At 59.5% G+C, this 112,612-nt stretch carries 114 protein-coding genes and 3 pseudogenes (1 of these 117 running past the window's edge); 56 read left to right on the top strand and 61 right to left on the bottom strand.

Features of this window, described 5'->3' with window-relative positions; genetic code table 11:
* The 4 genes in view from N554_RS0105655 to N554_RS0105670 are tightly spaced (at most 55 nt apart) and all read right to left on the bottom strand, a layout consistent with a single transcriptional unit that may run on beyond the window.
* Positions 1–96 carry the start of a GNAT family N-acetyltransferase gene (locus tag N554_RS0105655; RefSeq protein ID WP_029582597.1) on the bottom strand. It extends 333 nt beyond the left edge of the window, so the window shows 96 of its 429 coding nt (coding positions 1–96); it begins with the start codon at positions 94–96; the stop codon falls past the left edge of the window.
* Between the two features lie 55 nt (positions 97–151).
* Complete coding sequence (locus N554_RS0105660) at positions 152–445, bottom strand: hypothetical protein (protein WP_029582598.1); 294 nt, start codon at positions 443–445, stop codon at positions 152–154.
* 5 nt (positions 446–450) lie between these two features.
* Entirely contained in the window at positions 451–645 is a 195-nt protein-coding gene (locus tag N554_RS0105665) for a hypothetical protein (RefSeq protein WP_371259462.1), read from the bottom strand.
* A gap of 13 nt (positions 646–658) precedes the next feature.
* A complete protein-coding gene (locus N554_RS0105670; protein ID WP_029582600.1) occupies positions 659–907 on the bottom strand; it encodes a hypothetical protein in 249 nt (82 codons plus the stop codon).
* 1,202 nt (positions 908–2,109) lie between these two features.
* Between N554_RS0105670 and N554_RS0105675 the strand changes: the two genes are divergently transcribed.
* The 4 genes from N554_RS0105675 (at position 2,110) to N554_RS0105690 (ending at position 4,451) form a co-directional block, all read left to right on the top strand.
* Complete coding sequence (locus N554_RS0105675; RefSeq protein ID WP_029582601.1) at positions 2,110–2,322, top strand: hypothetical protein; 213 nt, start codon at positions 2,110–2,112, stop codon at positions 2,320–2,322.
* A gap of 196 nt (positions 2,323–2,518) precedes the next feature.
* The gene (locus N554_RS0105680; protein WP_029582602.1) at positions 2,519–2,725 is read left to right on the top strand and encodes a hypothetical protein; all 207 of its coding nucleotides are present in this window, start codon (positions 2,519–2,521) and stop codon (positions 2,723–2,725) included.
* The gene (locus N554_RS0105685) at positions 2,722–3,936 is read left to right on the top strand and encodes a mandelate racemase/muconate lactonizing enzyme family protein (protein ID WP_029582603.1); all 1,215 of its coding nucleotides are present in this window, start codon (positions 2,722–2,724) and stop codon (positions 3,934–3,936) included. The genes N554_RS0105680 and N554_RS0105685 overlap by 4 nt, the downstream gene beginning before the upstream one ends.
* A 275-nt stretch (positions 3,937–4,211) precedes the next feature.
* The gene (locus tag N554_RS0105690; RefSeq protein WP_371259457.1) at positions 4,212–4,451 is read left to right on the top strand and encodes a hypothetical protein; all 240 of its coding nucleotides are present in this window, start codon (positions 4,212–4,214) and stop codon (positions 4,449–4,451) included.
* A 44-nt stretch (positions 4,452–4,495) separates the two neighbouring features.
* On the opposite strand, the gene N554_RS0105695 is transcribed toward N554_RS0105690, so the two are convergent.
* The 4 genes from N554_RS0105695 to rocF form a co-directional block, all read right to left on the bottom strand.
* Positions 4,496–4,783, bottom strand: coding sequence for a hypothetical protein (locus N554_RS0105695; protein WP_051677354.1), 288 nt, complete (start codon positions 4,781–4,783; stop codon positions 4,496–4,498).
* A gap of 160 nt (positions 4,784–4,943) precedes the next feature.
* Positions 4,944–5,510 carry a c-type cytochrome gene (locus tag N554_RS0105700; protein ID WP_029582606.1) on the bottom strand — a complete coding sequence of 189 codons (567 nt, stop codon included), beginning with the start codon at positions 5,508–5,510 and terminating at the stop codon, positions 4,944–4,946.
* Entirely contained in the window at positions 5,497–6,786 is a 1,290-nt protein-coding gene (soxC, locus tag N554_RS0105705; protein ID WP_029582607.1) for a sulfite dehydrogenase, read from the bottom strand. Before soxC ends, N554_RS0105700 begins: the two co-directional genes overlap by 14 nt.
* A 487-nt stretch (positions 6,787–7,273) precedes the next feature.
* A complete protein-coding gene (gene rocF, locus N554_RS0105715; RefSeq protein ID WP_371259463.1) occupies positions 7,274–8,248 on the bottom strand; it encodes an arginase in 975 nt (324 codons plus the stop codon).
* Positions 8,249–8,562: 314 nt separating this feature from the next.
* Between rocF and N554_RS0105720 the strand changes: the two genes are divergently transcribed.
* Entirely contained in the window at positions 8,563–8,823 is a 261-nt protein-coding gene (locus N554_RS0105720; RefSeq protein WP_029582609.1) for a hypothetical protein, read from the top strand.
* A gap of 235 nt (positions 8,824–9,058) precedes the next feature.
* Here N554_RS0105720 and N554_RS0105725 read toward each other — a convergent pair whose 3' ends face one another.
* The 3 genes from N554_RS0105725 to N554_RS0105735 form a co-directional block, all read right to left on the bottom strand.
* Positions 9,059–9,280 (bottom strand): hypothetical protein, encoded by a 222-nt coding sequence (locus N554_RS0105725; protein ID WP_029582610.1) that lies wholly within the window; start codon positions 9,278–9,280, stop codon positions 9,059–9,061.
* A 41-nt stretch (positions 9,281–9,321) separates the two neighbouring features.
* A complete protein-coding gene (locus N554_RS0105730; protein ID WP_029582611.1) occupies positions 9,322–9,516 on the bottom strand; it encodes a hypothetical protein in 195 nt (64 codons plus the stop codon).
* A 221-nt stretch (positions 9,517–9,737) separates the two neighbouring features.
* Entirely contained in the window at positions 9,738–10,061 is a 324-nt protein-coding gene (locus tag N554_RS0105735) for a hypothetical protein (protein ID WP_029582612.1), read from the bottom strand.
* 400 nt (positions 10,062–10,461) lie between these two features.
* Here N554_RS0105735 and N554_RS37185 point away from each other — a divergent pair, with 400 nt between their 5' ends.
* From N554_RS37185 to N554_RS0105755, 4 genes are all read left to right on the top strand, one after another.
* Complete coding sequence (locus N554_RS37185; RefSeq protein WP_051677335.1) at positions 10,462–10,851, top strand: DUF1236 domain-containing protein; 390 nt, start codon at positions 10,462–10,464, stop codon at positions 10,849–10,851.
* A gap of 327 nt (positions 10,852–11,178) precedes the next feature.
* Positions 11,179–11,439, top strand: a complete 261-nt coding sequence (locus N554_RS0105745; RefSeq protein WP_029582613.1) for a hypothetical protein — start codon at positions 11,179–11,181, stop codon at positions 11,437–11,439.
* A gap of 286 nt (positions 11,440–11,725) precedes the next feature.
* Positions 11,726–12,523 (top strand): class I SAM-dependent methyltransferase, encoded by a 798-nt coding sequence (locus tag N554_RS0105750; protein ID WP_029582614.1) that lies wholly within the window; start codon positions 11,726–11,728, stop codon positions 12,521–12,523.
* A 127-nt stretch (positions 12,524–12,650) separates the two neighbouring features.
* Entirely contained in the window at positions 12,651–13,475 is an 825-nt protein-coding gene (locus tag N554_RS0105755; RefSeq protein WP_029582615.1) for a 2-keto-4-pentenoate hydratase, read from the top strand.
* A 196-nt stretch (positions 13,476–13,671) separates the two neighbouring features.
* Here N554_RS0105755 and N554_RS0105760 read toward each other — a convergent pair whose 3' ends face one another.
* The 3 genes from N554_RS0105760 to N554_RS0105780 all read right to left on the bottom strand — a co-directional run bounded on the left by N554_RS0105760 (position 13,672) and on the right by N554_RS0105780 (position 17,265).
* Positions 13,672–14,019 (bottom strand): phasin, encoded by a 348-nt coding sequence (locus tag N554_RS0105760; RefSeq protein ID WP_029582616.1) that lies wholly within the window; start codon positions 14,017–14,019, stop codon positions 13,672–13,674.
* Positions 14,020–14,392: 373 nt separating this feature from the next.
* Positions 14,393–15,238 carry a division plane positioning ATPase MipZ gene (locus N554_RS0105765; protein WP_051677336.1) on the bottom strand — a complete coding sequence of 282 codons (846 nt, stop codon included), beginning with the start codon at positions 15,236–15,238 and terminating at the stop codon, positions 14,393–14,395.
* A 974-nt stretch (positions 15,239–16,212) separates the two neighbouring features.
* Positions 16,213–17,265 carry a hypothetical protein gene (locus tag N554_RS0105780; RefSeq protein WP_029582619.1) on the bottom strand — a complete coding sequence of 351 codons (1,053 nt, stop codon included), beginning with the start codon at positions 17,263–17,265 and terminating at the stop codon, positions 16,213–16,215.
* Positions 17,266–17,617: 352 nt separating this feature from the next.
* On the opposite strand from N554_RS0105780, the gene bamA reads away from it, so the two are divergent.
* Positions 17,618–19,864: an outer membrane protein assembly factor BamA gene (gene bamA, locus N554_RS0105785; RefSeq protein WP_245283530.1), complete on the top strand. Its 2,247-nt coding sequence runs from the start codon at positions 17,618–17,620 to the stop codon at positions 19,862–19,864.
* Between the two features lie 67 nt (positions 19,865–19,931).
* On the opposite strand, the gene N554_RS0105790 is transcribed toward bamA, so the two are convergent.
* Positions 19,932–20,483: a DUF6456 domain-containing protein gene (locus N554_RS0105790; RefSeq protein ID WP_029582621.1), complete on the bottom strand. Its 552-nt coding sequence runs from the start codon at positions 20,481–20,483 to the stop codon at positions 19,932–19,934.
* 129 nt (positions 20,484–20,612) lie between these two features.
* Entirely contained in the window at positions 20,613–21,242 is a 630-nt protein-coding gene (locus N554_RS0105795) for a GcrA family cell cycle regulator (protein ID WP_081851119.1), read from the bottom strand.
* A gap of 146 nt (positions 21,243–21,388) precedes the next feature.
* Here N554_RS0105795 and N554_RS0105805 point away from each other — a divergent pair, with 146 nt between their 5' ends.
* Both N554_RS0105805 and N554_RS0105810 read left to right on the top strand, forming a co-directional pair.
* Positions 21,389–22,027 carry a S24 family peptidase gene (locus tag N554_RS0105805; RefSeq protein WP_029582623.1) on the top strand — a complete coding sequence of 213 codons (639 nt, stop codon included), beginning with the start codon at positions 21,389–21,391 and terminating at the stop codon, positions 22,025–22,027.
* A gap of 163 nt (positions 22,028–22,190) precedes the next feature.
* Positions 22,191–22,466, top strand: a complete 276-nt coding sequence (locus tag N554_RS0105810; RefSeq protein WP_029582624.1) for a hypothetical protein — start codon at positions 22,191–22,193, stop codon at positions 22,464–22,466.
* Between the two features lie 670 nt (positions 22,467–23,136).
* On the opposite strand, the gene N554_RS0105820 is transcribed toward N554_RS0105810, so the two are convergent.
* The 3 genes from N554_RS0105820 to N554_RS39600 all read right to left on the bottom strand — a co-directional run bounded on the left by N554_RS0105820 (position 23,137) and on the right by N554_RS39600 (position 26,007).
* Entirely contained in the window at positions 23,137–24,588 is a 1,452-nt protein-coding gene (locus N554_RS0105820; RefSeq protein ID WP_081851144.1) for a sensor histidine kinase, read from the bottom strand.
* Positions 24,589–24,659: 71 nt separating this feature from the next.
* A complete protein-coding gene (locus tag N554_RS0105825; protein ID WP_029582627.1) occupies positions 24,660–25,337 on the bottom strand; it encodes a response regulator transcription factor in 678 nt (225 codons plus the stop codon).
* A 517-nt stretch (positions 25,338–25,854) separates the two neighbouring features.
* Positions 25,855–26,007, bottom strand: coding sequence for a hypothetical protein (locus N554_RS39600; RefSeq protein ID WP_156041794.1), 153 nt, complete (start codon positions 26,005–26,007; stop codon positions 25,855–25,857).
* 210 nt (positions 26,008–26,217) lie between these two features.
* On the opposite strand from N554_RS39600, the gene N554_RS37190 reads away from it, so the two are divergent.
* The gene (locus tag N554_RS37190; RefSeq protein ID WP_156041795.1) at positions 26,218–26,637 is read left to right on the top strand and encodes a hypothetical protein; all 420 of its coding nucleotides are present in this window, start codon (positions 26,218–26,220) and stop codon (positions 26,635–26,637) included.
* Positions 26,638–26,921: 284 nt separating this feature from the next.
* Here N554_RS37190 and N554_RS0105840 read toward each other — a convergent pair whose 3' ends face one another.
* From N554_RS0105840 to N554_RS0105860, 5 genes are all read right to left on the bottom strand, one after another.
* Entirely contained in the window at positions 26,922–28,199 is a 1,278-nt protein-coding gene (locus tag N554_RS0105840) for an efflux RND transporter periplasmic adaptor subunit (protein ID WP_029582628.1), read from the bottom strand.
* Positions 28,196–31,384 (bottom strand): efflux RND transporter permease subunit, encoded by a 3,189-nt coding sequence (locus tag N554_RS0105845; protein ID WP_029582629.1) that lies wholly within the window; start codon positions 31,382–31,384, stop codon positions 28,196–28,198. Before N554_RS0105845 ends, N554_RS0105840 begins: the two co-directional genes overlap by 4 nt.
* A 52-nt stretch (positions 31,385–31,436) precedes the next feature.
* On the bottom strand, positions 31,437–31,862 hold the full coding sequence (locus tag N554_RS0105850) for a hypothetical protein (RefSeq protein WP_156041796.1): 426 nt from the start codon (positions 31,860–31,862) through the stop codon (positions 31,437–31,439).
* A 207-nt stretch (positions 31,863–32,069) separates the two neighbouring features.
* Positions 32,070–32,399: a hypothetical protein gene (locus N554_RS0105855; protein WP_029582631.1), complete on the bottom strand. Its 330-nt coding sequence runs from the start codon at positions 32,397–32,399 to the stop codon at positions 32,070–32,072.
* A gap of 13 nt (positions 32,400–32,412) precedes the next feature.
* On the bottom strand, positions 32,413–33,648 hold the full coding sequence (locus tag N554_RS0105860; RefSeq protein ID WP_029582632.1) for a molybdopterin-dependent oxidoreductase: 1,236 nt from the start codon (positions 33,646–33,648) through the stop codon (positions 32,413–32,415).
* A gap of 393 nt (positions 33,649–34,041) precedes the next feature.
* Between N554_RS0105860 and N554_RS0105865 the strand changes: the two genes are divergently transcribed.
* Positions 34,042–35,067 carry an aldo/keto reductase gene (locus N554_RS0105865; RefSeq protein WP_371259458.1) on the top strand — a complete coding sequence of 342 codons (1,026 nt, stop codon included), beginning with the start codon at positions 34,042–34,044 and terminating at the stop codon, positions 35,065–35,067.
* A gap of 91 nt (positions 35,068–35,158) precedes the next feature.
* On the opposite strand, the gene N554_RS0105870 is transcribed toward N554_RS0105865, so the two are convergent.
* The 3 genes from N554_RS0105870 to N554_RS0105880 all read right to left on the bottom strand — a co-directional run bounded on the left by N554_RS0105870 (position 35,159) and on the right by N554_RS0105880 (position 36,651).
* Positions 35,159–35,992: a hypothetical protein gene (locus tag N554_RS0105870; RefSeq protein ID WP_029582634.1), complete on the bottom strand. Its 834-nt coding sequence runs from the start codon at positions 35,990–35,992 to the stop codon at positions 35,159–35,161.
* Positions 35,989–36,303, bottom strand: a complete 315-nt coding sequence (locus N554_RS0105875) for a hypothetical protein (protein WP_036052489.1) — start codon at positions 36,301–36,303, stop codon at positions 35,989–35,991. Before N554_RS0105875 ends, N554_RS0105870 begins: the two co-directional genes overlap by 4 nt.
* A gap of 87 nt (positions 36,304–36,390) precedes the next feature.
* Positions 36,391–36,651, bottom strand: a complete 261-nt coding sequence (locus N554_RS0105880; protein WP_029582636.1) for a hypothetical protein — start codon at positions 36,649–36,651, stop codon at positions 36,391–36,393.
* A 224-nt stretch (positions 36,652–36,875) separates the two neighbouring features.
* Here N554_RS0105880 and N554_RS0105885 point away from each other — a divergent pair, with 224 nt between their 5' ends.
* The 8 genes and pseudogenes from N554_RS0105885 to N554_RS0105925 all read left to right on the top strand — a co-directional run bounded on the left by N554_RS0105885 (position 36,876) and on the right by N554_RS0105925 (position 48,317).
* Positions 36,876–38,057, top strand: coding sequence for an efflux RND transporter periplasmic adaptor subunit (locus tag N554_RS0105885; RefSeq protein WP_029582637.1), 1,182 nt, complete (start codon positions 36,876–36,878; stop codon positions 38,055–38,057).
* Positions 38,054–41,167 (top strand): efflux RND transporter permease subunit, encoded by a 3,114-nt coding sequence (locus tag N554_RS0105890; RefSeq protein ID WP_029582638.1) that lies wholly within the window; start codon positions 38,054–38,056, stop codon positions 41,165–41,167. Before N554_RS0105885 ends, N554_RS0105890 begins: the two co-directional genes overlap by 4 nt.
* Positions 41,168–41,359: 192 nt before the next feature.
* The gene (locus N554_RS0105895; protein WP_029582639.1) at positions 41,360–42,631 is read left to right on the top strand and encodes a cupin domain-containing protein; all 1,272 of its coding nucleotides are present in this window, start codon (positions 41,360–41,362) and stop codon (positions 42,629–42,631) included.
* 464 nt (positions 42,632–43,095) lie between these two features.
* On the top strand, positions 43,096–43,716 hold the full coding sequence (locus N554_RS0105905; RefSeq protein ID WP_197033429.1) for a phosphate-starvation-inducible PsiE family protein: 621 nt from the start codon (positions 43,096–43,098) through the stop codon (positions 43,714–43,716).
* Between the two features lie 492 nt (positions 43,717–44,208).
* Entirely contained in the window at positions 44,209–44,472 is a 264-nt protein-coding gene (locus N554_RS35430) for a cupin domain-containing protein (protein ID WP_197033431.1), read from the top strand.
* 53 nt (positions 44,473–44,525) lie between these two features.
* Entirely contained in the window at positions 44,526–45,191 is a 666-nt protein-coding gene (locus N554_RS0105915; protein WP_029582642.1) for a 2Fe-2S iron-sulfur cluster-binding protein, read from the top strand.
* Positions 45,188–46,094 (top strand): annotated as a pseudogene (locus tag N554_RS35435) (xanthine dehydrogenase family protein subunit M). Before N554_RS0105915 ends, N554_RS35435 begins: the two are co-directional and overlap by 4 nt.
* Before the next feature lie 12 nt (positions 46,095–46,106).
* Positions 46,107–48,317: a xanthine dehydrogenase family protein molybdopterin-binding subunit gene (locus N554_RS0105925; RefSeq protein ID WP_029582643.1), complete on the top strand. Its 2,211-nt coding sequence runs from the start codon at positions 46,107–46,109 to the stop codon at positions 48,315–48,317.
* A 245-nt stretch (positions 48,318–48,562) separates the two neighbouring features.
* Here N554_RS0105925 and N554_RS35440 read toward each other — a convergent pair whose 3' ends face one another.
* Positions 48,563–48,793, bottom strand: coding sequence for a hypothetical protein (locus N554_RS35440; protein WP_036052493.1), 231 nt, complete (start codon positions 48,791–48,793; stop codon positions 48,563–48,565).
* Positions 48,794–49,601: 808 nt separating this feature from the next.
* Between N554_RS35440 and N554_RS0105930 the strand changes: the two genes are divergently transcribed.
* The 3 genes and pseudogenes from N554_RS0105930 to N554_RS0105940 all read left to right on the top strand — a co-directional run bounded on the left by N554_RS0105930 (position 49,602) and on the right by N554_RS0105940 (position 53,235).
* Positions 49,602–50,789, top strand: a complete 1,188-nt coding sequence (locus N554_RS0105930) for a Spy/CpxP family protein refolding chaperone (protein ID WP_245283531.1) — start codon at positions 49,602–49,604, stop codon at positions 50,787–50,789.
* A 328-nt stretch (positions 50,790–51,117) separates the two neighbouring features.
* Positions 51,118–52,306 (top strand): annotated as a pseudogene (locus N554_RS35445) (CaiB/BaiF CoA transferase family protein).
* The gene (locus tag N554_RS0105940; protein ID WP_029582645.1) at positions 52,303–53,235 is read left to right on the top strand and encodes an HpcH/HpaI aldolase/citrate lyase family protein; all 933 of its coding nucleotides are present in this window, start codon (positions 52,303–52,305) and stop codon (positions 53,233–53,235) included. Before N554_RS35445 ends, N554_RS0105940 begins: the two are co-directional and overlap by 4 nt.
* 147 nt (positions 53,236–53,382) lie before the next feature.
* On the opposite strand, the gene N554_RS0105945 is transcribed toward N554_RS0105940, so the two are convergent.
* The 3 genes from N554_RS0105945 to N554_RS0105955 all read right to left on the bottom strand — a co-directional run bounded on the left by N554_RS0105945 (position 53,383) and on the right by N554_RS0105955 (position 55,198).
* Positions 53,383–53,931, bottom strand: a complete 549-nt coding sequence (locus N554_RS0105945) for a DUF4142 domain-containing protein (protein ID WP_029582646.1) — start codon at positions 53,929–53,931, stop codon at positions 53,383–53,385.
* Positions 53,932–54,157: 226 nt separating this feature from the next.
* A complete protein-coding gene (locus tag N554_RS37900) occupies positions 54,158–54,448 on the bottom strand; it encodes a hypothetical protein (protein WP_081851120.1) in 291 nt (96 codons plus the stop codon).
* A 270-nt stretch (positions 54,449–54,718) separates the two neighbouring features.
* A complete protein-coding gene (locus tag N554_RS0105955) occupies positions 54,719–55,198 on the bottom strand; it encodes a host attachment family protein (protein ID WP_051677340.1) in 480 nt (159 codons plus the stop codon).
* 430 nt (positions 55,199–55,628) lie between these two features.
* Between N554_RS0105955 and N554_RS0105960 the strand changes: the two genes are divergently transcribed.
* The 3 genes from N554_RS0105960 (at position 55,629) to N554_RS42630 (ending at position 58,374) form a co-directional block, all read left to right on the top strand.
* On the top strand, positions 55,629–55,991 hold the full coding sequence (locus N554_RS0105960) for a PRC-barrel domain-containing protein (RefSeq protein ID WP_029582649.1): 363 nt from the start codon (positions 55,629–55,631) through the stop codon (positions 55,989–55,991).
* 141 nt (positions 55,992–56,132) lie between these two features.
* Positions 56,133–56,936 (top strand): RMD1 family protein, encoded by an 804-nt coding sequence (locus N554_RS0105965; protein ID WP_029582650.1) that lies wholly within the window; start codon positions 56,133–56,135, stop codon positions 56,934–56,936.
* A gap of 1,240 nt (positions 56,937–58,176) precedes the next feature.
* Positions 58,177–58,374: a DUF4167 domain-containing protein gene (locus N554_RS42630; protein WP_256378723.1), complete on the top strand. Its 198-nt coding sequence runs from the start codon at positions 58,177–58,179 to the stop codon at positions 58,372–58,374.
* A gap of 74 nt (positions 58,375–58,448) precedes the next feature.
* Here N554_RS42630 and N554_RS0105980 read toward each other — a convergent pair whose 3' ends face one another.
* The 3 genes from N554_RS0105980 to N554_RS0105990 all read right to left on the bottom strand — a co-directional run bounded on the left by N554_RS0105980 (position 58,449) and on the right by N554_RS0105990 (position 60,914).
* Entirely contained in the window at positions 58,449–59,609 is a 1,161-nt protein-coding gene (locus N554_RS0105980) for an acyl-CoA desaturase (protein WP_029582651.1), read from the bottom strand.
* Between the two features lie 127 nt (positions 59,610–59,736).
* Entirely contained in the window at positions 59,737–59,946 is a 210-nt protein-coding gene (locus N554_RS0105985) for a cold-shock protein (RefSeq protein ID WP_029582652.1), read from the bottom strand.
* A gap of 356 nt (positions 59,947–60,302) precedes the next feature.
* The gene (locus N554_RS0105990) at positions 60,303–60,914 is read right to left on the bottom strand and encodes a cysteine hydrolase family protein (RefSeq protein ID WP_029582653.1); all 612 of its coding nucleotides are present in this window, start codon (positions 60,912–60,914) and stop codon (positions 60,303–60,305) included.
* A gap of 760 nt (positions 60,915–61,674) precedes the next feature.
* Here N554_RS0105990 and N554_RS0105995 point away from each other — a divergent pair.
* The 5 genes from N554_RS0105995 (at position 61,675) to N554_RS39615 (ending at position 64,554) form a co-directional block, all read left to right on the top strand.
* On the top strand, positions 61,675–62,406 hold the full coding sequence (locus tag N554_RS0105995) for a DUF72 domain-containing protein (protein ID WP_029582654.1): 732 nt from the start codon (positions 61,675–61,677) through the stop codon (positions 62,404–62,406).
* 724 nt (positions 62,407–63,130) lie between these two features.
* Positions 63,131–63,457, top strand: coding sequence for a hypothetical protein (locus N554_RS0106000; protein ID WP_156041798.1), 327 nt, complete (start codon positions 63,131–63,133; stop codon positions 63,455–63,457).
* 369 nt (positions 63,458–63,826) lie between these two features.
* Positions 63,827–64,039 carry a hypothetical protein gene (locus tag N554_RS0106010; protein ID WP_156041799.1) on the top strand — a complete coding sequence of 71 codons (213 nt, stop codon included), beginning with the start codon at positions 63,827–63,829 and terminating at the stop codon, positions 64,037–64,039.
* A 140-nt stretch (positions 64,040–64,179) separates the two neighbouring features.
* Positions 64,180–64,398 carry a DUF6894 family protein gene (locus N554_RS42880; RefSeq protein ID WP_029582657.1) on the top strand — a complete coding sequence of 73 codons (219 nt, stop codon included), beginning with the start codon at positions 64,180–64,182 and terminating at the stop codon, positions 64,396–64,398.
* A 9-nt stretch (positions 64,399–64,407) separates the two neighbouring features.
* Positions 64,408–64,554, top strand: a complete 147-nt coding sequence (locus N554_RS39615; RefSeq protein WP_156041801.1) for a hypothetical protein — start codon at positions 64,408–64,410, stop codon at positions 64,552–64,554.
* A 166-nt stretch (positions 64,555–64,720) separates the two neighbouring features.
* Here the strand turns inward: N554_RS39615 and N554_RS0106025 are convergent, their stop codons facing one another.
* The 6 genes from N554_RS0106025 to N554_RS35460 form a co-directional block, all read right to left on the bottom strand.
* Complete coding sequence (locus N554_RS0106025; RefSeq protein ID WP_051677341.1) at positions 64,721–65,446, bottom strand: Crp/Fnr family transcriptional regulator; 726 nt, start codon at positions 65,444–65,446, stop codon at positions 64,721–64,723.
* Between the two features lie 366 nt (positions 65,447–65,812).
* On the bottom strand, positions 65,813–66,397 hold the full coding sequence (locus tag N554_RS0106035; RefSeq protein WP_029582660.1) for an NUDIX domain-containing protein: 585 nt from the start codon (positions 66,395–66,397) through the stop codon (positions 65,813–65,815).
* 1,660 nt (positions 66,398–68,057) lie between these two features.
* The gene (locus N554_RS0106045; RefSeq protein WP_029582661.1) at positions 68,058–68,273 is read right to left on the bottom strand and encodes a hypothetical protein; all 216 of its coding nucleotides are present in this window, start codon (positions 68,271–68,273) and stop codon (positions 68,058–68,060) included.
* Between the two features lie 184 nt (positions 68,274–68,457).
* Positions 68,458–68,664 carry a hypothetical protein gene (locus N554_RS39620; RefSeq protein ID WP_156041802.1) on the bottom strand — a complete coding sequence of 69 codons (207 nt, stop codon included), beginning with the start codon at positions 68,662–68,664 and terminating at the stop codon, positions 68,458–68,460.
* Positions 68,665–68,981: 317 nt separating this feature from the next.
* The gene (locus N554_RS0106055) at positions 68,982–69,311 is read right to left on the bottom strand and encodes a four-helix bundle copper-binding protein (RefSeq protein WP_029582663.1); all 330 of its coding nucleotides are present in this window, start codon (positions 69,309–69,311) and stop codon (positions 68,982–68,984) included.
* 128 nt (positions 69,312–69,439) lie between these two features.
* The gene (locus N554_RS35460) at positions 69,440–69,640 is read right to left on the bottom strand and encodes a hypothetical protein (RefSeq protein WP_029582664.1); all 201 of its coding nucleotides are present in this window, start codon (positions 69,638–69,640) and stop codon (positions 69,440–69,442) included.
* A 68-nt stretch (positions 69,641–69,708) separates the two neighbouring features.
* On the opposite strand from N554_RS35460, the gene N554_RS0106065 reads away from it, so the two are divergent.
* Positions 69,709–69,927 (top strand): hypothetical protein, encoded by a 219-nt coding sequence (locus N554_RS0106065; RefSeq protein WP_029582665.1) that lies wholly within the window; start codon positions 69,709–69,711, stop codon positions 69,925–69,927.
* Positions 69,928–70,071: 144 nt separating this feature from the next.
* On the opposite strand, the gene N554_RS0106070 is transcribed toward N554_RS0106065, so the two are convergent.
* The 3 genes from N554_RS0106070 to N554_RS0106080 form a co-directional block, all read right to left on the bottom strand.
* Positions 70,072–70,887, bottom strand: a complete 816-nt coding sequence (locus N554_RS0106070) for an MBL fold metallo-hydrolase (protein WP_029582666.1) — start codon at positions 70,885–70,887, stop codon at positions 70,072–70,074.
* A 611-nt stretch (positions 70,888–71,498) separates the two neighbouring features.
* Entirely contained in the window at positions 71,499–72,362 is an 864-nt protein-coding gene (locus tag N554_RS0106075; RefSeq protein ID WP_029582667.1) for an HpcH/HpaI aldolase/citrate lyase family protein, read from the bottom strand.
* Positions 72,363–72,366: 4 nt separating this feature from the next.
* Positions 72,367–72,822 carry a MaoC family dehydratase gene (locus N554_RS0106080; RefSeq protein WP_029582668.1) on the bottom strand — a complete coding sequence of 152 codons (456 nt, stop codon included), beginning with the start codon at positions 72,820–72,822 and terminating at the stop codon, positions 72,367–72,369.
* A gap of 516 nt (positions 72,823–73,338) precedes the next feature.
* Here N554_RS0106080 and N554_RS0106090 point away from each other — a divergent pair.
* Positions 73,339–75,063: an FAD-dependent oxidoreductase gene (locus N554_RS0106090; RefSeq protein WP_029582669.1), complete on the top strand. Its 1,725-nt coding sequence runs from the start codon at positions 73,339–73,341 to the stop codon at positions 75,061–75,063.
* Positions 75,064–75,124: 61 nt separating this feature from the next.
* Here the strand turns inward: N554_RS0106090 and N554_RS0106095 are convergent, their stop codons facing one another.
* Positions 75,125–76,528: a histidine kinase gene (locus N554_RS0106095; RefSeq protein WP_029582670.1), complete on the bottom strand. Its 1,404-nt coding sequence runs from the start codon at positions 76,526–76,528 to the stop codon at positions 75,125–75,127.
* 210 nt (positions 76,529–76,738) lie between these two features.
* On the opposite strand from N554_RS0106095, the gene N554_RS0106100 reads away from it, so the two are divergent.
* From N554_RS0106100 to fghA, 5 genes are all read left to right on the top strand, one after another.
* Complete coding sequence (locus tag N554_RS0106100; protein WP_029582671.1) at positions 76,739–77,359, top strand: response regulator; 621 nt, start codon at positions 76,739–76,741, stop codon at positions 77,357–77,359.
* A gap of 258 nt (positions 77,360–77,617) precedes the next feature.
* On the top strand, positions 77,618–77,776 hold the full coding sequence (locus tag N554_RS39625) for a hypothetical protein (RefSeq protein ID WP_156041804.1): 159 nt from the start codon (positions 77,618–77,620) through the stop codon (positions 77,774–77,776).
* A gap of 207 nt (positions 77,777–77,983) precedes the next feature.
* Positions 77,984–79,093, top strand: a complete 1,110-nt coding sequence (locus tag N554_RS0106110; RefSeq protein ID WP_029582672.1) for an S-(hydroxymethyl)glutathione dehydrogenase/class III alcohol dehydrogenase — start codon at positions 77,984–77,986, stop codon at positions 79,091–79,093.
* Positions 79,094–79,126: 33 nt separating this feature from the next.
* Positions 79,127–79,696, top strand: coding sequence for an S-(hydroxymethyl)glutathione synthase (gene gfa, locus N554_RS0106115; RefSeq protein ID WP_029582673.1), 570 nt, complete (start codon positions 79,127–79,129; stop codon positions 79,694–79,696).
* A gap of 94 nt (positions 79,697–79,790) precedes the next feature.
* On the top strand, positions 79,791–80,633 hold the full coding sequence (gene fghA, locus N554_RS0106120) for an S-formylglutathione hydrolase (protein WP_029582674.1): 843 nt from the start codon (positions 79,791–79,793) through the stop codon (positions 80,631–80,633).
* 152 nt (positions 80,634–80,785) lie between these two features.
* Here the strand turns inward: fghA and N554_RS37195 are convergent, their stop codons facing one another.
* Positions 80,786–80,989 carry a hypothetical protein gene (locus N554_RS37195; RefSeq protein ID WP_051677342.1) on the bottom strand — a complete coding sequence of 68 codons (204 nt, stop codon included), beginning with the start codon at positions 80,987–80,989 and terminating at the stop codon, positions 80,786–80,788.
* 59 nt (positions 80,990–81,048) lie between these two features.
* On the opposite strand from N554_RS37195, the gene N554_RS0106130 reads away from it, so the two are divergent.
* From N554_RS0106130 to N554_RS0106150, 5 genes are read left to right on the top strand one after another with little or no spacing between them, the layout of a single operon-like run.
* Complete coding sequence (locus N554_RS0106130) at positions 81,049–82,236, top strand: ABC transporter substrate-binding protein (protein WP_029582675.1); 1,188 nt, start codon at positions 81,049–81,051, stop codon at positions 82,234–82,236.
* A gap of 21 nt (positions 82,237–82,257) precedes the next feature.
* Positions 82,258–83,229 carry a YVTN family beta-propeller repeat protein gene (locus N554_RS0106135; RefSeq protein WP_245283533.1) on the top strand — a complete coding sequence of 324 codons (972 nt, stop codon included), beginning with the start codon at positions 82,258–82,260 and terminating at the stop codon, positions 83,227–83,229.
* Entirely contained in the window at positions 83,229–84,044 is an 816-nt protein-coding gene (locus tag N554_RS0106140; protein WP_371259459.1) for an ABC transporter ATP-binding protein, read from the top strand. The genes N554_RS0106135 and N554_RS0106140 overlap by 1 nt, the downstream gene beginning before the upstream one ends.
* Positions 84,041–84,889 carry an ABC transporter permease gene (locus N554_RS0106145; RefSeq protein WP_029582678.1) on the top strand — a complete coding sequence of 283 codons (849 nt, stop codon included), beginning with the start codon at positions 84,041–84,043 and terminating at the stop codon, positions 84,887–84,889. Before N554_RS0106140 ends, N554_RS0106145 begins: the two co-directional genes overlap by 4 nt.
* Entirely contained in the window at positions 84,886–85,500 is a 615-nt protein-coding gene (locus N554_RS0106150) for a hypothetical protein (protein ID WP_029582679.1), read from the top strand. Before N554_RS0106145 ends, N554_RS0106150 begins: the two co-directional genes overlap by 4 nt.
* A gap of 73 nt (positions 85,501–85,573) precedes the next feature.
* Here the strand turns inward: N554_RS0106150 and N554_RS0106155 are convergent, their stop codons facing one another.
* The 4 genes from N554_RS0106155 to N554_RS0106170 all read right to left on the bottom strand — a co-directional run bounded on the left by N554_RS0106155 (position 85,574) and on the right by N554_RS0106170 (position 90,246).
* Complete coding sequence (locus N554_RS0106155) at positions 85,574–86,458, bottom strand: substrate-binding domain-containing protein (RefSeq protein ID WP_029582680.1); 885 nt, start codon at positions 86,456–86,458, stop codon at positions 85,574–85,576.
* Between the two features lie 82 nt (positions 86,459–86,540).
* On the bottom strand, positions 86,541–87,065 hold the full coding sequence (locus N554_RS0106160) for a c-type cytochrome, methanol metabolism-related (protein ID WP_081851123.1): 525 nt from the start codon (positions 87,063–87,065) through the stop codon (positions 86,541–86,543).
* Between the two features lie 75 nt (positions 87,066–87,140).
* Positions 87,141–89,027 carry a lanthanide-dependent methanol dehydrogenase XoxF5 gene (xoxF5, locus tag N554_RS0106165; RefSeq protein ID WP_029582682.1) on the bottom strand — a complete coding sequence of 629 codons (1,887 nt, stop codon included), beginning with the start codon at positions 89,025–89,027 and terminating at the stop codon, positions 87,141–87,143.
* 859 nt (positions 89,028–89,886) lie between these two features.
* A complete protein-coding gene (locus tag N554_RS0106170; protein WP_029582683.1) occupies positions 89,887–90,246 on the bottom strand; it encodes a hypothetical protein in 360 nt (119 codons plus the stop codon).
* 132 nt (positions 90,247–90,378) lie between these two features.
* On the opposite strand from N554_RS0106170, the gene N554_RS0106175 reads away from it, so the two are divergent.
* From N554_RS0106175 to N554_RS35470, 4 genes and pseudogenes are all read left to right on the top strand, one after another.
* Complete coding sequence (locus N554_RS0106175) at positions 90,379–91,359, top strand: ABC transporter substrate-binding protein (protein ID WP_029582684.1); 981 nt, start codon at positions 90,379–90,381, stop codon at positions 91,357–91,359.
* Position 91,360: 1 nt separating this feature from the next.
* Complete coding sequence (locus tag N554_RS0106180) at positions 91,361–92,098, top strand: ABC transporter permease (RefSeq protein WP_029582685.1); 738 nt, start codon at positions 91,361–91,363, stop codon at positions 92,096–92,098.
* Positions 92,088–92,816: an ABC transporter ATP-binding protein gene (locus tag N554_RS0106185; protein ID WP_029582686.1), complete on the top strand. Its 729-nt coding sequence runs from the start codon at positions 92,088–92,090 to the stop codon at positions 92,814–92,816. Before N554_RS0106180 ends, N554_RS0106185 begins: the two co-directional genes overlap by 11 nt.
* 47 nt (positions 92,817–92,863) lie before the next feature.
* A pseudogene (locus tag N554_RS35470) lies at positions 92,864–93,650 on the top strand (pentapeptide repeat-containing protein).
* 23 nt (positions 93,651–93,673) lie between these two features.
* Here the strand turns inward: N554_RS35470 and N554_RS0106195 are convergent.
* A complete protein-coding gene (locus tag N554_RS0106195; protein WP_029582687.1) occupies positions 93,674–93,910 on the bottom strand; it encodes a hypothetical protein in 237 nt (78 codons plus the stop codon).
* Between the two features lie 124 nt (positions 93,911–94,034).
* The gene (locus tag N554_RS0106200; protein WP_029582688.1) at positions 94,035–94,868 is read right to left on the bottom strand and encodes a hypothetical protein; all 834 of its coding nucleotides are present in this window, start codon (positions 94,866–94,868) and stop codon (positions 94,035–94,037) included.
* A 236-nt stretch (positions 94,869–95,104) separates the two neighbouring features.
* Between N554_RS0106200 and N554_RS0106205 the strand changes: the two genes are divergently transcribed.
* Positions 95,105–95,413 (top strand): EthD family reductase, encoded by a 309-nt coding sequence (locus N554_RS0106205; protein WP_029582689.1) that lies wholly within the window; start codon positions 95,105–95,107, stop codon positions 95,411–95,413.
* A gap of 198 nt (positions 95,414–95,611) precedes the next feature.
* On the opposite strand, the gene pqqA is transcribed toward N554_RS0106205, so the two are convergent.
* The 3 genes from pqqA to N554_RS0106225 all read right to left on the bottom strand — a co-directional run bounded on the left by pqqA (position 95,612) and on the right by N554_RS0106225 (position 97,086).
* Positions 95,612–95,692: a pyrroloquinoline quinone precursor peptide PqqA gene (pqqA, locus tag N554_RS35475; RefSeq protein WP_036052504.1), complete on the bottom strand. Its 81-nt coding sequence runs from the start codon at positions 95,690–95,692 to the stop codon at positions 95,612–95,614.
* A 202-nt stretch (positions 95,693–95,894) separates the two neighbouring features.
* On the bottom strand, positions 95,895–96,290 hold the full coding sequence (locus N554_RS0106215) for an EF-hand domain-containing protein (RefSeq protein ID WP_029582690.1): 396 nt from the start codon (positions 96,288–96,290) through the stop codon (positions 95,895–95,897).
* 460 nt (positions 96,291–96,750) lie between these two features.
* Complete coding sequence (locus tag N554_RS0106225) at positions 96,751–97,086, bottom strand: hypothetical protein (protein WP_029582692.1); 336 nt, start codon at positions 97,084–97,086, stop codon at positions 96,751–96,753.
* Between the two features lie 205 nt (positions 97,087–97,291).
* On the opposite strand from N554_RS0106225, the gene N554_RS0106235 reads away from it, so the two are divergent.
* Positions 97,292–98,800: a glycosyl hydrolase family 79 N-terminal domain-containing protein gene (locus tag N554_RS0106235; protein WP_051677344.1), complete on the top strand. Its 1,509-nt coding sequence runs from the start codon at positions 97,292–97,294 to the stop codon at positions 98,798–98,800.
* A gap of 101 nt (positions 98,801–98,901) precedes the next feature.
* Here the strand turns inward: N554_RS0106235 and N554_RS0106240 are convergent, their stop codons facing one another.
* Positions 98,902–99,396, bottom strand: coding sequence for a hypothetical protein (locus N554_RS0106240; RefSeq protein WP_156041806.1), 495 nt, complete (start codon positions 99,394–99,396; stop codon positions 98,902–98,904).
* Between the two features lie 576 nt (positions 99,397–99,972).
* Between N554_RS0106240 and N554_RS0106245 the strand changes: the two genes are divergently transcribed.
* Entirely contained in the window at positions 99,973–100,191 is a 219-nt protein-coding gene (locus N554_RS0106245; protein ID WP_156041807.1) for a hypothetical protein, read from the top strand.
* Positions 100,192–100,271: 80 nt separating this feature from the next.
* On the opposite strand, the gene N554_RS0106250 is transcribed toward N554_RS0106245, so the two are convergent.
* Complete coding sequence (locus N554_RS0106250) at positions 100,272–100,520, bottom strand: hypothetical protein (RefSeq protein ID WP_156041808.1); 249 nt, start codon at positions 100,518–100,520, stop codon at positions 100,272–100,274.
* A gap of 248 nt (positions 100,521–100,768) precedes the next feature.
* Between N554_RS0106250 and N554_RS0106255 the strand changes: the two genes are divergently transcribed.
* Both N554_RS0106255 and N554_RS41745 read left to right on the top strand, forming a co-directional pair.
* On the top strand, positions 100,769–100,972 hold the full coding sequence (locus N554_RS0106255; protein ID WP_029582697.1) for a hypothetical protein: 204 nt from the start codon (positions 100,769–100,771) through the stop codon (positions 100,970–100,972).
* A gap of 375 nt (positions 100,973–101,347) precedes the next feature.
* Positions 101,348–101,554 (top strand): hypothetical protein, encoded by a 207-nt coding sequence (locus N554_RS41745; RefSeq protein ID WP_081851124.1) that lies wholly within the window; start codon positions 101,348–101,350, stop codon positions 101,552–101,554.
* Positions 101,555–101,748: 194 nt separating this feature from the next.
* Here N554_RS41745 and N554_RS0106265 read toward each other — a convergent pair whose 3' ends face one another.
* Both N554_RS0106265 and N554_RS41750 read right to left on the bottom strand, forming a co-directional pair.
* Positions 101,749–104,088: a mechanosensitive ion channel domain-containing protein gene (locus tag N554_RS0106265; protein ID WP_029582698.1), complete on the bottom strand. Its 2,340-nt coding sequence runs from the start codon at positions 104,086–104,088 to the stop codon at positions 101,749–101,751.
* Positions 104,089–104,530: 442 nt separating this feature from the next.
* Positions 104,531–105,547: an integrase core domain-containing protein gene (locus N554_RS41750; protein ID WP_029582699.1), complete on the bottom strand. Its 1,017-nt coding sequence runs from the start codon at positions 105,545–105,547 to the stop codon at positions 104,531–104,533.
* Between the two features lie 116 nt (positions 105,548–105,663).
* Here N554_RS41750 and N554_RS41755 point away from each other — a divergent pair, with 116 nt between their 5' ends.
* Entirely contained in the window at positions 105,664–106,833 is a 1,170-nt protein-coding gene (locus N554_RS41755) for a hypothetical protein (protein WP_051677347.1), read from the top strand.
* Complete coding sequence (locus N554_RS0106280) at positions 106,728–108,056, top strand: Ig-like domain-containing protein (protein ID WP_245283539.1); 1,329 nt, start codon at positions 106,728–106,730, stop codon at positions 108,054–108,056. Before N554_RS41755 ends, N554_RS0106280 begins: the two co-directional genes overlap by 106 nt.
* Positions 108,057–108,967: 911 nt before the next feature.
* On the opposite strand, the gene N554_RS0106290 is transcribed toward N554_RS0106280, so the two are convergent.
* From N554_RS0106290 to N554_RS0106300, 3 genes are all read right to left on the bottom strand, one after another.
* The gene (locus tag N554_RS0106290) at positions 108,968–110,488 is read right to left on the bottom strand and encodes a class I adenylate-forming enzyme family protein (RefSeq protein WP_029582703.1); all 1,521 of its coding nucleotides are present in this window, start codon (positions 110,486–110,488) and stop codon (positions 108,968–108,970) included.
* Positions 110,489–110,636: 148 nt separating this feature from the next.
* A complete protein-coding gene (locus N554_RS0106295) occupies positions 110,637–111,890 on the bottom strand; it encodes an ABC transporter substrate-binding protein (RefSeq protein ID WP_081851128.1) in 1,254 nt (417 codons plus the stop codon).
* A gap of 174 nt (positions 111,891–112,064) precedes the next feature.
* Positions 112,065–112,529, bottom strand: coding sequence for an Lrp/AsnC family transcriptional regulator (locus N554_RS0106300; RefSeq protein WP_029582705.1), 465 nt, complete (start codon positions 112,527–112,529; stop codon positions 112,065–112,067).
* Positions 112,530–112,612: the final 83 nt, after the last annotated feature.

The following is a 112,612-nucleotide window of genomic DNA, read 5'->3' on the forward strand; positions in this document are numbered from 1 at the left end:
AATGGAAGCGCCGTCAAAAAATGTCAGGCGGTGCAGGTCAGCGAGCGTATCCGCGATTTCCTCATCATGGCCATCGACTTCGCGTATTCTGTACATCGGCCAGACCCCTAAATCCGTCTCGCAATTGCATTGATTTTTCATCCGTACCAAATCATTTTCCGAGCATAACCTTGACGCCGAGCCAGACCGCGCCGACAACGCCGGTGATGATTACTGTGATCACCGCCTTAAATGTGTAGCTCTGCGCCTGCTCGACGCTCTTGCGCCAGCGCCTCAAATGTTGAAAATCCGCGCGCAGTTCCTTACGATCCGCCTCCTCAATTCCGAATGAGGTCAGGATGCTCGCGATCGTTCGCAGAACAACGGCGTCGAGATCGTTCTGATGAAGCCTTTGCTGTTCGGCCAGCGTCTCGGCGACAACCACCCTGATATCCTCGTCGCGCATTTCGTTCACCGCTTGATGATCCGCGCAACGTTTTCAAATCCGCGCTTGGCGAAATAAAACGACACGACGAGGTTAGATGTAACGGATGCGAATCCCGCCAGCGGGTCAGTCGTTCCAAGACCCAAAACCTTGTCCCATACCAAAAGCTTGCCGGAGCCGCGCCCGCCATAGGCGCCCTTGTAGCGCGATGGATTGAGCAGCGGCTCGAAGATCTTAGCTGTCGGAATTCTCAGGGTGGACAATGACGCGCTCGATTCGGTGGATCAGTTCAAGGGCGCCGTCGTCGCCGTTCTGGATGGCCTGCGGTGCCTTGCCCCAGCCGCGGTCCAGAATGGCGTTGGCGGCGGACACCCGCGCCGCCGCCGTCGCATCCTTCGAGCGCATGATGCGGACAAGGACATTGAGCGCGGTCCTGGTGTGACTGCGCGCCAGCGAGCGGATTTCGGTGAGCGTCTTTGGCATAGGGGATTTGCATCTTTTGATTTGAGATCCTCATTGCGATCCGACGGCTCGCAATGACGTTGTGAAATGTGCGGCATGATCGCTCATCATGCGATCATTTCAGGCGCGAACCCTATCCCGCGATGCGGGGCCGCGTGCGGACGTGGACCTACGCCACGCCGCGTGCCGTGCACGTTCGCGCGTGCCGGCCAATCGAGGATGATCCGGACAAGGACCGCGTTAGCGCAAAGTTTGGAGCAGCCTTCCCTCGGGACAAACGAGAGGCGCCTGCCCCGAGATCATGCAGATATCGAGATCATGCAGACATAAAGGTTCGGACGGCAGCTCGTCTGCAACGCTGTGCAGAAGTACATCGGGAGGATGTGGCGTCGCGTATTGCGGCTGCCGTCCGATTCAAGAAGTCGGATTGAAAAAGCCCGCGACCGATTTTTCGGCGCGGGCTCTATAATTCTTGCGATGGTGAACATATGCCAGTGATTTGCCCGACGGCGCAAGACATTTTTGAGAGCCCGACAAGACATTTTTTTGAGAGCCCGAAGAGCAACGCCTCGCAATGACGAGAAGCACCGCAGCATGCAGGGCTCCCTGCGCTGATGTAGGCATCCGATAAAAAAGCCCGCCACCGATTTCCCGGCGCGGGCTTGCTTTTGTGATGTTGAATATATGCCGGTGATTTGCCCGACGTGTCAAATCGTTTTGGTGACGCTCTTGAAAGACTAAAAAAACGTGCTGATAACAACGCTACGTGGCGGGCGGCACGCTCGAGCGCTCTTTCGTTTCATGGAATCGAAAGAACGCTCTAAGAAAGCCGTTTTAAGCACGCTTGAACCGTGAAGCAGCGTGATGGTCTATGAGTGCAGCGGCCTGATGTCTGGTTGACGCGGAAGAAGTTCGTCGGGTCGTATTTTCCCCTCAAGGCGAAAGGCGATCATAGTTGTCGCCGTAGATGGCCTTGAGCCTGCTGTCGTCCCCGTCGTCCATCGAAGTTCACATAGCCGCCGTCAGCCGAGTAAGCTCCTACTTCCATACAATGATGTTTCACGTTGCTCCTATGGCCGGTCATCAACAAGACACTCCAAAGGGAAGCGATCCGCATCGGAAACATATAAGGGCGAGATGTGAGGTAGTTCACATTGCCGCGTCGCGGTTCGGGCTAATCGAATGGTGCAAGCTTTTTTGCGACGTCGAACCCGGCGATTCCCATGAAGCTTCTGATGATTTCTGCCTTCGCTGCGGTCGCCCTGCTCGCCGCCGCGACCACCATGCTGCAATCACACACAACCGAGGCCCACCGGGCTGTCGGATCCGCAGGCATGATTTCGTCCCAGGAATTGCACACCACCTCCGACGTCAACAAGCTTCCGATCGAGGACTTTGAGGATCAGTCGCTGGTCTATTCCAAAGCGAAGCAATAGTTCGGCGAGCAATGGATCAAGGACCGCCGCAAACGGTCGACGCTGGGCTGCGTCACCGCTGGCTTTAAGGTGTTACTCGCTGGCCGTTGCACCGGCGCGGGGTGAGAAGTCACCCCGCCTCGTCGCATTTTTAGGACGAACACAGAACAATCGTGGCCGCATTCCCCTGCCTGCCGACATCGACGCCGACATCAACATGGCGAAAATGAGCCGGCGCGTCCGTTGCGCGGTCGATGGCTTCAGCGGCGCACCCGCGATCGACCTCGACGGCCGGCTTTCGCGAAACCAATTACTGTTTTTTGAGGCTGTGGCCAATTCCGAAAATACCCGCCACAATGGTTCGCAAGAAGAAGGCGATCCGATCCTCTTTGCCTTCGCTAAAAAAATAAGGAAGCGCCCATGACGAAGTTATCGAAAGTACGGAGCGTCGAAATTCTTGCTTGCGACGCCGGTTGGAGAAACTACCACTTCGTCAAGATCACCACGGAAGACGGCGTCGTTGGCTGGAGCGAATTTGACGAAGGCTTCGGCTCTCCCGGCGTAGGTGCCGCGATCCAACGTCTTTCGACGCGGGTGGTGGGGCAGAATGCCTTTCAGCACGAGCGCGTCTATGCGGAGCTTTTCGCCGCCACCCGGCCGGCAACCGGCGGTGTCGTTGCGCAAGCGCTTGGCGCGATCGAAAACGCCCTGCTCGACGCCAAGGCCAAGCTGCTCGGTGTGCCCTGTTACGAATTGCTCGGAGGCAAAATCCGCGACCGCATTCGCGTCTACTGGTCGCATTGTGCGACCTGGCGCATCAACCATCCTGACTGGTATAAGCCGCCGATCACCGATCTCGACGGCGTAAAGGCGATCGGACGTGAAGTCCGGACCAAGAAATTCACCGCGCTGAAGACCAACATCTTCACCTACGATGCAGGCAAGCCTCGAGGCTGGCGGCCCGGATTCGGCGTGCCCTTCGCCCCTGAGATCAACGTCGACCGCAAGGTACTGCGCGATCTGCGCACCCATCTCGAGGTAATCCGCGATGGCGCCGGGCCTGATGTCGACATCCTGCTCGATCTTAACTTCAACGCAAAGACCGAAGGGTATCTCAAGATCCTGCGCGCCATTTCCGATCTTGACATGTTCTGGATCGAGATCGACAGCTTCAATCCCGAAGCGCTCGGCTATATCAGGCGCCAAAGTCCGCACCCGGTATCGTCATGCGAGACGCTGTTGGGCTTGCGCGAATTTCTGCCCTATTTACGTGAACAGGCGATGGACGTCGCGATCATCGACACGCCATGGAATGGCGTCTGGCAATCAATGAAGATTGCCGCTGCTGCCGAAGCCTATGAGGTCAACGTCGCGCCGCACAATTTCTACGGCCACCTCTGCACCATGATGAACGCCCACTTCTGTGCAGCGGTGCCGAATTTGCGGATCATGGAGATCGATATCGATCGGCTGGCATGGGATCACGAACTCTTCACCCATGTGCCCGATATCGAAGACGGCCACCTGGCGATCCCGGATCGGCCCGGCTGGGGCACCGAACCCAACGAAGAGGCGCTTCGCGCTCACCCACCGAAGGGCAACGCTGGGCTGTTGAATTACGGTCGGCAACCTTAAATGGCGAGGAAGTAGAGAGATCCCGGCCCGAGCATTTCGGTGCTCCGATTGGAGCTACTCGCGCTCTTGACCACGGGGCATCGTGCACACGGTTCGAAGCACAGTTGGCGAACCGACGACAGTAGGGAGCCGGACTTGTCTCGGGGGTCTCAGGCCGCAAGCCGAAATAAAGACATTTTTTACAATCGTTGCGGAAGATCGAGCGGCTTTCTCAAGACCTCGATGAGGGCGCACCCCTTTAAACACCCTGGTGCAAAGATACAGGTTTGGCGGACGTGGCAATTCGTACCGGAATGAGCCGCCTGACCGAGCTCACTTTGGAGGGTATGATGTATTTCGCTGCCGCAGTGCTGGCTGTGCTGTCAGGCTTGTTTTATGCCGCCGGTCACAATGAAATCGGGAGCTTGGGTGTCCAGATGTGCCGATACGGCGGTACGTTTTGCGACAGCCCAATCTACGTTTTGGCCGGCGCCGCGCTTGCCGCTATATGGGGCGCGTTCGTCAGCGTGCGCTGAAGCGGTCGCGCCGAGCGTCGTTCGACTTCCGCGCAACTGAAACTTTAGGGCGGAGCGGTGTTTGCCGGATGGATCGGCTTCGGCCCAGGCGGTTCAGGCTCAATGGCTGGCTTGGGCTCGGTCGGGGACACCCTCGCCCCGACTGCTCGCGCGGCTTCCCCTGTGGTCTTGTAGGTGGCGACTTCGGCGGTTTGGACCTGAGGGCGATTCCACGCGCCATGATCAACGATCAGCATTGCCAGCACGCCGAGAATCGCAACCGCTAGCGCGACCGCAACAGGACGGTTAAGCACTCGCTTCTTGCGATCCTTTTCGTTTGAATCATCTTCCATCATGAGTGCGCCTGACCTGACGATTGCCCTTGCGAAATAAATCGCCGGCAGCGGCAAAGGTTCCTGTGGGCAGACGCTGTTCCGACGGGCTTTATTGGCGGACTTGGAGTTCCACGTGAGCGCCCGCTGTTACCAGACTCGGCGGGTGTGTTTTATCGGTTCATTGACAGCCCGTCATGCATGCGGGGTTCTTAACGTCGGGACGCGGATCGCCGACGAACATGCTTCGGTTCGGCATCTTGATCGCGCTCAGCGTCTTTGCATCGAGCGTGGTTTCTGCCGACAGCAGCCCATTCAAATTGAGAATGTAGGCGGAGACCGCATACACATCGTCATTGCTCAGCGATTGCGGCGCGTTTTGCGGCATAGCGCGGCGGATATAATCAAACAAGGTCGGAGCGTACGGCCAATAGCTGCCGACGGTCCTGACCGGTTTCGGCGTTGCCAGCGTTCCCTGCCCGCCGACCAACTTGTCGCCGAGCCCGCCTTCGCCCTTTGGGCCGTGACAGGACGCACATTGCTGATCGAACACCTGGCGCCCGTGACTGACGCTGCCGCTTCCCGGCGGAAGGTTGTTGCCGTCGCGATCGATATCGATGTTCCAGCCCGCGATCTCAGCCGGCGTCGCGACGCGTCCGATACCGTAAGCACTTTGCGCTTGCGCGGCTGTAGCGCACGCCAGCGCCAGCAACGCGACCGCAGGGATGTAAAGCTCACGCGTTGGCATTGGTCACCTCGCCGTCTTTGGCGATGCGCCAAGGCCAGATGGCGTTGTTGTGGTAAAAATAATTATCGCCGCGCACGGCGAGGAGTTCGGCCAATGTCGGCTGTACGTAGCCGGTTTCATCCGTCGCGCGGCTTTGAATCACCGCAGGCTGGCCGTCCCAATGCCAGGGAAGCCTGAAGCGGGTCAGCGCCCGCGTCAGCACCGGTTCTTGCAGCTGCGCTTCCTGCCAACTCTTGCCGTCATCGACCGAGACATCGACACGCCTGACCTTGCCGTGGCCGCTCCAGGCGATGCCGCTGATCTCATGAAAGCCGGGTTCGTTAAGCCGCTGGCCGCCCGAGGGTCGCGTGATAATGGATTTCGCTTCCATGTAAAACGTAAATTCGCGCGCCGAACCGTTCGGCATCAGGTCGGTATATTTCGAGGTCTCCTCGCGTGAGTAAGTCGGCTCCGCAGTGACGTGCAGACGGCGCAGCCATTTCACGTTCATGTTGCCTTCGAAACCGGGCAGCAACAGCCGCAGCGGATAGCCTTGCTGGGGACGCAATCGCTCGCCGTTCTGGCTGTATGCCAGCATCGCATCATCAAGACATTTTTCGATTGGGATGCTGCGCGTCATCGCCGCCGCATCGGCACCTTCCGCGACGACCCATTTCGCGCCCGGCTGCAATCCTGCTTCCTGCAAAACGAGCTTGAGGCTGACCCCAGTCCATTCGGCACAGCTCAAGAGACCGACGAGATCGGACGCCGTCTTGCCATAGGGCTTTTTATAGGTGGGATTGCCCGAGCATTCGAGGAAATAGACGTGCGATTCCGACGGGAAGCGCCGGATGTCATCCATGGTGAAGATCAGAGGCTTGTCGACGAGACCATGGAGCATCAGCCTGTGCTGTGCCGGATCGATCGTGGGGACTCCGCTGTGATGGCGCTCGTAGAACAGTCCGTTCGGCGTGATGATGCCGTCTAGATCCTGCAACGGCGTTCGTCCGGACGCCGATAGATATTGCTGCAAATCTTTCGGGATATTTTTGATAACGCCCTTCTCAAATGGCGAGGGCGTTCCATAAAGCTGGCTTCCCATCGGATCGCCCGGCGTCTTCATCCATTCGGGAACGTTGGGCGGCAGGTTGTCGGCATTTTCCGTAGCCGCCAGCGCGTCACCACCGGCGAGACCGCCCGCCATGACCGCCCCACCCATCAATGCGCCACCCTCGCGGAGAAAACGCCGGCGCGATGTTACGCTAGGATCATCGTCGACGTCGGTCGGCTCGGTCATCGTACATCCTTCGTTCGATTGCGCCGGCTATAGGATAGCGCCATGAAGCCTCCCAAACATTTCAAAAAGGCGGCATCTCAAAAGTCCCAATTTCACTCGGTCGAGACTATTTCCTTTCTCCCGACAACACCCTTTTCCGGCTCCGTCGCTACTATCATCATACCTTGAAGAGTTTGGTGTAGCGCGCCTTGATCTCTTCGCTTTCGAGAAGCGCGTCACAGTGGATTGGCAAGTTCATGTTTATGGCGCAGCCAGGGCCGAACTCACTGCGTGGTGCGCTGCCAAAACCCACAACTTGACACCTTCGCCTGGCGGGGCGAGTACGAGAAAGCTGGCTAGCGCGCGATGCCCTTTATCTGCTCAGACCAGACCGCTACGTGGCGCTTTCCGACGGCGCCGGCGCATCAAAGTGCACTCGAGCGCTACTTCGGAGATCACGGTATAAAGCTTGCCTTACCAAGCGTCGCGTAATTTTCATATCGCCGTTTTAGACGTCCGGCTCAATCGCATTGGTCGGCGTCGGCCTGTCCGTTATTTGCTGGCCAAAGAGGCTCCCAATCAATTCCACAGCAGTGCGCGCGGTACGGCCCCGCTCATCGAGGAATGGGTTGAGTTCGACAATATCGACTGATCGAACCAGGGCGGAATCGTGCAGCATCTCCATCACCAGATGCGCCTCTCGATAGGTCGCGCCGCCGGGCACCGTAGTGCCGACGCCCGGCGCCAGGCTGGGATCGAGAAAATCAACGTCGAAGCTCACATGCAGCACGCCGTTGCGGGCTTTCACCTTGTCGATGACGCGGCGGATCAGGACGCCTACCCCGAACTCATCGATCTGGCGCATGTCGGCAACACTGATGCGACGGCTCCGCACCAGTTCTTTTTCCAGTTTGTCTATTGAACGCACCCCGAACAGTTCCAGTCGATCCGGCTCGATCGGCGAGCGCGGCTGTTCGCCCAAGAGGCATTCCAGGCCAGGCTCCCCGCACAAGAATGCCGCCGACATTCCGTGCATGTTGCCGGACAGTGTCGTCGATGGCGTGTTGTAATCGGCGTGCGCATCCAGCCATACGATGAAAAGCTCACGGCCGTTTTCGTGCCAATGGCGGGCGATCCCGTTCACCGCACCCATGGAGATGGTGTGATCTCCGCCAAGAAAGATCGGGATGGCACCGGATCGCGCCAGCTCATACGCGTGCGTACTCAATGCCCGGGTCCAGCGCTGGATTTGTCTGTAATGCTTGGCATTGTCGGGCGGGACGTCAGTCAGTTCGGCGACATCGGCGATTGACAGGTCGCCGTGATCTTCCACTGCGAAGCCCAGCGCCTCGAGCAAGGTCAAAAGACCGGCCGTTCTCAGAGCCGCGGGACCCATCACGGTTCCGCGCTGTGGCGCTCCGATATCGGTGGGGGCACCAAGCACCGCAATCCTTTTCGTCAGATCCGATTTGGAGGCGTCGATCACAGCGAAATCCTCTTATGGCGATCAATTTATCTGCGGTGAAGGTCCGGGAAAAAACAGAGCGACGTCTTCGCCTCGCGGGTCAAGCCATCATTCTTCGGTTTCCCGGTATTTTGGGCACCAATGCATCAACGTCGTGGAACGAAATTCTCAGCCCCGCATTTTACATACTGGGCCGCCACCCGCCGTTCACTACGGCGCCTGTCGCGGATAGCCAAAGGTCTTGTGACCCGCTGTTCAGAACGAGCGCTCGCGCGGATAGCCAAAGGTGGCGGCCTTATTTCGTCAGGGTAGCGCTGCGAGGGCATGGAATCGTGAATAGCGAACCACTCCAACCGACATCCCCGCCCGATGTGGCGGCACGGGCCATCGATACCGCAACCGATGTGTCGCGCACGATCACAGAACTGTCCGCGGGGCTGCAAGCGGCGGTCGATCGGCTAAGCCGCGCCATCGCAACCGCGCGGGAGCCCGGAAAGCCGCTCTCGACCATCAGCGCCATTACCCGGGAAGCACCGCTCGCGAGCCTGTTTGTCGCCTTCCTGTTCGGCGTGGCGGTGGCACGCCGGCACTAAGACAGGAGGTTTTCTGACTCCGGCAAACGATCGGCCACGACCCATCCAGGATTTCGGTGCTATCGCCAGAAAGATTTCCTTTTCTTGAGCGTAGTCTGCCATCACTACGGATGTGGCGGGGCCGGCATCGCGGATGACATTGACTGCATACGATACTGCATACGATAAGGCCGCCTCGACGACGAGACGGCCTTACCGACCCTCCTCCATATTCTCCCGCGAGTGACAACTCCCGTCAAACACCATGCGTCGCGCAGAGTTCGATCACTGCGACACGTCCGGCCGCGGTCAGGCCGCCAAGCGTGGTATCGCCAGCTTCCGCACATTCGATAATCTTGCTGGCGATGTGCCGCCGAACCCTGTGTTCCTCAGCCCCCATCGAAAGGCCTTTGCACGCCCGTTCAAGAGCGACTTCCATATTGGCTAACGTCCTAGAACCAAAGCTTTCCGCAATCATGATCGTCTCCTCTATCGGACCGCAGCAGGCCTCCCCAAGCCTTAGGTTTTGGCAGGTCTTCCGCGCTTGGCAAAAAATATTCCCTGCAAGTCGGCGGCGTTGCGCAGAATGCCAGCTCGTTTCATTGCCTCGTTTCGCCCGGCGCCGGGCGGCATTGTGCGCGCCTGCTCCAGCGCTGCTAATGCTTCGGCTTCCAGATCGAGCTTGGGAAGCGGGTCTTTTTTGTCTTGAGACATAGCCCAAGAAATAAGTCAGTTGCGGCTGAGCTGTCTGTTCGGTCCTCGACTCTGGGAACCAAAGGACGGAAAAAATTTGGCGTCTCCGGTGCAACAGTGCAGGCCGGGGCAGAACGCTGAAACGATTCACGCGCTAGTCTCAGCCGATCGCAGCAATAAGGCCCGCCGAACATTTCAGCGGGCCTTATGCTTTCTGTGTTTCTAATGCTGGATCTGTCGATTTACCAACGATCGCCGACGCCCACACCAACGCTCACGCCGGGGGCCTGGAAGCCGACGCCGGGACGCGGACCGTCATCCCAGTCACGATAGGTCCGGCGTTCGATGTATCGCTCGCGCGGTGCATAATTGTAGGAATCCTCGACGATCACGCGGCGGCCGCCACGGGTGCGATAGCATCGTCCGTCCTCGTCACAGACCGTCCGAACTTGCTGCACAAGATCCTGATTCCTGTATTCGCTGCTCGTATAGATGTCGGTCGCACTCGCGCTGCCGACAAACAGCGCGCCGGTGCCCGCTAGCAGCGTGGTTGCAAGCTTTCTCATGGATTCCTCCTCGGTCGACTAAAATCTGCCCTCTAGTTCAAGCCTTGCTGCTCGCTTTCGTTCCCCAGGAATTTGGAGATGAGAGGTGCCTTTTAGGGAACCTACCGGCATCAGCAGATCGACGGCGGCGCTCTACTGGAACAGCCCCTGCCTCGGCCAATTGCGGAGTCACGTCCGTCTAACGTCAACATCCCGGCCAAATCTCAATGAGCGCCAGCGCACCCGCATCAGTAAATCGACTTCAAGGCTGAATGCTGCGCCGGTAAACAATGTGAACTTCTCATTGTCGGTCGGCGCGGTGGTTTCGAGGGACGTGCGTTCCCAACCGCTTCCAAGATGATGTGGTTGAGGCCATGCCACAGTATCGAGGTGTATCTTCTTCGTCGTCCGCGACAACATCGTGATCGTCGAACTGTCGAGCTATCCAATTGTCGACGTGCTGCCGCGCACGGGCCGCTCGACTGCGGCTGCTCCCGCACCGCAATCGAGCACAAGCGCCTCCAGGTCGCAAAAAACCAATCCCTTCTTCGACAGAGGTCATTCGTATGCTCGTTCTTCTCGAACAGAACAGCCTCGGACCGAACAGCGTACCACCACCGCCAGCAGCACTGCGTCCACGCGAGTCCGCATCGGAGATCGCTTGCCCGATTCCGTGGAGATTCGATTCTTCCCTGACGATGTCTATCGGGAGCCCCCGGGCCTGCGCGAGTATCGCTATCTCGAGCGCGACAATAGAACCTATGTAGTCGCGCCGCACGAGCGGACGATCATCGACGAGGTCGATTGGTGACGAGAGGCCGTCGGGGCCGCCTTTCTTCTAGATCACGCCGTCATCACCGAACCGTCGGAGGGGACGCCACGCGATTGAACCCGGACTCTGCTGTCGGGGTTCTGTTATCAGGCTATCTCGGTTGGGCTCTTCGCCAGACGTGGCGGTCCAAATGGGAACCCGCGAAATTTCAAAAATAGAGCCCTTTGTCCGGAACGCGACATAGCCCAAACGGTTAGCCCCAATAGTGTCTTGTTCAGCCATTTTGGTTGCTTACCGAGGTTCGGCCAACGCGGTTGCGCAGCACTCTCCTTCACTGAAGGATGCAGACGATCTGAGGAGACGCTCATGACCGGCATGAGAAGCGATCGCGCTCGCGCGCGCGCCAGGGATTTGTTGGCGACAGTTTATCCAGCCCCCGACGATGCTGAGTTCCGCCGTCTGCGTGAACTTGCAATCGAGTATATTCAGGAAGCCGAACGGCTTGAAGCCGAGAAACGTGGTCGCGTGCTGGAATCCGACGAAATAATCTCCACTGCGCTGGACGCGGTGGCGAGAGATTACTTCACGCGCGCCCTGCTCCAGGCTGTATCGCAGGGAAAGCGTTAGCCGCCTGAGCGCGCGTTAGCAGACGGAGTCTTTAGGCCCTCGCCTGCTGACACCTGGGACACGAGGTAGCCAGCGACAAACGAAAGCTTGTTCACGCTTGAGGCAGGTCAAAGCGAAATTTGTTCTGTAACGCAAGAACTCAGGGGGGAACGTAGACGCGCCTTAGACAGTAGGGCTAACGGCGGTGAGCGGTTTGGCCTTATAGGTCGCGAAATGTGGGTTGTGCAGGGCACGAAAACTGGATCTACTGGGGGGCATTTCGCTACTCGCCTCCCAGGCGCAATTTATGGAACAGCGATTTCCATTCAATCAGGCCGCGAGCGTCTCCAAAGCCGCGCGTCCCAACTATCCCGAAACTCTGATCGACGATGTCGTCTCATATGCCGGCCTGAAGCCGAATGACGCGATTCTCGAAGTCGGCTGCGGTACCGGTCAAGCAACGAAAAGCTTCGCGGCGCGTGGCTATTCGATCCTCGCAATCGACCCCGGATCGGAGATGGTTCGCGCCGCACGCAAAAGCCTTGCGAAGTTTGCCAACGTCAAGTTGATCGAGACCACGTTCGAGGGATGGCCCCCGGAGCGAGGGGCGTTCCGGCTGGTCATTGCTGCACAGTCCTGGCACTGGGTTGCCCCGGAAATGCGGTTTGCGAAAGCCGCCGAGGTGCTTTGGCCTGATGGCTCACTGGCTGTGTTCGGACATGTTCCGGTAGGACTACCCGCGCCCTTACTTGAACAATTCAAGCAAATATACCTGCGTCACACAAGTCACTGGGGTCCCCCGCCCGAAGCCGGATACCTGCCCAACGGTCCGTTCAAGGGGTGGTTTGACGCATCGGGGCTATTTGGACCCGTGGAGCACGAGAGCTATCCGTGGAAATGGCATCACACGGCATCGAGCTATGTGAAGCTTTTGCGCACACGGTCGTATCACCGGATGCTTGCGCCAGCGAAACTCGAAGAACTGCTTGAGGAGATTACCAAAGCAATCGACAGCCACGGCGGCGCGTTTGACGCGGACTACGAAACCCACCTCTATATGGCCCGTCGACTCGATCGCGATCGCGTGCTCCGCACACTCAACTAGACTTCTCACTAGATTTCCCTCCTTTGCCGCGGAGCAACTGCGGCTCATTTCGACCTTCCCCATTTCGGGGCGCAAACACAACGAATCCAGAGCAGGCGCACGAGCCGTGCCCCCGCGGGCTACCCAGATGGATCAAGACGAAAACGCGGAAGCCCTCAAAGCGATCGCGGCTGAAGCATTTGCTTCGCTTGTCGGCACCAAGCAGATTCCGCCGTTCTCCTCGCGTCCTCGGGGGTTGAGCGTTGATGATGCCTATCGCGTGACGCCGCTAGTCCGGCAAATGTACGAGGCCGGCGGCGCCAAAGTGCTCGGACGCAAGATCGGCTTCACCAACCGCACGATTTGGGAGCAATATGGCGTCTACGCGCCGATCTGGGGCTACGTTTTCGACCGTACCGTGCACGATCTTGTCACCGTCGAGGCACTGCCGCTCAAGCCCTTTTCCCAACCGCGCATTGAGCCTGAGATCGTGTTTGGCCTGGAGGCTGCGCCTTCCGCGCAGATGGACGAAACGGCCTTGATGTCGTGCATTGCGTGGGTCGCGCTTGGCTTCGAAATCGTGCAGTCGATCTATCCGGAGTGGAAATTCTCCGCAGCCGATACCATCGCCGCCAACGGGGTGCACGGAGCGCTCTTGATCGGGCCGCGTCATCCGTTCGGGCCGCGCGCGGCGGAATGGCAGCGGACGCTATCCGCTTTCGAGATTGACCTGAAATGTGGCGGCCGGCTGGTCGACCGCGGACGAGCCGCGAACGTGCTGGGCGGGCCGCTCTCGGCGCTGCGTCATCTCGTCGGTTTGCTGGCGACCGACCCGATCAACCCGCCGCTCGCGGCCGGCGAGATCGTCAGCACCGGCACGTTGACGAAAGCGATGCCGGTCGCTTCCGGCGAGGTATGGACCGCCGCGCCAAGTGGAATAGCGCTTGACGCGATCCGGCTCCGATTTAGTTGAAACTCGCGGCCGACATGCAAATCCCTGCCGGTGATAGCCGACAGGGACCAGCAGAAAGGATGACAGACGGCGAGTTGTAGCACCCGGCGCGTCAATGGACCTGCGCTCAATTCAAATCCACGGTGCAAATCCATGCAAGACCATTTTGTGGCAGGGAATTATTCATCCCGCTTATCCACCATCAGAAACGCGCGCGTCAAAATTTGTCTTTGTCCTTTGGCGCGGACATCACCCCGCCGGTGATCCGCTGCATATGTTCGCCTGCATTCGTAAACTGACTCCTCAAAAACTCCGATTGAATTTGCATGGCTTGTTGAAGGTCGGTGGCATGAACCAGTCTTCGCGCATGCTCGAACGCAGCCTTCATATTCTGCTCGGTGAACGATAGGGCCTGCTTGGAAATCTCCGCGCCCGGACTGGGAACGGAGGTCATCGATTTGCTGGCAGCATCAAAAAACATCCCGAATGCTTTTTCTGCCTGATCGATGGTTTTTTCGGCCAAATCGCGCAATTCGGCCGGGACTTCCAGTTTCGGTTCAATCATGGTCGCCATCCTCCCCTTTTGGATTGAGGATTACCACATTTCAGGAATGGCGTCTTTGCAGTGTTTGCCTCGAGGCCCACTATCCTTTCGAAGCCATTACAATAGAGGCTCGATGCGGAAGAAGGATTAAAGCTGTTTCGCCGGGCCGTCGAGCTGACCGGATCCGGCAAAGGGTAAAAACGGTATGGCGTCCAGGAAATCTGGTTTAGAAGTGATATCTTCGGGCCCAGTTCTTTGGACGCAGAAATATCCAGGCACCCTCGATTTTCAATGCGGTATTCGCCGCAAACAGGACAGGCGCGTCTAACGCCACCTCCCAATGCTTTTCAAGCGCCTCTGAGCGGCTTCGCAATTGAGCGCACGGCTCTCACAATTAGCCGATGGCGCGATGGTGGTCTGTCGTAACTAGACTTGACCTCGGCTCGCCCAACAAGATTGTACCGAGCAAGTTTTGCATTTCCAGGCGCGCGGTGACATGCGACATGGTTGGCCGCGTACCAAGCGTGATGTCATCGATGTCATCGACGGCCGTCAATCCACGCGGATAAAGCTCTCGAAAAATCACCCGCTCGGCCAATCCTTCGACACAGCGAAAATCAAGCCATCGGGAGAGCTCTTGCAGCCCGCCGCCCACGAGACGCTTGTTGCGCGAACTAATCGTCGAAAGTCGATTGCGCAAAACAATCCAATCAATAGATAATTTATCGAGTTGGCGCTGGCGGCGCGCCACCTGCACCATCTGGGAATAATGGCTGGTCCCGGTCATCTCGAAGGTCTTCGGATCGACAGTACCGAGCACATCCAGATCGACAAAACTGTCATTCAGCGGTGTAATCAAGGTATCAGCCAATGAATGCGCCAACCGCATCAAGTAGCTGTCGTGACCAGGGGTATCAATTACAATGACCCCGTATGTGCGCGCCAGGGTGTCCACGGTATCAGTCAGAGCCTTGCATCCGACCGCCTCGTCTTCGGCAGTGGGATACTGAACTTTGCCGAAACAAAAATGATCGGGAATTTCGAGTTCGCGAGCAGCCTGCTTGGCCCAGGCGCGTCGGTTCTCGATAAAATGGGTGAAGCTCTTTTGCCTCGCATCGAGATCGATGGTGGCGACACGTTGGCCTGACTTGATCAACGCAATCGCAATATGCATTGCGACAGTGGATTTGCCCGATCCACCTTTTTCATTCGCTACGACGATAACGCGGGTGGACGACATGAACCCTCGCGGCTGGTTCGGCCGACTATTCCAAACTCGAATTGATCTGACTATCAGCCCTGATTCTTGATTTTCCCGCAACTTGTTCAATCCGCACACAAAGTCGCTGCATATGGCGGAATCGCTGAGCATTTGTGATGACCCCCCTGTCGCAGCCCGAACTCGGTTTCGAGCTACGCGGCTGAGCACCTGGCCAAAGCGTGATGTCTTTCTGAATTTCAAGGGCAGATACGTCGAGTTGCAGCGCGATCCCGCGGGCGGCCGCTACTTTGATCCTGCGAATGGTCCGCCTAAACTGACCGGGCCGAACCCGAGTAGGTTGAAAGTATGCCAAGGAACAACTGGCTTGGCAACGCAAACATCCATCAAGGTCAAGCTGCCGCATCCGACGGCGGTTTCGAAACGATCCTCGCGTAAATCCCGTGGTTTCGATTGTTGTCGTCGACGAGTCCGGCAGGGAAGGTTCACCGCCGGTCCGTGCACTCGGACGCAAACTCGGCCTCAGTTTCAACGAGACCGACTAGCGTCACGTCTCTAACAATCGTTGGAATGCGCGATTTCACTTATCGCCGGACGGTATCCGTTCGATTGACTTGCTGAGCGCGAGCCTTATCTCGCGGCTGCTCCTGCCCCTGCTCATCGCGCACGATGCCCTGATCCGGAGCATGGCCGCGACCTGACTCAGGCCTTGTCTCTGGTCTTGTTCCACGCCTTGGTTCAGGCTTCGGCATGCCTTTCTGACCCCCATGCTTGCCACCTTGATCTTGCACACCTTCCAGATCGTTTTCTTTTGGCATCGCGATCGACCTTGGTTCGTAGCGAACGGCTACACGTTCGCACCGTTCTTCGACGGCGTGTTTCGTTTCACGCCGAGTTAATGCCATTCGATACCACCCGGTTCCATCGGTGAACGACGAAGAGTCCCGCCCGGCAAAGAGGGCCTTGCTCTTCGCAATGACGGCGGCAGAGTCCGATCATTGCTGCTTTTCCCAGAATGACAGCAGGCCCTGCGATGCGGAACCGCCGATCACGCAGGGAATGCCGAGAGCGACCTGTCCGAGTGCGGCCGCCGAGACGCAGCCGAGTGCAACGGCGCCGACGCCGACCTGGCCCCAGAAGTCGAGATTGCGCCGGCTATCCGAACCCTTGGCCTTGAACTCTTCCACGGCGGCGAGCGCATCCTTGCGCACCGCACCGAGTTGCACGGTGTCAGCGGCCTGGATCACCTCGGCGAGCGGGGTTTTGATCGCCGCGGGCTGCCCCGCAAGCTCACTGCGAAGAAACTCGCGCAGTCCTGCGTCGCGCACCGCGTAGCTCGCCAACGTGTAGCGGGCCATGCTGCCGACCGTCAGCTTGTCGACGGTCTCGCGGCTTTTGCTCCAGGGCAGCATCTGCATGATACGCACGATCGGAAGGTGCGAGCCGGTGGCAAAATAATATCCCCACAACGTATCCAGCAGATCCTGACTGCCGGCGAAAGTGAGCGCCGTATTCAGCTTCCTATCCTCCTTGGCAAAAGGATTACGCGTGAACACGCCGCGCAGCTTGTCGAACATGCCGGGCTTTGCCTCTTCCAGCGGAATGGCCGTCAAAGTTGGCAGCGTGCCCGCGAGATAGCTGTCGATCATCACCTGCCGTCCCGGCATCTTCGGGGCGATCCGGCGCAGCAAATTCCGCCAGTCCGGCAAGCCGGAATAGGCGATGGCGCGGACGATCACCCATTCGTCCTCCGGTGGCACCGGAAAAAAGCTGTTGACGAGCTGTTCGGCCTTTGCCGGGTTCGACCCGATCGCGCCGGCAATGAAGCCGAGATAGATGCCGGAGTTTTCCGGCTCCTTAAAGCTTTGCGCGTGAAACAGCACGCGCACGGCAGCGGGGACATGAGCGTAGTCGGGCTTGGCCCGATAGTTGTAGATCCACTGCTGCACCACGTTGAGTGAAGCGCGCGGATCGATCTCAGGCGTGACGGCGGCAGCCGCCGGCTGGCCCAGCAAAAACAGACTGGCGAGGAATGTTACGTAACGCATGTGATGCTCCTAGCAACCGCGGGCGCATGCGAGGCATCGCCTACGCGAACGCTTTGCGGTTCTTTGGCTAGCGGGAATTTGGAGCGGCTATACGACAATTTCTGGAACGGGCGGTTCGGCGCAGCGTCGAAATTATGGCGACCGTTAATGTTTAAGCCCGCAACTAACCTTACGTCAGACATTCTTTCGCCCCGCGCAGGCAATTCGATCGCTGCGCTCAATGGGAGACAGGCGGAGCGCGATGAGACAATGCAGGGCGTCGAGCGGGCGACGCCACCGGTCGAGGGCCGCGGGTGCGCTGCTCATCACCGCGCTCAGCTTTTTGTCGACGCAGGCGCTTGCGACAGAGGCCATGCCAGCGCGCGATGCTATCGACGTGCAGGGCAATCGCCGCATCGACGCCGACACGGTCCGTTCGTATTTCCCCGCCACCCCCGACGGCCGTTACGATGAAGCCACGCGGGACGCGGCGCTCAAGGCGCTGTTGGCAACAGGCCTGTTCGACAAGGTTACGATCGATCGCGCCGGCGAACGGCTGGTGGTGCATCTCGCGGAGGCCCCCGTGCTGGACCGTGTCGCGTTCGAAGGCAACAAGAAGATACAGGACAAGGATCTTACTGCGGTCATCGAATCCAAACCGCGCGGCACGCTGCAGCGCGCCGTGGTGCAGGCCGATGTCGGCCGCATCATGGAAGCCTACCGGCATGCCGGACGCGACGATGTTAGTGTCGTGCCGCAGATCATCGGTCGCGGCAATGATCGTGTCGACCTCGTCTATGTGGTGACGGAGGGCGCGAAGACGACGGTGCGGCAGATCAACTTTGTCGGCAACAGCGTGTTCGGCAAGCGGCAGCTTGCCGCTGTGATCAAGACCTCCGCAACCAATGTGCTGAGTTTTCTGACCCGCGGCGATGTCTACGATCCCGACCGTGTCGCGGAGGATCGCGAGCAGCTTCGACTGTACTACCGCAGCAAGGGCTATGCCGACGCCAGCATGCTTTCGGCGAACGCCGAATACGATCCTGCCACACACGGATTCACGCTGACGTTTACGATCGACGAAGGCCCGCTCTATCATTTCGGCGAAATCAACATCGTCTGTAATGTACCGGGACTGGATTCCGAAAAACTCCGTCCTCTGCTTGTGGCGCGGCCCGGCGCGGTGTTTGACGGCAACGCGCTGGACAAGACCACCGAAGTTCTCACGATCGAGCTGGCAAAGCTCGGTTTTCCCTTTGCACAGGCCGTCCCCCGCACCACGCGCGATGCCGCCGCGCACCGTATCGATGTTTCGTTCGTGATCGATCAGGGGCCGCGGACCTATGTCGAGCGCATCGAAATCCACGGCAATACCCGCACCCGTGGCTATGTGATCCGGCGTGAATTCGACATCGCCGAGGGCGATGCCTACAACAAGAGCCTGATCGACCGCGCCGAACGGCGGCTCAAGAACCTGAACTATTTCAAGGTCGTCAAGATTACGAGCAAGCCGGGTTCAGTGGCGGATCGCGTCGTGCTCGATGTCGAGGTTGTCGAACAGTCGACCGGCGAGTTCAACATCGCCGGCGGTTACTCAACGACCGATGGCCTTCTCGTCGAGGTCAAGCTGGGCGACAGCAATTTCCTCGGCACCGGCAATGCTCTCAAGTCCTCCGTGACCTATGGCCAGTACGCCCGCGGGGTCGATCTTTCAGCTTCCGAGCCGTACTTCCTCGGCACCCGCGTTTCGGCGGGCATCGAGCTTTACGGCAAGCAGAACGATTCGAGCCCCTATCAGTCCTACGGCAGCGACGTCTATGGCGCGACCATGCAGTTCGCCACGCCGCTGACCGAGCAGCTTGGCGTGCAGTACCGCTACTCGATCTATAACCAGAATGTTACGCTCGATCCGGCGTCATTGGCCGCGGCGCCGTCGCTGCCGATCCAGCAGGCCGCACTCGCCGGCCCGCAATGGGTCTCCTCCGTCGGCGACACCATCACTTATAGTACGCTCGACAATAGCAAAAGCCCGACCGACGGAATCAAATCGCAACTCACGCAGGATCTGGCAGGCCTCGGCGGCGACGTAAAATTCCTGCGCACCACCGAGGACCTGCGCTACTACCACGCGATCAACGATGACGTGGTCAGCTTGGCGCGCGCGCAAGGCGGTTATATCACCGGCTGGGGCGGCCAGCAGGTGCCGCTGATCAACAGCTTCTTCGGCGGCCCGACGATGGTGCGGGGCTTTGCGCCGAACGGGTTCGGCCCGCGCGATCTCACCCCCGGCACGAACATGGATAATGTCGGCGGCAGCATGTACTGGGCAAGCACCCTTGAATTACAGAGTGCGATCCCCGGCGTACCAAAGGAGTACGGGCTGAAGGCGGCCGCGTTCGTCGATGCCGGCAGCGTCTTTAGCTACGGCGGGCCGACGACATTTCCAGGCTCCACGCAATCGCTGCAAATCGCCAATTCCAACATCGTGCGCTCGTCGGTCGGCGTGGGCCTAATCTGGGACTCGCCGTTCGGCGCACTTGGCATCAACTACGCGGCGCCGCTAAGCAAAGCGGCCTACGATGTGGTGCAGCCGTTTAGCTTTACCACCGGCGGATTTTGAGGGGAACCCGCAGCGAGCTGGCGGGCGACACGCCAGGGCCCCTGCTCTGGAAAGCGGCACATACCCACTACCGTCGCTCCGTCGCGAATCCATAAATCAGAGCCAGCCGGTCGAGACACTCCCGTAATCGCCGCGCGAAATAATCGATCCAGCGCTGCCCGCGCAATCCGCGCCGCTGCCCGATCTGCTCCATGGTCATGCCCAGAATCAAAACCTCATGCACCAGCGCCGCGCCGTCGGCGCCGAGTTCGCGTTCGGCGCGGTTCAGCCGTAGCACCGCCTTGCGCTGTCCTTCGGTAACCGGCTCCCGCATCCGCACACCATCGACGTATTCCCGCGAGGGATCGACGGCCTGCGGACCGCGTTCGGCTTTCTCCCAATCTTCCTGAAACGCCCGTCCGCCCTGGTATTGCGCCTCATCGATTTGACGATGCGTGTGCAGCCGCGCCAAGGGATCGTTGCGGATCGAGCGCAGCGTAACGATCTTTTCTCCCGGCTCGAGCGCGAGCGGGTCATCCACTTCAATGGCCGCCACCTCCGCATTGCGCGGCAAATCCCGCGATTTGCGATCGTGCACTTTTGTTAGGTTGTGCGGCTTGTTGCGTTTTGCCCGTGCCATGTTGGATTGCTCCGTTGCAAAAAGTGACGTTTTAATTCGCTGGTTATGGCGTTCGCCCGTTACATCGTCTTGCTGGCGGCATAGGCCGCAAGCTCGCGACTGATCTTGGGGAGCTGCCTGCCGTCGCGGTCAGATGGCGCTATCGCCGAGATTGCCGCCGACAAAGAGGAGCAGCGGCTTTATCTGGCCACCATCGTCGCCGGCTCCGGTGCGCGTGTCATGTGCCGCCGCCACAAGCTTGAGCAAGACGGTGCCGGCTGTCCGTTCCGAAACGGTGCCGGCGCCGCGCGTCAGATGAAAATGCGGAACGCAGTAGCTTGAACCCTTGCGGCGGGGATGGCCGCAAAACGTGATAACTTCGCCCTCCTCGTCGCCGCCGTAAGGGTAGCGGCAATCGCCGAGTTCGAGCTCGATCAGCGAAAGATGCCGCGGATCGATTTCGACACAGCGAAGTTTGGCCGTCTCCGTGCGTTCGAAAACCGGCATCGGCCGCATGAACTCGGGTGGAAGACGCTGGCGTAGTTTGTGAAGCCGGGGTTGTTGGGCTTTCGGCGGCACCATCGGCCGGTGCTTGAGCAAATTTTTGGGCTGTCCGGGACCGGCAACTCCCATGCGCTTGGCGCGGCCGAGCGCGGCATTGCGGGAATAGGCGGTGTTGAACCTGACGTTAATCGCATCGGCGATCTCGGCGTAGGAGAGGCCCTTGGCAAAATATTCCCGCAACGCTTCCGAATGCTCGCTCGACCAGTTTGATTGCATTCTTATCTCTCCCCGATGCTTCCCGTCATTGCGAGCGACGCTGCCAGACTCACCTCCGGTAATTTCGGATATTCCGAAATCAAAGTCAAGCTTGATTTCGGATAATCGGAATTGCTATAATTTCTGAAATTCGGAAAAGATGTGCCATGCTGGATATCAGGATGATCGAGCGGGGACTGGAGAAACCGGGCAAGACCAAGGGCGGTCTGGCGACCGCGATGGGCGTTCGCCCGGGCGCGGTATCGGAAATCCTGTCCGGGCTGCGCCTGATCAAGGCGTCGGAAATCGCGGCCATCATCGATTACCTCGAACTCAATTCGGTGCCGATCATGGGCCGCGTTGGCGCCGGCGCGGCGATCGAGCCGGAACACGAGCAGGTGCCGCCAGAAGGCCTGGGTGAGGTTCAGTTGCCCTTCCCTATTTCGGAAGAAACCATCGCCTTTGAAGTGGCCGGTGATTCGATGCTGCCGAAATACGAAAACGGCGACGTTATCGTGGTCTACAGGGAGCAGCGCCATCCCTTAGCGAGTTTCTACGGAGAAGAGGCCGCGGTCAGGCTGAAGACCGGTGAGCGTTACCTGAAAACGATCGAGCGGGGAAAATCTCCTTCCCTCGTCAATCTCACGAGTTTCAATGCCAAGCCGATCAACGGCGTGAAACTGGAGTGGATCGGCGAGATCTGCGTCACCCTGCCGAGAGGCCAGATCGAGCGTTTGCGGGCCAAAGCCACCGCCCGGACGCGTAAGGCGGCCAAAACCCATGCCGGGCGGGCACAAGAGCAATAAAAGGAATCTCGAATCAGGCACGCCTGCGGATTCTGACCACCGGTGCAATTTTTACGGCCAGCGCGGATTTTTCTGATTTTCAGAATTATTGGCTTGACAAATTTCTGATTTTCAGAAATATTCGGATGCATCGCAAGCCCGCTCCGGGGCAAGAGAGTAGCCTTTGCAGTATTTCGTCGTCATGATCGACTATGGACGGCGCGGGCGCGAGGCCATCGTCGATCCCGAAATCACAAGGCGCGAAGTCATCTCCCGCGTCGTGTCCGGCGAATACAAGAACATCAACTTCATTCACGAAATAACCGATTCCGCGGTCGACGATATTACCTCCGAAATTCTGGCGGAGGCGGCACTTCCGGAAATCGGGATCACCGGCGCCAACCTGCAAGTTGTCGGTTTCGATCACGCGCGGGATCTCCGCAAGCATGAGGAAGTATGACGGCGCGAAGTTCGGATCGGGCCGTCATTATCATCGATTAGCGGCTTGCCTCCTCCGGGTTCCTGTGCCCACCCCTTAACCGTGACGCTGCCGATTTTCATCATCCGCTAGCGGAGTTCCCGGCACCGGATGTTACACGAAAGCCACACTCACGAAAATTGCGCCGTCGTTCTACGAACGTTCGCAAGAGTTGATAATAAGCATTGGTCCTGCGCGGTTAAGCTTTCTGTGGGGCTGAGACTGGTCGTGCATCCTCGTTGAAGGAGACCCCACATGCCAGCTTACGCTCAACGACATCTCGAAGCTGAGCTAACTCCGATTGTTTGCCCGGGTTGCATGGGCATTCTTCCTATGTACGTCAGGGACGTTGAGCCCCATTGGAGTATGGCGAAGATCGATTTCACCTACGAATGTTCCGACTGCGGAACTGAAATCAAGCAGACGATAACCAAGCCCGAACAGCGACACTGAAGCCGAGTTCCCTCGCCGCGGCTTGGCGAAATCGCTGCCTTATGTCGATGACGACCAGAACTTGGTCGCTCAAACCAAGAGCGCGCGCTGGCTCTTCTGCTTATTATGTCGTGCTTGGAACGTGGTTCAAGATCCGCTGCCGACGATCCAGCATTTGGAAAAGGCGGGCCCGCCTAGCGGGCCGATGCCAAGGCCTGATCTACTGACGACCGCATTTCTCCGGCGAGGGAACTCGAACCGTTGCAGCTGGCTGGCCGCACTTGACGAATGAAGCAAGCTCCTTGATCCCGTCTTTGTGATCGGGACAAATGATCTCTACCCGGCCACCCGGGCCCGGGTAGATCGCCAGCCGAAAGCCGTGCAGCTTCACGATCGCAGCCACCAGATTGAGGCCAAGACCCACACCCGGCGTATTTCGGATCTTGTCGGAGCGGTAGAAACGTCGCAGCACGACCTCGCGCTCCTGGTCGCTGATGCCGCAGCCGCTGTCGGTCACGCGCAAAATCGTGGCCTTATCGCCGCGTAACAGCTCAATGCCCACCCTTCCGCCTTCGGGCGTAAATTTGATGGCATTATCGACGAGGTTGGCGACCGCCTCGATCAACAAATCCCGGTCGCCGCGCACGTCAAGGCGGTGCGTCGCAATGACCCGTAGGGCGATATTTTTGTTCTCGGCGATCGGTTCGTAGATGTCGCACACCTCCCGCAGCATCTCGTGCAAGGCGACGCTGTCGAAGCCCACGGAACGGCGGCTGTTTTCGATCTCCGCGAGACGCAATAGCGCGGTGATGATCGTCAGCGACTGATCGATGCCTGCGATTGCCTTATCCGCAACAGTCTGGAGCTGCTCCAAAGTGGTTGCGTTGGTGCGGCCTCGCTCGAGGCTAAGCCGGGCGCGGGTCAAGGGCGTCCGCAGATCGTGGGCGATGTCGTTGCCGACGCCGGCGAGCGCATGGATCATGGTTTCCATTTCATCGAGCATGCCATTGACGATGATCGCGAGCTTCGAAAACGGCTCGTCGACGGTACGGTGCGGAAGCCGCTCGCGCAGATCGCCGGCGATAATGCGCTGAACCCGCTGGTTGACCTCTTCGACCCGCTTCTGGGCGCGCACGCTCAGCCACGCGCCGGCCAACAGGCAAAGACCAAAGCCCGGCAAGAGACCCAGCGCGAGCGCCTGACCGACGACATGGGAGATCTCGCTGGCTTCATCGACATTTCGTCCGATCACCAGCACGTCACCGTTTCGCATACGCCGGGCAATTGCACGGATGACCTGGTGTTCGCGGCGACCTCGATCCGTCCTGATGATGTTGGCGCGTTGCGCCGGAGCGTCGATCCGCAGATCGGATGGCAAGCTTTCCAGATTGCCGGTGATCCGGCGACCGTCGGCGGCAAATATCGCCGCGAGGTGCACTTCTCTGGGATCCTGTCTCAAGCGGTCGTCGATTGCTTCCAGCCGCCGCTCCGGCGATAGGCCGACGATCTCGTCCATTTCCGCTGTTATGACGCGGTCGGATCGCGCCGTCAGGTAGTCATCGATCTGCCAGTAAATAAATCCGAACAGCACGATGACGAAAACTGCAAACACGCCGGCCACCATCAAAGCCCAGTGGAAGGTGTTTGAGCGAATGAATTGCGGTTGACGCATCGCAGTGTCGCCGCCCGGTATCTTTGCTTGACGCCAACCGCGGCGCGCTTCCGGCGGAACCATCCGAAGGTTTATGACACCGCCCGAAGAATGAACCCGGCGCCGCGGACATTATGGATCATAGGGACTTCGTCGGCTTGGTCCACCTTGTGACGCAGACGGCCCATATGCACGTCTACAAGATTGGTTGCAGGAACGAATTTGTAATTCCAGACCTCCTCAAGCAGCATGGCCCGCGTCAGCAACTGATCGCTGCGCTGCATCATATATTCAAGCAGACGAAATTCCCGGGGCAGCAATTCGATCACGCGATCGCCCCGTTTTGCAGTGCGCGCGATCAGATCGAGTTCCAGCGGCCCGACCCGCAGCGTCGTCTCGCGCGATTCGGCCGGCCGGCGCAGCAGTGCTTCTACCCTGGCCACGAGTTCCACGACCGCGAATGGTTTTGTAAGGTAATCGTCCCCACCCATCCGCAATCCGCGTACGCGATCGTCCACTGCGCCAAGCGCACTCAGCACCAGCACCGGGGTGCGCACTTGATCCTTCCGCAGGGCCTCAATGACCGCGAGGCCATCCATTCCAGGCAACAGCCGATCGACGATCATGGCGTCTGGCCGCGATGAACGCGCCTTGTCCAAACCTTCCACACCGTTGGCCGACCATTCGATTTCAAAACCCCGATCGGCCAGCTCGGCCGCAATTTCCTCAGCCGTTTCGCTGTCATCCTCGATGAGAAGCACTTTTGCCATCAACTGATTTCCGACTGCCTTCGCGGTGCTCCCACTTGGCATCCCTGGAACCATACGCCTGATCGAGACCAAAGCCATAATGCCAACCGCCCACAAATGCCAAGCCTCAAAGGAGCCGGATAGCGCCGCCCCGTCTCACTCGGGGGCATAAGACGTGACGGCGCCATCCGCTCTGCGGCTGTCTGACCACCGCCTCCGGGGGGCGAGCGCGGTGGTGCCGCTCATCAAAAACATAGGCTCGAACAACTGGCGGCACCATTAAATAGGCTTTTAGAATCGGCGTGGCGCTCGAGGATCCCGCTGCGGCACCAAGCGTCAGGACATCTGTGCTGCCTGAGGCCGAGTTGGGACCTTGCTGCCTTCGGTCAGATCGAAGGCTGGATCAAGACGCGCTGATAGTCTTCTGCTGATGCAGCGCCTGCACTTGGACTTCTTCCGCTACCGCATTGGCTGTCGCAATAGTGCGCCTCGAACTTCTCCGGCTGGAAGTTTGAAGCCCGCTGGTTGACGATACGTTTCACCAAGTCGAGCCGACAAACCGGCTGGCGGCGAGGTCTCCCGTCAACAGCCCGATGGCGGCGATACGCCCGGCGTTGCCGCAGCGCCCGTTGCGTTGGCCGGCGCCATCGTGGCGGGCGTCGACAGATCCATCGTCATGCTCTCGGCGCATGCCGACGTATTCGGCGTCGGCATCACCGCCGTTGTCGGATCGATGCTAGTGCCAGCTAGCTGCGCGACTGTGGGTTGAATCGTACCAGGCGGGGGGCTGCTCGGAACCTCGGGGGTCGAGAGCGGCAAAGCGGCGCCGTTGGTCGGCGGACCTCCCGGCGTAGAGCTGCATACGGTAGTCGACGGGCTGCCCAGCGGAGACACTGGCGATATGGTTCCGGTCGTGCTGCCGATGATCGACGTGGGAATGGTCCCCAACGCGGTTCCTGGCATCATCGCGGTCGACGACACCGTCGTTGTCGATGGCATCGTCGTGGTCGATGGCATCACCGTGGCTGTGCTGCCCGATGTGGAGGCGGTGGTCGGTACCGTGGTCGATGGCACCGGCGTTGTGCCCATGGAAGGTGGCGGAGAAGCTGCTGCTAAAGCCGAGGACTGCACCGGTACGGTCGAGTCGGGAAAATCTGACATGAATGATGAGGCTGGTTGTGCGGACAACGGCAGCGGGGACGCGATGGAGCTACCCGTTGTGGGCGCGGAAGAAACCGTCGTCGGTGCCGCGGAAACCGGTGGCATGGTTCCGGTCGACATCGGCGTAACCGTCACCGTCGGCGTTCCAGGCGCGATTTGACCTGTTGGGGCAGAACAGGTCACGACCGTCCCCGGCGTTGTCGGGTCAGAAGCCAGCGGCACCGGTGCCAGCGTCGTGCCGGGAGTGCCGGGCTGGGTCATCGCCGAGAACGGGCTCGGGCCATTGAGTGGAGAAGTCACGATCGCCCCTGGCGTCGATGGAATGCCCATGGCTGTGGTACCCATGGTGGAGACCTGCGCCATGCAAGCGCTGCAGCCTGCCAACAAGATGGCCGTCGTTGTAACCAGCAACCGTCGCATCGCCATTGCCTCCTCTGCTCCGATCTAGCTTGTCCGCGGTTTGTCTTTGCGAACCGCGACCTTGTCGCCTTCCGCCAGGTTCACCATCGGATTGAGGATGACCTGATCGCCGGGCTTGACGCCGTCGTGCACTTCGACCTCCGTGCCGAAGTCACGTGCAATCGTTATTTTCTGCAGATGGACAATGCCATTCTCGACGACCGCGACATGCACGCCGTTCTGATCGAATACCACCGCATCGGCGGATATGATCATCGATGGCGTCTTTCTCGGGATGAATAACTCGACAGTGCAATAGATCCCGGGACTGAGAGCGCCGTCCGGATTGGGAACGTCGATCTCGGTCAGCAGCGTCCGGCTGCCGGGCTGCAACGCGCTCGCTATACGCGTGACTTTGCCGGGAAAGGTGCGATTGGGAATCTCGGGGACATGGACCACCGCGTCGACGCCGGGCCCAACCCCGAAGGCCTCGTCCTGGGGGACGAACACCTGGGTGCGGATCACGTCAGCGTGCATCAGTGTAAACATGAAGGTCGACCCCGACGTCACCAGGCTGCCGTTGTCGATGTTGCGCTGGGTAATCACACCGTCGAACGGCGCAACGACGCGCTGATAGGCCTTCTCCTGCTCCAGGATTCGAATCTGGGCTTGCTGAGCTTCAATATTCGACTGAGCAACTCCCACCGCTGCCTGCTGCGCCTGCAGGGTCAGGCGGTCGTTGTCGCCCTGCTGAAGCGTGAGCCATCCTTGCTTGACCAGATTGCTGTCGCGCGCATTAGTGACCTGGGCGAGCTCACGGCTTGCCTGCGTCTGTTGCAATGTCGCCTGGTTCTGGGCCAGCGTCGCCTTGGCCTGCGCAATCTGGTGGTCGAGCTCCGGGGCGGTAATGTCCGCCAGCAGGGCGCCCGCCTTGACCCGGTCACCGATATCGACGTAGCGCTTTTCGATGTAGCCGCTGGTGCGCGCAAAGATATTCGCCGCCTCAAAGGCCGTCGTGGTCGCCGGCAGGCTGACGGTGATTTTGCCGCTGCTGGCGTGGACCGCATCGACACGAACCTCGGGGACAAGCGTCCTGCTCCGTTGCGCGGTGGCCGCGAGCTCGAGCTCGGCCTGGTAGTGGCGCCAACCTCCTATTCCAAGGCCACCCACGAGCAACAGCAGTGCGCCTCCGCCCAGCAGCGCAGCTCCATACCGGCGTCGCCGCTTGGGCGCAGCGTTGGGTACCGCAACGATGCGATCGGTGTCGGGATCAAGCCGGTCCTCAACACCATCATTTCTTGGCCGTACATGAATCTCGGTCATTCTGGAACTTCCTCGAATACGCCATGGTGAGGCTTTCCATCGTTGCCCTTGCGCAGCATGGCGAACAGGTAAGGCACAATCAGTAACGTTGTCGGCGTCGCGAACAACAGGCCGCCGATGACGGCGCGTGCCAGCGCGGCATTCTGTTCCTCGCCGGCGCCGCCGATTGCCATCGGGATCATGCCGACGATCATCGCGGCCGCCGTCATCAGCACCGGCCGGATTCGGGTGCGGCCGGCGCTCAGCGCGGCTTCAAAGGCCGAATGGCCCTTCAGCTGCTGCTCACGCGCGAAGGTCACCAGCAGGATCGAATTCGCCGAGGCCACGCCAACCGCCATGATCGCCCCCATCAGCGAGGGCACGTTCAGCGTGGTGCCGGTGATGAACAGCATCGTCACGATGCCGCAGAGCGTCGCCGGCAGGGCCAGGATCACGACGAACGGATCGCCCCAGGTCTGGTAGTTCACGACCATCAGCAGGTAGACGAAGACGGCGGCGAACAGCAGTCCGATGCCGAGATTCCGGAACGAGTCGTTCATGCTCTGGATCTGGCCAACCACCTGAATCGTATTGCCGGGTTTGAGCTTCTGCTGCAGCTCCGCCGTGACCTTGTGGATGTCGGCAGCAACACCGCCGAGATCGCGGCCCTGCACGCTGGCATAAACGTCAAAGACCGGCTGGATGTTGGTCTGGTTGGAGTTAGTGGGCACCTTGTCCCGCTTGAAGGTCGCGACATTGCTGAGCATGCCCGGGACCGGTTGGCCGCTCACCGCCGAGAGCGAGGTGGAGACCGGCGTGTTTTTAAGCGCATTCAGCGAATTGACTTTGCGTTCCGGCGTTTGCACGGCAATGTAATAGGGGATGCCCGAGGTCGGATCGGTCCAGAAGTTGGGCGACACCTGCTCCGACGAACTGAGGCTGACATTGACATTGGTCGCCACCGTGCTGGCATTGAGGCCAAGCTGCGCTGCCCGGCTCCGGTCGATCTGGGCGTAGAACGCCGGAGCGTCGACTTCCTGTTGCAGATGCGCGTCGACAATGCCCGGAATCGCGGCAAGGCGTTGACGGAGCTCCTTCGCGACGGAAAGATTGTTCAGGTCATAGCCCATCGTCCGGACGTCGATCTGCGCCGGCAATCCGAAGTTCAGAATCTGCGTCACCATGTCGGCCGCCTGGAAATAGAACGTGCTTTCGGGAAACGCTGCGGGCAGCACCTGACGCAATTTCTTGATATAGTCGGCGGTCGGCTTGTGCCCCTCCTTCAGCTGAACCTGGATGACACCGTCGTTGATTCCGATCGTGGAACCATCCGCGAATGCCAGATTGTAGGCTCGCGCCGGCAGCCCGATATTGTCGATAATGAGCTCGCGGTCCTTTTCCGGAATGACTTCGCGGATCTTGTCCTCGACCTTCTGGAATATCGCCTCGGTGCTTTCGATCCGGGTTCCGGCAGGGGCGCGAACGTGAAGCTGGATCTGGCCGCCATCGATCAGCGGGAAAAAGTCACGGCCAACGGAGAGCAACATCACCGTGCCGAGGCTAAGTATCAGGACGGCGACGACGGGCACGATGACCCGCCGGCGAAGCAGCATCGCGAGCAGTTTCGAGTATCCATTACGCATGCGCTCGAAGCCGCGGTCGAATGCGGCGGACATCCGCGAGAAGAAGCCGGTCGGGGCATCATGGTTGTCGGTGTGGCGGCGTTCGCTCTTCAGCAGCAGGCCGATCGTGATCGGAGTGAGTGTCCGCGACAACCCGTAGGACGCCAGCATTGCAAACACGACGGCAAGCCCGAGCGGCGTGAACAGATATTTGGCGGGTCCGTCGAGGAACACCACCGACGTAAATACGCAACTGATGGCGAGCGTCGATACCAGCGTTGGTATCGCGATTTCAGCGGCGCCGTGCAGCGTCGCTTCGGAAAGCGGCATGCCCTCCTCGGTCCACAGACGATGGGTGTTTTCGATGGTCACGGTCGAATCGTCTACCAATATGCCGACCGCCAGCGCCAGGCCGCCCAGGGTCATGGTGTTCAGGGTTTCACCGAGGAAGTACAGCACGACGAGCGACGACAGAATCGCCAGCGGAATCGAGATCATCACCACCAGCGTCGAGCGCCAGGAACCGAGGAAGATGAGGATCATCAGCGCGGTGAGGCCCGCCGCGATGGCGCCTTCGCGCAGCACGCCATTGACGGAGTTAGTCACGAATATCGACTGGTCGAACAACTCGCCGATCTTGAGTCCGGCCGGTGCCGCAGCGCGGGCCGTCTCAAGCGCCTTCTTCACGCCGTTGACGACCGCAAGGGTCGAGGCATTGCCGTTCTTGATGACGCTGAGCAAGACCGAGCGCCGGCCATTCTCGCGCACGATGTTCTGCTGCACCAGCGATCCGTCGCGGACCTGCGCCACATCCTTCAAAAAGATCGTGGCGCCGTTGACGAACTTGACCGGCATCATGTTGAGGTCTGGGATTGACGCCGGCGTCGCGTTGGTCCGCACCACATATTGGGTGTTGCCGATCTTCGCCGTTCCCGATGGCAGCGTCAGGTTCTGCGTATTGACCGCGTTCACGATGTCGAGCGGCGTCAGTCCCCGCGACAGCAGCTTGTCCGGGTCGATATCCACCATGATCTGACGGTACTTGCCACCCGCCGGTGTCGGCAGGGTGACGCCCGGCACCGGCGCCAATTGCTGCCGAACGCGGTAGATGCCGTAATCGTAAAGCTGCTGTTCGTTCAGGCTGTCCGAACTCAGGCTGAGCTGCAGAACCGGAACGCTCGACGCGTTGAACTGCACCACGATCGGCGGCTGGATGCCGGGCGGCATCAGCGCACGAATGGAGTCGGTGGCGGAGACGATTTGCGCGATGGCGAGGTCGAGATTGACGTCCGGCTGGAAGTAGATCTTCTGGATCGACAGGCCATTCAGGGTCTGCGCTTCCATGTTCTTGATGCCGCTGACGTTGGCGCTGATAGAGTACTGGCTATAGGTGCTGACGCGCTGTTCCATCTCCGGCGTCGAGAGACCGGTGTAGCTCCAGACAACGGTAACGACTGGAATGCGGATTTCGGGAAAGATGTCGGTCGGCATCGTCCGGATCGCGGCGATCCCGAGAAACAGGATTAGGGCGGCGACCACGTAAAACGTGTGCGGAAATCGCAGTGCGAAACGAACAAGTCCCATAACATATCCTCATGGCGCGCTGGCCGCGCCAATGGCGCGACCGGCGCACCCACTACTTCAATTGCACTTGCACCAATTTCAATTGCACCACTGGGCCGGGCTTTTCATGATGACCTTCGGCGATCCCGAGATAGCGCCGCTTTATCCTGGCCTCCCCATGCACGACCCGCCGGATCGCGCCGTCCGCATTGACGATCGCCGAACCGGCCGGATTGGTCATGAAGGCAGCCAGCGGTTCCAGCGGCCCTTCGCCATTGCGCTCATGAGCAAGTGCAATCACGTAGGGTTTCTTCGGCTCCAGTCCAGTGACCGACGCCTGCAGCACCTGGGTCAGCCCCCGATCGAACAGCGCGACGCTGATCGCCGCCTTGTCGTCGCCAGTACCGGCGTCACCGACAGTCCGGCCCTTAAAGATTCGCCAAAGAAATTCCCGACACCACAGACAAAGCGTCGCGATTCCTTTGAGGATGGCGGCCAAAAGCACTATTCTCAATTAAAAACCAATTTAGAGTTTTGAATTCGCTTTTGAATGGCTCAAAATCTGTCGGCTTATCAACAAACTCATCAACCGACCAATAATCGGTGATTAGCCTGGTTCCCGGACTCAAGATCGGGTGACGACGAAGTGGCTTCGGGTAGCCTTCACCTGCGATGCGTTGATATCGCAGAACCAGAGAGCGGATTTCTATTTTGCGCCCTTGAGGTCAGTCAGATATTCAACGATCGCACCGACATCCTCTGGGGCTATCGGGGCCTTGTAGGCGTTGATCATCTTAGTGACTTCCGCTGCCCAGGCTTGCTTCGACAACGCCGGCTGGTTCAGCACCATCTCAGCCGAATGACAGGCGAGGCAATTGTTGTTGATCGCGTCCGAACCTGGGCCGGGAAACATCTTGTCGCTGTCCGGCAGATCGACTTTCACCGGCTTCAACTCGAAAGCTGTGGCGGCGCGCCCAACGAGGGGCATTGACGCTGTGCCCAACAAAATGACGGCCGGCAGCAAATTGCGAAACATTATAGATACTCCATCAAACTGCGATCACCTCGACCGATTCCACTACATTGCGCATGAAGCCCGCCGGATTCCAGTTTGGTGTGTCGGGTTGCGCTACGCCGTTATTGTTGGTGCAACGGGTCAACAAACTGTACTTCCCAGGCGATGGCAGCGTGAATTGCGTCTGCCACTGCCGAAATCCATATTTGCCTTCGTCTTTTCCCAATTGCGTCTGGCGCCAGTTTTGACCGTGATCTACCGAGTACTCGACGCTTGCCACACCACAATCGCCGCCGAACGCAATGCCGCGCAACGTCGTCGGCGCGGCGGCTTTCACGCTGTGGCCCGAGGCAATATTTGTGACAAAGGATCTGGGCACCATTCGATTGATCGGGACCATCTTCACGTCCGTCTCGCCCGGCTTGATGCTGGCGTGTGGCGTATCGGGAATGGTGTAGGCAACTTTTGTCCAGTAATTCGTGTCGGGCACATTCAATACTTCGATATCGTTCAGCATCTTGACCCAATAGGTCGCATACCAGCCGGGAACGACCAGCCGCAGCGGAAATCCGTTCACCAACGGCAGTTGCTCGCCGTTCATGGCATAGGCGATCATCACTTCACCATCGCGCGCGTGGTCGATATCCAGCGCCTTCATGAAATGCGGCGCCTCTGCCACGACCGGCTCGTCCAAGCCCGTTAACCGGACCTGTACGGCACCCGGCTTCACGCCAGCTTTATCCAGCACATCCTTCAGACGGACTCCCATCCAAAGAGCGTTGCCCATGGCGCCATTCGCCCATTCCCCGCCGGGCACCCGAGGCTGGAAGAAGCCTCGCGAGTTGCCGGAGCACTGGTTCACTGCAGCCAATTGAACACTCGGCAATCCGTGAACGATATCGTTCAACGACAGCGACAATGTTTGATTTACATGGCCGCGCACCCTTAGGCTGAACTTGCCGATGTCAATATCCGTCGGGATGACCGCCCAGTGCCAGCGCACATAAAACTGATCGTTGGGGGTGAAGACACTTTTGTCGAAGACTTCAAACGGTGTTTCCAGCAGCGGCGGACGGGTCCGCTGCAGGATCATCTGTCCTTTCTGTGGGAAATCGGTCGTAATTGGCCGCGTCCCGGGACCACCGGGTAGCGGAAGATTGATCGTCGTTTGCGCCCAGCTCGGAGCTGTAAGAGCCAAGGTTCCTACACCTGCCGCACCTAGCAGTCGGCGTCGTGTGATCGCGTGGTGAAGAGGGCCGTTCTCCGCCATTTGCTCCCTCCTGAATATCCATGCTTTCTGTCGGTGGACGGTAACAGCCGGCCAGGTGGAGCATCACGTTTCCTCGCGATCTCCTCAATTAAAAATGGATTTAGAATCCTGAAATCGAATTTGAATGTCGTGATCGGCGGGATTGGAAATCCGGCAACCGCGCGGATACACCATGGTCGGCGGTCTCTTTTTCTCGCCATTGATACATCAAGTGAAGGCCGCGGAGTCACCGGACGCAGCTTTCGCGCGATCTGCCGAACGACGTCCGCACGCAGCATAAATCCTTATTTAATCGCATTTTTGCGCAGGCACGACCATTTTGGTTGGAAGCGAAGGAATGCAGTGGCGCGCTAAATAGGCTGCGCCTGTGGTGCGATGAGCAAGAGTAGAACGATGGACCGTATTCAATCCCACCATGCCGAGATGGAATTCGTCGAGATTCCCGGCACCTCCATTCGAGCTTCGCGCATCGCGCTTGGGACATGGGCCATCGGCGGCTGGATGTGGGGCGGGAGCGACGAGAGCGATGCTATCAGCGCAATCCACGCAGCGCTCGACGGCGGCATCAACCTGATCGATACGGCACCCATCTATGGCTTCGGACGTTCGGAGGAAATCGTTGGCAAGGCGCTGGCCATCGACGGCCGGCGCAAGCATGCGTTCATCGCCACCAAAGTCGGGCTCGACTGGAAGGACGGCAAACCGTTTCGCAACGCCCGCAAGGCGAAGATCATCGAGGAAGCCGAGAGTTCCTTGCGGCGCTTGCAGACCGATATCATCGATCTCTACCAGGTCCATTGGCCGGATCCGCATACACCGATCGCGGAAGTGGCCGAAGCAATGGGCGAACTGCATCAAGCGGGAAAGATTCGCGCCATCGGCGTGAGCAACTTCAGCCCGGCTCAGATGAAGGAATTTCGCAAGGTCGCCCCCCTGCATGCGGCTCAGCCGCCTTACAATTTGTTCGAGCGCGGCATCGAACAAGAGGTTCTGCCCTACTGCCGCGCGCGAAACATCGCGGTGCTTGCCTATGGCTCGCTGTGCCGGGGGTTGTTGTCCGGCAGCATGTCAAGATCGAGTCGTTTCACCGGCGACGATCTGCGCAAGAACGATCCCAAATTTCTCAGCCCTCGATTCGAACAGTATCTCACTGCGGTCGAGAAGCTGGACCAGTTGGCGCAAGAACGCTTCAATAGACGGGTCATCCATCTCGCTGCGCGCTGGGTACTCGATCGCGGCGAAAAGAACATCGCATTGTGGGGTGCGCGCCGGGCCAACCAGCTCTCGCCGATCGCCGACGTCGTCGGCTGGCACATCGACCGTGTCACGATGGCTGAGATCGACCGAATTCTGCAGGAGACAATCAGGGATCCGATTGGTCCGGAGTTCATGGCACCGCCCGATCGTCTCGCTGCGTAAGTCAACCAGTTCGACTCATCTAGGTATCCTCGATGAAAGCCTTTTTGTTTGTCGCGGTGGCTTGGCCCTTGCTGTGCAGCCCCGCATTCGCTCAGGTCGACGATCCGCTCACGGCTACGCCTTCGCTCGGCGTCACCTCTCCGCTTGGAATGGGCCCCGAAGGATCAGTCGGCGGGACCGGAATTCCGATGGGCGCCACCGAAATCACGTCACCCGGAGTCAGTCCGGCGCCCACCGGAAGCGTGACAGGCACAATTGCAATTCCAACCAGCGGTGCAATTACTACCAGCGGCACGACATGTTCGACCGGGGGGATGTTGCCATCGGGAATGTTCGGATCGACCGCGAGCTTCGACGGCGGCGGAACGTCAGCCGGCATCGCTGCGCCCGCCACTGCGGCAACGACTGGCGGCATGGCGACGTCGGGCATCACAGAGACGCTTCCCACCGCGGCATCAACGGACCCCACGGCGACGCCGGGAACATCAACGTCGTCGCAAATGTCAGTTCCGATGGGAACGTCGACCTTCGGAATCGACACGTCGGGAATGTCGGGAATGTGCGGTTCCGGCTCAAGCAGCATTGCTTCATCGTCGGCTCCCACGTCAACGTCAACGTTGCCCACCACGCCGGGGGGCGCCGCTCGAACCGGAATTCCGTTGGACTCCACGGAGATCAGCAATCTCGGGGTGAGTTCCGCACCAGCGGTACCGACGACAGGCGTCTTGCCCATTGTCGGCACGGTGGGCCCGAGTTCGTCGGTACCAACGATGCCCGCTGCTTTACCTGCGACAGCAAGCACTGCGACGTGTTCGGTCACCGGCGGCATCGGGAGCGCTGGGACCGGGAGCGCCGGAAACGTTGGCGCCGGCAACGCCGGGGTCGCCGGAACGTCGATCTCGGCGCGTCTGCTCAGGCAATTCATCCTCTGTCAGCGGCAATGAACATGAACGTCATCGATCCCGCCGGCATACCAACTGCTGTGCTTGCGTCCCTACGCCGCACCATCCTTGTGCGCTTATCAGAAAGATCTTCCATGAGACCATTCTTGATTGTCGCGGCGACCTTTTCCCTGTTGTGCTGCAGCCCGGCATTCGCCCAGGTCGGAACGGCTATGCCTCCGCTCGGCGTCACCTCTTCGCTCGGAGCGGATCCCAGCGCTCCGGTCGGCACGAACGGTTTGGCGCCCGGCGTATCAACTCCAGTCAATCCGGTGCCCAACGGCGTCACCGGCACGATTGCCGTTCCAAACACAAGCAGTGGCGCGGGGCCCTGTTCGACGTTGGCGACTTCGCCAATGGGAACGTTCGGATCGCGCGCGACCTACGACGGTGGTGGAATGGCAATGGCAACCGGAACGGCGACGCCCGCCACCGCAGCCACGACGGGCGGCGTAGCGCCGTCGGGAACATCAACGTCGTCGGGAGTATCGACATCGACGGCAATCGCACCGACTTCGGGAGAATCGACATCGTCAGGAATGGTGGAAACGTCGGGGCTAACGGGAATGTGCGGCTCCGGCTCCAGCAGCATTGCTTCGTCGTCGTCTCCAATGTCTTCGTCTCCAACGTCAACGTCGGCCACCTCACCGAGCGGCAGCGCCCGAGCCGGAGTTCCGTTGGGTTCTTACGAGATTGGAAATCTTGGGGTTAGTCCCCTAACGGCGGCGCCGACGACAAGCGTATCGCCCATCACGGGTAGCGTTGGGAGTTCAGCGCCATCGATACCAACGATGCCCACCGTTTCACCTCCGACCACAAGCACGATGCCGTGAAACAATTTTTCACTATCTGTGAGCGAGACCGGTCATGAAGAAGAAAGTCATTATCCCTGCCGGCCTATTGACTGCGGTACTTGCGGTCGGCGGCCTGCTGTACTTCACCCATACTCACCCATTGGAGAAGGCCGATGCCGCGCCCACTCCACCCGCGGTGCCGATCGTTGCCGGGACAGTCGCCCAGCATGACGTGCCGATCTACCTTACCGGTGTCGGCACCGTGATCGCGTACAACACCGACGTCGTACGTGCCCAGATCCAGGGGCAGATCATCAGCATTAATTTCACCGAAGGGCAGACCGTGCATGCCGGCGACCTGCTCGCGCAGATCGATCCGCGTCCCTATCAGGCCTTGATCGACCAGTACACTGGAAACCTGGAACGCGATCAGGCCCAGCTCATCAATGCCCAGGCCAATCTCACTCGCTACACCACATTGGGAGCCAAGGGCTGGGCCACTCCGCAACTGCTCGAGACCCAGAAAGCGCAAGTCGGGGAGTTGCAGGCGGCTATCAAGGCCGACCAGGCGCTGATTGACGCCGCGAAGGTGCAGCTCAGCTACACGCGCCTGACGTCGCCGATCGATGGAGTGGTCGGGATTCGTCAGATCGATGTGGGCAACATCATCAGCCCGTCAAATACCAACGGCCTCGTCGTCGTAACGCAGCTCGATCCGATTTCGCTGATATTCACGCTGCCGGAGACGAACCTGCCGCAAATCGAGCAGCAACAGCAGACAACCAAGACGCCGCTCACGGTCCTTGCCTACACCCAGGACGACACGACCTTGCTGGATCAAGGCGTACTCGGCCTCGTCAACAACGAGATCCTGCAGACGACCGGTTCAATTCAACTCAAGGCGAATTTCCCCAACAAGTCGCGCCGGCTCTGGCCGGGCCAGCTCGTCAACGCGCGGCTGCTCCTCAATACGCGGCATAACGGTCTGACCGTTCCGGCAGCGGTCGTGCAGCAAGGTACCAAAGGGCCCTACGCCTATGTCGTCAATCCCGACAACACGGTCGCAATCCGCTCAATCAAGGTCGCGCAAATCAGTGACGGCCAGGCACTGATTGATTCCGGTCTCGAGGCCAACGAGCAGGTCGTGGTCGACGGACAATACAAGCTGCAGCCGGGCGCGCATGTGAAGATGCTACACGGTAAGGCGGCGCAGGAAGCCGCCGCGCAGGACGCCCTACAGGCGCCTATCCCATGAACATTTCAGCACCGTTCATTCGGCGGCCGATCGCGACCGCTCTGCTGATGGTCGCGTTGTTTGTGGGCGGCCTGGTTGCCTACCCGCTATTGCCGGTGGCATCGCTGCCGAACGTCAACTACCCGACGCTTTCGATCACGGCGCAGCTGCCGGGCGCCGACCCGCAGACCATGGCATCCACCGTGACGTCGCCGCTGGAGCTGCAGTTCGGTGAAATCCCCGGCCTCACCCAGATGACGTCGGCGAGCGCACTCGGCTATGCCCAGATCACGCTGCAGTTCGATTTGAGCCGCCCGATCGACGGGGCGGTCAGCGACACACTGTCGGCGATCAACGCGGCGACCGCTTACCTGCCCAAAAATTTGCCGTATCCGCCGCTGATCCGCAAAGTCAATCCGGCTGAAACGCCGATCCTGGTGCTCGGGCTCACCTCGGACAGCCTGCCGCTGACCGTTGTCGACGCTTACGCGCAGAATATTCTGCTGCAAAAAATCTCGCAGGTATCCGGCGTCGGCCTTGTGGGCGTTGGAGGCGAGCAGCAGCCGACCGTCCGCGTACAGGTCGATCCGGAAGCGCTGGCGGCTCGCGGCATCAACCTCGAGGATGTACGAACGGTGCTCGGCCAGGCCAATGTCGACCTTCCGAAAGGCACCCTCAACAGCCCGCGTCAGACCTACACGCTCAATACCAACGATCAGCTGTTCGAGCCCGACAAATATGCCGACCTGATCATCGCCTATCGAAACGGGTCGCCGGTCCGCATCCGCGATATCGGCCGCGCCATCAGTGCGGGAGAGAACGAGCTGATTGCCGGCTGGTACAACAACCAGCGGGCGGTCTACCTTTCGATCCAGCGGCAGCCCGGCGCCAACGTCATCGAGACCGTGCAGCGGATCAAGGCGATGCTGCCTGTGCTGCAGGCCTCGATCCCAGCCGCCGTCAAGGTAAACGTCATTTCCGATCGCACCCAGACCATCCGCGCATCGGTCGCCGACGTGCAATTCACGCTACTGTTGACGATTGCGCTCGTCGTCATGGTGATCTTCATATTCCTGCGCAGTTTCTGGGCCACCGTTATTCCGGCCATCACCGTGCCGCTGGCGCTGGTCGGCACCTTCGCGGTGCTCTACGAAATGGGCTACAGTCTCGATAACCTCTCGCTGATGGCCCTGTCGATCGCGGTCGGGTTCGTGGTCGACGACGCCGTCGTCGAGATCGAAAACATCCAAAGACACATAGAAGAGGGCCTCTCGCCGTACGACGCGGCGATGAAAGGATCCGGCGAGATCGGCTTCACCGTCATGGCGATCACGTTCTCGCTGATCGCCGTGTTCATTCCGCTGTTCCTGATGAGCGGCTATGTCGGATTGCTGTTCCGCGAATTCGCGATGACGGTGAGCGTCGCTCTCGTTCTCTCGCTGGTGATCTCGCGGACGCTCACGCCGATGATGTGCGCATACCTGCTCAAGCCGGAGAGCAAGGAGCACGGCTGGCTGTATCGGATGTCTGAGCGCGGCTTTGATGCTCTGCTCAACACCTATGAGGCAGGCCTCAAGATCGTGCTGCGGCATCAATTCTTCACGCTGATGGTGATGCTCGGTACCATCGCGCTGACCGGGTATCTCTACGTGATCATTCCCAAGGGCTTCTTTCCCCAGCAGGACACCGGATTGATCCTCGCCCAGTCCGAAGCGGCGCAGGATATTTCCTTCAAGGCCATGGAGGAACGCCAGCAGGCTCTCCAGGACGCCATCATGCAGGATCCGGCCGTCGACACGGTGGGAGCGGCAGTGGGCGCCGGCGGTGGCCTCTACACGCTCAACGACGGCCGTGTCTTCATTCAGCTCAAGCCCAAAGCACAACGCGATTCGATCGACAAGGTGATCGCCCGGCTGCGGACGAACCTAGCCAAGATCCAGGGCATCACGCTCTACATGCAGCCGGCGCAGGACATCACCATCGGCGCGCGGCTGAACAAGACCCAATTCCAGTACACGTTGAATGACGCCGATCCCGGCGAGCTCGCCCACTGGTCACAGCTGTTCCTCGACAAGATCAAGGCGGTCCCCGGCATCACCGACGTAGCCACCGATCAGCTCAATGCCGGTCCGATGCTCGACATCACGATCAAGCGCGATGTCGCCTCGAGCTACGGCATCCTGCCCTACACGATCGACAACACGCTCGACGACGCCTTCGGCCAGCGCATCGTCTCGACCATGTACACCACTCTGCAGCAGTACCATGTCATCCTGGAGGTCAACCCCAAGTTCCAGTACGGGCCCGAAGCCCTCAACGGTATCTACGTCAAATCATCGAGCGGGCAGCAGGTGCCATTATCGACGCTGGTCGATTCGGTGGTGAAGGTCGCTCCCCTCGTGGTCAACCATCAGGGCCAGTTCCCCTCGGTGACGATCTCGTTCAATCTCAAGCCGGGCACCGCGATCGGCCAGGCGGTGAGCGGCATTCAGGCGGTTGAAAAGGAACTGCACCCCCCGCTCTCGCTGCAGACCAGCTTCCAGGGCAACGCTCAGGCATTCGGAGCGTCGCTGAAGAGCACGCCGATCCTGATCCTCGCGTCGCTCTTCGTCATCTACATCATTCTCGGCGTGCTGTACGAAAGCCTCATCCATCCGATCACCATCATTTCGACCCTGCCCTCGGCCGGCATCGGCGCGCTGCTATTGCTGATGGCGGTCCACATCGATCTCAGCGTGATCGCGATCGTCGGCCTCATACTGCTGATCGGCATCGTCAAGAAGAACGGCATCATGCTGGTCGATTTTGCCCAGCAAGTCGAACACAGCGAAGGCTTGACGGCGGAGGAATCGATCTACCAGGCCTGTATCCTGCGCTTCCGGCCGATCCTGATGACCACGATGGCGGCGCTGCTCGGCGGCGTGCCGATGATGGTCGGCACCGGAGTGGGCTCGGAGATTCGTCAGCCGCTCGGCTATGCTATCGTCGGCGGCCTCGCTCTGTCGCAGGTTCTCACTCTGTATACGACGCCGGTGGTCTATATCTACCTCGACCGGCTGCAGACTTGGCTGTTCGGGGAAAAGAAGAACCAGGCAGCCTCCGGTCACGCAGCGCCGGCGCCCGCCGAATGACCGAAGATCGCAGCCCAATGCCACCGCCAGTCTTGGTTGGCCAGCCTCTGCACAGGAGGCGGCAATCGCGGAAATGGCCTGACACCATACGCAAAGATGAGCGTTCGAAACTTCAATTTGGCTGTGCACGAAAAAGGCTCGCGGCCATCTCCCAATAATTCAAGTTTCATCCTCTAGTTGGAGAGACAAGCAATGTTCTCGAGACGTGACATGTTGGCGGCGACTGCCGTAGGTGGAGTGGTGACGGCAGCGACAATGACTACGGCGGATGCCGCCACTCCGGTGAAAAGCGATATCAGTTTCGGCAATCCGAACGATCCGCCGCAGGGTGCGATCAACGCCAAGAATCCGAGGAGCATCACCGATCCCGGTCCGCAGAACCCGGCGATAAGGGACCAGTTCCCGGCGGCATTTTCCCCGCCGGCGACCGACGTCGGCAGCATGCCGCTGAGCTGGGCGTCATTCAACAACGCGCCGCGGCGCATTCAAAATGGCGGCTGGGCCCGTCAGGTAACACAGGACTCCTTCGCGGTTGCTGACACCATCTCCGGCGTCAACATGCGGCTGACGTCCGGCGGCATCCGCGAGATGCACTGGCACCAGTTTGCAGAGTGGGCCTACATGACCTACGGCACGTGCCGCATCACTATCCTCGACGAATTGGGCCGGCCTTACGTCGCCGACGTGAAAGAAGGCGACCTCTGGTATTTCCCCGCCGGCTTGCCGCATTCGCTGCAGGGACTCGGCTCGGACGGCTGCGAATTCCTTATCTGTTTCGATGAAGGCAAGGCGTCCGAATTCACCACCCTGCTGGTGTCGGAATGGTTCACGCATACGCCGCCCGACATCCTCGGCCAGAATTTCGGCGTACCCGTCGACACGTTCAAGGATATTCCGTTGCGCGACCTCTACATCTTCCAGGGCGAATTACCCGGCGACCTCGCCGCGGACCGCGAAGCGGTGAGTGGAAAGGGCGCGCCACCGCACCCCTTCACCTTCTCACTCGGATCGGGAGCCCCGGCGCGCGAGACCAAGGGCGGTACGGTGCACATCGCCGACAGCCGCAACTTCACCGTTTCTACAACCGTCGCCGCCGCGCTGGTAACGGTGCATCCTGGCGGCCTGCGGGAGATGCATTGGCACCCCAACGCCGACGAGTGGCAGTACTGGATCAAGGGCAAAGGGCAAATGACGGTCTTCAACACTGGCCCGAACGCCGTCACGATGGACTTCAACGCGGGCGACATCGGCTATGTCAAGAAGAACCTCGGACATTATATCAAGAACACAGGCGACACCGACTTGCAGTTCCTCGAAGTATTCAGAGCTCCGTATTTCGCGGATGTCTCCTTGTCCGACTGGATTTCCCGGACGCCGCCAAAGATGGTTGCCCAGCACCTGAATGTGAGCGAAGCCACCATCGCCAAATTCCCCAAGAACAAGCCGGAAGTCATGCCGGAATGATCGGCTCACGGGCGGCGGCTTTTGCCGAAAGCAACATGCCGCCCCTCCGACCTCGGTCGGCCGTCTGCCGCACACCGGTTCGCCCGCCGCGCACCTGGTACCCGGCCGGCGGCCTGATCGCTCGTCGCAGAAAAATCGCCGAATGTGCAAACATGCATCGACTCCCGTTTGCCGGAAGCACTATCGCGCTCGCGGCGGGTGTCGCGGATTTGTCTCCACGTACGGCGTTGTGCGTCGATCGCATTATGGAGGGTGCGAGATCCTCCGAATTGCCCATCGAGCAGCCGACCATATTCGAGCTGCTCATCAACCTGAAGACCGCGAGGATACTCGGCCTCACGCTGCCGCCGACTGGCGCGCGACTCCGCCGATGGCATACTTCGAGGACGCGATGTCCGGGTTGAGCCCTCACGCGCATCAAATTGGATGCCGGGGTATCTCGCTCAAGCGTGAAGGAATAAGGGATGGCCAGCGGACCCCTTGAAAAAGATCGTGCGATCCGGCTTTCGACCGAGATGTTCCTGCACATCGAAATCGTCGTCTATGTGGCACTCGGTGTGCTTTTGTCGTTGAGCGCGTTGCTCACGCTCGGGAGCGCTGCGCTGTTACTGTTGGAGGGAATGCGTGACTGGGGCGGCACCCACGCGATATTCCTTATCGTCGATCGGTTGATGTTCGTACTCATGCTGATTGAGATCCTGCATACCGTCCGAGGTTCCGTCCGTTCGGGTGCGCTGACGCCCGAGCCGTTCCTGATCATAGGGCTCATCGCTTCGATCCGAAACGTCCTCGTCATCACCCTGAAGTCATCGGGCGTAACCGCGGAAGGCCTCGCGTCAACTGGAGGCGAGATGTTGTTTCGCTCCTCAATTGTAGAGCTGGCAGTCTTGGGAGTGCTCATTTTGATCTTCGTGGTTTCGATTTATCTGCTTCGGCGGGGCCACGCCCTCACAGCAGCGAACGAGCCTGACCAGGACCGCTCACCGCGGGCGGAAGACGAACCTCCTAACAGACCGCCGACCGGCACGGGTCTCGCGAGGAACTCTCAGAAATTGAGCATTCCGGTCAAGGAGGACGTCAAATAGATTCTGGTTACCAAGGAAGGAAATCATAATGCGCATTGCCGCGCATGCGGCCTCGTGTTCGGAGCGGTCACGCTGCTCCCGCTGGCCGCAGCCGCGCGGTTTGCCGAAAAGAAGGTGCTGATGATCCAGAGGCACTGGCAACTACTGGATGGGGAACGGCCTTCGTCTCCGGCGATTTCGACGCAGCGGAGCGATGACTATTGGCTGAACCTTCGATTTAAAAAAGCCGCCACGCGTTCCTTTGCCGAAGGCGCCTCAATTCGATGTGACCTCTCTAAACCCCAATTTAGTGGCTCCCTAATCAGCGCCCACTTAGCTACATGGCTACCGATTGAAATTGATCCGGAACGCCATGAATTTTCCCGGTGCAATCCACATCGTCAACCCAGATAGATTCGATCGCGGAACCACACAAACGCCGGGCTCTGAACGTCGCGCGGCTATCGCGCCTGAACTGGATTCCGTTCGGCCCTTTGGGGCGGTTTGTTCGAAGTGGAACCGGGATCGCGGACAGCAATTCACCATCACGGACAGCAGGAGACGATCGCATACGTCCTGTCCGGAATCTGCGAAGTACGCTGGGGTGCAAGAGGTGAATCTGTCGCGTATGCCAAGGCCGGCGATTTCATTCACGTTCCCGCCTTCCTGCCGCACCGGGAAATCAATCCTTCGAAGCTGGAGCCGTTTCGATGGGTGGTCGTGCGCAGCACAGCGAAGCCTATCGTCATCAACCTTCCGGACAACACCTGGCCGTAGGCCCTCTTGTCTTCTGCAGTCAGCCTTCACCGGCGTGCAAACATGGAGCAATCATGGACGAGCACGAATCCAATACAGAAACCGGCACAATTGAGGTTACCCGTCGCACGGTAATCGAGACCGGAACCACCGCGCTGCTCTTGACCACGCTTCCGCGCGCAGCTCTTGCGGCCGGCCCGGCCGATGGCGACGAGCCGCCCCCGCCTCCTGCGAAGGTCGAACTTCAGATCAACGGCCAGCCTCATTCGCTGACACTGGACCCCCGCACGACATTGCTGGATGCCTTACGTGAACATCTCACGCTGACCGGCTCGAAGAAGGGTTGCGATCACGGGCAATGCGGCGCCTGCACGGTGCTGATCGACGGACGTCGCATCAACTCCTGCCTGACGCTTGCGGTGATGCATGATGGGCAAGCGGTCACGACCATCGAAGGACTTGCCGAGGGCGCCAACCTGCACCCGCTACAAAACGCTTTTGTCGAGCATGACGGATTTCAGTGCGGCTACTGCACGTCAGGCCAGATCTGCTCCGCCGCCGGGATGTTGACCGAGAGCCGTAACGGCATGCCAAGCTACGTAACGGAGGACCTGACGCATCCGGTAGCTGAACTCACCGACGCCGAAATCCGCGAACGGATGAGCGGCAATATCTGCCGCTGTGCGGCCTATCCCAACATTGTGGCCGCCATCAAACAAGCCGCGGGGATGCCGACATGAAAGCCTTTACCTATCAACGCGCCGATACGACCGCCCAGGCTGCCGCCGCTGCGGTCAAGCCTGGCGCCAAAATCATTGCCGGCGGCACCAATTTGCTCGACCTGATGAAGTTGCAGGTCGAGACGCCATCGACGCTGGTCGATATCAACCGGCTGCCGCTCGACAAGATCGAAGAGACCTCGGATGGGGGCTTGCGTGTCGGCGCGCTGGTGCGCAATAGCGATCTCGCGGCCGATCCGCGCGTTCGGCAGCGCTACGGTGTCCTGAGCCGCGCATTGCTGGCGGGCGCGAGCGCCCAGTTGCGCAACAAGGCTACCACAGGCGGCAATCTGCTGCAGCGAACACGCTGCTATTATTTTTACGACGTCACAAAACCGTGCAACAAGCGCAGTCCCGGCTCCGGTTGCGCGGCACTCGCCGGCTTCAACCGCATTCATGCCATCCTCGGCACCAGCGATCACTGCATCGCCACTCACCCGTCCGATATGGCGGTGGCGATGCGGGCGCTCGACGCCAAGGTAGAGACGGTCAATGGCGAGGGCGAGGCCCGGGTGATTCCGATCGCCGAGTTTTATCGTCTTCCCGGCAAAACCCCGGAGATCGAGACGTCCCTCAAATCAGGCGAAATCATCACGGCAGTAACACTGCCGCCGCCGCCCCCCGGGGTTCATGTCTACCGCAAAGTTCGCGATCGCGCCTCCTACGCTTTTGCGCTGGTTTGAGCCCTGGCGTGCACCGCAGGCGGAGGAAAAATTGGCCGACACCTTAGCGGACACGACCACCTTCAACGCAGCCGCAAGTGCAGTTCTCGACGGCGCCCGTGGATTCGGCGGCAATGATTTCAAAATTCCGCTGACGCGGCGAACCCTGCACAGCGTGCTGGCAGAGACTACCCGGACCTGAGGGAGCGTACTCATGGAAATGAACTCACCCGTTGGCGCGAATGCCCTTGATGTCGGTGCCGATGGCATCGTCGGCAAACCGATGGATCGTGTTGACGGGCGATTAAAAGTTACCGGCGGCGCGCGCTACGCCTACGAGATGCGGCAGGGTCCGAGCATGCTGTACGGCTTTGTGGTCGAAGCCTCGATCGGAAAAGGAAAGATCAGATCGATTGATACCCGCGCCGCGGAAAAGGCGCCGGGCGTCGTCCTCGTCCTCACCCATCGCAACGCGCCCGAGCAAGGCACCGGCAATCACCGTGAGGCTCACCCGGTGCTTACCGGGCCGCAGGTGACACGTTACGGTGAGCCGGTCGCTTTCGTGGTTGCCGATAGCTTCGAGCAAGCCAGGGCGGCTGCTTACCTCGTCGATGTGAAATACGATCCGTCGAGCGGAAAATACGCGCTCCGAACCAATCTCGATCAGGCGCGCGTTCCGCACCAGCGCGACGGTGCGGTGGCCGACAGCACGGTGGGCGATTTCGCAAGCGCGTTCGCCGATGCCCCGGTGCAGATCGACGAGACCTACACCACTCCCTTGCAAAGTCACGCCATGATGGAGCCCCATGCCACGCTAGCGATGTGGGATGGCGACAAGCTGGTCCTCCACACGGCGAACCAGATGCTCAATCAGGGACAGAAGGTCATCGCGACGACCTTGAAGATTCCCGTTGAGAACGTGCGGCTGGTCAGCCCCTTCATCGGCGGCGGATTCGGCGGCAAGCTCTGGGTCAACGCCGATGCCATCCTGGCCGCCATCGCGTCGCGACAGCTCCAGCGGCCGGTGAAAACCGCGTTGACGCGGCAGCAGATCTTTCACGTCACGACACACCGTTCTGACACCATCCAGCGGATCCGCCTGGGCACCGACCGCGATGGGCGAATCCTCGCCATTGGACACGATGTGTTCTCGGGCAATCTACCCACCGAACAAACCTACGAGGCAGCGGCTCTGCAGACCCGCACGCTTTACGCCGGACCTAACCGGCTGACGCGACACCGTCTGGTACCCCTCGACATTCCGGTTGCCTCGTCGATGCGCGCTCCCGGCGAGGCTGTCGGGCTGCTGGCGCTTGAATGCGCAATGGACGAACTTGCCGAAAAACTCAACCTCGACCCGATCGAACTGCGCATGCGAAACGAGCCGAGCGAGGACCCGGAAAAGCATATTCCCTATTCCAGCCGGCACCTGATCGCCTGCCTGCAGGAAGGTGCGCGCCGATTTGGATGGGATAAGCGCAATGCGAAGCCAGGCCAGGTTCGTGATGGACGCTGGCTGGTGGGGATGGGCATGGCTGTAGCAACCCGCGGCAACCCGCTTCAGCTCTCCAAAGCCAACGTCCGATTGGACTCCGACGGTACCGCCACTGTCCGGATGGCGATGACCGACATCGGCACCGGGACTTACACCATCCTGGCGCAGATCGCGGCCGAGATGCTCGGCCTGCCAACCGAACGCATCCGGGTCGAGATCGGCGATACCATCTTTCCGCAAGCGGCAGGGTCGGGCGGGTCATTCGGCGCAGGCAGTTCGGGCTCGGCCCTGTTCGAGGCCTGCCACGTGTTACGTGAGAAGCTGGCACGGACCGCCGGCATGGATCCGAAAACCGCACGATTTGCCAACGGCAGCATCGCCTCCGAAGAACAGTCCAGGAAGCTCACGGACCTTGTCGGCACAGGAATGGACGCCGACGGCGAAATCCAGCCGGGCAGCAACAACAAGAATTTCTCGCAACAATCCTACGGCGCACATTTCGCCGAAGTCGGCGTCGACGTGGATACCGGCGAGGTACGACTGCGGCGCATGTTGGGCGTATTCACTGCCGGCCGTGTCCTGAACGCGAAAACGGCCCGCTCTCAGGCGATCGGCGGGATGGTCTTCGGTGTCGGCGCTGCTCTGCACGAGGATGTGACGCTCGATCCCCGCTTTGGATATTACGTCAATCACGACCTCGCCGAATACCACGTGCCGGTGCACGCCGATATACCGACCATCGACGCCATCTTCCTTGCCGAGTTGGACAACGAATCCAATCCACTGAAGAGCAAAGGCATCGGCGAACTCGGAATCTGCGGTGCCGGCGCCTCGATCGCCAACGCGATTTACAACGCCTGTGGCGCGCGGATTCGGGACTACCCGATAACGCTCGACAAATTACTTGCCAAATTACCGGTGCAGGCCTGATGGAGGAGCTAACGATTTCGAGCGGACACCGTTTGATCTTCGTTTGAGTGCGGCCGTTCACACTTGCCGGATTTGTCCTGCTTCGCGTAGGGCCTTACGCCTTGGCTGCTATCGGGCATCTTGTCCCGCCTTCCCGAGGTCGACGTGCCACTGCCGCTGCTCGGCTTCAGCGAGCTGCCGGGGAAAGCCAGGTTCCGCTTCTTCAGCGCGACGGAGCCGCCAAGCGGTGCAGCCTTCGCAGAGCTTCAACCCGCCAATGATCGGTTTTCATCGCGTGCACTGGAATGTGACGCTCTCTTAGCGAGTGCGGTCGGTGCGTTGCCATTGCATTCTCTAAAGCGGGAATCGATCTCTTCCTCAGCTTTGTGGTGCCACATCTCGGCTTCCGCGAGCAGCCGCCAGCTGTCAAGGGGATGAAATACCGCGCGCTGACGGCACAAGGATTCCATGGCGCGGTAGCGAACCAGGTCTTCCATTCTCCCGCCTCCAACTTGCCTACCCCGGATTATCTAAATCCGATTTCAGGACACTGTCATTACGATTCTGAACGATTCTGAGAAGAGTTCGACAGCAGACTCGGGAACCCACTTCGGAGCTGCCAACTCAGTGCGATGTCCTCCCTGCGCCACACCAGCGGCATGCGCGTCCTCGCTCGACCCTGAGCTTCCCGGAACTTTCGCACCGCGCCGGGGTTATCGAGCGCTGGGCTGCTCCATTGATGGCTCGCGCGAGGCGCTCGAGGGTGCCGTGTCAAAAATAGGAATTTGTGTCGTTATTGCTCTAACCACCGCCCTGTCCGGCGCTGCTTACGCGGATCCTCCAGGAAGAGGCGGCGGCGCGGCTGGAATTCGTGGCGGAGGCGGAGCACCGCATGCGATGGGTGGCGGCGCCCGCTTCGGGGGCCGCGGAGCACCGCACGCGATGGGTGGCGGCGCCCGCTTCGGCGGCCGCGGAGCGCCGCCCGCAATTGGCGGCGCGCGTTTGGGCGCAGCGCATATCGGCGGCGTTCGCGCGGGCAGCGGTGCGCGTTTCGGCGGTGCGCCTCACCTCGGCCGCGCGCATATTGGCAGCAGGCCGGCGATATCGCGGTTTGCGGCGCGGCCAAGTTCACAGCCGAGTTTCCATGGTCAACGCTCCCTTGCAGTTCACGGCCTTCCGAACCGGGCTGCCAGCCGCGGCGCAACATTGAATACCAATCCCGGCGCCGTAGTCGGCCGGGATCGAGCTGCAAATTTCATCCAAAGTCGAAGCGCGAGCGTAAGGTCAAGCGCTGTGCGAAACGCGTTGAACTCAAGCGCGGTTGCTGGCGCATTGCGCAACAGAACTGCGGTTCTCAATCCAAACACGCGCGCGCAGATCGCTGCGAGTGCCGCCACCGCAGGATGGCATGACCGCCGCGACGGCAGACATGGCTGGTGGCGGCACCGCCACGGTGGATATGGCTGGGTCGGCCCGCTGTTCTGGCCGTTCGCTTACTACGACCTGTATGACTACACGTTGTGGGGTTATGGCTACGATGAACCGTTCTGGGACTACGGCTACAATGACATTTATGCCGGCTTGTTCGCACCCTACGGCTACGATGACCTCGTGGGCTATCTGCCACCAAGCGCCGGCAGTCCTCGGGGCACGATTAAACAAGCGCGCAGCGCCCGGACTGCGAAGCCCGATCGGTTGGCGCAACTATGCGGTGACGACAGCCGCGACATCGCAGGTCTTCCGATCGATCAAATCCAACAGGCTATTCAGCCGGACGAAGCCCAACGTGCGGCGCTGGATGATCTCGCCAACGCCTCGGTGAAAGCCGCACAGATTATTAAGGCGGCATGCCCGAAACAAATAGCGCTGACGACACCCGTCCGGCTTGCAGCCATGCAAGAGCGGATCGAAGCGATGATTTCCGCGGTCGGAACGGTTCAGCCGCCGCTGCAGAAATTCTACGACCTACTGAACGATGAACAGAGAGCCCGGCTGAACGCGCTCGGCCAGGATCAGCGCAAGCGCGAAACAGCGCGCAACCCAGACACCTCGCTCGCTCAAACCTGTGGGGGTGCGCAACCCGGCGTAACGGACTGGCCGACCAGCGAGATTGAAGCGAGGCTTCATCTCACCGAGGCGCAAAGTACGAGTCTCGCGGCGCTACGGGATGCCAGTGCAAAGGCGGCGGACATGCTCAAGTCCTGCCCGGCTACGGAAGCGATCACGCCGCCAGCTCGGCTTGAGGCGATCGCCAATCGGCTCGACACCATGCTGCAGGCGGTCAAGGTTGTGCGTGCGGCATTGGAGGACTTTTACGGACAGCTAAATGACGAACAGAAGGCACAGTTTGAAGCGATCGGGCCGCGCCGATCGGCATTTTCCGATCAGCCGACCGGTTCCACCCAGCAGACCGCGGCGCGAACGCATGTTCGCCGCCATCATCCCAGCATCCACGGATTGATTCGGTATTTCATGTCGATGGCCCGCTGGTGAACCGATGAGAGCAGCGCCCGGCAAGGCTGGCTCACATGTTGCCAGCCAGCCGGCATCTTCTTCATCGCCTGTTTTCTCTTTGAGGTGCCATCCAATCTCACTTGGGAATCGCGCTGATGCTCAGCCGCGGCGAAGCCCCCCAACGCGCCCGGACCGCCGCGACGGAATAGACGCGTCGGCGATCAGCCTGCACGCACCCTCGCTTTGAAAACGGTCACTGCGGTCCGGGCTGACAGCCTGCGGACCAATCCGCACAACCTTTACACCGCGCGAACTTCGATCGGTATTCCGCTCAGGGACCAGAACCGGCTATACGGAAGCTACACGCATGATTTGGAGATCGTTCATGAACCAGGCCTCGCGGCTGCCACTGTCCGGTATCACGGTCGTCTCGCTTGAGCAGGCGATCGCCGCACCTCTCGCCAGCCGGCATCTGGCCGATTGGGGCGCGCGGGTCATCAAAATCGAGCGGCCCGGCAAAGGCGACTTCTGCCGCGACTATGATTATGTGATGAATGGGATGTCGAGCCAGTTTGCCTGGACCAACCGCTCGAAGGAGAGCCTCGCACTCGATGTCAAAAGCAGCGAAGGCAAGCGCGTATTCGAGGCGCTGTTACCGCACGCAGACGTGTTTTTGCAAAATCTGGCGCCCGGCGCGGCCAAACGGCTCGGTCTCGATGGCGCGACGCTGGTGGAGCGCTTCCCTCGCCTGATTGCCTGCGACATATCCGGCTACGGCAGCGGCGGTCCCTATAGCGAGAAAAAAGCCTACGACCTGCTGGTTCAGTGCGAAGCAGGCTTTCTCTCGGTCAACGGCACCGACGAACAGCCCGCAAAATGCGGTATCGCCGTGGTCGATACTGCAACCGGCATGTACATCGTCAACGGCGTACTGATGGCGCTATTTAATCGCGAGCGTACTGGCAAGGGAATGGCCTTCGAGGTCTCGCTGTTCGATTCCATGGCGGAATGGATGAGCTACCCCGCCTTATTACACCGAGGGCGCCGGCGAGCCGCTACGCCGCACCGGCACGCGTCACGCGACCATCGCGCCCTACGGGCCGTTTCGGTGCGGCGACGGGCGCGTGATCTTCTTCGGCATTCAGAACGAGCGAGAATGGACAGCGCTCTGCGTGCAAGTGCTGGAAGATGCGGCGCTGGCAAGCGACCCGCGCTTTTGCACCAATCCGCATCGCATGGAAAATCGTGATACGCTGGAGGCACTGATCGAGCAAAAATTCGCAAAATTCCCGGCCGAACAGGTCATGCAGCGCCTCGACAACGCTGCCATTGCGAATGCCAATATGAATACCGTCGAAGCGTTTCTCAGGCATCCACAGCTTCATAGTCGGGAGCGCGTGCAAAAGGTGGGCTCGCCGAACGGGCCGCTGATGAGCTTTCTGCCGGCCATCACCATTCCCGGCGTCGCGCCTGTGATGGGCGATATTCCCGCGGTCGGAGAGCATACAGCGGCGATCTTGGCCGAACTCGGCCTCTTGGAAAATAACCGGGCATGACCGCGCCGCGATTGACCCGCACCTATCTCGCCGTCCCCGCTCACCGCTCGCGGCTCGTGCAAAACGCGGCGGCATCAGCCGCGGACGCCGTGTTCCTTGATCTCGAAGACGCTGTGCCTCCGGCAGAGAAGGCCAGCGCACTGGAGGCGGCTGCGGTAGCATTGAGCGCTCACGACTGGGGGAAAAAGGCCGTCGCCGTCAGGCTGAACGCGATCGACAGTCCATCTGTTCAAAAAGAGATCGAGCGCCTCGGCGGTATCACACGGCTGGACGCTTTCATCATTCCGAAAGCGGAAGCTGTGGCTGACGTTGCAAGGATCAGCCGCTGGATTACGGACGCCGCGGGAGCGCGCGACGCGCCCGCCGAAATGGAATTACTGATCGAGACCGCGCGCGGCCTGATCAATGTGGAGGCGTTGGCGGCCGCCGACCGTCTGGTCACCGCGTTGCATCTTGGCGTCGGCGACTTCGCGGCGTCGATCGGCGCACGCAGCACGGAGATCGGCGGGTCGCCATCGGGTTATAAGCATGTCGGGAGCGCGGCAGACGGGCACCCGCAAACTCCGCTCGATCTGTTCGCCTACCCGATGATGCGCCTGCTGGTCGCTGCCCGCGCCTATGGCCTGCGCGCGATCGATGGACCGTGCGGCGCATTCCGCGATGCGGTCGTCACCGCGTCGACGGCTGCAAAGGCGGCGGCGATGGGATACGACGGCAAGCAAGTCATCCATCCGAGCCAGATCGAAGCGACACGAAACGCCTTCATACCTTCCGAGGAGGAACTGGCTTATGCCCGACGCGTGATCGGAGCGCTTGAGGAAGCGGAGCGAAATGGTCAGGCCGCCGTGACGGTCGATGGAAAGATGGTGGACTACGCCAACATCCGAATGATCCGGCGCTTGATGACTTTTAAGAGCGAGGCCGGATAGGGGCAAGCAACGCCCGCTACGGCTTGGAAGAGCATTGATCCACGCGAGATCTACTCTAGTGGGTCGCTAGTTCGCGCCGCACCCGCCGGTCCATGGAAACCATCGAATACGGATGCCCAAGGCATCCGTATTCCTTCTAGATATCTACTAGTGGCTTCCGACGGTTTTCCCGGCCGACAGGTGCTGGGCCATCTCTAGATGATGCCGCAGTACCGGAAGGGTCCTGCCTGCCCATTCCCTGAGCTTCTGATTGTCACCGTTCTTGGAGTAACGCTCGAACAGCGACACGGCATCCTTATGGCCACTCACTTGATCACTATCATAGCGCGAGCTGAATTCGGCGCCCTTGAGCGATTTCAACTTGTCTATCTTGCTCTGATGAGAGCTATCCAGCGCCGTCGGCAACTCCGCCTTCAAGTCTCCGCTCGAAACCATCGACTTCAATTCATCTGAAGTTTTTTGGTGGTCCTTAATCATGGTTGCGGCAAAGGTTTTCTCCGTTGCGTTACCCCGCTCTTGCGCGATTTGACCGGACTGAATCTCGAACATGTCACTGATCGCGGCCGCCTTTACAAAATCGGCCGTGGTGGGACTGATGCCCAAGGCGGAGTTCACACCGGTTTTTTCTCCGACAGATTGTGCCATTGCGGGCGCCGCCAACAGCACGAGCGCAAAGACAGAAGCGAGGTACTTCATTGTTGGACTCCCTTCCTGTTTCGGCAGGCATCCAAATCAATTGGCAATGTTCCCTATGGTTCCTCCTCCCGGCCAAGGCTTCGTGGATTCGCTGCCACAGCGCAGAGAAGGGTTCCCCGCACTTGCCGCGACGCAAAATTCCGCGACAAGGTCTTGAAGATTGTCGGTTGCCCATCGCGAGGTCGATCTTTTGTCGCACAAATAGCGGCTATCAGATCGACGTGGATCAGTGTTTGGATTCCAGAACGACAACAACGCCCGTCGGCTCGGGTTCGTGAGGCCTCAGACTCGTCAGCGTCGCATCACTCCAACTGGCAACGCTGACAATTTCACCAGCTTGAACCTCTATTTCCGGCGCCCGAGCGGGCTCCAGGACGTTAAGACCGCTGCCATCGAGAAAGAACGTATGATCACCAAACAAGTCGTTCAGTTGAGGAACCGCTGGATGGTTTTCGGGAAGCACCTCGGCATCGAATTGGCTCAAGGTCTGCGTTACCTGTGTCGAGTTTAGCTTCATGACTTACTCCTATTCGTATTTTTCCTTCAGCTGATTTGGATGTGCTCTCCTTCATACGTGAGAGCTTGCTCAGTACCTCGCCAAAAAGCCATGATTGTCATGGGCATCGGTGCGGCACAATTCCTCACTTGGCGTGCTTTTTCCTTCGCATCCCTTGCTTGGAATGATTGCATCAAGCTAACGTTCCCGGACGGTCCGATAAATTTTCATCAATGCCGCTCGAGCCGGGCATTTTAAGGTCGGATTGAAGGTCGGTTGGCGATAAAGTCGTCAAGCAGCGACCAGCTTCCCGATCTCTGAGACCGGGTGCGCCGTCAATTCTTTGGGAATCTCAGCGGCAATCCGGGCGACGACCTCCGCGTGGAACGCCTTGCGAAGTTGGCCCAATATCTTCGGCGGCGCGATGATGATGAGCCTGTCGAAAAGATTGGCGTGAGCGTGTTGGTAGAGCGCCTTCGCAATCTCGTTCGCAAACCGTTCCTTTGCGATGTGATGCCAGTCTACTTCTTCCATCGCACTGCGGGCCACTCCAAGACTTGCTGTGTTTCGTCCGGGACGATCCGTGCCCTGCTCACGCGTTGCCGGGTTATCCTGCTCGAGGATCCGCTCGACGACAAGATCGACGTCTAGCGCACTGCCTCTGTTGCGCAAGAAAAGAGCCTTTTGACCGTCGCCGACGAGAATGAGACTATTATGAGGAATGATGTGGGGGTTATTAGGAGGAGCGTGTGATTTGAGTTCCGTAGCCATCTTGCCGTTGCTCCAAATGTGCCGCTTCGAATCACGCGAATAGCTCGATACGCGGTACGCTGCAGTTCGCCGAACACCGGCAACACGCCAGCATCCGATCGCTTGCGAAATGCAACGCGAGGACCCGCCGCGAGCTTGCCTGAATGTTCGGCACTCTGGTTTCGCTCGAAAACGTGCGCCCGTACCGACAACGTGCCGAACCAATGTTCGTTCGATCTCGCGGCGTCTCACTCAACGGCCCTGACGAAATAAAATTAGTTGGAACAGAGGGGGCCCCGATCTTGTTGAGCAGGCATGAAGACGGAACACGGTGGCCGTTCCGATTTTTTCGCTTGGAAGTTCGGGCGCATGTCAGACGGCCGAACGGATTGCTGCCATCGCGAGCGCGACGGAGTGACGCAGTGTCGGAACAGCAGCAGGGAGATGAACAATGCTTCTCGACGCGCAGGAAACAGTCAGTCTTATAGGCAGCGATAAGGTCCAGGGGACGGCGGTCTTTGGACCCGACGGTCAAAAAATCGGATCGGTTGAGCGGGTGATGATCGAAAAGATCAGCGGGAAAGTCTCCTATGCCGTTCTTAGCTTCGGCGGCTTTCTCGGGATTGGTGATGATTACTATCCGCTGCCATGGCCTTCGCTTAAGTACAATGTCGATCTCGGCGGCTATCAAACCATGGTCACCGCGGACCATCTGCAAAAAGCGCCAAAATATGCACGAAACTCCGATTGGAACTGGAACGATCAACAACTTTCCCGCTCCGTAAGCGCCTACTACGGTGTTCCACTTCCGTAGTCGTTGACGCTGTCGGGGAAGATTCAAATTGAGCCTTTCCTCGGATATGTGAGTGGGTGTTTCTGAGGCTGGTTGCCCGTCAACCCGGCCTTAGGTTTGCGCGAGCGCCCAGTTGGCTGCGTCCAGTCTGCGGCGGTTTCGATGAGGAAATCTGGTCCGAACGATCGTTTGGTAACCGCCCATGCCATTCAGGTTGGCGACCGCATCACCACGACCGGTATCGAGGGTGAAACGCTATCGACCGCTCCCCTAGCGATCAGAATCGAAAAGGACGGAATTGCCGTGGTCTTTCGCTACGGCGTTGCGGTGCTGATCGGCTTGTCCCAGCAACAGGAACGGGACTTTCTGGAAAAGCTGGCAGTGCACGTATCGGGTAAGCTTGACCGATACGAGGAAGAAGGCGCGGTCATAAAACTTGCCGATGACGACGAGGATCAGGTCCCGGCGGGAGGACCAATCCAGGTAAGGGCGATGTCTCCAGAGAGGCTGCTGACTATTGCCGACGTGCTAGCCAAGAGCGTCGTCCTTGCCCGCGATGAACGACGAGTGGCGGAAGTATTTGAAGTCATCGAACCCTTTGCCCGAGAATTAGCGACGCGCGGAAAAGCGCGTCTGAACCGAAACGGCATCCTCAAGCTCATCGGAAACGCTCTGCTGGTACAACACAGGGTCTCAGGTCGGGTCGCCATCACCGAGAAGCCCGATGCACTGTGGGATCGTCCCGACCTGGAACGGCTCTATGCTCGCCTTGAAGATGAATACGAATTACGTGAGCGCGTCGACGCGCTTAACCGAAAACTCGCGGTCATTTCTGAGACTGCAACTACGCTTGCCGATATCATCGACACGCAACGGTCTTTGCGTCTCGAAATGATCATCGTAGCGCTCATTGCATTCGAGATTCTAATTACCTTCTACCAACTCTTTACATCGTCACCGGGTTAGATCGCGCGGCCCTTGGAACCGCGGACCGGACCGCTGACCTCGCAGGTTCCGTTTAGTGCGCGGACTTGACTCCCCGGCACATCTGCCGCAGCATTCGTGACGCTGCACCTGCCAAGGCGCGGGTAATTGGCTCTGCCTTCGCAGGCACTGGCGTCGGACCATGTGGTCAAGACGATCCGCAGCAGACGCGGACAAGATGTCCGCAGGCCCACACTTGGTGAGGAGAATGACGCCACCGCGAAGGAAACCCGACCTTGCTCCAATGCAAGGTCACGGCGCAGGTGAGGTGAACAGCAGCTGCTAGCCGTCATTGCGCCGCCGACAATCTGACCATATCCGCGAGATTGAGGCGCAAAGGCCACGCGCTTGAGGTCTCGAACACAAGCTGGTGCCTACCAGACCTTCTTCGCAAGGCGAAGATAAACGGGCCCCGCGATGCTCCAATGCACCGGGGCCCTCTCAATTTTTCGATCAGCGCTCGCGCACCCCCACATTTGCCGCCGGTAGTCGGATCGGCGTAGCGAAACTGGGCGGTCCCGGCTGGCGTCCTCGGACGTCTTCAATCGAAGGTCTGGCGACTATGTCCGCTTGCCAGGACGAGTTCCATGTCCGGTTCCGCCGGAACTTGAACCCCAGCCGTAAGGTTATTTTAGTCTGGAGGGCGGCTATGATGAGACGAGGTTTGCTCTGCTTCGGCTTCTTGATGATGTGGCCCGGTTCCGGCTTCTCCCAGCCTGTGAAAACGCCGTCACCCGCGTTTTACGTTGTCCTGAATTCTTTGACCAAGAGCTGCACCGTCGTGGACAAGTTGCCGCGCACCGACACGCCGAACATCACGGTTGCCAGCGACGCGATCTATCCAACACGAGCCGAAGCCGAGACTGCCATCAAAAGTCTGAAGCCATGCAGTCAATGAACCGACCGCTGATAAACTTCCTTGTGAGCCGCCTGGCGACGGCTCTGTCCGGGGCAACTTGAAATCGACCGATCGCGTTTCTACATAACGTCTGCCGAGGCGAATTCGTGCAGCCTGCACATGGGTTTTTGATCGATCTCAACTTCCCGCACAGCCAATCGAACGCTCGATTGCTCCTTTACTGCAGCGCCCCTCGATTATGTCGCACCCGACAACTTCCCAAATGAACGCCGCCACGGCTATGCCGGCGGCATAGGGACCAACATGAGAACCACCCCACAGCCGCGCCCGAACTCGAAAATCGCGGCCAATGCCGCCCTGCGAATGCCTCAGTTCCGGAACTCTGAAACTTCCGGGCTACGCCAGCCCAACGCGAGGGCTCCTCAAAACGCCCGCATGAAATATGAACATTACCTGGCGCTGGCGCGCGCCGAAACTCTGGCCGGCGACCAGATCGCGGCGGAGAATTACTATCAGCATGCCGAACACTATTTGCGTTCAATGCGCGAGCACGCGAACTAGCCGCCGCCAGGCTGCCCGCTCCAAAGCAATTTTCGGCCGATTTGGAGGCTAACTAGACGCCGCCGGACAGTTGCTCAGGCCAATTGCGGCCGGAGCTGAAGATGCAGGTCCAGCTGTGAGCCGACAGATCCGAGAAGGAGCTGGTAGGCACGGTCGACGATTTCGTCCAGTGACCGGGTACGCGCGAACATGGCTTGTGCTTGAGCCAACAACTCGTCGCGAGTTGGTAGATGCAGCGTCGTCAGCACGTCAGCGGTATGGCAGCGCGCCTGGCTAAGCTCCCGCAGCGCGATCAATTCGGATGAGCGCAAGGCCGACGTGATAGCCAACGCGATCCGTTCCGGGTTGAAACGTGCGGCGAGCTGCTCGGCCGCGCGGTTGATGACGCGCGCTCCGAGCCGCTGTTCATTGCGCATCACCTGCTCAGGCGGGGTCTTGAGATCCCAGACGATACCAAGCCAGGAGAGCGCCCGCAGGATATAGTAGGTTGTGTCAAGCTCCCACCAGCGGAAGCCCTGGCGCACGCTGCTCTGATAGGCATGATGATTGTTGTGCCACCCCTCGCCCATCGTGAAAATGGCCAGGATCCAGTTGTTGCGGGATTCATCGCCCGTCACATACCGTTTGCGCCCGTGAACATGTGCGAGAGAATTGATGCAAAATGTTGCGTGGTAAAGCAGCACTGTGCTCCACAGGAATCCGACCACCAGACCGGACCATCCCGCGGCGAGAAAACAAAGAACAGCGACAACAACCGCCGGCAAGACTTCGAACTTATGCAGCCACATCAATTCGGGAAACTTGGCGAAATCCGCGACCTTCACCAGGTCGGCCTTGTCGTGGCGCCGATCGAAAATCCAACCAAGATGGCTATAGAGGAAACCCTTGTGTCCGGGCGAATGCACGTCTTGAGGGGTATCGGAATGCAAATGGTGGTGCCGGTGTTTCGCCGCCCACCACAGCACGCTTTTTTGCGCATTGCTTTGGGCGAGGAACGCAAGAATGAATTGAAACACCCTGCTCGTGGAATAGGAGCGATGTGAGAAGTAGCGGTGATAGCCCGCCCCGATCGCGAACATCCGCAGCACGTAGAGCGCTGCGCAGATTGTGATTGCCTGCCATGTAACGCCGGACCAGATCGCCGCGACGCAGCCTAGATGGATCAGGACAAATGGAAGAGCGGACGGGTAGACGATGTCGTCATGCGCGTCATCGATGGTGATATTATGCGACATTTTAGTGATGCTCTTGTCAGTTATGCTCTTGCTGAACATAAAGGAACCCGCCGCTGGCGGACCAGACGGCGGGTTGAACTATAGACTTTCTTGCCGGTACATCCGTAATCAAAAAGCCACAACTCGGTTAGGCGGCGCGCAGGTTCTCGGCAGCAGATTTGCCAGTCCGGCTGTCTGCGACGATTTCGAAAGAAACCTTCTGCCCCTCATTGAGGGTGCTCAGACCGGCGCGCTCGACCGCACTAATATGAACGAACACATCCTGGCTGCCTTGGTCCGGCGCGATGAAGCCGAAGCCCTTTTGGTTGTTAAACCACTTCACAGTTCCCGTCGTCATGAGAGAGTCCTTTAGTACGTGTGTATTTTTATGACCGCGTCAAACGCGCTCTGCTAAGTCGAGATCTGGAGAGAGGTTCGTCAGTCAGGCACGCTGTTAGCGGCGAGGCCAAGTCGTTCGGCCGAAACTCGATGAAGCAATGCATGCTCGTTTTATAGCAGTTTGGCAAGAGCCCGTATCGCTTTGAACCAAGGAGAAATAGCGGCCTCAGCGTATGTATTGCCGGTACAGAGCTATGCTGCCGAACGATCGTGGCCTCGCGCAGGACGGAACCGGGTATACTTGTCGAGACGATTTGCCGCACGATCCTGAAGTTGCTCGCTCTGATTATGCTTGCAGGAAAAAAATCTTGTCCCTCAGGCGCCGTCGGGCCACAAGATCCGCAACTCCGCAGCCTGGATGAGCTCGATTTGCTCGGAAAAACGGTTGCGATAGAGCGTCATCAGCGCATCGTGGCCGGCGTCGGATGAACTGCAGAGGGCGTCCTCCACGATAACGACGCGAAAGCCGAAATCGACCGCATCGAGCACAGTCGCTAGCACGCAGACGTCCGTTTCCGAGCCAGTAATGACAAGTGTGCCGATACCCTTTTCCGAAAGAAGCGATGCGAGCGGCGATTCGGTAAATGCCGAATAGGCCGGCTTATTGATGACGTGAGCTGGAGGCGCAAACCGCTGGAGGGCCGGGACGAGTTCCAACTGCGACGAGGCAAGCTCGGCCCGCGTTGCGCGATGCCATTTGCTGAAATAGCGGCGCCAGCGTCCAGGCCGGTCTTCGGGATGCACGGGCGTTATGAACCTTGTGAAGACGGTGCGATCCGCGTGCCGCGCGGCGATATCGACGATCGACGGCACCACGCGTTCCATCCACGGCGATTCCCAAATGCCGCCGCTGGAGAAGATGTTTTGCATGTCGATGGATAGGTGCACGGCGTCGGTAATTGGTTCGACCGGCGTATCAACCGCCATAGCGCTGGGGCTCCTATTTTGGGCAAACACCGCTTACAATTAGGCCGAAGGTGCCGGCGCAGGGAACGCATTGACAAAGCCTTGCATTGACAACCTTTTGGCCAATTAAAAACCCCGTCATCCACCGAAGTGAATGACGGGGCTTTCGAGCGTTCACTTTGTTGAGAATTTATCCTTTTCAAAGTTACTTGCTCTTAGAAGCGCTAACGCGGACCCGTCGGAATCGTTCCGGAGTTTTTCGTGTTCCGTCGAATTTATTTTTGACCGCCCAAACGGGAGTAACTTCGCAAGAACTGATGAACACGAGTAAATTGCGCTCGAGCCAACAGGACGATTGAACGCGCGGACCGGAACTCAAACGCAGTTACAATTTCGCAGTTTCCGGCTTTGCGATCTTGCGATGCCGCTTTGCAAGCATGGCAGCGGGGTGATGCTCGCAACCGCAGACTAAATCTCGTTGTTGAGACCGGTGACGACATCTCCATCCCGCGCATCATCGTTTACGACCGGCGCCGCCGTCTACCGGTACGCGGCTTCGTTTCGACGCGTGAAACGGGAACAAGTGGCCGGCGCGTGTCTTATCATTCCCAGTCGACGCAGAGGAATTCAGGATTACGAAAGTCTGGACCACGAAAGCCCTGGCATGGCACGGCAAGGGCGATATTCGCTGTGAAACCATTCCCGATCCCCAGGACCGACGAGATGCCATTATGCGCCAAGGACGGCTGGATCAAGGTGGTCGTGAAACCGTGACAATGCGATGGCCCGCGTTCTGATCGGCACGTCAGGATGGCATTACGATTCCTGGCGCGGACCGTTCTTTCCCAAGAGATTGCCGCTCAAAAACCAGCTTCAATATTATGCCAGCCAGTTTTCGACGACCGAGCTTAACGGCGTATTCTATCGGACACCGACACCCGAAGCCGTGAGAAATTGGCGCGAGCAGACCGGGAGGGATTTCGTTTTCGCCTGGAAGGCATCCAAATTCATCACCCATTGGAAACGCCTCTCGCCAAGTTCAGTGAACAGTCTCGAACTGCTAGAGGATCGCCTGTCGCTGCTCGGCGACAAGATCGGACCCATCCTGTTTCAGTTGCCGCCGAACTTTGAATCCAACGCCGACTGCCTCGTCGCCTTCTTCAAGCTGCTTTCGAAGAAGCGCCGCTATAGTTTTGAATTCCGTCATCCCAGTTGGTATGCGCCGCGGATTCTACGATTGCTATCCGAACAGAATATTTCGCTCTGCATCTCAGATCATCACGATGCGCCGGCGCCCTGGAAGCGCACTGCCGATTTTGTCTATGTCAGGGGGCATGGACCTCAAGGCCGATACAAAGGGCACTATCGGCCGAACGCGCTTGCGGATTGGGCCAAGCGCATCAAATCCTGGAAGAAGCAGGGCTGCGACGTATTCGTCTATTTCGACAACGATCAAAAGAGCGCAGCGCCTGCGGATGCCATCCGCTTGAAGGGCCTTCTGGCCGCCAATTAGCCGCCTCAGCGGAAATTGCGCGGCAGCGATTATGGATGTGCGTAGCGGCGTGCGCGTTCCAACCGCGATCTGGTGGTAGTCAGGCAAGCGGACCGCAGGCCGCGTCAATGAAAGACAGCACAGTGCACTGCATGGCTCGCTCGTTCATGCCAAGCCGGCGAGTCCTTACTTGCTGTCCGGAGCAATCTTCCGTTATGGCATCGCGCCTAAAGAGAAAATTCCTGCCGCGAAATCTATACCGGTCAGAGTCCGGGCTCACTCGGCGGCCCACGCATGAAAGCGGTCGTCGTAAACCAGATGATCGGCATGCAATGAAGCGCGGACATCCGGTCAGTGGCTAACCTTTTGGTCATTGACACCAAGCGCCGTTCCGCTGCCGGTCTCTCGGCCGGGTACGCTAACAATCACCTCGGGGCCGCTCGCGGATAGCAAGCGAAGCGGCGACGGCAGATTCAAACGCCACCTCCTTGCTTGCATAGTCGTTCCGGGCGGCCCCATCGCTCCAGCCGTCTCCCTTCGATATGACCTTGTATTCAGCTAAACCCATTGGGGAACCTCCATTCCAACGGAAAACGCTCCGGCACGGGAACCGTTCCACCCTTGCGCCGGACGGTTATCCAACCAATATCGCCTCACTTTCGCGCTGCATCCCGCTGCAGAACCAATCCACCTCCGCGGCTTGTTTCAATCCGGAGCATTGCAAATGCTGATGCGAATACTGCTCATGATCCTGCTTTCGACTCCCGCGGCCGAGAGTGCTGCGGCAACCGCCGCCGAAAGCGAGGAAGAGCTCTCAGTCAATCTGGCGGGGATTGGAGCCAAGACGTGCGGCTATTGGCTTTCCAGCCAAAACCATAAATCGGAAGGCGCGGTCTGGATCTATGGGTTCTGGAGCGGCCTCAATTACGTAGCGGCCGCCAGCCAGCAAGATCAGTCAAAAGCAACCAGCAGTGCGATGATTGCTGCCGTTGAGACGGTGTGCAGGCGCGAACCCTCGCGCGTTTTGGCAGCGGCGGCTTGGTCAGCCTATATCGACCTCAACCAACGATAGCTCCCTCCTCGCTCATAGCAGCCACCCTGGGGTTCGCGTCGCCAAGATTCGACGGAACAAAATATCCAGCGGCGGCTTTTCGGATTGTCCGGCGCGACGATCGGGGTCACTGGCGGCAAGCCTTTTTTGTGAACGACGGCTTCTGGAGATGCACGAAATCTTATCCGATCGATGGAGGAAGAGACGGATGCGATTGCCGGTGCGGAGGCAGTGCTGCTTGAGATTCACCGCACCATTTCACGACGGACGATCGGAAACATGACGTCATAGCTCGGCTAAAGCTGAGCCCGAAGGTGCTTGAAAGCGAGAGACAAGGCGCTAACTTTCTGACTCGGCTGATCCCCACGCTCGAACCGTGGACGCAGTAAGATGCATATGAAGGTAATGGCAGAGCAATTCGTGCTGCAGGGCGGCAAGCTTGTCCATACGCCGACTGGCGCCACCTTCTGGCTTGGCGACAGGGACATTGTGTGCTGCGAACGCGGCCACCTTAATCTCGAGACCGGCGATGACTATAAGCTCGACGAACTAAAAGACGAAGCTTGGCGTATCATGACGACTGAGCGCAAGTCGGTCACGTAAGGAACTCACGCGATCTTGGTCGATTGTTCTGCACGTCATCTCCTGAAAAGCCAATAGCTGGACCAAGAGAGATGAGCGGGCCTTTTATCGATTAGAAGATCGAGCCGGCAGAAGTTCAAGCGCGTGTGACGGGAGAAATAGTGCCACTCTATCACTTCGATCTTGTCAATTCCGAAACGGTCGTTGATGAAGGCGGAGCGGAATTGTCGGACGACATCGCGGCAATGGATACTGCGGAAACTCTTGCCAAACGGCTCCTTCAGGAACGGCCAGAGCTGAAGAACCGGCATTACGCCATTCTGGTTACGAATGAAGATGGCGACGAAATTTGCCGGATCCCGCTCGACATCATCCACTGAGAACACTCCATGAAAGAGAAATCGGACGAGGAAGAACGCATTCAGAAAAAACAGGGCGGACATCACGTGCCGCCGCGCCCACAGGACGGACCTCCGCTCGATGATACCGATCGGAATACCGACAAAGTGATCAAGCCGAGCAGCCGCAAGCCCTAGCTGCCAAGGCGCGGCGCCTGCCCCTTGAAGGAACTGCCGGTACGCCGCGCGCCTAGGATTGCCACGGCCGAGCGGACGTCCCGTTTTGTACCGGGGCTTTTTTGATGGAGGCCCTCCCGAAGTGCAGAGGCTCCGCCAACGCTTTCAGGCGCGATGATGGCGAGATCTATCCCGCTATGTGCGGTGGCTGATCGTCGGTTTTTGGCTCAGTTCCAATCAGTCTCTCGTAGTGCCGTTTCACCGCCTCGTAACATTCACATGCACTTTCCTGCAGCGCCTCGTCGTCGAGGATCTGGATTTTGCCGCGGGAGTACGTGATGAGGCCCGCGGTTTGCAGGGTGTGAGCGACCGCGGTCACGCTGGTGCGTCTTACCCCGAGCATCTCTGCCAGATATTCTTGCGTGAGCAAAAGCGTGTTGCTGCCGGACAAATCCCTCGCGCGCAACAACCAGCGACAGAGCCTGGATTGGACATGATGGGTTGCGAAGCACGCGGCCGACTGTTGGGCTTGTGCATACACCGTCTGGTCGTGGCGGACTAACAGCGAGAGCAGTTTTGGACTTTGCAAAGCGGCCGACTTCAGTGCCTCCAAGCCGCACATCATCGTATCCCCGGCGAGTTGTACGACGGCCCGGCTCAGGGACATCCTACCGTCAAGAGCGGCGGAAGCGCCTACGACCCCGTCTGCTCCGACCATCGCGGCTTCGATCATCTCCCCACTCGAAAGCGGCACGACAAGCGAGATAACCGCCCCGGTTGGAAAATAGACGTGACGAATTTCTTCCTCTGCGTGAAACAGCACGTCATGCTGCTTGAGGCGCGTCTGCTTTAGATGAGATTCGAGAAATCTAAGATCGGCCTGCGAAAGCAGGCCTAGCAAAAGGTTCTTCATTGAACGCGCTCCGGGACGGGGGACAGGCGGGAGCGCGAAGAACTCTCAGCTATCCATGCCTGGCTGATCTCCGACAATGCTCACACGGTAAGCGCTGCACCGCAGATAGCCAGCGCTTTATCTCAGGTATGCATGTACCCGAAGCATGCTTCTGCTGCTGCAGGATGTCCTGGATCAGATCGGCAACGCCTGCCTCCGAACGGTGCGCGCATGTGGCAAAATTAAGAGATTGCGCAGCGAATTGCTCGGCGCGCAGCGAACGGAGGAGAGGGATCCCATCTGGCGGCGCGTAGCAGCGATGATTGCGCTCGCACAAATCGAAACGGGACGCGTAGCGTAGTGTCGACGACGGCGCAGACTGCCCCTTTACGCGCGAATACGCTCTCTGAGAAATTGAACGAGAATGACGGTCTTGGCATCGATGATCTCGCCGACCGCAATCATCGCGGCGGCCTGCTCTAACGTCGTCTCGATCACCTCGATGTCTTCGCCCTCCTCGGCCAGACCGCCTCCCTCCGACACCTTGTCCGCCGGCGAGTACGCGCAGATGAAGAACTCGATCTTCTCCATGATCGCGGCAGGGCTGACGTAGAGTTCGAATAGTCGTTCCACTCTTTCAATTCGATAACCGAGTTCCTCCTCCATCTCCTTGATTATTCGTGTCTCGGCTTTCTCCCCGTCCAACTTGCCGGCACAGGCTTCGACTGAACTCTCCAAACCATCCTGAAGATACATCGGAAGCCGCAATTGCCTGGTCAGCAGCACAGTCTTGCGTTCGGCGTCGTAAGGAAGAATGACGGCCGAATTGCCGTTGTCGTAGATTTCTCGCTTGCGCTGCCGCCAGTCTCCGCTGCGCATGCGCTGCTCGAACGTCACCCGGGTCAGCTTTCCCTTTTCATCGGCAAGCGTCTGCATCTCCGTGAGACGTACTATTTGGCTTTCTTTTTTCATGGCACCTCCGCTACTTTTCAAAATTTATGTTGTCCGCGAGCATGTTTGAACCGCTTGACGAACCGCGTCTAACCCAGACACGCCTCTCATCAGCGCGGTTTCTCCGGCTGCTCATGACGGAGGGCATGGGGCTTGGTCCACAGCCGGAAGTCGCCGTTTCCCCGCAGCTCCTTGTCAGCCATCGCGACAGCGCATACCCAACCCGCGCAAATTTACGCGGGTGAACTGCTAAGAGCGTGAGAAGTCAGGCCAGGCCGTAAATCAGCGAAACCAACAGCGCCGCAATCGCAAAGACGGCGAGCATGCACCTGATGGTGGCGACACGCTCGGTTTCGCGGATGGACTGGTCAATTGGAAAACGCATTTCAGCGCGCCGTTCCCGTCGTGTCCCCGGACGGACCCGCCGCCGGCGGTGGCGCCGGGTTGACGGCCGTCGATCCTGGGGTACCGCTTGGTCCGGGGTTACTTGCCACGTGCGGAGGATTCCACGGTCCCCACACCATCAGGGCGAACAGGAGAATGAACGCCGCCACGACTATCGTAATCGTTTCACGGCTTATCTTATCTTTCCGATTCTGATCATCCCGCATGCGCCTCTCCACTTCGATGAAGGAGAAAAACGCTCTCTTCTTGCGATGGTTCCGATTGTTTTCAGTCCGGCGCGGCCTCGGCAATTCCAAACGGCTTGCCCAACCTCGAGCGTCTTTTTAAGATCGACCAAGTCGGCTGGGTTTGTAATCCCTGAAGGACGCTGCTGGTGACAAACGTCGAACCGGCCTACTGAGGCAAGCACGACCCCACCCTGCGGGGCTAGGGCTTAGGGTCAAGGCCGTGCCGGCCACGGCTCTATTCGTGGCCTGCTAAACCAATCCAAAATTCCTTGGCCCAGTTCCAGCTCTTGAGATTTGTGCCAAAATTTTGTCTGAGTGTCCGCTATCGAACAGACCGGATCACCTCTGCGCCACTATCGTTTGGTCGGAGTGTGGGGTGATGCGTATTCCTTCTTCCATTGTCGAGCGACCCTTGTGTCCGACCTGCACACATAGGATGGGGCTAACTCGGATTTCTCCGGGTGAACGGGGCTTTGAGGAGCGGACCTTCGAGTGCAGCACCTGCCACCGCATCGCGAAAATTTCCTTCCCCGTGGACCCACTAAAGACTGACGCGTTGGGTTGGCTGGCCGGCGAGCTAAAGCCACCGAGCTAGCGCGCACGGATCTCGCTTCTACATTCCATTCCCAATGGGTGTGTGTATCTTTCCACCTTTCAAGGTCTTCCTTGCGGGCTCCGCCTTGCTGTTCTTTTTCAATCGGCCATTTCCTGGGCTTGTCGGTTTGTTTAGTGGATTTCCAGTCGGTCTGCTGGCGCGGGTCGTTGGTTGGTTTCTCTTTGCTCGTGGAGCACTTCGGAATGCCAGCCCCGGAAAGCTCGCAGCCGTTCCCGCAAGCCAGAGCTCTAATCCGGGGCTCCATCGTCCTCATCTGCCCATGCGGTTCGAGGGTTTTGCACGGGATGAGGCAACGGCCCCCGATGCTCTGCCACGCTGAGTAAATCCCTCCGATTGAACCACCGTTGACATTGCGGACATCGCAACATGTCGTCGCCGTCGAACGATCGTCCTTGGGTGCGGGTTCCGCGCTCGAACATACTAAGCTCGCGCATCAAGATCTAAGGCTAACGGCGTTGCGCAGGCGAGCCTCCTGGTAACTCGCCCCTTCCAGCCATGCTTCATTTTTTGCCAAATCTTTCAGCGCGCGTGCAAGCCGATGCGCGGCGCGCCGTTCTGCCCCTGGCGGCATCGCGCGCGCCTTACGCATCATATCGGCCGCAGCATGGCGGTAGGCATAGGAACGACGGAGGAACAGCAAATTGCTCATGGTTCGGCTCCTGATGGGAACACCATCATTACCCAGCATTCCTGAACGCTGCCTGAAAGCTGTTTTTCATTAAAATTCATTCACATCTCGCCAAGGCCGTTCACGGGAGATAACAGATCCTTGAGCGAGTGGCATACCAACAGGAAACTGGGAACTCTTCCACGCATCGTAAGTTTCACCCGCGTCATCTACCAAGGGAGATCATCCTCATGATGAAAACCAAGTTGTTGATCGGCGCGCTGGCAATCGCAGGGCTCGTCGCCTCGCCGCTCGTCGCGGATGCGAAATCGAAAAAGGACAGCAAGCAGCATTCGTCCACGACCAGCGGCGCCAACATGAAGTCAACGAAGTCAACGAAGTCCGCTACGGAAAATCCTTCAAGCCAGGGCAACGTTGGACCCGGCACGAGTAACGTTGGCGGCCCACAACCCGGCGGACGTTAGGCGTCGAAAAACCTACTCTTCGCAAGGCCCCGAGGACATTCGGGGCCTTCTCCTTAGGTCTGACAGTTTGCGGCAAACGTCGCCTTCGCAAGTGCTTTACACCTATGCAACGTGCCGCTGCGCCGCGGATGTGGAACACACAGCCACCGCCGGCAAGACCTCATGCGAAAGCGAAGGCGCGCCAGATCGAGGGACGCTCAAAGATGAGCAAGCGCCAACTGGAAAACGCGCCCGGGTTCCGCTGACGCACTTATGACGGCGGCGATCACGCTGCCATCTTTCGGCAGCTTTCGGCGCAAGTCTGGCACATGGCCACGCACTCCTCCATTCCGCCGATACGCTCGCAGTCTGCCGCGCATTCGGCGCAGATCTCGGCGCATTCGCGACACGTGTGCTTGTGATGGGGCGTGTTGATCAGCATGAAATGGGCTGACGTGCGGCACATCTCCGCGCATGCCATCATCAGACGAAAATGCGCTGGCTCGACGTGTTTTCCACCTGCTACCAGACAATGACTCATCGCCGTGCTGAGGCAGATTCTGTAACAGCTCAGGCAGGCCTCGATGCAGCGGTTCATCTCTTCGGTTATCGGCATTGCCTCGGTTCCTTTCCGAGTGAGGTTTGGGCAAGACAGCAAAAGGCTTACCAACCTGAGCGCTAGCAAACTCGAGGAGCGAATGCACAACGGCTCCGTCAATGATGGCGGGGCTTTGCTTGGGGTCTTCAGCCGCACGTTCCCTTCAGGAAAGAAAGGCCACTGACGGTCAATCGATCCTCATCGGTTTCGCCGTTGGCAACCAGGCTTTCCAGGTAAGTTTCAAGCTCTGGAAGCTTCCGCTCGAAATCATCTGCCATCCCCACGAGGACGCAGGTGTTTTTGATGCGCTCGATCGGCTTCTCGAAAACGTTGATTTCCGTGTGCATGGCAGTGCCCTCGATCCCGGGGAACGTACTCGCGCGAATTTCGTTCCTGAATATCAATGGAGGAAGCGATGCCATACGCTCTATTCGAAAATGACGCCAAGCTAAGCCGCGCGTTCCCTACCGAGGTGGATGCTTGGCGATGTGCCGAAGACAGCGGTCTTGTGGTCGCCGGCGTTCACGGGGAAAAGCGGCTCGAGGATAACTACGCCATTAAGCCCTGCCCGCCCGACTCCGAGGAAACGGCATGGCCCGGCATTGATCTATTCGGCATCAACAAGCTGACCTAGTTCTCCCAAGCCTGCCGTGGCAAGCGACCACCGCCGGATTGAGTCATCGCGGATGCCAATAGCGCCACTGCGCTGTCCGCAAGCGTGCTCGCCCCCAAAATTCGCAGCGTTCGATGCGCAAGTAACGTCCAACTGTCCTCCGCTCTATGACTGGTTATTTTGTAAAAGCTCAATATAGCGAGCTGCGGATCGTTCCAAGGTCTGGGCGCCGTCCGTCATCACCTGGCGTCCGGGAAAGGCGCCGTAAATCCGATCAAACTTCCACGGCACCAAGGTGTCGGCAATGCGGCGGACCGTCGCCGCCGAGAGCGGCATCATGTTGGGATAGCTCCAGAGGAACGAGACCCGGCTGACGTCCGCCGCCACCTGGAGAATATCCCCGCTCAAGATCGCACCGCGTCCCTCGGCGCCGTCTGCCCAATGAAGCACCGTTCCGCCAGGAAAGTGGCCGCCGAGCCGGAGCAGCGTCACGCCTTGCGCGATCTCCAGCGCGTCGCCCCGCCAATGGCGAATCGCCGGATCGGAGCGCATGATCCATTCGGCATCCGCGGCGTGCAGATGGACCGGGCAGTCAAAGCTGCGAGCCCAATCCTGCATGCGCGTATAATAATGCGGGTGCGAGATCGCGATCGCATGCAGACCGCCCAATCCGCGAACGAGCGCCTCGGTGGCATCGTCCAGCAAGCTGATACAGTCCCACAGGATATTACCTTGGGGGGTCCGCAACAGCAACGCGCGCTGGCCGATACCAAATTGCGGATGGGTGTGAATTTCGAGTAGACCCGCCTCCAGCTGCCGCCAACCATTAACGTGCCCGCTGGCGAGCTTCTCGGGCGTCGTCCAGACCTGTCCGCCGCGCGGCACGAACTGACGTTCATCCTCGCAGATCAGGCAGCGGGAGGGCGGCGCGGAAGTCTCGGGGTACGAGGTGCCGCAAGTGTCGCAGATTTGGATCGGCATCGAAACTCCTTCATCGCAAGCATGCAGCAGATGGCAGCTCGAAAGCCACCGTTATGATCTGAGACAATAAATCGCTGAGAGCATCCATGGAACATCATGATTGTGTCGACGAAGACATGTTTGTGCGTGGTCCTTCTCGACGGGGTGAGAAACGCTCGTTACGAGGCCCGCATTACCCTCCTCCGTCTCCCCTGCGCCTGACAATCCACACGAGGTCTCGAAAGCCCCCAAATTTCGGACCCTCGCCTCGTCGGCAAAAAGCCGGTATGGCGGCTCTTTCGTGACGTTCCCGATAACAAATGCGTGCGGAGTGTCGGTTAGCGAACACACTCCTGAACCGAATTCCGCTACTGTAACTCAGCGCAGCCCCACAGTTTGCGCTCCTCCAGTTGAAGCCCCGTTCCGCAGTCCCCTGCGGAACGGGGCTTTTACTATCCCAAGTATTATAGAGCGTACTTCTTCTCAATAGAGAACGAAGTCGGGCGGTCGCCACAAGACGACGACGCCAGTCCGGCAATATCCGCTGCGTGTCGGCGAACATAGCGAGTTTTTTCGCCAAGCCGGCTTCTCGGCTCGTTCATTGAAAGCCGTCCCGGGGAAGCCAGATCTTCTCAGATCTGGCGCCGACCGAGCGCAAGGATCTTTTCGGCGGCACGAAGGTGCGGCTTGTCGATCATCTTGCCATCGATCTTCACGACGCCGGAATTCGGATTATCCTTGAACGCTGCAACGACTTTCTGCGACCATGCGATTTCCTCATCGGTCGGCATGAAGGCCGCATTGACGATATCAACATGCTTCGGATGAATAACGGCTTTCGACAGGAAGCCGTCGTGCCGCGCGGCAATTGCTTCCTGCCTTAGCGCGGCCAGGTCATCGATGTCGGTGGCGATTGTATCGATTGCTACCACGCCGGCGGCCGCCGCGCTGATCAGGCAGAGATCGCGAGCCAAAAGAAACGGGCCGTGATAACGGCCGTTAGTTCGGTTGCGCGAGGAGCCGAGCGAAGCGGCGAGATCCTCGGCGCCCCACATCATGCCCCACAAGCGCGGACTGGCGCCCTCAAAGTCGAGCAATTTGAGCACTGCCCGTGCTGTCTCCGTCGCCACGACGACGATCCGAGTGCTTCCATGCTCAAAGCCCGATGCTGCCTCGAACGCGTCGAGATACAAGGCCAAGTGATTGACATCGGCCGCGCCGGCGCATTTTGGCAAAACGATTCCGTCGGGCCGGCCCGGCATAACGGCAGCGAGGTCGCCGAGAGTCATGCCGGTATCGAGTGCATTGACCCGAATGTATACTTTCTGGCCCGGATTGCGCGCATCAAGCATGCCGCGTGTGATGGCCCGCGCGGCAACCTTCTGGTCCGGCGCGATTGAATCTTCCAGATCGAGTATCAAAGCGTCGGCCGCCGTCTTCTTCGCGCTTTCGAATTTACGGACGCTATCGCCGGGAACAAACAAGAATGATCGCATCGCATCAAGCTTTCGGTCTGCAGTGCATCAAGCCGGTGCGCCGACAGCTTGCAACCACCTCACCGCGCTGATTTGTCGCCGTATGCTCGAATTCAACGACGCCCTGAGTCGGCCGCGATTTGCTGGCGCGCTTTGAAATGATCTTGGTATGCGCCTTCAGCGTGTCGCCGTGAAACACCGGCTTCGGAAATTTGACGTCGGTCATGCCGAGATTGCCGACCGTTGTGCCAAGAGTAGTATCGTAGACGCTCATGCCGATCATGATTGCGAGCGTGTAGAGGCTGTTAAACAGCCGCTGACCAAATTCAGTATTTTCCGAGAAATGGGCGTCGAGATGCAGCGGCTGCGGATTCATCGTCAGCAGACTGAACATTGTATTGTCCATCTCGGTAACCGTCCGGCTGAATTCATGATGAAATTCCTGACCTATCTCAAACTCCTCGAAAAATAATCCCGCCATCATTTCCCCTTCCCAGTTGTTGGTTTCCTCAGTTTCCTCAAATGTCGATTATTCACGGTCAGCGCCCGGTATATTTCGGCGGCCGCTTCTCAACGAAATCGACAAGTCCTTTCTCGCACTCCTGCGTGGTCGCGACCAGCCCAAAACTCTCGGCGGCACTCTTGATCACGCGACGATAGCCCGCGTAACGCCCGCCTAAAGGCGTCGCGATCGACCTTCATGACGATGGGTCACTTCGCGGCCAATCGCCGCGCAATTGTGCAATCGCATCCGAGACGGTGTAGTGAACGAGTTCAGTAGGCATGGCGCCCTGATCTCCCGTTGGTAACCCGCTCGAAGCGGGTTGGGTAAAGGGAAGAGGATGGTCATCGATGAGTCAAGCATCCGCGCGGGTGTTGCGCCAGCAAGCAATTCCTTGATCGGCATATCGGCCATCGATACAACTCCAGAAGGAAGCAATTTCCCTATCAACAAATAATCCAAATGTCCGCTTCCAAAAAAGGCGAGGAAAGTCGCGTGACAGACAGCGAGCGCGATGGCGCAGACACCCGTTATGAATGCGACGCGCTTGTGGTGGGCTCCGGCGCCGCCGGCATGTCCGCTGCGGTGACCGCAGCTCATCACGGCCTCAATGTTTTGATCGTCGAGAAGGAGCCGCTTTTCGGCGGCACCACCGCGCGCTCCGGCGGGTGGCTATGGATTCCCGGAACGTCGCTGGCGCGCGCATGGGGGATCGTCGAGAGCCCGGATGAAGCGCGAACCTATCTGCGGCACGAGGCGGGCAACAGCTTCGATGAGGCCCGGGTCAATGCCTTTCTACGTGCCGGGCCGGAAGCCGTCGACTTCTTCACCTCGCAAACATCGTTACGTTTCGACATGCCGTTGGTGTTTCCCGACTATCATGCGGAAGCGCCCGGCGGAACGCAGGGCGGCCGCTCGATGGTGACGCGGCCCTTCGATGGGCGCGAGCTCGGACCGCACATCAGTAATCTCGGCGCGCCGTTGCCGGAATTGATCGTGTTCGGCATGATGCTTGGGTCGGGCAAGGAGATCATCCACTTCATGCGCGCCTCCAAATCGCTGACCTCGGCGATCTATGTGGCAAAGCGGCTGTTCCGGCATTTCATGGATGTAATGCGCTACCGCCGCGGCATGACCCTCACGAACGGCAATGCACTTGCCGGACGCCTTGCGAAATCCGCATTCGATCTCAAGATACCCTTGTGGCTGTCGTCCCCCGTCCGCGACCTGATCGTCGAGAAGGGCGCGGTGCGTGGCGCCATGGTCGAACGGGAGGGACGGCTCGTTCGTGTCGTTGCAAAGCGCGGCGTCGTCCTTGCCTGTGGCGGCTTCCCGCATGACACCGCACGGCGCAAGGCGATGTTTCCGCATGCGCCGACGGGAACGGAGCACTATTCGCCCGGCCCAACAGGTAACACCGGCGATGGTCTGCGCCTGGCCGAGGCGGTGGGCGGGTGTGTGGAAGACACGTTCCCGAACGCCGCAGCATGGGTTCCGGTATCTGTCACGAAGCGCAAAGATGGCACAAGCGGCGTCATGCCACATTTCATCGATCGTGCGAAACCCGGCGTGATCGCCGTAATGCGCGATGGCGCGCGCTTTGCCAACGAGGGCAACTCTTACCACGATTTCGTCCAGGAGATGATGAAGACCGCAAAGCCAGGCGAAGAGATCGCCGCCTTCCTCATCTGCGATCATCGAACTCTGCGGAAATACGGCTTGGGATGTGTGCCGCCGTTCCCCATGCCGATCGGTCGCCACCTCAGCACCGGCTATCTGATGCGCGGCGATACGCTTGCGGCACTTGCTACCAAGGCCGGCATCGAAGCGAGAGCACTCGAGACCACGGTTACCCGGTTCAACTCATCGGCGGCGATCGGACAAGATCCCGCTTTCGGCAAAGGATCGCGCGCGTACAACCGCTTTCAGGGCGATGCGCTGCATGGACCGAACCCCTGCATCGCTCCGATCGAGCACAGACCTTTCTACGCAATCAAAATGGTCATCGGCGATCTCGGCACCTATGCCGGCATCAGGACCGACGAGAACGCACGCGCCCTTGACGCCGATGGTCATGCGATCGAAGGGCTCTATGCCGCCGGTAACGATATGGCCAGCATCATGGGCGGCAACTATCCCGGCGCTGGCATCGCGCTCGGGCCCGCGCTCACCTTCGGCTATATCGCGGGCCGCCATATCGCGAGCGGCGATCCACATTAACTTCAGAAGGTGGCCTTGATATCAGAACGTTGCCTTCAAGCCCGCGTAGAAGGCGCGCAGTTCACGCCAGCAGCTTCCCCTCTTCTCTTTGTTCCGCTGCGTCCCTCGGAACGAGAGCCTCAACAGTTACACCCTCCTCGCTCGAGGCGACGGTAAGGGTGCCGCCCAATGCCAATACCCGCTCGCGCATTCCTATCAAGCCCAGGCCCAATTTGTGATCCGGCCTCAACCCGCTGCCATTGTCGCGCACGCGCACCAGGGTGCATCCGCGGCTGCTGCGTTTTGCGCCCGAGGGCTGCTCCGCAGGTTCAATGATTACGTTGACAGACGTCGCGCTTGCGTGACGGAAGACATTTGTCAGAGCCTCCTGAACGATGCGGTAGATCGTCAAATCGGCCGTCTCTCCGGTCTCGCCGAGCGACGGCGAGATTGCCGTCTCGATGACTACACCGGGATGAGACTCGCCCCACAGGCGCAAGAGCGCGCCGAGCGCTTCGCGCAGGCCAAGCTCCGTCAGTCCAACGGGGCGCAATTTTTCAAGTACCCGCCGATTGAATTGCTGCAAGGCATTTACTTGTTCCAGTACGGCGCCCCCATGCTTTCGCAAGGCATCCGTATCCGGCTCGCGATCGTCTGCGATCCGCACGAGCGAGCTCGCATGCACTCGCAACGCAAAAAGATAGGGCCCGAACTCGTCATGCAGCTCCCGTGCGATTTCCTTGCGCTCCACGTCCTGTAGTGAGACGGCGCGTTCGGCCAGGCGTCTCTTGTCTTCGACGGCATCTCCCAAAGCTGCGGCAAGATGGTTCAGCTTGCTGCAGATCGCGGCCAGCTCGGGCGAGCCTCCCGGCTTCACGCGCGTGTCATAGCCACCGGCTTCAATATTCGTCATCGCCTCCGACAGCGCCTGAATCGGCGCGAGCGCCCGGTTGACTACCATCATCGTAATCAGAAAAAGCGCGACGGCGATCGCCGATCCGACCTGGAGTTGGGTAACGATTCCGTCCCAAATCTCGGTCATCTCGTCGTTCGGATGCGAGGTGATCACGAGCGATCCTGGTTTTCCATGGATGGAGATCGGGACGCTCACCGAAGTCTTTTCCGGGTGAACGAGCGCAACGAACCACGCAGGCACCGAGTGCGACTCACTATCATCGTTGGCGTTGTTGGTCGTAACAGGTCCGGTCTCGGTCGCATCATTCTGCCGGGTAATGCTGACGTGGCGCAGCCGGTTGAGGTCTCGAACGATCTGACTTAGCCTTACATCGGGGTCTGATGTTTCATTCAGGCCGACGACCAGCGTTTCGATGAATTCGCGCGCCAGCCGTATGACGCTTTGGTCTTCCGCCCGAACACGAGGCGCTGCCTCCAGCACAAGCCGCGCGATATTGATGGCCAAACCGAGCGTGAGAACGATCGCCAGAAGCATGTTGAGCCGGGCGCGCAAAGATAGTTTTTGCCACATCACATTCGTCCAATATCGCGCCCTGCCGTCGGATCCCCTACCAAGAGGAGCGTTGACAGAAAAAACCGGCGGCTATCTAATTGAACCGTACAGCAATTGCGCTTGAGTTGCATAACCGGAAGACGAAAGCGTCTCGATGGCGGATGTTTCTGTAGCTTGATCTAATGCGATGCAACAACAGTGCTGACGCGGTAGTTGGGACCAACGCCAATGCGTGTTCTGATTGTTGACGATCATCCCATCGTAGCTTCGGGTTGCCGTGCATTGCTCGCAGGAGACCCTGAGATCGCCATACTGGAAGCATCCGACGCGGAGAGCGGCGAGCAGGCGTTTGTCGCCGAACATCCTGATATCTGCGTTCTCGATATCAACTTGCCGACAGTGTCTGGATTTGAATTGGCGCGGCGCATTCTTGCGCATGCCGCGACCGCACGCATCATCATGTTCAGCATGAACGACGATCCGATATTCGCCACGCGCGCGATCGAAATCGGCGCCAAGGGCTATGTCTCAAAGTCCGGAGATCCATGCGACCTCGTTGAGGCCATACGTGAAGTGGGAAAGGGTGGGGTTTACCTGCCCCCGGGAATTGCGCAAAAGATTGCGTTCGCAGGACCTGCGCTCGCGCAGAGCCCGCTCTCGAAACTGACATCGCGCGAGCTCGAAATTTTGCGCTTGCTCAGCGCAGGCAAGAGTCTTTCCGAGATCGCGTGGCTTGTTCATTCATCATACAAGACGGTTGCCAATACGTCTTCGATTATGCGCCAGAAGCTTGGTGTGCGCACATCCGCCGAGCTGGTGCGGCTGGCGATCGAGAACAGCTTGGCCTGATCCCGCGGTTAGGTTCGTCCTTCAATTCGGACGTATGCCATCGTCGCGCCCGGGTGGGCTTCGTTGACCGGATAGATACCGGGGCCGGCTAAAACGCGCCGCATCAGCCTCATTCCATTAGCCGGTTGTTTGGCCGGGCGCCGGTTAGGCGTGGATGTTATAACGTAACGTCGGCGGTTGTCTCGATTTGTCACGCGACGTGACGTCTCGCTCGACATCTCTGCGCAAAGGTGCGCGATCAGGCCGCGGCGGTGCCGGATGCTCGCAATATCGAGAAAATTCGATCTTTGCACCGCGATGCAGCACATTTTGTTCGCCACAGCGTTGAAAATTCAGGCCTGCCAGGCGGCCCTGGCTTTTCCAGCCAGCACGGCGGCCGATAGAAAAATCGACACGATTGAATCGCAAGCCTTATGAATCATAAGCCTTGTGAATCACAAGTCTTGACGTGCCGCGCGAGCGTGCAATGCTCTGCCGGCAAAGACGGATGCTCATTCGCGTTCTTGCAAACCCCGTTGTGGCGCGCCCCGAATAAAGCAACTCGCGGGGAAAGCTCTTATGGAACGAAGGAACTCGAAAAATAGAATAGCGCCCAAGCAAAGATCTTAGGGGGAGATGTGACAGATGAAGACTCGTGCCGCTGTCGCGTTCGAAGCAAAGAAGCCGCTTGAGATCATCGAGCTTGACTTGGAGGGCCCGAAGGCCGGTGAGGTCCTGGTCGAGATAAAGGCGACCGGCATCTGTCACACCGACGCCTACACGCTGGACGGCTTCGACAGCGAGGGAATCTTTCCTTCGATCCTCGGCCATGAGGGGGCCGGGATTGTTCGCGAGGTCGGAGCAGGCGTCACTTCGGTGAAACCAGGCGATCATGTGATCCCGCTGTACACGCCAGAATGCCGCCAGTGCAAAAGTTGCCTGAGCCGCAAGACCAATCTTTGCACCGCCATCCGCGCGACGCAGGGCAAGGGCGTGATGCCCGATGGCACAAGCCGCTTCAGCTACCAGGGCAAACCCATTTTCCACTATATGGGCTGCTCTACTTTCTCGAACTTCACCGTGCTGCCGGAGATCGCCGTCGCCAAGATCCGCGAAGACGCGCCGTTCGACAAAAGCTGCTACATCGGCTGCGGCGTCACCACGGGCGTCGGCGCGGTGGTGAATACCGCCCAGGTCACGCCGGGCGCCAACGTGGTCGTGTTCGGCCTCGGCGGCATCGGGCTCAATGTCATTCAGGGCGCGAAGATGGTGGGCGCCGATAAAATCATTGGCGTTGATATCAACGACAGCAAGGAAGAATGGGGTCGCCGCTTTGGCATGACCCATTTCGTCAACCCGTCCAAGATCGGTGGCGATATCGTCCAGCATCTGGTCACGCTCACCGACGGCGGTGCCGACTACACCTTCGACTGCACCGGCAATACCACCGTGATGCGCCAGGCGCTGGAGGCGTGCCACCGCGGCTGGGGCGTGTCGGTCATCATCGGCGTGGCGGAAGCCGGCAAGGAGATTTCAACTCGGCCGTTCCAGCTGGTTACCGGCCGCGTGTGGAAGGGCACGGCGTTCGGCGGCGCGCGCGGCCGTACCGACGTGCCGAAGATCGTCGACTGGTACATGAACGGCAAGATACAGATCGATCCGATGATCACCCATCTGCTGAAGTTGGAGGAGATCAACAAGGGATTCGATCTGATGCACCAAGGCAAATCGATCCGTTCGGTCGTCGTGTTCTAAAATCAAAAACGTCAAACAAAGGAGGATAGGCCCATGACTGTTCATATCCACCCATCGGTTGACAACGGCGTACAACAGGGCTCGGGCAGCTTCGCCGGCGGGACCTTGGTCTGCGAATGCGAGGACAATCCGGTCAAGGTAGGCGTCAAGGGAGACGTCGCCCACAACCACGCCTGTGGTTGCACCAAATGCTGGAAGCCGGAGGGAGCAACCTTTTCAGTAGTCGCCGTGGTACCACGCGACAACGTGACTGTTATGGAGAACGGCGACAAGCTTCGCGTGGTCGACCCGTCCGCGACGATCCAGCGGCATGCTTGCCGCGCTTGCGGCACGCATATGTACGGACGCATCGAGAATAGCGCGCACCCGTTCTACGGACTGGACTTCATCCATCCGGAACTCTTCACAGAGGGTGGATCGGCCGCTCCGCAATTTGCGGCGTTCGTCTCCTCGGTGATCGAGTCCGGCGTCGATCCCTCGGAGATGCCGGCGATCAGATCGCGTCTCAAGGAACTCGGGCTTGAGCCCTATGACTGTCTGTCGCCGGCGCTGATGGATGCGATCGCCACCCATGTAGCGAAATCGACAGCCAAAGCGGCCTGACCCCGCCAGCCCGGCTCGGTGGTGAAGAGCATCTACCGAGCTGAGGCCGATCGCCCTACAATCCCGTCGCCCTGCGGCGCTGGAGCCGTAAATCATGACGGTCGAAACCGTTTCCCTAAATAAATCGCACGGCGGCATGCAGGGTGTTTACAAGCACGCCAGCCGCGAGACCGGAACGAGCATGACCTTTTCGGTCTATGTTCCTCCGCATGAAGGCGACGGGAAGCTACCGGTGGTCTGGTATCTGTCCGGCCTGACCTGCACCCACGCCAACGTCACGGAAAAGGGCGAATTTCGCAAGACATGCGCCGAGTTGGGCCTGATTTTTGTCGCGCCAGACACCAGCCCGCGCGGTGAAGGCGTGCCCGGTGATCCCGCCGGCGCCTACGATTTCGGGCTCGGTGCCGGCTTTTATGTCGACGCGACGCAACCGCCGTTCTCGCGGAACTACCGCATGTGGAGCTACGTGACCAAAGAACTTCCCGAATTGATCACCGCACAATTTCCTGCAGATCTAAAACGGCAGTCCATCCTCGGACACTCGATGGGCGGCCATGGCGCGCTAACGATCGCATTGTCCCATCCCGATCGCTACCGCGCCGCCACCGCCTTTTCACCGATCGTCGCACCCTCGCAAGTCCCCTGGGGTATCAAGGCGCTGACAGGCTATCTCGGCGACAATGAGGCATGGCGCAAGCATGACACGGTTTCTCTGATCGAGGACGGCGCCAGATTTCCCGATTTTCTGGTCGATGTCGGCGATGCCGATCCGTTCCTGGAGGAACAGCTTCGTCCGGAATTGCTAGAGCAGGCATGTTCGAAAGCAGGCATCCCTCTCAATCTCCGTCGCCAGGAAGGTTATGACCACAGCTACTACTTCGTTTCCACCTTCATGGCCGATCACCTGCGTTGGCATACCGCCCGGCTCAAAGCATAGGCTCGATCACCCGCTCACTGCGGTGCACGTAGTTGGGCACGAGTTATTAGCGTGCGCTGCAGCATTGACCGCCGCGACATCGAAGACGACAAACTTTCCGGCTTCGCCAAGCCTTTGCACAGGCGTTCGGTGACATCCCTCAGCCGCCGCTGTTAGTCCGCCTGTGGTCCATTCACTTCGTCCTGCAGGCTGGTATCGAGCAGTTCGAAGTCGAACACAGCGACTTTGAGCGGGTGGGCATATGCCGGCGATAGGACCAACAGCATCAGCGCAATGACAAAGCCAGCAATTCGGATGTTCCTGGTCCGTGAATTCACGGCGGCGCAAGTATAGACAGCATAAAACGGTTCGGCCATGTTTCAAACCGGAACTACTTCTATCGTCCGTCAGTCGAAGGAAGCCCCAAGGAGAAGACATGACCCGACTGCTTGTCGGCGTGACGGTGTGCCTGAGCGTGTTGGTCACAGGCGCGCTCGCGGCCGGTCCTCTCGAGATCGGCATCGGCTATCTTCGTCGCGCCGACATCAAGCCGACACTGTCGATCGTCGAGCAGCCTGCCGACAACGACGGCGTGGCTGGCGCCCGGCTAGCGATCGAGGATAACAACACCACCGGCAAGTTCCTGAATCAACATTTTACCCTGGAGGAATTTCGGCTCAAAGATGGTGATGACGTGACCAAGGCTGCTACCGCGCTCGCCGATCGGAACATCGCCTTCATCATTGCCGATCTTCCCGCGGACTCGCTGCTGAAGGCCGCCGATGCAATCCGCGATCGTGGAACCGTATTGTTCAATGCCGGCGCGATCGATGATCGCTTGCGCGAGGAAGATTGCCGGACCAACCTGATCCACGTCGCACCGACACGTTCGATGCTGGCGGACGCTCTCGCCCAGTATCTCGTTTGGAAGCAGTGGAAGCGCTGGATGATGGTGGTTGGCTCGCATGACGAAGACCGGCTTTTCGCCGCGACGTTACGACGTGCCGCAACCCGCTTCGGTGCGAAAATCGTTCAGGAAAGGGTGTTCGAGGACACTGGCGGCGCACGACGCACCGATAGCGGCGTTACCCTGATTCAGCGTCAGATTCCGGTATTCACTCAGCAGGCTCCTGCCTATGATATCCTCGTCGCAGCAGACGAGAGCGAGGTATTTGCGCCGTACCTGCCCTACCGAACCTGGGACCCGCGGCCGGTCGCCGGGTCCGCTGGCCTTGTGCCGAAAAGCTGGGACGCCGCTCAGGACCAGTGGGGCGCAGTCCAGCTGCAAAACCGGTTTCTCAAGCTCAATTCGCGGCGGATGACGGCGCTCGATATGCAGGCATGGATTGCGGTTCGCATGATTGGCGAGGCGGTGTCGCGCGTGAATTCAAGCGACCGCAAAACGGTGCTCGACTTCCTCAAGGGGCCGGATTTTTCCATCGCGGCATTCAAGGGCCAGCGACTTACGCTTCGAGCCTGGAATCTGCAGCTTCGTCAGCCGATCTTGCTCGTGGATGGCCGCATGGTGGTTTCGGTCTCGCCGCAAGAAGGATTCCTGCATCAGGTCTCGGAGCTTGATACGCTTGGCGTGGACCAACCCGAAACCAGGTGCAGGCTGCACTGAAAGGCGATGGAGATCTTTCGCATGTTGCGTCATTGCTTGGTTTCCGGAATTGCCGTCTGGCTGGCGGGCACTCTGCCCGCCGGCGCGTTTATCGCCTATGTGTCGAACGAAAAGAGCAACACCGTTTCGGTGATCGATACCGATAAGTGGGCCGTGATCAAGACCATCAAGGTCGGCCAGCGGCCGCGCGGCATCGAATTGACCAGGGATGGCAAGTTCGTGCTGGTGGCGGTCGGCGACGATAACACCATTCAGATGATCGATACCGCCACTAGGGAGGTGACAAACACCCTGCCCTCGGGACCCGATCCCGAACTCTTTGTCCAAGACAAGGCAGGCAAAATTCTCTACGTCGCCAACGAGAACGACAACACCGTCACTGTCATTGATATCGAAAAGCGCACACGCATCGGCGACGTTCAAGTCGGCGTCGAGCCGGAGGGCATGGCGCTCAGCCCGGACGGAAGATTTCTTATCAATACCTCAGAGACGACCAACATGGCGCACTTCATCGATACCGAAACGCGCCAGATCGTAGCGAATGTTTTGGTCGATGCGCGGCCGCGTTACGCCGAATTCAAGCGCGACGGATCCGAGTTGTGGGTTTCTTCAGAGATCGGCGGCACCGTCGCCGTCATCGATCCGGCGAAGCGCACGGTCACGAAAAAGGTCACCTTCAATATTCCCGGTATGCGGAAAGAGGCAATCCAGCCAGTTGGGATCAGTATCGTTGCCGACGGAAAGACCGCGTTCATCGCACTCGGGCCTGCCAACCGAGTCGCGGTGGTCGATGCCGCGAGCCATCAGGTCACCAAATATCTGCTGGTCGGGCAGCGCGCCTGGCATATGGCGTTTACTCCGGATGAAAAATTCCTTCTGGTCACGAATGGCGTATCGAACGATGTCTCCGTCATCGATGTCGCGGCGCTCAAGGTGATAAAGACCATTCAGGTCGGCGAACTGCCTTGGGGCATCACAATCGCGAAGCAATGATGAACCCCGAACCATCCATCGCTGACGACAAGGCAACCGGCCTTCATGGCGCGGCCTATCCTGACGGTGCGGCGCTGGCGATCGAAGGCGTCAGCCATTGCTATGGCACCCGCAAAGCACTCGACAATGTCAGCTTCACCGTCGCGCCGGGGAGCTTTACGGCACTGCTTGGGCTCAATGGCGCGGGCAAGAGCACGCTGTTTTCCATCATCACCCGGCTGTTCGGCATGCAAGCCGGACGCATCGCCATTTTCAATCACGATATCGGCTACGAGCCGGGCGAGGCGCTGCGCTGCATGGGCGTGGTGTTCCAACCGCGCACGCTGGATCTCGATCTCTCCGTCACCCAAAACCTGCTATATCATGCTGCCCTGCACGGCATCAGTCGGCGCGAGGCGCGGGTGCGCTCCGACGAAGTGCTGTCGCGAATGGGCCTTGCCGATCGCCCTGGCAGCAAGGTGCGCGACCTCTCGGGCGGCCAGATGCGGCGCTTGGAAATTGCACGGGCCCTTCTGCATGGGCCGCGGCTTCTGCTGCTCGACGAGGCGACGGTCGGGCTCGACGTCAAGGCGCGAGCCGAGATCCTCGGCCATGTACGAGGTCTGGTCAGCGAGCAAGGCATCGGCGTGCTTTGGGCCACGCACCTGTTCGACGAGATCGTGTCCAGCGACGATCTCGTTATTCTGCACCGCGGCCGGATTCTCGCAGAAGGTAAGGTCGCAGAAATCGTCGCGAGGGCCAAGGCGCGCGACTTGCATTCCATCTTCGCGCAGTTGACCGAAATTGGGTTGGGATCCAGGGATGCCGCGCCATGAACGCGGCGATCGCAAACCAGAAACTTCCGGGTTTTTCGTTCGCGCAATATCTTACCTGCCTGAACGGCATCGTGTGGCGCGAGGGATTGCGCTTCGTGCACCAGCGTGAACGCTTCGTCTCGGCGCTGGTGCGGCCGCTGGTGTGGCTGTTCATCTTCGCCGCCGGCTTCCGCCAGGTGCTCGGCATCTCCATCATCCCGCCATACGAGACCTACATTCTCTATGAGGTCTACATCACGCCAGGACTGATGGCGATGATCCAGCTGTTTAACGGGATGCAATCGTCGCTCTCGATGGTCTACGACCGCGAGATGGGAAACATGCGCACGCTTTTGGTGAGCCCGATGCCCCGCTGGTATCTGTTGGGGTGCAAGCTTCTGGCGGGGACCGTGGTCTCCATCGTTCAAGTCTATGCCTTCCTGCTGATCGCGTGGTTTTGGGATATCGAGCCGCCGCCGATCGGCTATCTCGCGGTTTTGCCTGCGCTGGTGCTGTCCGGGTTTACGCTCGGAGCGCTTGGCATGCTGATCTCATCCGGCATCAGGCAACTCGAGAATTTCGCCGGCGTAATGAACTTCGTGATCTTTCCGATGTTTTTCGCTTCCTCTGCTCTTTACCCCTTGTGGCGGGTGCAGGAAGGAAGCCCGATGCTGTACTATGTGTGCCAGTTCAATCCATTCACCCATGCGGTCGAATTGATACGCTTTGCCCTGTACGGGAAGATGAACTGGATTTCGCTCGCAGTGGTCGCGGGCTGCACGGCAATATTCATGATCGGCGCCGTGCTCGCCTATGATCCGTCGCGCGGCCTCAGCCGCCGCGGGCCGGCAGGAGGCGAAACATGAGAGTGTTGGCGACGCTCTGCGTGATAGGTGCGGTGGCCGGTCCGGTTGACGGAAGCCTTGCCGCCGATCCGCGCTATCCCGACTGGCCCTGCACCCAGGCCAAGGTGCCCGAAATCTCGCTCGCCGCGGTCTGGAATGGTCCGGCGATCGACGATACCGCAAGCAAGTGGAAGGATGACGTCAAGGTCAGTGCGCTGGTTCCTCGTCTTGCCGCACGGCGCACGCCGCTCGATGAAGCGGAAAAAATGATCGTAGAGTTTCTATCTGAATCGGCTGGCCAAAAAAGCGAGGCAGGCAAGCTGCTGTTCGCCGGTCTGTTCGATACGCTAAACGCCGAGCGCTCCGCGGTCATGAGGGGGCTTGAACGAGTGACTCGCAAGCAACGCGAAGCCGCAGACCGGATTCGTGCCGACACAGTAGCACTGCACGCGCTGCAGGATGCGCCCACGCCGGACCAGGCCAAGATAGACGAGCTCGGCAATCAATTGGTATGGAAAACGCGAATTTTCGATGACCGGCAACGCGTGCTCAGATTCGTGTGTGAGGTACCGACGGCGATCGAGCAGCGGCTGTTCGCCCTTGGTCGCGTCATCCAGCAGGAGATGGAATAGCGCGCTTGGCGCAACCTATCCCTTAGCCTCCTGTTAAGCGAGCTTCGCTGCATCAAGCTCGCAAGCTTCCACATCATGGCTGCTTCGTTGTCATCTCCGCAGTGATCGGTCTATCATTGTCGTCGAGTAGCGGAACGCCGAAGTCGAGCAGGATCTTGTTGATCGCCGGCTGGTTCTCCTGGATCAGACGGTTGAGCATCCGCTTCCAATTTTGATCGGCTGGCCGAACACCCATGCCGATGCGATAGACAAGCCGAGATCCCGACGTTTCCTTGATCAGAGGCGTGACGTGCAATGGCGGGCTGACCTGTTTGGCGTAGTAGCCCGCCGTCGGCCCCCAGAGAACGCCGGCGTCGATCTCACCCGACATCAGATCCTTGATCATTGCCGCTGCCGAAGAGTCGACGCGCGTATCGATCATAAGCGGGTACGGCTTGGCACTTGTCATCAGGCCGGCGGCCGCCATGTTGGTGGCAGGCGGCGTGCCGGCAACGATGCCGATACGTTTGCCCTTCAGCCGCCCGTCCGCAAGCGTCGCGACCTCATCGAGGCCGCTGCCTTGTTTGGCGACCAGCGCGTATGCCGTACGGTAATAGGGATTGGTGCCCTGGGCCAGATCGTCGCCCTGCGGTAAACCCATGATAACGTCACAACGATGGGCGGCTAGCGTCATTCGAACGAAGCCAGTGACTTGCGGAAAGTACGTGTAGTCCAGCTTTTTATGTAGCTTCTCAGCAAACAATTCAGCGAGCTTGTCCTCGAATCCTTCGCCCTTATCGTTGGAGAACGGCAAATTTCGCGGGTCGGCACATACTCTCAACACCCTTGGATCGACCAGTTCAATCGACAGGTCGGTGCCTTCGGGAGTCTGCGCTCGCGACACTTCGCAGTCGATCGGCGTCGCAATGATCGAAACAAGCGAAATCAAGAGCCAGCGGTGGCACGCGGCATTCGTCATCGTCGTCTTCCCTTTGTTGATCGCCGCCGCCGGCCAGGCATCGAGGATCTCCTCCGGTAACCAGCCAAGGTGCGCCGTTCGATCAGCGCTTTCCCATGCAGGCGTCTTCCGCCTGCTTCGCGGCAGGGGGCTTGTCTTCATGCTTCGCAGGCCGCGTGCGCCCCACGGCGTCGTAGGCGCGGGCACGTAGATAGACGTAGAGATCGTCCATGTAACAGGCAACGTTCGGATTGTCGCCGAACGCCGGCATGACATTCCCCTGGGAAGTACTGACATTTTTGCGACCGCTTGCGACCACGTCGAGGAACCCACCATAGCTCATCGTCTTCAGCGAGTTCTTCAGCCCGGGTGCATAGGTCGAGCCCTCACCATCGGGACCGTGACAGACGTGACAATCCGCGTGGTAGCGGCGGTATCCGGAATACGTATACCAGTCGACGGTACCGTCGGCCGCGACCTTAAAGGTGGGATTGCCTTCTTTATCCAGATACTTGCCGTCTTCGGATTTGACTGCCGTCGGGTCGACAGCGTCGTCGGCAAAAGTGAACCCTCCAGATGCCACGAGGGCTATCGTGGCAACCACGAAGCAAACTGTACGCAAGAGCATATCCTCGATGTTCGAGTCCGCAACGAGCCGGCGCGTGGAGTGGATCCACGCGCCGGGACGATCTTCTGGGTCAGCTCACTGCGGTAGTGCGAACACCGTGAGCGTTCCACCGAGCGCGGTGTAGTTGCTGAGAGCTGCATAGCCGCCGACGGCACCGAGGCCGGCGGTGTCCACGTTCCTCTCGGCGGATTCCAATGCACGGCCCGCCGCCGCACGGCCTGCGGCGCCCTGCCATTCAGCGGCACCCTCAGGGGTCAGCAGCCCCGCCGCCAGGCCGATGCCCGCCCAGCCACCGATGCCGGACAGCACCGCAACGTATTGCTTACCGCCCTGCTCGTAGGTCGTGACGTTGCCGATGATGCCGGACGGGGTCTTGAACTTGTAGAGCTCCTTGCCGGTCTTGGCATCAACCGCCTTGAGGTAGCCTTCGAGCGTTCCGTAGAACACCACGCCACCGGCGGTGGCGAGCGCGCCCGACCAAACCGAGAACTGCTCCTTGTTCGACCAGACGATCTTGCCGGTCTTGTTGTCCCAGGCGATGAAGTTACCCATGTGGGTTTCGCCGGGAGGCGGATACATCGAGAGCGTTGCCCCGACATAGGGTTGGCCCGCGGTGTAGTTCACCTTGAACGGTTCGTAATCCATGCAGACATGGTTGGTCGGAACATAGAACAGCTGCGTATCCGGCGAATAGGCTGCCGGCTGTTCGTCCTTGGTGCCGAGCGCGGCCGGGCAGATACCTTTGACGTTTTGGTCCTCGCCGCCCTTTTCGGTCGAGTATTGATCAACAACCTTGGGGCGGCCATAGGTCGGCGAGCTCTTGTTCATGTCGACGCCGGTGGTCCAGTTGACCTTGGGATCGTACTTCTCGGCCACCAGCAATTCGCCAGAGACCCGATCGAGCGTATAAGCGAGCCCGTTGCGGTCGAAATGGGTCAGCAGCTTACGCGCCTGACCACCGAACTGCTGATCGCTGAGGATCATTTCGTTGACGCCGTCATAGTCCCACTCGTCGTGCGGGGTCATCTGATAAACCCAGCGGGTCATGCCGGTATCGACGTCCCGCGCAAAGATGGTCATCGACCAGCGATTGTCACCCGGCCGCTGGTTCGGATTCCAGGTCGAAGGGTTGCCCGATCCGTAATACATCAAGTTCAGCTCGGGATCGTAGGAGTACCAGCCCCACGTCGGTCCGCCGCCGATCTTCCACTGGTCGCCCTGCCAGGTGTTGGTGCCGGAGTCCTTGCCGACCGGCTTACCGAGATGCGTGGTCTTCACCGGATCGATCAGCGTGTCGCTGTCGGGTCCCATCGAATAGCCGCGCCAGACCCGCTTGCCGTCCTTGATGTTGTAGGCGGTCACCGAACCGCGCACGCCGAATTCGCCGCCCGAGATGCCGACGATGACCTTGTCCTTGAAGACCATCGGTGACGACGTACCGGACTCGCCCTTGCTGGGATCTCCGTTCTTCACCGACCAGACGAGTTTCCCGACCTTGGCATCGAGGGCGACGAGAGTCGTGTCGGCCTGGTGCAAGAAGATCTTGCCGTCCGCGTAGGACACGCCACGATTCACCGTGTCGCAGCACATTACCGGGATGACGTTCGGATCTTGTTTGGGTTCATATACCCAAACGATCTTATTCTCGTCGGCAAGGTCGAGGGCGTAGACCTTATTCGGAAATGGCGTATGGACGTACATGATGTTTCCGATGATGAGCGGTCCGCCTTCGTGGCCGCGCAGCACGCCGGTCGAAAACGTCCATGCGACCTGCAGTTTGCCAGCATTGGCTGCGGTAATCTGATTTAGCTTCGAGTAGCGCGTGTTGGCGTAGTCGCCTGTCGGCATCACCCAGTCCTTTGGGTTTTGCGACATTTTGATCAATTCGTCGTTGGCATTGGCGGCGCCTGCAGCGAACGCCACGATGGCGCCAAGACAGGTTGCGAGTTGCACCGTGCGCATAACGAAACCTCCCATGTTGCTTTAAGTCTTATCTTTATGCGGTGGGCTGTGATGCGCCCAGCATCAGCTCTTGCCTACGGAATGCATTTCCCGAAAGCCAATACGCGTTACACCTTCGGTGTCTGCGTCCGCCAACTCCTACGGGACATCGGCCATTCAGTGAACCGAGGTCCAATTGAAGCCGGAAACAATCAAATGCTATGCCCGTCAATTGCAGCGTGCAACAGAAATAATTCTCTCGAGTCTTTCCCGTTGCTGTTGCTACGCAGCGCCAAGCATTGAGTGTCGTGCGGCGATCGACACCGTGCGGATGAGTCATCGCTGTGTCATTCTTGCCGCGTTTGTAATCTTGCCGCGTTTGTAATGTCGCCGAGCCAACGCTCGCGCAGGAGCAGCGAGCGCCTGGCCTTTTGTCCCACGCGGGTGCAACGGCGCTCATGACGCGTGAACGAAGGCCATTGCCAATATCGGGTTCATCATCGGAGGCGATGCGGCGCGGTGATCGATACGGAGGCAGCCTGCGCGAAGCCAGACAACTGCTCGCAGCCATTCACGCCCGCACAAAAAGCCGATCCGATGCGTCATAAACGCTTACGGTCACCCGGATCATGTCTTCGGCGATGCAGCATTCTTCAGGGATGGAACCAAGTTGTCGGCCGCACGGCTGGCGGTGATCGAGGAGCTTCGCGTCATCTCCGCGCAGCAGCGGTTCCGGTCACGGATCTGTGAACGAAAGGCGGGCGGCCCTTTGCCGCGATTGCCTCGGAACCATGGCGATGAGAACTGCTCGACGACTACAATGCGTGCACATTCGCTTCACTATCGCCAAAAGGGAAGGTACGATCGCGAACAGCGCGCATCAGAAACATCTCACTTCCGCTTCTGCCTGAGCACGTCGCAGATCATTGACCGCACTTGTCGCCTGTTCGGCAGAGCGGAATGGTTCACCAAGGTCTCCCCGCATCTGCGCCATGCTAAGGACGGTTTCGGCCGTGACGTATCGATCGTAGGGCAGCAGCGATGCGATGACGTCGATCGAGCAGGAGCATTGATTGATCGCCTGCCGTGTTTCGCCATTCGCCTTGAGACAGCCGAAAACATACTCCGATCGCGCCGCCGTCGGATAATCGTTGACCTCGTCAGCACGCGCGACAGCGGCCATCGCTCCCAGAACGACCAGCCCGCAGACAATAAGTCGCATCAATCCGGCAAGCGTCATCACGTTTCTCCTGCTGGTGAGACTGCGAACTGCGCTATTATATGGAAAGGAAGCGCGCCGAGAAATGACACAGCAAAATTTGTCGGGTCATTAGATGTCTTGTTGGGCGTTCGGAGTTCGATAGCCAGGGCAATGCACATTTTCATCCGTATTCTGCTGGCGGCAGCCGTTTTCGCCGCGGTGTCCGGCGCTCCTTCCCGCGCCACCGAAACGATACGGGTTGCAGTGCAGAAGACCGGCACATTCGCTTGGGAACTGGCTGTGATCCGCGCTCACGGGCTCGACAAGAAGGCGAGCCTTGCGGTTGAGGTCAATGAGCTTGCCAGTCCGGAAGCTGGCAAAATCGCGTTGCGCGGTGGTGCCGCCGACGTCATCGTCGCTGATTGGGTATGGGTGGCGCGCGAGCGCGGGTTGGGCGCCAAGCTGACGTTCTACCCGTATTCGAGCGCGCTCGGCGCAGTGATGGTATCAAACACATCTTCGATCCGGACATTGGCGGATCTCAAGGGCCGCAAACTCGCCGTCGCCGGCGGCCCGATCGACAAAAATTGGCTGCTGCTGCGGGCGGCGACGAAGCAGGATGGCGTTGACCTGAAGTCAGAGTCGACGATTGTTTACGGTTCGCCACCGCTGTTGGCGGCCAAGACACTCAGCGGCGAAATGGACGCCACGCTGAATTATTGGAATTTCTGCGCCGCGCTGGAAGCGAAAGGCTTGCGCCGCCTCACAACTATCGAGGATCTTCTGCCGAAGCTCGGAGCCAAGGGCCGCACGGCGATGATCGGGTACGTCTTCAATGAGACATGGGGGAGCGCAAATCGCGATGTGGTTGCCCGTTTCATCGCAATGACCAGAGGGGCGAAGGAGATTTTGGCGACCTCAGATGCGGAGTGGGAAAAGATCGCGCCGCTGACGGGTACCGCCGACACCGCAACCTTGCACGCCTACCGTGATCGCTATCGGGAGGGAATTCCACGCCGCCCGATCGCCGACGAAGAAGCCGACGCGCGCGTACTCTATCGCGCGCTGGCGGAGATCGGAGGCCGCGAGATTGTGGGCCCGGCCCAAGACCTTGACCCCGGCACATTCTATCGTGCGATCTCCGAAGACTGAGATGTTCCGTTTTCTGTCATTCACCACGTTTCTTGCCACCTGGTGGATCGCCGCGCTGTTCGCTGGCGGAGAGAAGCTGCCACCACCTCCCGCTGTGTTGGCGGCAATTGTTGAGGCAGCCAACTCCGGCGCGCTGTTCTTGAATCTCGGCGTGACATTGGCGCGCGTTGCGCTCGCCTTCACGTTGGCGATGACACTAGGTACTGCGATCGGTTATCTGATGGGTCGGATACGTCTTGCCGATCGGGTCGGCGATCCTTGGCTGATCCTGCTGCTGAACCTGCCGGCGCTCGTCGTCATCGTCCTTGCGTATATCTGGGCCGGATTGACAGAGGTCGCCGCGATTGCGGCCATCGCCATCAACAAGCTACCCACCGCCGTCGTCACGGTGCGCGAGGGAACCCGTGCACTCGATACGACCCTCGACGAAATGGCGAGAGTGTTTGCGATGCCGCGCTGGAGGGCGTTCCGGCACGTCATACTGCCGCAACTGGCGCCCTACATCGCGGCTGCCGCGCGATCCGGTCTCTCTCTCGTCTGGAAAATCGTCCTGGTTGCGGAATTGCTCGGTCGTCCAAATGGCGTCGGCTTCGAGATCGGTGTCGCCTTTCAGCTATTCGACATTCCTCGTCTGCTCGCCTATGCGCTGAGTTTCGTGGCGGTGGTGCTCATCATCGAAACCGTCCTGGTGCAACCATTTGAAGCCCGAGTATCGAGGTGGCGCCCCCGTGCAGCTTGAGGTCGAAATCGCCCGCAAGGCGTTCACAAACGCGGCGGGCGAGCGGCACGACGTGCTCGTCGATTTAAAATTTGTGCTCGGCGCCGGAGAGGTTGGCGTCTTCGTCGGACCATCCGGCTGTGGCAAAAGTACTATGCTGAAGATCATTGCCGGTCTCGACCAGGACTATCAGGGCCGCGTTGTCCGTCCGGCAGACGCACGGATCGGCATGGTGTTTCAGGAGCCGCGGCTACTGCCTTGGCGGTCGGTCGAAGAAAATGTGCGGCTTGCCGCGCCGCGGGCGGATGACGTAGCGCTTTCCGCGCTATTCACAGTTCTGGAATTGAACGCACATCGCAGCCATTTTCCCGGCGAATTATCCCTCGGCCTCGCGCGCCGGGTCGCGCTGGCCCGTGCGTTCGCGGTCGAACCGGGTTTCCTCATTCTCGACGAACCGCTGACATCGCTCGACGACGCCCTTGCCATGCGCCTGCGCGACCAGATCGCCACTTTGGTGGACAGCCAATCCGTGACGACACTGCTTGTCACCCACGACGTGGACGACGCGATTCGCCTCGGCGACCGGGTGTTTCTGCTGTCGTCGCGACCGGCGCGGATTCTCGCCGAACTGCCAATTCGCACACCACGCAAGGCGCGCGGCGAAGCCGAGATTGCTGCGATCAAAGCAGAGATTGCGCGGCGGACCAATGGTGATAGTGCGAATGGAGATGCCTTATAGGCAGCGTTTGTGTTGCGTGCTAAAATACGTCGCCGGAGGAGTTGGCGATGAGGCGCACGTTTGGAGGCGCGGCGCTTAGCCTTGGTCTGCTCGCCGTAACGGCGGCGGCGCAGGACATGATGCGCGGCGTCGATCTGTCGTCGTCCGATATGGTCTCGGCCGAAATGACCCGCGGGCAAGTCGAAGGCGCGCTGGCCATCGCCACCGCCACCGCCACCGCGCCGGCCGATTTCACCGGCAAGAAATTGTCCAATCTCGATCTTTCGAGACTAGACTTTTCCGGCGCGATTTTTCGCGCGGCGCGGCTCAACAAGACGAAGCTCGCCGGCGCGAACCTCGATCATGCCGTCCTCGACCAGGCATGGCTGCTCAAAGCGGACCTGACGGGCGTGAGCCTGAAGGGTGCGAGCATGTTCGCCTCGCAGATGGCTCGGCGCCGATCTCTCGAAGGCGCGCGTTACCGCCGACCTTACCGGCGCGAGCCTTGTCGGAGCCTCGATCGCGGATGCACATTTGGGTGCCGATATGCGCAACCAGTCGATGGGCCTCATGCGCGCGGTATTGAAATCCGCCAATCTGGAACGCCTGAACGCCCGCGGCGCCGACCTGTCTCGCGTCGATCTCGAATTTGCTTCACTGAAGGGCGCCGATCTGACGGGCGCCTCCCTCAAGAGAGCCCAACTCGGGGGAGCCGATCTGACCGGTGTCATCGTCATCGGCACCGATTTCGACGGTGCTGATCTCGCTTCAGCGAAGTTGATCGCTCCGATTGGTCTCGACCAGGCGAAAAATTTCGACAAGGCGAAAAATCGCGATCGTCTAATAAGGGAGTGACGGCTAAGGGAGTGACGGCGCGATCAGCCCGCGGGCGTCGCCTCGCGCGCATTGGCCCTATCCTTGCTGTGCGGATATTCGCAGCGCCACCGTACCGCGGTCCATTTCGGATGTTCGCCCACCCACTGTGCAATATAGGGCGGCGCGCCCGTCACGCACTGCTGCAGGGAAGCGGCCCCGGAAAACACCAGATGCGTCTCTTCGCACGTCGCCGGCGACAGCACGGCGCAGACTGTCACAATCAGATCGATAGCGTTCATGCCGAACACCCTTTGCTTCGGCAGCAATATAGCACAAGTAGAAACGGCGATGGCCTAACGAAGTTTCAAATAGCTGAGAAATCCAACCCGATACCGCCGGCGCAGTGCTGCGAGGGTCGGAAGATCAGAAACTAACCCCGAATATCAGCCTGGCTTGGTGGCGTTCGAAATTGAGGAGATCCAGGGCTGCAGTTGATCCGACCGCCCGCCCCCAGGCCTGAACGCTCCAGGCGGCTGTCAGCCGGGTGCGCTCCGACAATTGGAGGTACGCGGTCGGACCGACAAACAGCGCCTGCCCGGCAAACTCGCCCAGACCGATACCATCGTATTTCCTAAGATAGCGCACTTCGCCGCCGATGAGGAAACCCGGGCGGATTTGGGCCATCACAGCGATCGCGGCCCCAGCCGTCGATTCCTGCTCGGCGAGCCCCGTAGCGAGCAAATGTATCCATTCCGGCTCATAGAACAGATTGAATGCAGCCACGACGCGGTTTGGGATCAATTCCCGATCGAGGGCTAACCTCAGCTCGGTCCCGTATCTCCGGGCAAGGGCCGCCGTCGTCTCATCGATCCTGTCGGCATGAGTCTCCAGCGCCAATGTCAGACCGAACGGCGCTTCAACCCGGTCCAGAAATCTGTAGCGCAAATCAAGGAAGACACCTTGCCAAGCCAACTGGCGGCGGTCCTCAACTCCGGGGATGCCGTTGATATCGTGAGACGCAAAGGCGCTTCCCACCTCGATCCTGAAATTCTTGGCGGGTACGAACTCCAATTCGAATTCCTGGTTGATCGCCCGATACTTCCCGCCACCCTTGGAAAATTGTCCGGTGGTCTGGCTCTGGAATTCGCGTTCGCCGACGCTGCCGACATCCGTACCGATCATGAAGCCAAACAGATGCTCGGTACCGATGCCTTCCGCATGCACGCAGGCTGGAGCCAGCGTTGAAAAACACACCATCGCAGTCCGAAACGCCGCTGGACCAAAAGGAATCCACATCCAAGAACCGTTGGTGAATGGAAAACGACAGCATCACTGACGGAGAATAGGTTATCACAATGCGAAGATCGATGGCTAGGCGCAGAAACGCTCGATTCGTCACACTACACTGCCTGACCGGCATCTATATTGGACCCAATATATTGGACCCGAGGGTTGGGGCCGTGGCGGCGGTAATTTCAGCCAGAAGAGATCGAATGGCAAAGATTGTGGTACTCTATAAAAAGCCGAGCGACGCTGAAGTCTTCAACAAGCATTATTCTTCGGTTCACGTTCCACTTGCAAAGAAGATTCCCGGCCTGAAGAAGCATGACATCAGCGCGGGCGTCGTCGGAACTCCTGCTGGATCGAGCGGGATTCACCTCGTCGCCACGCTGTATTTTGATTCGCTTGACGCTCGGAAAGCAGGGCTGGCCTCACCTCAAGGGCAGGCCGCGGCGGCGGATCTTGCTAATTTTGCAGATGGTGGCGCTGACTTTTACTTCTTCGATACCAAAGACGTCTGAAGGCGACGCCGACACGCAGACGCTACACGAGACTGGCAGCGAGACTGCTGCGAGGCTGGCTGATAGTGTGTTTTGGGTCAGTACCAAGGCGTCAAACCCGGCAAACAGGTCAACAAGCCTGACGTTTTGCTCGGACGCCCTGCCGCGGCTCGAAGCATGAGGTCGCTTCTGGAGCCCGGCAGATCCGTCTCTAAGCAGTTATTTGCGCGCCGCGCAGGCGTACATGTTGATTTCCATGCCCACCGGCACTTCGATGATCTTCGGAGCTTTCCAAGTCATTCGGGCCTCCCATAGACTATGCGCGGTGTTCGCGCGGGAGTGAAAGTAAAACCGCCTCGGACGTAACGCAAGTGTGCAAATCATTGTATTGTTGTGCGTCGCTCGAAATGCGCGACGCCGCTTATTCAACAAGTTCGGATATGGTTCGACACGAACCAAAACCAGCGCCCCGTTCCGAGCGGTTATCACTGCGGCTTCGGGACTACCTCAATAATCGCAAGAGCGCCCGTCCGGCGCCGCTGTTTAGTTCCTTGGCATCCAGGGTTCCATCCTTGTCCGGGTTTGCCGCATTGAAGCGTTGCTCGACGACGGCAAGATATTGGTCTTCCGTCAGCGTTCCGTCGTTGTCGGGATCAGCAGCGGCCAACTCCCTCAATCTCCCGGCCAGTTCGCGCCTGTCGACGGTGCCATCATGATCGCGGTCCAGTCTGGTGAACAAGGCCGATGCAGGCTTCTTCACCTCCCCGAGGTCGAGCGTTCCGTCGTTGTCCGTATCGTACACTCGGACCGGATTGACGCGGCGGGAACCCGCGACGGCTGGCAGGCTTCCACCGAACAATGTCGCGACAGCGAATAGAATAGATCGGCGAGATATCATTGGAGGTCCCTCCCTGCATTTCTCCTGAACTGAAGTGCGGTGCGAACTGCGGGGTCACTTGCCATAGCAGCTGACAGCATGACGTACTTGTGGTCATGCGGTTCCGATTTGGATATGAATTGCAGACAACGAAGTGAGGGTGACCGGTGGGAAGTCACGTTTACAACGTCGTCAAGGCTCCGATTGGGTGGTCGCTCTTTTGCGACCGCGAACGCATCGGTGGCTATGTTTCGAGTGAAGCGGCGCTGGAGGCCGCAACGGCCATGGGCGCAAAAGCTCTTCGAGAGGGTTGCAGCATTCAGATCAACGTGCCGGGACCACAACCGCCCGAAATCGAAGACTTCGTGTCGTGGCCTGCGCGGTGGCACGTTGATCCAAAATAGCTAAGGGCTTGTCCGCCAGATATCGCCGATAGGTCGGCCGCGGCGCCTGACCCAGTGGGTGGGTTTCACAGGCGTATTCAACAGTCATTATCGGCCGTCTTTCCCGTCGGCTTGGCTCCCTCAGCCTGCTGCGCCGCCGTGGGTTGGCCCTGCATCTGCTTTTGCGCATCCTGTGAAGACGCCGCGACCTCTCCAGTTGCGCGGTTCATCGTGCCGGTCGGCGGGTGCTGAGGGACGTCTGTACTCATACCGGTCGTCTGTCCCTGCCCTGCGGAACCCACTGTAGGTCCGGAACCTGCGTCCTTCATGTTCGCGGCGCGGCCGGCGGTATCGCACGGGCCGGCCTGCGCGGCGCCAGCACTCAGAGCCATAACGGCAAAGCTCGCGAGAATGAGTGATGATTTCGTTTTCATCCGCTTCTCCCTTAGTTTCTCCTGGCTGCGGCCTTGCCTACCAGGAGGAGGAGAAACGGACCCATGCGTCTGAGGTTCCTCACGAACAAAAGTAAAATCACGTATAGTTTTATTGAGCGCTTTCTTGTTCGCGTTGCGTCAAGCTCAGAGGTTATGAGGCCACCCAAACGCATTGTGCTGGTGACGGCCGGATGCGGAGAATTCCATGCGCAAGATCCATCGGGTCTGTCCCGAACTTCAAGCTTGCCTGATATCGATATTGCTCATCGCGCTTGCCTGCCCCGGGGCGTTCGCCGAGCAAGCTTTCATCGCACCTGCGAGCTTGGCTCGCGTTGGGACGGTCGACGAACGCTTCCAATCCTACAACGTCGAAATGATCGAAGTGACTGGTGGACGATTCTGGAAGCCCTACGGATCCAGCACTTCGGATGGACCTTCGGATCTATACGAATACCGGCCGCCGACCGACCTCACTAACGCGCGGTTGCGAAAGCTGGCTGCAGCATTGTCACCGGCTTACATGCGCGTCAGCGGAACCTGGGCAAACGCCACCTATTTTGCGGACTCGGAATCCGCACCACCAGAACCGCCTCATGGATTCAATGGCGTTCTCTCCCAGCAGCAATGGCGAGGCGTCGTCAATTTCTCGCAAGCGGTTGGGGCACAGATCGTGACTTCATTCGCCGTGAGCCCAGGCACCCGCGATGCGGCCGGCATCTGGTCACCGCACCAGACGCGCCGCTTTCTCGACTATACCTCCTCGGTCGGAGGCCGTGTTGCCGCAGCAGAGTTTATGAATGAACCAAACCTTTTCGCGACAGGCGTTGCGCCAACGGGCTATGGTGCAGCCGCCTACGGACGCGATTTCAAGATATTCCGTTCATTTGTGAAGGAAAACTTTCCCGAGATATTTATCCTCGGACCCGGCACAGTCGGCGAGACGACCTCTGCTTCGGACCTGCTCGTTGCATCCGGCCACGGCGGGGTCGATGCGGTTTCGTATCATCACTACGGAACACTATCGGAGCGATGCCGCGGCACGAGTTCACCCGAGGCAGCGCTTTCCGAAGAGTGGTTCTCCCGGACCGATCAGACTCTGGCTTCCTACAGGTTGCTTAGAGACAAATTCGAACCTGGCAAGCCGATCTGGCTGACCGAAACGGCTGCGGCAGCCTGCGGCGGAAATCGCCGGGACGCGACCTTCCTCGATACGTTCAGATATCTCGATCAGCTTGGGCGCCTGGCGAAGGCCGGCGTTCAAGTCGTGATGCACAACACGCTTGCAGCGAGCGACTACGGCCTGATCAATGAGAAAACGCTGGCACCCAGACCAAACTACTGGGGCGCGCTGTTGTGGCGACAACTAATGGGAAGCACCGTGCTCGATTCTGGCCTGCCCATTCAAACGGGGCTTCATGTCTACGCGCATTGCCAACCACGCATGCGTGGTGGGGTTAGTCTTTTGGTCATCAACACCAACAGCAACGCGCCGCGCGCGCTGACGCTCGCCAGCGCTTCGGAGCGTTACACTCTGGATGCCGCGAACTTGCAAGACGGGACCGTACGTCTGAACGGCCGTACATTGGACTTGGGCGTCAAGGATGACCTGCCCCGCATCGGAGGCGTGCAGACAGCCGCGGGCGCTCTGACGTTCGCACCAACGACAATTACCTTTGTCGCCATTCCCGCAGCGGCAAACAGCGCCTGTCAATGACAGCTGATGAACTCGGGCTTTGCGCGTTACCAGTCCACCTCCAGTGGATTGGACACGTTTGCTCCTAGTTTGTGGGATTACCCGCTCTTCGGCTGCTGCGTTCAAGCACCCGTCAAATCGTCAGGGTCCTGAGCACCTTCAAAGCGCGAGACGAGGTCAACAGGCAATGCGACCAATTTCGCCGAACGGCTGATCGATGATCCAAAAATGGCAGCTGCGGCAATCTGTTTTGCAAGCCGCGTGTACTCCGACCATACCAGATAAAGCATCAGAGGCGGCTGCTCTCCATGAGCCAGCAGCTGAGCGCAACGGTCCGGGGCGCCCTCTGTGAACCACCATCGCTGCGCGAGCGTGACGACCTTTCGAAAATTGCGGATGGTGCCTGATTGTTGGGCAGGAGGAACGCCAGCCAATCCGGCGCAGTAGGTCAGCCAATTGAGGCCGGCTAAGATGGCAATTGCGAAATCCGTCGCCGCAGTGCCGGTAAAGTCGATCACGGTCTCCGCGTGAGGCCGCTGAACAAGGTAAGCATCTATCATTTCCATTTGCCGGACCGGCTCGCTCAACAGTTCAAACTCGCGGGCGGGCACCATCATTACGTATCGTACCGCTTCGAGCCGCGTATGGTCCCAGACCGATCCAACATCGCCACTGGCGTCCGAAAGCGTTCGCCTGCAGGCCGGGTAGATCAATTTCCCCCGATCAACCTCATCCATGTATTGGGGAACGCGCTTGCCTAATTCGTCAAGAATGACGTCAGGCCCGACGAAACCGCCTGGCGATCTCTTCTCTGTCTTCTGAGCCGAATGCTTTTTCGGATACCAGTCAAACAAGTCCGCCACCCACTTGTCGCCGATCCACAGACTACGACCGCAATCGATTGAAGTTCAAGAAGCTTCGATCGAGGCGATCTCGTGAGTTCGGGCCAAAAGACCAGATGGAGAGCCTCCCCTCGGTTCTGAATGCCAAAAAATCAGATTCTCTTCCCGATCAGCGGCCGAACCTGGGACGTTGGTCGATCGCATCGCGCAACCAGGAGTCCACATCGCCCACGCACGATCCGACTTACTCGAGACAAAATGCCTGCCACGAAATGCCTCATTTCCTGATCAAGAAAGCCTCATTTGCTGATCAAGAATGCCGGCGCTTCATAAACAATTCGGGGAATTATGATGCGCACCAAGTGGTCTCTCACTATTCATCACGAAGATCGGGGCGAACGTTCCATCATCTCGGAATGCCAATTCAACCATTTCGCGGACGTGCATGCGGCAATGAAAAGAAACAAGGGAAAAATCTTTGTAGTGGCTATTCCCAAGACGGCAAAGCCGATGGAAATCCAGGCGTTCCACAACCTGAAACAACTAGGATACGCCGTCGAAGCGCGATGATGGGTTGGGCGGCGCATTGGTTGAGTTGCACGGCAACGACGCCTGCCGGGACAGCAGCCTCGCGCTACCTTGAGGCCACGCTAGTGTGCATGAGCATCCAAAAAGCCAAAAATGGTGTTCATGTCGGACTGCGCAGGTAAGTCGCCGCCCGAATCATCGTCAATAACGCGTTGGCACGCTTCGATCGTGAGGATGTCGCCGAGGTCGCTGGCTGCCTCAAGGACAGTCCAGGCCGTTTCTACCCAGATATTGTCAGGCTTTGTCCAACTCGCAGCGATACACGAGGACTTCTCCGCGGATACGTGCCGCGCTCCTTCCGATGCCGTCATTTGCCCCCCTTTGTCATCTTTCAGGGCTTCATAGGCATCTAGCTTTAAAAACAAGCCCGCGGATTGACTCGCATTTGAACTTGCCCCCTACGAAAAATTCACCATGCGATCGCGGGCTGCCGCCAGGTAAACGTCCGTTCAATTAGTCAGGTACAAATCGGCGGAATTCGAATCTCCTTCGTTCAAATCTGCTCGCTATCGATGAGCCACCGCTTCTTCACGGCGGCCAATCATTCGAGGCGATAGACATGAACCACTCGCTGTATAGCGCTGATCGTCAAACACACCGTCGGATTGTTGGCTCGGCGTTTGTCGCAATACTGATTATCACAACGCTCAGCACCGCGATCATGTCAAAATTCGAACAGGAATCGGTGCAGTCTTCAGTTGCCGTGCTTAAAGCCGGCATACCGGTTGTCACAACTGACGGCGGCTATTTCATCGTTCGTTGAGGCGTGCCTGTTGCGAACAACTGCTGAAAGAGCGAGAACCACTCAAAGACTTTTCCGGTGATTGTGAGTGATGGCACCGCTACGCTCGTCGCTGCGCGCAGACATCAGGCCGGGCTGATCGAATGCGTCACCGAGTAGGATCGTTTTCCATGGCGAACTTCGCAAAATTTTTCTCAGCATAAGCGCGCGAACGCCTGAATCTTTCATCCCCGCCCCTATTTCCCCATCCTGGTTTGACCGCGTCGCCTTACCGGCGCTCCTGAACAGTCCTTCATCTGCGGGCTTTTTGCAAAATGGCCCGCCGCCAGTGGAACCCCGGGAATTAGTTCAGGGTTGAAACGTCCGAATTCACCGAGAATTCACAGGAGGATAGGCATGAAGCAGTCCGATATCTTCCGCGAAAACGCAGAGAACTGCGCTCATCTAGCGGAGTGCGCAGCCAACGAGCCCACGTATCACAGGTACAAGAGAATGGAAGCCGCATGGCTGGCGTTGGCCAACGAACAAGATTGGCTTGACGGCGAGATAGCTCCGACCCACGAGGCAAACGGAACACCACTGAATTCCAACGCGACCACATAGCAAAACGCCGCCTCGTCGGGGGCGGCGTTTCTGCTGATATCCGCCACGATCCGGCGGCCGATCGGCATCGATTACCGTCCGATCTGATCGCGGACATCGCGCAGGCTTTGAACGAGGCATATAGTTGCACTCCTGGCTCGCGTAAGAGCCATGGCAAGAACCGACAGCGGCCCATGACGGCGCAATTTTTTCGACTAGCCAGCCGCCCGTCGAGGCATCGAATTCGAGGCTACGTCGGCCGGCGCGGGAATCTGCATCAGAATGGTTTGACCTGCGGATGCGATTTCGATTCCGCACTCCTGGAATCGTCGCTTCATGCGGCGGTTGAATTCGCGCTGGACTGGCCAGCGACCGCTGTCGGTGCAGCGAATCTGGCCGACGATCGACGCCATCGAGCCGTCCACCTTGTCGACGCCCCACAGTTCGAGATCGCCGCGGATCGCCTGGCGGTATTCGGGCTCGCGACGCATTTCCGCAACGATATCCTTGAGTATCTGGCCGGCGCGGTCGGTGTCTTCCTTGTAGGAAACGTTGACGCTGACGGCCGCATTACCGGCACCACGGCTTGAATTGGTGATCGTCGTCACGGCGCTGAAAGGAACGATGTGCACCGAGCCGTCACCGGCCCGCAGACGGATGGTGCGGATCGAAACATTCTCGACTGTCCCTGACAGGCCGGACACACTAACGTTGTCACCGACCTGGACAGTATTTTCCAGCAAGAGGAACAGCCCGGTAATGAGGTCCTGCACCAGTTTCTGCGAACCGAAGCCGATGGCGATACCGACGATCCCGGCGCCGGCCAGCAACGGCGCAACGTTGACGCCGATTTCGCTCAGCGCCGTCAAACCAACCACCGTGACGATCAGGCACAGCAGCGCCGTTCGCAGCATCGGCTGAAAGGTACGCAGCCGCGCCGCGCGCGCGAAGTGACCGTCGCGCGACAGGGCATTGAGCTGGCGATCCATCAGCGCGTTGCTTGCCTCCCAGATCGCCGCCGCTGCAAGCGCGGCGATGCCGATCGTCACTACCGCCGACAACAACCGGCTGCCGATCTGGCCGCCGTAGAACCAGACGATGGCATCCATACCCCAGACTTCAAGCAGTGCAACGAAGCCGATGAAGGCGATGACAGCCGAGACGATTTTGCGCAGTAGCGGCAGATAGCGATTGGCGCGGGCCTCGAGGCCGGGGAAGCGCTGCAGGATATCCGGGCTGATGCTGAAACCGCGATCGATCAGGCTCAGCACCGCGATGGTGGCGAGCCGCGCGATCAGTGCGACCGCGACGGTGCCCGCAAAATACTGTAGCAGCAGTGAGTAACCATTGCGGATATTCAGCGCCCACACAGCCCACAGTGCGAGGTCCAAAGCGATCGCAAGATAGTGCCACAGGCTGGCGACGCGATTGCGCACCCTGGCCGCTGCGCCCTCGCGGCCGGCCGGCGCGCGAATGGCCTCGGCGACCTGCCGGCGACACTGCAGGATGATGACGACGATGAAGAGGTGAACGACCAGCATCACCAGACGCAGCAGCGCGGCGTAGCCGGCGCGATGCAAGCCCAGCAGCAGCGCCACATTGGCAAAGGCGATGCCCGATACGCCGACGGTGACGATGCGTCGAGCCCAGATTTCGATATAGGCCGCGGTCTCGGCGCGAACGCGAAACAGACCGAAAGGTCCCGCCAGCGCCCGCGCGACACAGATCAGCCCGCGCGACAGCGCGTAGGCATTCACGACCGCGAGGATCACAAGCCGGGTAGTTGCGAGATCGCCGATCTCGGTACCCAACAACATCGAGGCGACACCGACGAAGACGAGCACCGGCAGCAGCTCGAGCGCGAGACGCGCCAGCACGAACGGCAGCCTGATCAGCGATTGCCAGGCACGCGCCAGACTAAGACGCCGTTTTTGCAGTGCGGGCTCTGCGATGATATCCGCCGCCGAGGATGGCGGATCGCCTATCGCCAGCGTCTGCGCCGGCGCCCGCGCCGTTCGCGGAAGGCGCGCTTCCAGCAGAACTACCGGCCGCTTGATGAGACGGAAAATCAACCATTCGACAGCGAAGGCGCAACCGAACACCAACGCCAGTTTCCACGCGATATCGAGTAACTGATTATAAGCGGACGGATCGTTGGCCGTTCGCACGATCCAATAGTAGAACGCTGGAAAGCGCGTCAGCGTCCGCGCCATGTAGGCGATCTCTTGCGAGATCTCGCCGACCTGCTCGGACACCGTCAGCAAGAGCTGTGCGCCAAGGCTGTCCGCCGTGAGTGGAACCGCGGGTTGCGGTCCGGGCGCGGGTTGCGCCTCCGGTGAGGCAGTGGCGATAGCACGCAGCGTAGCGATCATCTGCGCGCGCTTCGTGTCGTCCTGAAGCGTATCGAGCGCCCGCTTCGCCTGATCGGGCGTCAGCACATCGGCGTTGTTCGTGGCTGAGACGGCTGCCTTAGGCGCAGCGCCCGTCTGAGCAAAAGAAGGCAAGGCAAACAACGCGCAGGCGAGCAGGATTGACGGGAACAGTTTGTGCGACACGAAGGCCCCTTTGAATACGTGCACAATAGCAAAACCGGAATCGGTACCAGCCTTCGCGCATGCGTCATGTCGGATCGCCCCTTTTCGCCGCTATCGTGTGTCGGAATTTTGCCACTGTGGCGGCTTTCTCTTGGCATTTGCCGCATCACAAAAATGCCGCAGCGACTAATCGCCGGTAGCTTCGACGCCTATTCTGGGCGCTGGGCATCCAGGGATAGGCTGCGGAGGTCTTCCACGACCCGACCTCCAACACAGATTCCCGTCATCCCTGCTCAGCACCCTTTGCAGATGCCTTTCATCTTCTGATCGACTTTCGGGGATCTCGGCGTCACCTGGCATTGAAGGGCCGGGTGCAGTCGTTCGAGTCTGTCGCCGACGCCCTAAAGCAGCGGTGGAAGTAGCTTCAGCGCTCTGCGGCCAAGAGCTGTGTATACCGAAAAACTCAAACCCGGACGTAATGATGGTGAAGTCCGCCAAGGATGGCGTGCGATTTGATGCTTCCAATTCGCTGAATTTGGCGAGTGACCGGCGCATCCTTATCCAGTGATCGATGCGTCCTGATGTCATTGTAATAGCGTGCGTACGATTGCAGAATCCGGTGCAGATGCACCTCGCCCAAGACAATGATGTGGTCCACACACTCGCGCCGGATCGATCCGATCAGTCGTTCGGCAAAGCCGTTCTGCCAGGGTGAGGCTGGTGCAGTAGGCTTGTCCCGGATGCCCATGGCGCGCAATCGGCGCGTGACGACGCGGCCATAGATCCGGTCGCGATCGCGGATAAGGTAGTGCGGAGCCTCATCCCAAGGAAATGCCTCCGTGATCTGACGTGCAACCCATTCGGCCGTGGGATTTGCTGTGACGTTGATCCAGATGAGGTCTCTGCGGTCGAGCCGGACGATGACGAAGGCATAGAGCAGATCGAAACCGATAGTTGGAACGACGAACAAGTCCATGGCGGCAATGTCTGGCGCGTGGTTACGCAAGAAGGTCCGCCAGCCCTGGCTGGGCGTCCCCCGCCGTTTGACCATGTACTTGGCGACGCTCGACTGCGCGACCTCAAACCCGAGCTTGAGCAGTTCGCCGTGGATGCGTGGCGCGCCCCAAAGCGGATTTTCGACGCTCATCCGCCGGATCAATACGCGCAGCTCCGTGTCGATCGGCGGTCGCCCTCCCGATGGGCGCGACTTCCAACGCCAGTAGCGGCGAAAGCCGGCCCTGTGCCACCGCACGAGCGTCTCGGGCTGGATGATTGTGAGGACCTGCAGGATTGATGGAAACCAGCGATACAGCTGGATCAAGAACCAGCGATCATGGTTCGTGAGCCGGACGCGACCATGCAGTCCACGCCTCAAGACAATCAACTGATGTCGAAGCGCCGCGTTCTCAGCCTCAAGCCGCAACTTCGACTTGAATGGCGAGGCCAGAACGGCCAGAACGAAACAGAACAGCCCGATCATTCCGCCAGCTTAGGCGATTCCATCACGTCATCAACTCTGGTAAGGTTTTCGGTACACACAATGGCTCGGGCAACCTGGTGTACCAGTTCACACGATCGGGCTCGAACACTGCACCTTTGACTATCAATTTCAGCGTATCAGGAACGGGAACGCTGCCGGGGAGCGACTTCACCGTCACCGGCGCAAACAGCTTCTCGACGGCAGGGGCAGCCGATCCGAACCTCCAGTCCTTCAACACCTACGCCGTGAAGCTCGCGCAATACGCAACCACAGGCGCGGCCGACGGTGCCATTCCGACCAACCCGCACGCCAATTCCGCAACCGACGTCTACCTGTACGAGACCTGGGCGCGGCCGAACATGGTTACAGTTGCGCTTGTCGCGAACACGAACGACCAGACGGGGGCCGTCACGACGACGACGACGACGGCGCCGGAGTATTACCTCTCGCTCGAGGCGATGACAGCGGATCTGCGCGCCGCCTACGAGGGCCTCGCCGCGGCAAATCCAATCTTCGCGGGTGTGGCTCCCGTTGGAGCGGCCTTCCTGCGCGCCGTTCAGGACGGCACGGCGACGCGCGATCCTTACGCACCCGACGCGGGCACGGACGGCAAGGTCGACCTGTGGTGGGACGACAACTTGCATGCCAGCAAGTACGGCTCCTATCTCAGTGCGCTCACCCTGTTCGGAACGCTCACGGGTCTCGATCCCCGCTCGCCGGGTCCCGCCGAGCACGCCGCGGCCGATCTCGGCATCACAGAGGCAGAGGCCGCGGCGCTGCAACGGGTCGCGGCGGCGACGCTCGGCTTCTCGCTCGATGCGCATTGGACGACCCCCGGACAGGTAACCGAACTGCCGGGCGGCATCACGGGGTTGCTCGCGACCGCCGGATCGTTCGGCTTCTCAGATTCCGACGTGGCCGACATGCACAACATCACAGTCACCCCACTAACGCCGGGCGCAGTCGGCACATTCACTGCCGTATTACACACCGATACCACCGGAGACGGGACGGGAGGTACGATCAACTGGCTTTTCACCGTGGACAACGCTGCCGTTGCGTTCCTCGCCCCCGGCGAAACACGCGTCGAGCACTTCTCGTCACGATTTCCGACGCCAACGGTGGCTTGGCCCAGCGCGACATCGCGGTCACCATCAACGGAAGCTACAATGACGCGCCGGTGGCGTCGAACGATTTTGCCTATTCTCAAGTTGCCGGCATTTCGGTCGATGCGCCTGGCGTTCTCGGTAACGATACAGATCCAGAGGGAGACCCGCTTGTTGTGAGCGCCGTAAACGGGCTCGGGGTCAATGTCGGCATCCCCACGGCCGGCACCCATGGCCATTTGGCACTGTTTTCGAACGGACATTATGGCTACGCGGCTGACAACAGCGCGGCCCTGGCCTTGGCACCGACCGGGAGCCACCTGCACGACACCTTCAGCTATACGGTCAGCGATGGTCACGGCGGCACGGCCAGTGCCACGCTCGACATCACACTCAACCGTGGCCCGGGCGCGGCGGCCGATACGGCCATAGCGACGACGGGCATCGGCGGCACCGCCTCGGGCAACGTGCTTGCCAACGACAGCGACGCCGACGGCGACGGCCTCGCCGCGGCGGCGGGCACAATGCTCGGATCGCACGGCACCTTGGTGCTGAGCGCGGACGGCGGCTACACCTACACCGTCACCAACCTGACCGGCGCCGCGGGCAGCCAGCTGCACGACATCTTCAGCTATACGGTCAGCGATGGTCACGGTGGCACGGCCAGTGCGGCGCTCGACATCACGCTCAATCGCCCGCCAATTGCCGCCAATGACTCAACTGCCGTTACCAAAGGCGGAACTTTTCACGGAAACTTACTGACCAACGACTCTGACCCCGATGGCGACGCAATCGGGCTTACGGGCGTTGTTGGCGGTAGTTTCGGGCACAGCATCGCCGGCACATACGGCTCCTTCACCCTGAATGCGGATGGCAGTTACACCTATGTCGCCGCGAAGGGCGCCTTGCCGGACCAAATCGTCCCCCAGGATACATTCACGTACACCTTCGGGGACGGGCATGGCGGCAACACTCAGGCGACTGTGAGCGTTGTCGTTCTCAATCCCAGTCAGTCCTATCAGGCCGGCACCAATACCACGCTGAATGGCGGCAACGGCCTGGACGTGCTCGACGGCTCGTTCGGGCACGACACTCTGCTGGGTGGCAACGGACCCGATGTGCTGATCGGCGGAGTGGGTGACTCACTCACTGGCGGCAATAGTCCGGATACTTTCCTGTTCAGGCCCGGCTTCGGCGCGAACACCATCACCGATTTCGATGTGCACAACGACGCGGTGCAGATCGACAAGTCAGTGTTTCAAAACCTGGCCGACCTGTTCGCACACGCGAGCAATTCCGCCGCGGGGGTAGTCATCAATGATGGGGCGGGGAATACAATCACATTCACAGGCGTAACGCTTGCCGACCTGCAAGCCCACCAAAGCGACTTCCACTTGGTTTGACTGAGAAGCGGTTCGGTCAAATCCCGGCGAGCCCGCGGATCGAACGATAAGATTTGACAGGGGTTGTTAGCGTTTTGGCGGCGCCGGCACTAGCGGTAGCTTTGGTCAGCGAAGCAGGCACCAGGGCTGAAGCTCGAAGTCGTGCTTTTCCCGTTTTCTGGCGCTCAATAGGCTGCGCACGAGCCGACGCAGTCGCTCTGGAAAACGAGTGGCGTTGGCAAGCCGAAACTTGTGTATCCCAATTCGATTTGACTGAGCGATACCGAATACAATCGAGAAATATACGAACAGATTCGCCTGCCAACCCTAGCGCGCAGTGGGATTATTCTTCGGTCTCCAAGGCGAGTCTCCAGAAAACGGGAGTTTTCCTGGATTCGGCTGGAGACTTTCGGGAATTTTTGGCCGAAAAAGTGCGAACGCCGGTCTCCAGAGACTTTCGACGATAAGAAAAGCCCGCATTTGGCGGGCCTTTCTCGTCAAGAAAAGGAAATTCTCCAAAAACAGGAATGGGTGGCTGGAGTGAGAGGATTCGAACTCACGCATTCCCGATCGAACCGCGTCTCTGGGCGGGGCTCGTCGAATTCGGGAATGCGACGGATCGGGCCGTTGGGCCTTTCGTTGAGGGCCGCGGCGTTGACGCGCTGGCCCCGACGCTTGCTACGCAACTCCAACGCTACGCGATGCGCAGAGCCTGAGTTGGTGGTGGCCGAGCGACCAGCGATGCGAGCCGCCTCAGATTCTGAGCGATGGCGGCCAGAACAAACTCATCCTGGGCGCCTCGTGGACCATGCAGGCTGGCGCGCGCAAATCGGTAATCGCCGCGATGGCCGAGGAGAGGACGCAGCGTGCTACAGCAATCTCGAGGTGTCGAACAAAGACGGCGGCAAGCAGTTGGATGCCGCCAGCGAACGTCAGGCGCGTTCGCCGGCTGCCCGACGCCGGGCCGCAATGTGTTCGGCTTCCTGGGTTAGCAGGCGGCGATCTGGCTTGTTGGTCGCCGACAGCGGAATCTCGGACCGGAACTCGATGAAGCGCGGATGCGCGAAGGCCGGTCCATTGTCGATCGTGAATTTCTTGATCGCGGCCTCGTCGACCTTGGCACCGTCCTGCAGCACGACGAAGGCGAACGGCAGCGTGCCCTTGATCTCGTCCGGCACAGGCACGACCGCGGCTTGGTGCACCCCCGGCATCCGCTCGACCAGCTTCTCGACTTCGCCCGGCCAGACATTCTCGCCGCCGACCACGAACATGTCGTCGGCGCGGCCGAGGAAATGGAAGAAGCCGTTCTCGTCGCGGCGCATAATATCGCCAGAGCGATACCAGCCGTCGCGCATCACTTCGGCGGTCTTTTCCGGCCGGTTATTGTATCCTTCCATGAGCATCAGGCTCTTCATGTAAAGCACGCCCTCGTCCGGGGACGGACCCTCCCGAAGCTCGGCCAGTGCGCCCGGCACCGGATAGCCCAGCGCCGTGTCCGGCCGCGGCAAACCGTCGGGATGCGGACCGAACACGCCCGGTCCCGCCTCGGTGGTGCCGTAAGCGTTGCTGATCGCTGCGCCCGGGAACAGGCCTTGCACCTTCTCGACCAGCGGCTTTGTCAGCGGCGCCGACCCCATCATCACGTTGGTCACCGACGAGAAGTCGAGCGTTCCGACCAGGTCGCGCTCGCGCGCCAGCATCGCCATCATTGTCGGTACCGATGTCAGCCAGGTGACCCGATACTTGGCGATCGCCAGGACGTAGAGTCGCGCATCGAAGGCCGGCAGCAGCACTATTGATGCTTCGGCGTGCAGAGCGGTCTTGACGCTGATCGTCGCGTTCATGTGGAACATCGGCGCGGCGACGATGTAGCGGTGGTGCGAACGATCGCCGGCTCGTGCCGCGGCATCCAGCGCCCACATCTGCGACTCGTGCGACAGCAGCACGCCCTTCGGCATGCCGGTCGAGCCGGAGGTGTAGAGGACCGTGGCGATCTCCCGGCCCTTCGGTTCGAACGCGGTGAAGGGGCCGTAGTCGAGCAGCGCGGCGTAGCCGTCGGCGATATCGAAATCGATGCCGAGCAGATGACCCGGCACCAGCGACGCCCGCTCGTGGTCGTGAAACACTGCGCGAAGGTCGGCATCCTTGACGATGTACTCGACCGTTTCCCGCGCCAGTTTGAACGAGATCGGCACCGCGACCATGCCGGCCCGCATGATCCCGAGATAGGCCGCGATCATCGGCGCCGAATTCAGCGACATGATGCCGATGCGGTCGCCCTGCTTCAGCCCCTTGGCGATTAGGCCGCGCGCCACCGCATCGCAAGCGGCGTCGAGCGCGGCGTAGGTGACTTCTTCCGGTCGGTCGGGCTGACGAAGATCGATGATCGCGACCTTGGCGGGACCTTTCGACGGATCGAAGCAGCAACCGAGATTACGGGACGGCCAGGACATCACTTCCACTCCAGAGAAAGTTCAACGCGACGACCCGCTCGCCGATGCGCGCGGGTCGCCCAAATGCTGCAATCGCCGTGCCGGGCGATAAGGTGGCCCTCGGTCGCGTTCGCCGCCAGGCAGCGGCCCTGCACCGAGGGCTGATCGATCACTTCTTGACCACCGGGCAGGCGCTTTCGGATAGCGGGCGGAACGCCTGATCGCCCGGGATCGTCTCAAGGATCTTGTAGAAATCCCACGGTCCCTTCGACTCCGACGGCTTCTTCACCTCCGCGAGGTACATGTCGTGCACCATGCGACCGTCGATCCGGATGTGGCCGTCGTGCGTGAAGAAGTCGCTAATCGGCATCTCGCGCATCTTGGCCATCACGGTCTCCGCGTCCAGCGTCCCGGCCGCAGCGACCGCCTTCAGATAGTGCATCGTCGACGAGTAGTCGCCGGCCTGAGTCGAAGTCGGCATCTTGCCGAATTTCTCCATGAAGCGCTTCGACCAGGCGCGGGTCTCGTCGTTGAGATCCCAATAAAACGCCTCGGTGAGCAGCAGCCCCTGCGCGGCGTTGAGGCCGAGCGCCTTGGTGTCGTTCAGATTGATCGCCAGACCGACGACCTGCTGCTTATCGCTGCGGCCGATGGCGAATTCGGCCGCCGACTTGATCGAATTGATCGTATCGGCGCCGCCATTGGCGAGCGCGATCACGTCGGCGCCGGAGCTCTGCGCCTGCAGCAAGAACGACGAGAAGTCGCTGGTGTTGGTCGGATGTTTGATCTCCGAAACCACGGTGCCGCCCGCCTGCTCGACGAAGCGCCGGCTATCGTTCGCAAGCTGGTGGCCGTAGGCGTAATCGGCTTCGAGGATCGCCCACTTCTTCTTGCCACGGCGGACGACGGCGTTGGCCGTGCCGCGGGCGAGCGCGTAGGTGTCCCACGTGTAGTGGATGCTGTTCGGCGTGCACTTCTCATTGGTGATCACCGAGGTGCTCGCGCCGTTGACGATCGCGATGCGGTTCTTCGACTTCGCGAGTTCCATCACGCCGAGCGCCACCGCCGAGTTCATCAGATCGGCGAGCATCACTACCTTCTTCTCGTCGATCCATTCGCGCGCGAGCGCCACGCCGACGTCGGCCTTGTTCTGATGGTCGGCGGAGATCACCTCGATCGGACGCCCGAGCACCTTGCCGCCGAAATCGTCGACCGCCATCTTCACCGCGGCGACTGCGCCCGGACCGGAGATGTCGGCAAACAGGCCCGACATGTCGGTGAGCACGCCGATCCGCACCGCCGAGGTATCCTCCGCCTTCTGCTGAGCTGACGCGCTGCCGAGGGCTAGGCTCGCGACGCCGAGCCCCGCATAAAATGCGGCCGCGAGCCGCTTCATCACACTCCTGCGGTAAACGTTCTTCATAACTCCTCCAACTAGCCGGTCGTGACAGTTACTTGGCCTCACGCTTCCGGGCATGAAACCGCTCGAAAAACCTCTCGCGAGCAGGGGCGCCTGCAAAGGGCGGGCCGAAGAGCGCCTTCGTGGCGCGGCGATTTGGCCTCGCCGCATCAACTAACGGACGGGTCGCAGCACGGTTCATACGTTCGCGTACTTGAGGGGCAGCGCGGTGGAGTATTTGATCGTCTCCATCGCGAAGCTCGAACTCACGTCGAAGAGTTCCGCCGTGCTGACAAGCCGCTTGTAGACGCCGTCATACGCCGCAACATCCGGCACGACTATACGTAGCAGATAGTCGACTTCGCCACTCATGCGATAGAATTCGGTCACCTCCGGAATCTTCGCCACCTCGCGGGCGAACGACGTCATCCACTTGGTGTCATGCTTGTTCGTCTTCAGCGTAACGAACACCGTCACCGGCACGTTGACCATGTTCGGATCGAGCAGCGCGACGCGGCGGCGGATGATCTTTTTCTCGATCAGCGCCTGGATCCGCCGCCAACAGGGCGACGTCGACAGCGCCGCCTTTTCGGCGACGGCCGCGACCGGCATCATAGCGTCTTCCTGCAAGCAACCGAGAATTTTGAGATCGATGCGATCCATCAGCGTCCTGTCTCCAACGCGGACCATGCACTACAGAATACACTGCGCAAAGAGGAAACGCGGAAGATGCCGCGGCACCTGCC

Origin of the sequence: Bradyrhizobium sp. URHD0069 (genome assembly GCF_000701345.1) — a bacterium.
Classification (GTDB): Bacteria; Pseudomonadota; Alphaproteobacteria; order Rhizobiales; family Xanthobacteraceae; genus Bradyrhizobium.

What these genes read in the sequence shown, in the direction of transcription:
- N554_RS0106240 (WP_156041806.1), bottom strand. Translation starts at nt 99,396, where the DNA reads ATGATGGTGCCCGCCCGCGAGTTTGAACTGTTGAGCGAGCCGGTCCGG.
- N554_RS0105995 (WP_029582654.1), top strand. Translation starts at nt 61,675, where the DNA reads ATGGCCCGCGTTCTGATCGGCACGTCAGGATGGCATTACGATTCCTGG.
- N554_RS0105695 (WP_051677354.1), bottom strand. Translation starts at nt 4,783, where the DNA reads ATGGAAGATGATTCAAACGAAAAGGATCGCAAGAAGCGAGTGCTTAAC.
- N554_RS0105725 (WP_029582610.1), bottom strand. Translation starts at nt 9,280, where the DNA reads ATGATTGCGGAAAGCTTTGGTTCTAGGACGTTAGCCAATATGGAAGTC.
- N554_RS0106205 (WP_029582689.1), top strand. Translation starts at nt 95,105, where the DNA reads ATGGCAAAGATTGTGGTACTCTATAAAAAGCCGAGCGACGCTGAAGTC.
- N554_RS0106255 (WP_029582697.1), top strand. Translation starts at nt 100,769, where the DNA reads ATGAACCACTCGCTGTATAGCGCTGATCGTCAAACACACCGTCGGATT.
- N554_RS0106000 (WP_156041798.1), top strand. Translation starts at nt 63,131, where the DNA reads ATGATCCTGCTTTCGACTCCCGCGGCCGAGAGTGCTGCGGCAACCGCC.
- N554_RS0105955 (WP_051677340.1), bottom strand. Translation starts at nt 55,198, where the DNA reads ATGGCTACGGAACTCAAATCACACGCTCCTCCTAATAACCCCCACATC.
- N554_RS35460 (WP_029582664.1), bottom strand. Translation starts at nt 69,640, where the DNA reads ATGCACACGGAAATCAACGTTTTCGAGAAGCCGATCGAGCGCATCAAA.
- gfa (WP_029582673.1), top strand. Translation starts at nt 79,127, where the DNA reads ATGACTGTTCATATCCACCCATCGGTTGACAACGGCGTACAACAGGGC.
- pqqA (WP_036052504.1), bottom strand. Translation starts at nt 95,692, where the DNA reads ATGACTTGGAAAGCTCCGAAGATCATCGAAGTGCCGGTGGGCATGGAA.
- N554_RS0105890 (WP_029582638.1), top strand. Translation starts at nt 38,054, where the DNA reads ATGAACATTTCAGCACCGTTCATTCGGCGGCCGATCGCGACCGCTCTG.
- bamA (WP_245283530.1), top strand. Translation starts at nt 17,618, where the DNA reads ATGCCAGCGCGCGATGCTATCGACGTGCAGGGCAATCGCCGCATCGAC.
- xoxF5 (WP_029582682.1), bottom strand. Translation starts at nt 89,027, where the DNA reads ATGCGCACGGTGCAACTCGCAACCTGTCTTGGCGCCATCGTGGCGTTC.
- N554_RS0105820 (WP_081851144.1), bottom strand. Translation starts at nt 24,588, where the DNA reads ATGCGTCAACCGCAATTCATTCGCTCAAACACCTTCCACTGGGCTTTG.
- N554_RS0105915 (WP_029582642.1), top strand. Translation starts at nt 44,526, where the DNA reads ATGGACGAGCACGAATCCAATACAGAAACCGGCACAATTGAGGTTACC.
- N554_RS0105940 (WP_029582645.1), top strand. Translation starts at nt 52,303, where the DNA reads ATGACCGCGCCGCGATTGACCCGCACCTATCTCGCCGTCCCCGCTCAC.
- N554_RS39600 (WP_156041794.1), bottom strand. Translation starts at nt 26,007, where the DNA reads ATGCGCCGAGAGCATGACGATGGATCTGTCGACGCCCGCCACGATGGC.
- N554_RS0105790 (WP_029582621.1), bottom strand. Translation starts at nt 20,483, where the DNA reads ATGGCACGGGCAAAACGCAACAAGCCGCACAACCTAACAAAAGTGCAC.
- N554_RS42630 (WP_256378723.1), top strand. Translation starts at nt 58,177, where the DNA reads ATGCCTCAGTTCCGGAACTCTGAAACTTCCGGGCTACGCCAGCCCAAC.
- N554_RS0105745 (WP_029582613.1), top strand. Translation starts at nt 11,179, where the DNA reads ATGACCGGCATGAGAAGCGATCGCGCTCGCGCGCGCGCCAGGGATTTG.
- N554_RS0106195 (WP_029582687.1), bottom strand. Translation starts at nt 93,910, where the DNA reads ATGAACGCTATCGATCTGATTGTGACAGTCTGCGCCGTGCTGTCGCCG.
- N554_RS0105845 (WP_029582629.1), bottom strand. Translation starts at nt 31,384, where the DNA reads ATGGGACTTGTTCGTTTCGCACTGCGATTTCCGCACACGTTTTACGTG.
- N554_RS0106200 (WP_029582688.1), bottom strand. Translation starts at nt 94,868, where the DNA reads ATGGTGTGTTTTTCAACGCTGGCTCCAGCCTGCGTGCATGCGGAAGGC.
- N554_RS0105990 (WP_029582653.1), bottom strand. Translation starts at nt 60,914, where the DNA reads ATGGCGGTTGATACGCCGGTCGAACCAATTACCGACGCCGTGCACCTA.
- N554_RS37900 (WP_081851120.1), bottom strand. Translation starts at nt 54,448, where the DNA reads ATGAAGCTAAACTCGACACAGGTAACGCAGACCTTGAGCCAATTCGAT.
- N554_RS0106180 (WP_029582685.1), top strand. Translation starts at nt 91,361, where the DNA reads ATGTTCCGTTTTCTGTCATTCACCACGTTTCTTGCCACCTGGTGGATC.
- N554_RS41750 (WP_029582699.1), bottom strand. Translation starts at nt 105,547, where the DNA reads ATGATCGGGCTGTTCTGTTTCGTTCTGGCCGTTCTGGCCTCGCCATTC.
- N554_RS0105985 (WP_029582652.1), bottom strand. Translation starts at nt 59,946, where the DNA reads ATGACGACGGGAACTGTGAAGTGGTTTAACAACCAAAAGGGCTTCGGC.
- N554_RS0106235 (WP_051677344.1), top strand. Translation starts at nt 97,292, where the DNA reads ATGCGCAAGATCCATCGGGTCTGTCCCGAACTTCAAGCTTGCCTGATA.
- N554_RS0106135 (WP_245283533.1), top strand. Translation starts at nt 82,258, where the DNA reads ATGTTGCGTCATTGCTTGGTTTCCGGAATTGCCGTCTGGCTGGCGGGC.
- N554_RS0105865 (WP_371259458.1), top strand. Translation starts at nt 34,042, where the DNA reads ATGGACCGTATTCAATCCCACCATGCCGAGATGGAATTCGTCGAGATT.
- N554_RS0105750 (WP_029582614.1), top strand. Translation starts at nt 11,726, where the DNA reads ATGGAACAGCGATTTCCATTCAATCAGGCCGCGAGCGTCTCCAAAGCC.
- N554_RS0106025 (WP_051677341.1), bottom strand. Translation starts at nt 65,446, where the DNA reads ATGAAGAACCTTTTGCTAGGCCTGCTTTCGCAGGCCGATCTTAGATTT.
- N554_RS0106215 (WP_029582690.1), bottom strand. Translation starts at nt 96,290, where the DNA reads ATGATATCTCGCCGATCTATTCTATTCGCTGTCGCGACATTGTTCGGT.
- N554_RS0105700 (WP_029582606.1), bottom strand. Translation starts at nt 5,510, where the DNA reads ATGCCAACGCGTGAGCTTTACATCCCTGCGGTCGCGTTGCTGGCGCTG.
- N554_RS0106070 (WP_029582666.1), bottom strand. Translation starts at nt 70,887, where the DNA reads ATGCCGATCCAAATCTGCGACACTTGCGGCACCTCGTACCCCGAGACT.
- N554_RS0106140 (WP_371259459.1), top strand. Translation starts at nt 83,229, where the DNA reads ATGAACCCCGAACCATCCATCGCTGACGACAAGGCAACCGGCCTTCAT.
- N554_RS0105945 (WP_029582646.1), bottom strand. Translation starts at nt 53,931, where the DNA reads ATGAAGTACCTCGCTTCTGTCTTTGCGCTCGTGCTGTTGGCGGCGCCC.
- N554_RS0106080 (WP_029582668.1), bottom strand. Translation starts at nt 72,822, where the DNA reads ATGGCGGGATTATTTTTCGAGGAGTTTGAGATAGGTCAGGAATTTCAT.
- N554_RS39625 (WP_156041804.1), top strand. Translation starts at nt 77,618, where the DNA reads ATGCTCGCAATATCGAGAAAATTCGATCTTTGCACCGCGATGCAGCAC.
- N554_RS37190 (WP_156041795.1), top strand. Translation starts at nt 26,218, where the DNA reads ATGGTTCCGGTCGTGCTGCCGATGATCGACGTGGGAATGGTCCCCAAC.
- N554_RS35440 (WP_036052493.1), bottom strand. Translation starts at nt 48,793, where the DNA reads ATGGAAGACCTGGTTCGCTACCGCGCCATGGAATCCTTGTGCCGTCAG.
- N554_RS37195 (WP_051677342.1), bottom strand. Translation starts at nt 80,989, where the DNA reads ATGGCCGAACCGTTTTATGCTGTCTATACTTGCGCCGCCGTGAATTCA.
- N554_RS0105755 (WP_029582615.1), top strand. Translation starts at nt 12,651, where the DNA reads ATGGATCAAGACGAAAACGCGGAAGCCCTCAAAGCGATCGCGGCTGAA.
- soxC (WP_029582607.1), bottom strand. Translation starts at nt 6,786, where the DNA reads ATGACCGAGCCGACCGACGTCGACGATGATCCTAGCGTAACATCGCGC.
- N554_RS0106175 (WP_029582684.1), top strand. Translation starts at nt 90,379, where the DNA reads ATGCACATTTTCATCCGTATTCTGCTGGCGGCAGCCGTTTTCGCCGCG.
- fghA (WP_029582674.1), top strand. Translation starts at nt 79,791, where the DNA reads ATGACGGTCGAAACCGTTTCCCTAAATAAATCGCACGGCGGCATGCAG.
- N554_RS0105895 (WP_029582639.1), top strand. Translation starts at nt 41,360, where the DNA reads ATGTTCTCGAGACGTGACATGTTGGCGGCGACTGCCGTAGGTGGAGTG.
- N554_RS0105795 (WP_081851119.1), bottom strand. Translation starts at nt 21,242, where the DNA reads ATGCAATCAAACTGGTCGAGCGAGCATTCGGAAGCGTTGCGGGAATAT.
- N554_RS0106170 (WP_029582683.1), bottom strand. Translation starts at nt 90,246, where the DNA reads ATGACGCTTGCCGGATTGATGCGACTTATTGTCTGCGGGCTGGTCGTT.
- N554_RS0105780 (WP_029582619.1), bottom strand. Translation starts at nt 17,265, where the DNA reads ATGCGTTACGTAACATTCCTCGCCAGTCTGTTTTTGCTGGGCCAGCCG.
- N554_RS0106145 (WP_029582678.1), top strand. Translation starts at nt 84,041, where the DNA reads ATGAACGCGGCGATCGCAAACCAGAAACTTCCGGGTTTTTCGTTCGCG.
- N554_RS0105965 (WP_029582650.1), top strand. Translation starts at nt 56,133, where the DNA reads ATGAGGAAATCTGGTCCGAACGATCGTTTGGTAACCGCCCATGCCATT.
- N554_RS0105860 (WP_029582632.1), bottom strand. Translation starts at nt 33,648, where the DNA reads ATGGCGGAGAACGGCCCTCTTCACCACGCGATCACACGACGCCGACTG.
- N554_RS0105870 (WP_029582634.1), bottom strand. Translation starts at nt 35,992, where the DNA reads ATGAATTGCCTGAGCAGACGCGCCGAGATCGACGTTCCGGCGACCCCG.
- N554_RS0106300 (WP_029582705.1), bottom strand. Translation starts at nt 112,529, where the DNA reads ATGGATCGCATCGATCTCAAAATTCTCGGTTGCTTGCAGGAAGACGCT.
- N554_RS0105980 (WP_029582651.1), bottom strand. Translation starts at nt 59,609, where the DNA reads ATGTCGCATAATATCACCATCGATGACGCGCATGACGACATCGTCTAC.
- N554_RS0105685 (WP_029582603.1), top strand. Translation starts at nt 2,722, where the DNA reads ATGACGAAGTTATCGAAAGTACGGAGCGTCGAAATTCTTGCTTGCGAC.
- N554_RS0105680 (WP_029582602.1), top strand. Translation starts at nt 2,519, where the DNA reads ATGGCGAAAATGAGCCGGCGCGTCCGTTGCGCGGTCGATGGCTTCAGC.
- N554_RS0105925 (WP_029582643.1), top strand. Translation starts at nt 46,107, where the DNA reads ATGGAAATGAACTCACCCGTTGGCGCGAATGCCCTTGATGTCGGTGCC.
- N554_RS0105670 (WP_029582600.1), bottom strand. Translation starts at nt 907, where the DNA reads ATGCCAAAGACGCTCACCGAAATCCGCTCGCTGGCGCGCAGTCACACC.
- N554_RS0106250 (WP_156041808.1), bottom strand. Translation starts at nt 100,520, where the DNA reads ATGACGGCATCGGAAGGAGCGCGGCACGTATCCGCGGAGAAGTCCTCG.
- N554_RS0106245 (WP_156041807.1), top strand. Translation starts at nt 99,973, where the DNA reads ATGCGCACCAAGTGGTCTCTCACTATTCATCACGAAGATCGGGGCGAA.
- N554_RS0105660 (WP_029582598.1), bottom strand. Translation starts at nt 445, where the DNA reads ATGCGCGACGAGGATATCAGGGTGGTTGTCGCCGAGACGCTGGCCGAA.
- N554_RS0106035 (WP_029582660.1), bottom strand. Translation starts at nt 66,397, where the DNA reads ATGAAAAAAGAAAGCCAAATAGTACGTCTCACGGAGATGCAGACGCTT.
- N554_RS0106155 (WP_029582680.1), bottom strand. Translation starts at nt 86,458, where the DNA reads ATGACGAATGCCGCGTGCCACCGCTGGCTCTTGATTTCGCTTGTTTCG.
- N554_RS0105805 (WP_029582623.1), top strand. Translation starts at nt 21,389, where the DNA reads ATGCTGGATATCAGGATGATCGAGCGGGGACTGGAGAAACCGGGCAAG.
- N554_RS0106100 (WP_029582671.1), top strand. Translation starts at nt 76,739, where the DNA reads ATGCGTGTTCTGATTGTTGACGATCATCCCATCGTAGCTTCGGGTTGC.
- N554_RS0106225 (WP_029582692.1), bottom strand. Translation starts at nt 97,086, where the DNA reads ATGAAAACGAAATCATCACTCATTCTCGCGAGCTTTGCCGTTATGGCT.
- N554_RS0105825 (WP_029582627.1), bottom strand. Translation starts at nt 25,337, where the DNA reads ATGGCAAAAGTGCTTCTCATCGAGGATGACAGCGAAACGGCTGAGGAA.
- N554_RS0105855 (WP_029582631.1), bottom strand. Translation starts at nt 32,399, where the DNA reads ATGTTTCGCAATTTGCTGCCGGCCGTCATTTTGTTGGGCACAGCGTCA.
- N554_RS0106010 (WP_156041799.1), top strand. Translation starts at nt 63,827, where the DNA reads ATGCATATGAAGGTAATGGCAGAGCAATTCGTGCTGCAGGGCGGCAAG.
- N554_RS0106110 (WP_029582672.1), top strand. Translation starts at nt 77,984, where the DNA reads ATGAAGACTCGTGCCGCTGTCGCGTTCGAAGCAAAGAAGCCGCTTGAG.
- N554_RS0105760 (WP_029582616.1), bottom strand. Translation starts at nt 14,019, where the DNA reads ATGATTGAACCGAAACTGGAAGTCCCGGCCGAATTGCGCGATTTGGCC.
- N554_RS0106065 (WP_029582665.1), top strand. Translation starts at nt 69,709, where the DNA reads ATGCCATACGCTCTATTCGAAAATGACGCCAAGCTAAGCCGCGCGTTC.
- N554_RS0106290 (WP_029582703.1), bottom strand. Translation starts at nt 110,488, where the DNA reads ATGTCCTGGCCGTCCCGTAATCTCGGTTGCTGCTTCGATCCGTCGAAA.
- N554_RS0106055 (WP_029582663.1), bottom strand. Translation starts at nt 69,311, where the DNA reads ATGCCGATAACCGAAGAGATGAACCGCTGCATCGAGGCCTGCCTGAGC.
- N554_RS0105730 (WP_029582611.1), bottom strand. Translation starts at nt 9,516, where the DNA reads ATGTCTCAAGACAAAAAAGACCCGCTTCCCAAGCTCGATCTGGAAGCC.
- N554_RS0105885 (WP_029582637.1), top strand. Translation starts at nt 36,876, where the DNA reads ATGAAGAAGAAAGTCATTATCCCTGCCGGCCTATTGACTGCGGTACTT.
- N554_RS0105765 (WP_051677336.1), bottom strand. Translation starts at nt 15,238, where the DNA reads ATGTCGTCCACCCGCGTTATCGTCGTAGCGAATGAAAAAGGTGGATCG.
- N554_RS0106150 (WP_029582679.1), top strand. Translation starts at nt 84,886, where the DNA reads ATGAGAGTGTTGGCGACGCTCTGCGTGATAGGTGCGGTGGCCGGTCCG.
- N554_RS0105675 (WP_029582601.1), top strand. Translation starts at nt 2,110, where the DNA reads ATGAAGCTTCTGATGATTTCTGCCTTCGCTGCGGTCGCCCTGCTCGCC.
- N554_RS0106095 (WP_029582670.1), bottom strand. Translation starts at nt 76,528, where the DNA reads ATGTGGCAAAAACTATCTTTGCGCGCCCGGCTCAACATGCTTCTGGCG.
- N554_RS0106160 (WP_081851123.1), bottom strand. Translation starts at nt 87,065, where the DNA reads ATGCTCTTGCGTACAGTTTGCTTCGTGGTTGCCACGATAGCCCTCGTG.
- N554_RS0105905 (WP_197033429.1), top strand. Translation starts at nt 43,096, where the DNA reads ATGGCCAGCGGACCCCTTGAAAAAGATCGTGCGATCCGGCTTTCGACC.
- N554_RS0106295 (WP_081851128.1), bottom strand. Translation starts at nt 111,890, where the DNA reads ATGAAGAACGTTTACCGCAGGAGTGTGATGAAGCGGCTCGCGGCCGCA.
- N554_RS0105735 (WP_029582612.1), bottom strand. Translation starts at nt 10,061, where the DNA reads ATGAGAAAGCTTGCAACCACGCTGCTAGCGGGCACCGGCGCGCTGTTT.
- N554_RS0106045 (WP_029582661.1), bottom strand. Translation starts at nt 68,273, where the DNA reads ATGAGCAATTTGCTGTTCCTCCGTCGTTCCTATGCCTACCGCCATGCT.
- N554_RS0106130 (WP_029582675.1), top strand. Translation starts at nt 81,049, where the DNA reads ATGACCCGACTGCTTGTCGGCGTGACGGTGTGCCTGAGCGTGTTGGTC.
- N554_RS0105960 (WP_029582649.1), top strand. Translation starts at nt 55,629, where the DNA reads ATGCTTCTCGACGCGCAGGAAACAGTCAGTCTTATAGGCAGCGATAAG.
- N554_RS41745 (WP_081851124.1), top strand. Translation starts at nt 101,348, where the DNA reads ATGAAGCAGTCCGATATCTTCCGCGAAAACGCAGAGAACTGCGCTCAT.
- N554_RS0106075 (WP_029582667.1), bottom strand. Translation starts at nt 72,362, where the DNA reads ATGCGATCATTCTTGTTTGTTCCCGGCGATAGCGTCCGTAAATTCGAA.
- N554_RS0105840 (WP_029582628.1), bottom strand. Translation starts at nt 28,199, where the DNA reads ATGACCGAGATTCATGTACGGCCAAGAAATGATGGTGTTGAGGACCGG.
- N554_RS39615 (WP_156041801.1), top strand. Translation starts at nt 64,408, where the DNA reads ATGAAAGAGAAATCGGACGAGGAAGAACGCATTCAGAAAAAACAGGGC.